Annotated in this window: 95 protein-coding genes and 1 pseudogene; 56 read left to right on the top strand and 40 right to left on the bottom strand. The window is 70.7% G+C overall.

Going from position 1 to position 104821, the window contains the following annotated elements:
* A pseudogene (locus ACTJKK_RS08220) lies at positions 1–342 on the bottom strand (hypothetical protein); the annotation flags it as partial.
* A gap of 177 nt (positions 343–519) precedes the next feature.
* On the opposite strand from ACTJKK_RS08220, the gene ACTJKK_RS08215 reads away from it, so the two are divergent.
* Positions 520–1968, top strand: a complete 1449-nt coding sequence (locus ACTJKK_RS08215) for a phytoene desaturase family protein (protein WP_440747607.1) — start codon at positions 520–522, stop codon at positions 1966–1968.
* 353 nt (positions 1969–2321) lie between these two features.
* Here ACTJKK_RS08215 and ACTJKK_RS08210 read toward each other — a convergent pair whose 3' ends face one another.
* Positions 2322–3263 (bottom strand): LysR family transcriptional regulator, encoded by a 942-nt coding sequence (locus ACTJKK_RS08210; RefSeq protein WP_440747606.1) that lies wholly within the window; start codon positions 3261–3263, stop codon positions 2322–2324.
* 120 nt (positions 3264–3383) lie between these two features.
* Between ACTJKK_RS08210 and ACTJKK_RS08205 the strand changes: the two genes are divergently transcribed.
* Together ACTJKK_RS08205 and ACTJKK_RS08200 are read left to right on the top strand one after the other, a co-directional pair.
* Positions 3384–4376 (top strand): putative oxygenase MesX, encoded by a 993-nt coding sequence (locus ACTJKK_RS08205; RefSeq protein WP_247633884.1) that lies wholly within the window; start codon positions 3384–3386, stop codon positions 4374–4376.
* 20 nt (positions 4377–4396) lie between these two features.
* Positions 4397–5434, top strand: a complete 1038-nt coding sequence (locus ACTJKK_RS08200) for a methionine synthase (protein ID WP_440747605.1) — start codon at positions 4397–4399, stop codon at positions 5432–5434.
* A gap of 18 nt (positions 5435–5452) precedes the next feature.
* Here ACTJKK_RS08200 and ACTJKK_RS08195 read toward each other — a convergent pair whose 3' ends face one another.
* Complete coding sequence (locus ACTJKK_RS08195) at positions 5453–6319, bottom strand: DUF2510 domain-containing protein (protein ID WP_440747604.1); 867 nt, start codon at positions 6317–6319, stop codon at positions 5453–5455.
* Between the two features lie 335 nt (positions 6320–6654).
* Between ACTJKK_RS08195 and ACTJKK_RS08190 the strand changes: the two genes are divergently transcribed.
* Complete coding sequence (locus ACTJKK_RS08190; RefSeq protein ID WP_247624583.1) at positions 6655–8007, top strand: MFS transporter; 1353 nt, start codon at positions 6655–6657, stop codon at positions 8005–8007.
* 156 nt (positions 8008–8163) lie between these two features.
* Here ACTJKK_RS08190 and ACTJKK_RS08185 read toward each other — a convergent pair whose 3' ends face one another.
* Positions 8164–9174, bottom strand: a complete 1011-nt coding sequence (locus ACTJKK_RS08185) for a LacI family DNA-binding transcriptional regulator (RefSeq protein WP_247633888.1) — start codon at positions 9172–9174, stop codon at positions 8164–8166.
* A 198-nt stretch (positions 9175–9372) separates the two neighbouring features.
* Between ACTJKK_RS08185 and ACTJKK_RS08180 the strand changes: the two genes are divergently transcribed.
* From ACTJKK_RS08180 to ACTJKK_RS08075, 22 genes are all read left to right on the top strand, one after another.
* Positions 9373–10143: a LamB/YcsF family protein gene (locus tag ACTJKK_RS08180; RefSeq protein ID WP_336641794.1), complete on the top strand. Its 771-nt coding sequence runs from the start codon at positions 9373–9375 to the stop codon at positions 10141–10143.
* Complete coding sequence (locus ACTJKK_RS08175) at positions 10140–10862, top strand: 5-oxoprolinase subunit B family protein (RefSeq protein WP_440747603.1); 723 nt, start codon at positions 10140–10142, stop codon at positions 10860–10862. Before ACTJKK_RS08180 ends, ACTJKK_RS08175 begins: the two co-directional genes overlap by 4 nt.
* A complete protein-coding gene (locus ACTJKK_RS08170) occupies positions 10859–11887 on the top strand; it encodes a biotin-dependent carboxyltransferase family protein (RefSeq protein WP_440747602.1) in 1029 nt (342 codons plus the stop codon). Before ACTJKK_RS08175 ends, ACTJKK_RS08170 begins: the two co-directional genes overlap by 4 nt.
* A complete protein-coding gene (locus ACTJKK_RS08165) occupies positions 11884–12675 on the top strand; it encodes an SDR family oxidoreductase (RefSeq protein WP_247956862.1) in 792 nt (263 codons plus the stop codon). The genes ACTJKK_RS08170 and ACTJKK_RS08165 overlap by 4 nt, the downstream gene beginning before the upstream one ends.
* 31 nt (positions 12676–12706) lie before the next feature.
* Positions 12707–13393 carry a 4-carboxy-4-hydroxy-2-oxoadipate aldolase/oxaloacetate decarboxylase gene (locus ACTJKK_RS08160; RefSeq protein WP_440747601.1) on the top strand — a complete coding sequence of 229 codons (687 nt, stop codon included), beginning with the start codon at positions 12707–12709 and terminating at the stop codon, positions 13391–13393.
* Positions 13390–14622: an aspartate transaminase gene (locus ACTJKK_RS08155; protein WP_440747600.1), complete on the top strand. Its 1233-nt coding sequence runs from the start codon at positions 13390–13392 to the stop codon at positions 14620–14622. Before ACTJKK_RS08160 ends, ACTJKK_RS08155 begins: the two co-directional genes overlap by 4 nt.
* Positions 14619–15683, top strand: coding sequence for a D-2-hydroxyacid dehydrogenase (locus tag ACTJKK_RS08150; RefSeq protein WP_247624591.1), 1065 nt, complete (start codon positions 14619–14621; stop codon positions 15681–15683). The genes ACTJKK_RS08155 and ACTJKK_RS08150 overlap by 4 nt, the downstream gene beginning before the upstream one ends.
* Before the next feature lie 16 nt (positions 15684–15699).
* Positions 15700–16467 carry a glucose 1-dehydrogenase gene (locus ACTJKK_RS08145; protein WP_336641798.1) on the top strand — a complete coding sequence of 256 codons (768 nt, stop codon included), beginning with the start codon at positions 15700–15702 and terminating at the stop codon, positions 16465–16467.
* Positions 16467–17504 (top strand): zinc-binding dehydrogenase, encoded by a 1038-nt coding sequence (locus tag ACTJKK_RS08140; RefSeq protein ID WP_440747599.1) that lies wholly within the window; start codon positions 16467–16469, stop codon positions 17502–17504. The genes ACTJKK_RS08145 and ACTJKK_RS08140 overlap by 1 nt, the downstream gene beginning before the upstream one ends.
* Entirely contained in the window at positions 17504–18037 is a 534-nt protein-coding gene (locus ACTJKK_RS08135; RefSeq protein ID WP_440747598.1) for a gluconokinase, read from the top strand. Before ACTJKK_RS08140 ends, ACTJKK_RS08135 begins: the two co-directional genes overlap by 1 nt.
* The gene (locus ACTJKK_RS08130) at positions 18034–18762 is read left to right on the top strand and encodes a hypothetical protein (protein ID WP_440747597.1); all 729 of its coding nucleotides are present in this window, start codon (positions 18034–18036) and stop codon (positions 18760–18762) included. Before ACTJKK_RS08135 ends, ACTJKK_RS08130 begins: the two co-directional genes overlap by 4 nt.
* Before the next feature lie 57 nt (positions 18763–18819).
* Entirely contained in the window at positions 18820–20598 is a 1779-nt protein-coding gene (locus tag ACTJKK_RS08125) for a DHA2 family efflux MFS transporter permease subunit (protein WP_281731264.1), read from the top strand.
* A gap of 1 nt (position 20599) precedes the next feature.
* The gene (locus ACTJKK_RS08120; protein WP_247624597.1) at positions 20600–21055 is read left to right on the top strand and encodes a MarR family winged helix-turn-helix transcriptional regulator; all 456 of its coding nucleotides are present in this window, start codon (positions 20600–20602) and stop codon (positions 21053–21055) included.
* A gap of 66 nt (positions 21056–21121) precedes the next feature.
* Positions 21122–21631 (top strand): MarR family winged helix-turn-helix transcriptional regulator, encoded by a 510-nt coding sequence (locus ACTJKK_RS08115; RefSeq protein WP_440747596.1) that lies wholly within the window; start codon positions 21122–21124, stop codon positions 21629–21631.
* Between the two features lie 83 nt (positions 21632–21714).
* On the top strand, positions 21715–22206 hold the full coding sequence (locus ACTJKK_RS08110) for a hypothetical protein (protein ID WP_440747595.1): 492 nt from the start codon (positions 21715–21717) through the stop codon (positions 22204–22206).
* Between the two features lie 153 nt (positions 22207–22359).
* Positions 22360–22986, top strand: a complete 627-nt coding sequence (locus tag ACTJKK_RS08105; RefSeq protein WP_247624599.1) for an MSMEG_1061 family FMN-dependent PPOX-type flavoprotein — start codon at positions 22360–22362, stop codon at positions 22984–22986.
* Between the two features lie 18 nt (positions 22987–23004).
* A complete protein-coding gene (locus tag ACTJKK_RS08100; protein WP_440747594.1) occupies positions 23005–23931 on the top strand; it encodes a PDR/VanB family oxidoreductase in 927 nt (308 codons plus the stop codon).
* Positions 23932–24120: 189 nt separating this feature from the next.
* A complete protein-coding gene (locus ACTJKK_RS08095) occupies positions 24121–25227 on the top strand; it encodes a DUF4241 domain-containing protein (RefSeq protein WP_440747593.1) in 1107 nt (368 codons plus the stop codon).
* 115 nt (positions 25228–25342) lie between these two features.
* Positions 25343–26299 (top strand): ABC transporter substrate-binding protein, encoded by a 957-nt coding sequence (locus ACTJKK_RS08090; protein WP_336641806.1) that lies wholly within the window; start codon positions 25343–25345, stop codon positions 26297–26299.
* 7 nt (positions 26300–26306) lie between these two features.
* A complete protein-coding gene (locus ACTJKK_RS08085) occupies positions 26307–27410 on the top strand; it encodes an iron chelate uptake ABC transporter family permease subunit (protein ID WP_440747592.1) in 1104 nt (367 codons plus the stop codon).
* 4 nt (positions 27411–27414) lie between these two features.
* Positions 27415–28467 (top strand): FecCD family ABC transporter permease, encoded by a 1053-nt coding sequence (locus tag ACTJKK_RS08080; protein WP_404597383.1) that lies wholly within the window; start codon positions 27415–27417, stop codon positions 28465–28467.
* Positions 28464–29249: an ABC transporter ATP-binding protein gene (locus ACTJKK_RS08075; RefSeq protein ID WP_440747591.1), complete on the top strand. Its 786-nt coding sequence runs from the start codon at positions 28464–28466 to the stop codon at positions 29247–29249. The genes ACTJKK_RS08080 and ACTJKK_RS08075 overlap by 4 nt, the downstream gene beginning before the upstream one ends.
* A 25-nt stretch (positions 29250–29274) precedes the next feature.
* On the opposite strand, the gene ACTJKK_RS08070 is transcribed toward ACTJKK_RS08075, so the two are convergent.
* A complete protein-coding gene (locus ACTJKK_RS08070; protein WP_440747590.1) occupies positions 29275–30303 on the bottom strand; it encodes a LacI family DNA-binding transcriptional regulator in 1029 nt (342 codons plus the stop codon).
* Positions 30304–30431: 128 nt separating this feature from the next.
* On the opposite strand from ACTJKK_RS08070, the gene ACTJKK_RS08065 reads away from it, so the two are divergent.
* The 10 genes from ACTJKK_RS08065 to ACTJKK_RS08020 all read left to right on the top strand — a co-directional run bounded on the left by ACTJKK_RS08065 (position 30432) and on the right by ACTJKK_RS08020 (position 44117).
* The gene (locus tag ACTJKK_RS08065; RefSeq protein ID WP_247633909.1) at positions 30432–31667 is read left to right on the top strand and encodes an amino acid ABC transporter substrate-binding protein; all 1236 of its coding nucleotides are present in this window, start codon (positions 30432–30434) and stop codon (positions 31665–31667) included.
* Between the two features lie 10 nt (positions 31668–31677).
* On the top strand, positions 31678–32562 hold the full coding sequence (locus ACTJKK_RS08060; protein ID WP_247624609.1) for a branched-chain amino acid ABC transporter permease: 885 nt from the start codon (positions 31678–31680) through the stop codon (positions 32560–32562).
* Entirely contained in the window at positions 32546–33664 is a 1119-nt protein-coding gene (locus ACTJKK_RS08055; RefSeq protein ID WP_247633910.1) for a branched-chain amino acid ABC transporter permease, read from the top strand. Before ACTJKK_RS08060 ends, ACTJKK_RS08055 begins: the two co-directional genes overlap by 17 nt.
* Entirely contained in the window at positions 33661–34413 is a 753-nt protein-coding gene (locus ACTJKK_RS08050; RefSeq protein ID WP_247633911.1) for an ABC transporter ATP-binding protein, read from the top strand. The genes ACTJKK_RS08055 and ACTJKK_RS08050 overlap by 4 nt, the downstream gene beginning before the upstream one ends.
* Positions 34403–35152, top strand: a complete 750-nt coding sequence (locus ACTJKK_RS08045) for an ABC transporter ATP-binding protein (RefSeq protein ID WP_247633912.1) — start codon at positions 34403–34405, stop codon at positions 35150–35152. The genes ACTJKK_RS08050 and ACTJKK_RS08045 overlap by 11 nt, the downstream gene beginning before the upstream one ends.
* Positions 35153–35190: 38 nt before the next feature.
* Positions 35191–36393: a Gfo/Idh/MocA family protein gene (locus ACTJKK_RS08040; protein WP_247633913.1), complete on the top strand. Its 1203-nt coding sequence runs from the start codon at positions 35191–35193 to the stop codon at positions 36391–36393.
* A 5-nt stretch (positions 36394–36398) separates the two neighbouring features.
* Positions 36399–37601 carry a dihydrodipicolinate synthase family protein gene (locus ACTJKK_RS08035; protein WP_440747589.1) on the top strand — a complete coding sequence of 401 codons (1203 nt, stop codon included), beginning with the start codon at positions 36399–36401 and terminating at the stop codon, positions 37599–37601.
* Positions 37598–38500, top strand: a complete 903-nt coding sequence (locus ACTJKK_RS08030; protein WP_247633915.1) for a sugar phosphate isomerase/epimerase family protein — start codon at positions 37598–37600, stop codon at positions 38498–38500. Before ACTJKK_RS08035 ends, ACTJKK_RS08030 begins: the two co-directional genes overlap by 4 nt.
* A gap of 10 nt (positions 38501–38510) precedes the next feature.
* Entirely contained in the window at positions 38511–39638 is a 1128-nt protein-coding gene (locus tag ACTJKK_RS08025) for a glycerate kinase (protein WP_440747588.1), read from the top strand.
* Between the two features lie 417 nt (positions 39639–40055).
* Entirely contained in the window at positions 40056–44117 is a 4062-nt protein-coding gene (locus tag ACTJKK_RS08020; RefSeq protein WP_440747587.1) for a PQQ-dependent sugar dehydrogenase, read from the top strand.
* Between the two features lie 74 nt (positions 44118–44191).
* Here ACTJKK_RS08020 and ACTJKK_RS08015 read toward each other — a convergent pair whose 3' ends face one another.
* The 4 genes from ACTJKK_RS08015 to ACTJKK_RS08000 are packed head-to-tail and all read right to left on the bottom strand — an operon-like array spanning position 44192 to position 48157.
* Entirely contained in the window at positions 44192–45847 is a 1656-nt protein-coding gene (locus ACTJKK_RS08015) for a RecQ family ATP-dependent DNA helicase (protein WP_440747586.1), read from the bottom strand.
* Positions 45844–46470, bottom strand: coding sequence for a hypothetical protein (locus tag ACTJKK_RS08010; RefSeq protein WP_440747585.1), 627 nt, complete (start codon positions 46468–46470; stop codon positions 45844–45846). Before ACTJKK_RS08010 ends, ACTJKK_RS08015 begins: the two co-directional genes overlap by 4 nt.
* Positions 46467–47327, bottom strand: a complete 861-nt coding sequence (locus ACTJKK_RS08005; RefSeq protein WP_440747584.1) for an endonuclease/exonuclease/phosphatase family protein — start codon at positions 47325–47327, stop codon at positions 46467–46469. Before ACTJKK_RS08005 ends, ACTJKK_RS08010 begins: the two co-directional genes overlap by 4 nt.
* Positions 47324–48157, bottom strand: a complete 834-nt coding sequence (locus ACTJKK_RS08000; protein ID WP_440747583.1) for a glycosyltransferase — start codon at positions 48155–48157, stop codon at positions 47324–47326. The genes ACTJKK_RS08005 and ACTJKK_RS08000 overlap by 4 nt, the downstream gene beginning before the upstream one ends.
* 145 nt (positions 48158–48302) lie before the next feature.
* Between ACTJKK_RS08000 and ACTJKK_RS07995 the strand changes: the two genes are divergently transcribed.
* Complete coding sequence (locus tag ACTJKK_RS07995; protein ID WP_440747582.1) at positions 48303–49391, top strand: alkene reductase; 1089 nt, start codon at positions 48303–48305, stop codon at positions 49389–49391.
* 220 nt (positions 49392–49611) lie between these two features.
* On the opposite strand, the gene hxlA is transcribed toward ACTJKK_RS07995, so the two are convergent.
* Entirely contained in the window at positions 49612–50235 is a 624-nt protein-coding gene (gene hxlA, locus ACTJKK_RS07990; RefSeq protein WP_247624623.1) for a 3-hexulose-6-phosphate synthase, read from the bottom strand.
* A 51-nt stretch (positions 50236–50286) separates the two neighbouring features.
* On the bottom strand, positions 50287–50868 hold the full coding sequence (gene hxlB / locus ACTJKK_RS07985) for a 6-phospho-3-hexuloisomerase (protein WP_440747581.1): 582 nt from the start codon (positions 50866–50868) through the stop codon (positions 50287–50289).
* A gap of 94 nt (positions 50869–50962) precedes the next feature.
* Between hxlB and ACTJKK_RS07980 the strand changes: the two genes are divergently transcribed.
* Both ACTJKK_RS07980 and ACTJKK_RS07975 read left to right on the top strand, forming a co-directional pair.
* The gene (locus ACTJKK_RS07980; protein WP_440747580.1) at positions 50963–51799 is read left to right on the top strand and encodes a LuxR C-terminal-related transcriptional regulator; all 837 of its coding nucleotides are present in this window, start codon (positions 50963–50965) and stop codon (positions 51797–51799) included.
* 115 nt (positions 51800–51914) lie between these two features.
* Positions 51915–52232: a DUF2277 domain-containing protein gene (locus ACTJKK_RS07975; RefSeq protein WP_247624625.1), complete on the top strand. Its 318-nt coding sequence runs from the start codon at positions 51915–51917 to the stop codon at positions 52230–52232.
* Positions 52233–52332: 100 nt separating this feature from the next.
* Here ACTJKK_RS07975 and ACTJKK_RS07970 read toward each other — a convergent pair whose 3' ends face one another.
* The gene (locus tag ACTJKK_RS07970; protein ID WP_440747579.1) at positions 52333–53022 is read right to left on the bottom strand and encodes a DedA family protein; all 690 of its coding nucleotides are present in this window, start codon (positions 53020–53022) and stop codon (positions 52333–52335) included.
* 121 nt (positions 53023–53143) lie between these two features.
* Positions 53144–54691: a helix-turn-helix transcriptional regulator gene (locus ACTJKK_RS07965; protein WP_440747578.1), complete on the bottom strand. Its 1548-nt coding sequence runs from the start codon at positions 54689–54691 to the stop codon at positions 53144–53146.
* A 191-nt stretch (positions 54692–54882) separates the two neighbouring features.
* Between ACTJKK_RS07965 and ACTJKK_RS07960 the strand changes: the two genes are divergently transcribed.
* Entirely contained in the window at positions 54883–55371 is a 489-nt protein-coding gene (locus tag ACTJKK_RS07960) for a pyridoxamine 5'-phosphate oxidase family protein (RefSeq protein ID WP_247624628.1), read from the top strand.
* 100 nt (positions 55372–55471) lie between these two features.
* Here ACTJKK_RS07960 and ACTJKK_RS07955 read toward each other — a convergent pair whose 3' ends face one another.
* Complete coding sequence (locus ACTJKK_RS07955) at positions 55472–55744, bottom strand: hypothetical protein (RefSeq protein ID WP_247624631.1); 273 nt, start codon at positions 55742–55744, stop codon at positions 55472–55474.
* Between the two features lie 113 nt (positions 55745–55857).
* Between ACTJKK_RS07955 and ACTJKK_RS07950 the strand changes: the two genes are divergently transcribed.
* Positions 55858–56190 carry a DUF7882 family protein gene (locus tag ACTJKK_RS07950; RefSeq protein ID WP_440747577.1) on the top strand — a complete coding sequence of 111 codons (333 nt, stop codon included), beginning with the start codon at positions 55858–55860 and terminating at the stop codon, positions 56188–56190.
* A gap of 24 nt (positions 56191–56214) precedes the next feature.
* Here the strand turns inward: ACTJKK_RS07950 and ACTJKK_RS07945 are convergent, their stop codons facing one another.
* The 5 genes from ACTJKK_RS07945 to ACTJKK_RS07925 all read right to left on the bottom strand — a co-directional run bounded on the left by ACTJKK_RS07945 (position 56215) and on the right by ACTJKK_RS07925 (position 62564).
* Positions 56215–57171: a sugar kinase gene (locus ACTJKK_RS07945; protein WP_440747576.1), complete on the bottom strand. Its 957-nt coding sequence runs from the start codon at positions 57169–57171 to the stop codon at positions 56215–56217.
* A 28-nt stretch (positions 57172–57199) separates the two neighbouring features.
* On the bottom strand, positions 57200–58426 hold the full coding sequence (gene manD, locus ACTJKK_RS07940; protein WP_440747575.1) for a D-mannonate dehydratase ManD: 1227 nt from the start codon (positions 58424–58426) through the stop codon (positions 57200–57202).
* A gap of 112 nt (positions 58427–58538) precedes the next feature.
* Positions 58539–59930 carry an MFS transporter gene (locus ACTJKK_RS07935; RefSeq protein ID WP_247624635.1) on the bottom strand — a complete coding sequence of 464 codons (1392 nt, stop codon included), beginning with the start codon at positions 59928–59930 and terminating at the stop codon, positions 58539–58541.
* Between the two features lie 70 nt (positions 59931–60000).
* A complete protein-coding gene (locus ACTJKK_RS07930; protein ID WP_247633930.1) occupies positions 60001–61005 on the bottom strand; it encodes an L-idonate 5-dehydrogenase in 1005 nt (334 codons plus the stop codon).
* Positions 61002–62564: a mannitol dehydrogenase family protein gene (locus ACTJKK_RS07925; protein WP_440747574.1), complete on the bottom strand. Its 1563-nt coding sequence runs from the start codon at positions 62562–62564 to the stop codon at positions 61002–61004. Before ACTJKK_RS07925 ends, ACTJKK_RS07930 begins: the two co-directional genes overlap by 4 nt.
* Before the next feature lie 112 nt (positions 62565–62676).
* Here ACTJKK_RS07925 and ACTJKK_RS07920 point away from each other — a divergent pair, with 112 nt between their 5' ends.
* The 4 genes from ACTJKK_RS07920 to ACTJKK_RS07905 all read left to right on the top strand — a co-directional run bounded on the left by ACTJKK_RS07920 (position 62677) and on the right by ACTJKK_RS07905 (position 65219).
* Positions 62677–63621: a LacI family DNA-binding transcriptional regulator gene (locus ACTJKK_RS07920; protein ID WP_440747573.1), complete on the top strand. Its 945-nt coding sequence runs from the start codon at positions 62677–62679 to the stop codon at positions 63619–63621.
* 99 nt (positions 63622–63720) lie between these two features.
* Complete coding sequence (locus ACTJKK_RS07915; protein WP_440747858.1) at positions 63721–64269, top strand: hypothetical protein; 549 nt, start codon at positions 63721–63723, stop codon at positions 64267–64269.
* Positions 64270–64273: 4 nt separating this feature from the next.
* Complete coding sequence (locus tag ACTJKK_RS07910; RefSeq protein ID WP_440747572.1) at positions 64274–64867, top strand: TetR/AcrR family transcriptional regulator; 594 nt, start codon at positions 64274–64276, stop codon at positions 64865–64867.
* A 139-nt stretch (positions 64868–65006) separates the two neighbouring features.
* The gene (locus ACTJKK_RS07905; RefSeq protein ID WP_247624641.1) at positions 65007–65219 is read left to right on the top strand and encodes a DUF6458 family protein; all 213 of its coding nucleotides are present in this window, start codon (positions 65007–65009) and stop codon (positions 65217–65219) included.
* Between the two features lie 141 nt (positions 65220–65360).
* Here the strand turns inward: ACTJKK_RS07905 and ACTJKK_RS07900 are convergent, their stop codons facing one another.
* The 4 genes from ACTJKK_RS07900 to ACTJKK_RS07885 all read right to left on the bottom strand — a co-directional run bounded on the left by ACTJKK_RS07900 (position 65361) and on the right by ACTJKK_RS07885 (position 68093).
* Entirely contained in the window at positions 65361–65537 is a 177-nt protein-coding gene (locus tag ACTJKK_RS07900; RefSeq protein ID WP_247633935.1) for a hypothetical protein, read from the bottom strand.
* Between the two features lie 113 nt (positions 65538–65650).
* Positions 65651–66601, bottom strand: coding sequence for a hypothetical protein (locus tag ACTJKK_RS07895; RefSeq protein ID WP_440747571.1), 951 nt, complete (start codon positions 66599–66601; stop codon positions 65651–65653).
* A gap of 105 nt (positions 66602–66706) precedes the next feature.
* Positions 66707–67177, bottom strand: a complete 471-nt coding sequence (locus tag ACTJKK_RS07890; protein ID WP_440747570.1) for a DUF3995 domain-containing protein — start codon at positions 67175–67177, stop codon at positions 66707–66709.
* A 94-nt stretch (positions 67178–67271) separates the two neighbouring features.
* Complete coding sequence (locus ACTJKK_RS07885; protein ID WP_440747569.1) at positions 67272–68093, bottom strand: endo alpha-1,4 polygalactosaminidase; 822 nt, start codon at positions 68091–68093, stop codon at positions 67272–67274.
* Between the two features lie 105 nt (positions 68094–68198).
* Between ACTJKK_RS07885 and ACTJKK_RS07880 the strand changes: the two genes are divergently transcribed.
* Positions 68199–68768 carry an NADPH-dependent FMN reductase gene (locus tag ACTJKK_RS07880; protein ID WP_247624645.1) on the top strand — a complete coding sequence of 190 codons (570 nt, stop codon included), beginning with the start codon at positions 68199–68201 and terminating at the stop codon, positions 68766–68768.
* 124 nt (positions 68769–68892) lie between these two features.
* Positions 68893–71097, top strand: coding sequence for a glycoside hydrolase family 10 protein (locus ACTJKK_RS07875; RefSeq protein ID WP_440747568.1), 2205 nt, complete (start codon positions 68893–68895; stop codon positions 71095–71097).
* A gap of 224 nt (positions 71098–71321) precedes the next feature.
* Here ACTJKK_RS07875 and ACTJKK_RS07870 read toward each other — a convergent pair whose 3' ends face one another.
* The 3 genes from ACTJKK_RS07870 to ACTJKK_RS07860 are packed head-to-tail and all read right to left on the bottom strand — an operon-like array spanning position 71322 to position 74214.
* On the bottom strand, positions 71322–72731 hold the full coding sequence (locus tag ACTJKK_RS07870; protein WP_440747567.1) for an MFS transporter: 1410 nt from the start codon (positions 72729–72731) through the stop codon (positions 71322–71324).
* A 49-nt stretch (positions 72732–72780) separates the two neighbouring features.
* Entirely contained in the window at positions 72781–73938 is a 1158-nt protein-coding gene (locus ACTJKK_RS07865; RefSeq protein WP_440747566.1) for a carboxylate-amine ligase, read from the bottom strand.
* A gap of 9 nt (positions 73939–73947) precedes the next feature.
* Entirely contained in the window at positions 73948–74214 is a 267-nt protein-coding gene (locus ACTJKK_RS07860; RefSeq protein WP_247624649.1) for a DUF7218 family protein, read from the bottom strand.
* 154 nt (positions 74215–74368) lie between these two features.
* On the opposite strand from ACTJKK_RS07860, the gene ACTJKK_RS07855 reads away from it, so the two are divergent.
* Positions 74369–74533, top strand: coding sequence for a hypothetical protein (locus ACTJKK_RS07855; protein WP_247624650.1), 165 nt, complete (start codon positions 74369–74371; stop codon positions 74531–74533).
* Between the two features lie 100 nt (positions 74534–74633).
* Here ACTJKK_RS07855 and ACTJKK_RS07850 read toward each other — a convergent pair whose 3' ends face one another.
* The 3 genes from ACTJKK_RS07850 to ACTJKK_RS07840 form a co-directional block, all read right to left on the bottom strand.
* On the bottom strand, positions 74634–74840 hold the full coding sequence (locus ACTJKK_RS07850) for a CsbD family protein (RefSeq protein ID WP_440747565.1): 207 nt from the start codon (positions 74838–74840) through the stop codon (positions 74634–74636).
* A gap of 111 nt (positions 74841–74951) precedes the next feature.
* Positions 74952–76637, bottom strand: a complete 1686-nt coding sequence (locus ACTJKK_RS07845) for a DUF222 domain-containing protein (RefSeq protein WP_440747564.1) — start codon at positions 76635–76637, stop codon at positions 74952–74954.
* Positions 76638–77162: 525 nt separating this feature from the next.
* A complete protein-coding gene (locus ACTJKK_RS07840) occupies positions 77163–78047 on the bottom strand; it encodes a LysR family transcriptional regulator (RefSeq protein WP_247624653.1) in 885 nt (294 codons plus the stop codon).
* Between the two features lie 145 nt (positions 78048–78192).
* On the opposite strand from ACTJKK_RS07840, the gene ACTJKK_RS07835 reads away from it, so the two are divergent.
* Positions 78193–81669: a bifunctional proline dehydrogenase/L-glutamate gamma-semialdehyde dehydrogenase gene (locus ACTJKK_RS07835; protein ID WP_440747563.1), complete on the top strand. Its 3477-nt coding sequence runs from the start codon at positions 78193–78195 to the stop codon at positions 81667–81669.
* Positions 81670–81948: 279 nt separating this feature from the next.
* Complete coding sequence (locus tag ACTJKK_RS07830; RefSeq protein ID WP_247624655.1) at positions 81949–82434, top strand: FBP domain-containing protein; 486 nt, start codon at positions 81949–81951, stop codon at positions 82432–82434.
* Between the two features lie 85 nt (positions 82435–82519).
* On the opposite strand, the gene ACTJKK_RS07825 is transcribed toward ACTJKK_RS07830, so the two are convergent.
* From ACTJKK_RS07825 to ACTJKK_RS07810, 4 genes are all read right to left on the bottom strand, one after another.
* Positions 82520–84784, bottom strand: coding sequence for a beta-glucosidase family protein (locus tag ACTJKK_RS07825; protein ID WP_440747857.1), 2265 nt, complete (start codon positions 84782–84784; stop codon positions 82520–82522).
* Between the two features lie 142 nt (positions 84785–84926).
* Complete coding sequence (locus tag ACTJKK_RS07820; protein WP_247624656.1) at positions 84927–85808, bottom strand: carbohydrate ABC transporter permease; 882 nt, start codon at positions 85806–85808, stop codon at positions 84927–84929.
* Positions 85805–86746, bottom strand: a complete 942-nt coding sequence (locus ACTJKK_RS07815; protein ID WP_440747562.1) for a carbohydrate ABC transporter permease — start codon at positions 86744–86746, stop codon at positions 85805–85807. The genes ACTJKK_RS07820 and ACTJKK_RS07815 overlap by 4 nt, the downstream gene beginning before the upstream one ends.
* Positions 86727–88022 (bottom strand): extracellular solute-binding protein, encoded by a 1296-nt coding sequence (locus tag ACTJKK_RS07810; protein ID WP_247633947.1) that lies wholly within the window; start codon positions 88020–88022, stop codon positions 86727–86729. The genes ACTJKK_RS07815 and ACTJKK_RS07810 overlap by 20 nt, the downstream gene beginning before the upstream one ends.
* Before the next feature lie 167 nt (positions 88023–88189).
* Between ACTJKK_RS07810 and ACTJKK_RS07805 the strand changes: the two genes are divergently transcribed.
* Positions 88190–89203: a LacI family DNA-binding transcriptional regulator gene (locus ACTJKK_RS07805; RefSeq protein ID WP_247624659.1), complete on the top strand. Its 1014-nt coding sequence runs from the start codon at positions 88190–88192 to the stop codon at positions 89201–89203.
* 24 nt (positions 89204–89227) lie between these two features.
* Here the strand turns inward: ACTJKK_RS07805 and ACTJKK_RS07800 are convergent, their stop codons facing one another.
* Genes ACTJKK_RS07800 through ACTJKK_RS07785 form a run of 4 tightly spaced genes read right to left on the bottom strand, consistent with a single transcriptional unit; the run spans position 89228 to position 93054 of the window.
* Entirely contained in the window at positions 89228–90061 is an 834-nt protein-coding gene (locus ACTJKK_RS07800; protein ID WP_440747561.1) for a PaaX family transcriptional regulator, read from the bottom strand.
* Positions 90058–91302, bottom strand: coding sequence for a kynureninase (locus tag ACTJKK_RS07795; RefSeq protein WP_440747560.1), 1245 nt, complete (start codon positions 91300–91302; stop codon positions 90058–90060). Before ACTJKK_RS07795 ends, ACTJKK_RS07800 begins: the two co-directional genes overlap by 4 nt.
* Position 91303: 1 nt before the next feature.
* A complete protein-coding gene (locus tag ACTJKK_RS07790) occupies positions 91304–92263 on the bottom strand; it encodes an amidohydrolase family protein (protein WP_440747559.1) in 960 nt (319 codons plus the stop codon).
* On the bottom strand, positions 92263–93054 hold the full coding sequence (locus tag ACTJKK_RS07785; protein WP_440747856.1) for a tryptophan 2,3-dioxygenase: 792 nt from the start codon (positions 93052–93054) through the stop codon (positions 92263–92265). The genes ACTJKK_RS07790 and ACTJKK_RS07785 overlap by 1 nt, the downstream gene beginning before the upstream one ends.
* Positions 93055–93267: 213 nt before the next feature.
* Between ACTJKK_RS07785 and ACTJKK_RS07780 the strand changes: the two genes are divergently transcribed.
* Positions 93268–94761 (top strand): glutamate-cysteine ligase family protein, encoded by a 1494-nt coding sequence (locus ACTJKK_RS07780; protein ID WP_440747558.1) that lies wholly within the window; start codon positions 93268–93270, stop codon positions 94759–94761.
* A gap of 31 nt (positions 94762–94792) precedes the next feature.
* Here ACTJKK_RS07780 and ACTJKK_RS07775 read toward each other — a convergent pair whose 3' ends face one another.
* Positions 94793–96544 carry an amidase gene (locus ACTJKK_RS07775; RefSeq protein WP_440747557.1) on the bottom strand — a complete coding sequence of 584 codons (1752 nt, stop codon included), beginning with the start codon at positions 96542–96544 and terminating at the stop codon, positions 94793–94795.
* Positions 96541–97599, bottom strand: a complete 1059-nt coding sequence (locus ACTJKK_RS07770; RefSeq protein WP_440747556.1) for an agmatine deiminase family protein — start codon at positions 97597–97599, stop codon at positions 96541–96543. Before ACTJKK_RS07770 ends, ACTJKK_RS07775 begins: the two co-directional genes overlap by 4 nt.
* Positions 97600–97663: 64 nt before the next feature.
* Here ACTJKK_RS07770 and ACTJKK_RS07765 point away from each other — a divergent pair, with 64 nt between their 5' ends.
* Complete coding sequence (locus ACTJKK_RS07765) at positions 97664–98383, top strand: TetR family transcriptional regulator C-terminal domain-containing protein (protein WP_440747555.1); 720 nt, start codon at positions 97664–97666, stop codon at positions 98381–98383.
* A gap of 10 nt (positions 98384–98393) precedes the next feature.
* On the top strand, positions 98394–99767 hold the full coding sequence (locus ACTJKK_RS07760; RefSeq protein ID WP_440747554.1) for a pyridoxal phosphate-dependent decarboxylase family protein: 1374 nt from the start codon (positions 98394–98396) through the stop codon (positions 99765–99767).
* A 9-nt stretch (positions 99768–99776) separates the two neighbouring features.
* Here the strand turns inward: ACTJKK_RS07760 and ACTJKK_RS07755 are convergent, their stop codons facing one another.
* Positions 99777–100832, bottom strand: coding sequence for an alpha/beta hydrolase (locus tag ACTJKK_RS07755; protein ID WP_440747553.1), 1056 nt, complete (start codon positions 100830–100832; stop codon positions 99777–99779).
* A 183-nt stretch (positions 100833–101015) separates the two neighbouring features.
* Here ACTJKK_RS07755 and ACTJKK_RS07750 point away from each other — a divergent pair, with 183 nt between their 5' ends.
* Both ACTJKK_RS07750 and ACTJKK_RS07745 read left to right on the top strand, forming a co-directional pair.
* Entirely contained in the window at positions 101016–102773 is a 1758-nt protein-coding gene (locus tag ACTJKK_RS07750) for an ABC transporter transmembrane domain-containing protein (RefSeq protein WP_440747552.1), read from the top strand.
* Complete coding sequence (locus ACTJKK_RS07745; RefSeq protein ID WP_440747551.1) at positions 102770–104503, top strand: ABC transporter ATP-binding protein; 1734 nt, start codon at positions 102770–102772, stop codon at positions 104501–104503. The genes ACTJKK_RS07750 and ACTJKK_RS07745 overlap by 4 nt, the downstream gene beginning before the upstream one ends.
* Positions 104504–104821: the final 318 nt, after the last annotated feature.

The raw sequence follows: 104821 nt of genomic DNA, 5'->3' as shown, positions 1-104821 counted from the left end.
AAACGCCGATGCTTCGACCGCTGCCCAGGCCGCCGCAACCGCGGACTCGTCTGTGGACGCATCTGTCGAGTTCAACGCGACCACCGATGCTGACGCATCGGCGGACCCGTCCGCGAACGTGAACGCTGCCGCGTCGGCTTCCGCATCGGCTTCCGCATCGGCTTCCGCTTCGGCGAAGGCTGACCCGGCTGTGAACACCGAAGCGTCCGCGAGCTCGGACTCGAACGCGTCGGCTTCGGCCGGTAGCGACGAGAACCCGTCCTCGCAGTCGTCGAGCAACGGTGGTTCGAGCAAGTCCGACGGCTCGCTCGCGATCACCGGTGGCGACGCAGCGACGGCCATGGGGATCGGTATCGGTGCAACCGCACTGACCGTGCTCGGCCTGCTGGCTGCGGTGCTCGGGCGTCGCAAGAACCGGGAGGTCGAGGCGGAGTAATCCCCTCGCACCATCCCACGGTAGGGCGGGAACTCTCGGGTTCCCGCCCTACCTCTCTTTCACTCTCAGAAGGGCGCAGTCGAATGGCTACGGCAACGGAAGGTGTCGCCATCGTGGTCGGCAGTGGACCGAACGGGCTCGCAGCGGCGCACGTGCTCAATGCCGCCGGCTATGACGTGACCGTTTACGAGGCGAACGACGTTCTGGGTGGCGGAGCACAGGCATCCGAGCCACTGATCGCCGGAACAGTGCAGGATCACTGTGCGGCAGTGCATCCGCTGGCTCTGGTATCGCCGTCGCTCGCGGAGATCGCTCCGGAGGTGAGGTGGGCGCGCGCGCCCATCGAGTGCGCCCATCCGCTCGAGGGCGGAGGGGCGGCGTTTCTCTATCAGTCGGTGGAGATGACCGCACACGACCTCGGCCGCGGCGGTGGCGCATGGCGCCGCATGTTCGGCCACCCGTCACGCAGATTCGACGACCTCGTACAGGATCTGTTCGCGCCGCCCATGCATGTGCCGAAGCATCCGTTTCTGTTCGCCCGGTTCGGCCTGGTGGCGGCAACTCCGCCCAGCGTGATCGCGCGCCTCCTGCGCACGGAAGCCGCCGGAGCTCTGTACGCGGGGGTCGCGGCGCATGCATTCCAGCCTTTCTCCCGCCCGTTCTCCGGTGCGGTCGCTGCAGCGTTGCTGACGGCGGCGCATGGCGTCGGATGGCCCGTCGTCGTGGGAGGTACGTCGAGGCTCACCGATGGGATCGTCGCCTCGCTTCGATCGAGGGGCGTGAGATTCATCAGCGGATGCAGGGTGCGCGATCGCGCGGACCTGCCCCCTCACGATCTGCTCCTGCTCGATGTCCACCCCGAGCAGGTGGAGGGCATCGTCGGGAGCGCCCTCCCTCTCCGCAGGAGAAAGCGCCTCCGCCGCTTCCGCAGCGGGCCGTCTGCTTTCAAAGTCGATTTCGTCGTCGATGGCGGGGTGCCCTGGGAGCATGCGGCGGTCTCGCGCGCTGGAACGGTGCACGTCGGCGGTTCAGCATCCGAGATCGCACGCGCGGAACGCCAGATCGCCCGTGGCCGGATGCCGGATCGTCCATTCGTGCTCGTGGGCCAGCAGGATGTGGCCGACCCGGGCCGCCGCAGCGGAGAACTGGCGCCCGTCTATGCGTATGCGCACGTCCCTCACGACTACACGGGTGATGCGACGGAGCTGATCATCCAGCAGATCGAGCGATTCGCCCCGGGGTTCCGGCAGCGGATCGTGGCGCAACGCAGCCATGCTCCACAGGCCCTCGCGGGTGCGAACGCCAACTTCGTCGGCGGCGACATCCTCACCGGAGCGAAGAACGTCTGGCAGCTCTTGTTCGGAGCCGCAGTACCCCTCTCGCCCTACGACGTCGGCATCCCCGGTGTGTACCTCTGCTCTGCAGCGACGCCGCCGGGTCCGGGGGTACACGGCATGTGCGGGTACAACGCCGCGCAGCACGCGTTGACGGTGGTTGCCCGTGCTCGACGGCGCTCGTCGCCGTCGTTCTGACCGCCAGCTGCCGTACGGGGCAGTGGCCGCAGGGAAGAACGGGGAGGAGCGCGAGGGGTGCGCTCCTCCCCGCGTGCCCGGTGACGGGGAGGACACCGGGCGCGATCTGGGGAGACCGCGACGGCAGAACCGTCACTATAGGAACCCGCGTTGTCGCAGTTCGTGACGCGGATCGGTCGAATGCATCACAGAAAGACGAAAGGGGGAGCGGCGCCGCCGCTCCCCCTTTCGATGGGAGGGATTTCCCTGCCGGGATGGGGCCCGCAGAGGCCCGGCGGGGAGCGCCGGACGGGTCTTTGACGACTTACCTTTTATACCGCCGCGGCGGTCGATCGTGACGCCGATCAGGAAGATCAGTCGATCAACTCCACCCCGAAGTCCGAGACCACGGCCCGCAGCTCTTCGAGATACCGCTGCGCCTGTTCGGTGAGCGGGATGGCCGAGTGGCCGATCCATCCGATCTCGATGCGCTCGTCGACGTCGAGCGGGATCGCGGCGATGGAGGGGTCGAGGTCGTCGCTGATGATTCCGGTCGAGATCGTGTAGCCGTCGAGGCCGATCATGAGGTTGAAGATGGTGGCGCGATCCGAGACGCGGATCTCCTGCGGGGTCGACAGGGTGGAGAGGATCTCCTCCGCGAAGTAGAACGAGTTGTTCGCGCCCTGGTCGAAGGTGAGCCGCGGGAACCCGGCGAGGTCGTCGAGCGTGACGCGCTCGCGGGCGGCCAGCGGGTTCTTGCGCGAGATGAAGATGTGCGGGTCGGCGAGGAAGAGCGGGCGGAACGCGAGCCCCGAGTCGCGCAGCAGCTTGTCGATGACGCTGCGGTTGAAGTCGTTGCGATACAGGATGCCGATCTCGCTGCGCAGCGTGCGGACGTCTTCGATGATGTCCCACGTGCGCGTCTCGCGCAGTGAGAACTCGTACTCCGCGGCGCCGCTGGTCTTGACCATCCGCACGAACGCGTCGATCACGAACGAGTAGTGCTGCGCCGAGACGCCGAGCAGGCGCCTGGACGGCGGCCGGCCGAGGTAGCGCTGCTCGAGCAGTTCCACCTGCTCGGTGACCTGCCGTGCGTAACCGAGGAACTCCGCGCCGTCGGTGGTGAGCGTCACGCCGCGCGCCGATCGCAGCAGGAGCGTGCGCCCCGCCCGCGACTCGAGGTCTTTCATCGCGGCCGACATGGTGGGCTGCGAGACGTAGAGCAGGTCGGCGGCCGCACTGATCGAGCCCTCCGCCGCGACCTCGACGAAGTACTGGAGCTGCTGGAGGGTGATTCCGCTGGACGAGCGAGCCATAGGGAGAGCCTATATGGATGCATAGGCCAGGCAAGTTACCTGATAACCGGTGTCTGGTTGCACGATGGAGCTACAGACTTCCCCGGCCTCTCGGCCGATCATCCAGCAGATGGGCCTCCCATGGCGAACGACTTCACGTTCCACATCACCACCACGCGCTTCGACGAGGACTACTCGCCGTCGGAAGACTCGCGCATCACGACGAACTTCGCGAACCTCGCGCGCGGCGAGCACCGTCAGCAGAACCTGCGCAACGCGCTCACGATGATCGACCGACGGTTCAACGACCTCGCCCACTGGGACAACCCGGCCCGCGACCGCTACACGCTCGAGCTCGAGATCATCTCGGCTGGGCTGGAGTTCGAGGCCGAGGGAGAGGACCAGCGGTTCCCGCTGCTCGAGGTGCTCGACATCCAGATCGTCGATCGCCTCACCGGCCGCCGCCACCACGGGATCGTGGGCAACAACTTCTCGTCCTACGTGCGCGACTACGACTTCAGCGTGCTGCTGCCGGCCGTGACCGAGGCGGCGGGCACGTTCACGCTGCCCGACGACTTCGGCGGTCTGCACGGCAAGCTCTTCCGCCGCTTCCTCGCCTCGGATGCCTACCGGGAGCGCTTCACGACCTCCCCGGTCATCTGCATCAGCGTCTCGACGAGCAAGGAGTACCGCCGCTCCGAGAACCACCACCCGGTGCTCGGCGTCGAGTACCTGCAGGACGACCACTCCCTGACCGACGAGTACTTCGGGCGGATGGGTCTGCAGGTGCGGTACTTCATGCCTCCCGGAAGCGTGGCGCCGCTGGCGTTCTACTTCGAGGGCGACCTGCTGAACGACTACACGAACCTTCAGTTGAGCGGCACCATCGCGACCATGGAGACGTTCCAGAAGATCTACCGTCCCGAGATCTACAACGCGAACTCGGCGGCGGCCAGCATCTACCGGCCGAGCCTCGGTCAGAACGACTACTCGTCGACGCAGATCGCCTACGACCGCGAGGAACGCAGCCAGCTCGCGCTCGCGCAGGGCAAGCACACCGAGGAGCACTTCATGAAGCCGCATGGCGAGGTGCTCGCCCAGTGGGCCGCCGGCTACCCGGTTGCGGCCGCGTGAGCCGCGGAGCATCACCCGATATGAACACGCTTCTCCCCACCTCGATCGTCGGCAGCCTTCCGAAGCCCTCCTGGCTCGCGCAGCCCGAAACCCTCTGGTCGCCCTGGAAGCTCGAGGGCGATGCCCTGGCCGAGGGCAAGCAGGACGCCCTGCGCAGCGCCGTGCAGGAACAGGCCCGACGCGGCATCGACGTGATCAGCGACGGCGAGCAGACCCGCCAGCACTTCGTCACGACGTTCATCGAGCACCTCAGCGGCGTCGACTTCGATCAGCGCGAGACGGTCCGCATCCGCGATCGCTACGACGCGAGCGTGCCGACCGTCGTCGGCGCCGTGAGCCGCGAGAAGCCGGTGTTCGTCGACGACGCGCGCTTCCTCCGCCAGCAGACCGATCAGCCGATCAAGTGGGCCCTGCCCGGCCCGATGACGATGATCGACACGCTCTCGGACCGCCACTACCGGAGCCGCGAGAAGCTGGCCTGGGAGTTCGCGACGATCCTCAACCAGGAGGCGCGGGAGCTCGAGGCCGCCGGCGTCGACGTCATCCAGTTCGACGAGCCCGCCTTCAACGTGTTCTTCGACGAGCTTAAGGACTGGGGCGTCGCGACGCTCGAGCGGGCCGCCGAGGGACTGCGCGCCGAGACCGTCGTGCACATCTGCTACGGCTACGGCATCAAGGCCAACAACGACTGGAAGGCCACGCTCGGATCGGAGTGGCGCCAGTACGAGGAGTCGTTCCCGCTGCTGCAGCAGTCGATCATCGACACGGTGTCGCTCGAGCGGGCGAACTCGCACGTGCCGCTCGACCTCATCGAGCTCATCCGCGGCAAGAAGGTCATGCTCGGCGCGATCGACGTGTCGAGCACGACGGTCGAGACGCCCGAGCAGGTCGCCGACACGCTGCGCGACGCGCTCGCGTTCGTCGACGCCGACAAGCTCGTGCCGAGCACGAACTGCGGCATGGCGCCCCTGCCGCGCGACGTCGCCCTCGGCAAGCTCAGCGCGCTCAGCGCGGGGGCGGCGCTGCTCCGCGACGAGCTGTCCGCGTCGGAGGCGTGACCCGGCCCGCCTCCGACGTCAGATCCGCGGCGGATCGCTCGGCGGGAAGAGAAGGCGGGTCTGGTGGTTCGTCATGGCGAGCACCACGACTCCGAGGAGCGCGAAGATCACGCTTCCGACCGCGGTGACCCATCCGATGACGGACGACGTGTAGTCGGCCGGGTTGTTCACTCCGACGATGATGAAGAAGACGCCGATGGCGAGGGCGATTGCGGCGAGGGCGAACACCCCGATGCCGAGCCAGCGCAGGGCCGCCCGTGCCTGCGGGGCGTGGAAGGTGGGGCGGATGCCGAACCGTGTATGCGTGTAGTAGCTCCAGCGGGCGCCCGTCCACCAGCGCGAAGTGGTGCCGGAGATCGGGTACCAGCCGGCCCCCGCTCCCTCCTGTTCGCCCGGGAGCGGACGGAAGACGTCGAGCACGAGCGGTGCGCTCGTCGGCGCGGGGATGCGCAGCACCGCGCTCGTCTGGATCGCGATCGCGAACCACAACATGGCGAGGAGCAGCGTCGGGAACCCTCCGAAGGAGGCGCTCGGCGCCGAGAGCCCGAGCGAGAGCTGTACGGCGCCGAGTCCGGCGAAGATCGCGCCGATCGCCCAGGCGAAGGCGGGCTGCTCGGTGTTCGCCCAGTCGGCGCCGTGCGAGCCGTCCTTCTTCGTACGCAGGGCCGTCCACTTCGTCCCGTCCCACCAGCGGGCGGGGCCCGCGGGAGTGACGTACCAGCCGGGCAGGGGGCCGGCAGAGGTCGCCGACGTCGGCCCGACGGACGGTGCGGATGCCGCGACGGCAGCCGGAGCATCCGCCTCGTGCGCCGTCCACTGCGTGCCGTCCCACCAGCGCACACGCCCCGGCGTGCCCGCGTCGTACCATCCCGGTGCTGCGTTCATGAAGCGACCCTCCCCGTCGGCTGTAGCGGTTGGAGCGTAACGTCTCGGCTCCCGCGGCCGCCTCTGACGCGGGGTTGAGAGCGGGCAATCCTTGGCAAATCTCGTGGCAAGTTCGTGACGATCACATGACGCACCCATCGAAAAAGCGCGGTATCACAAGGAACGCGTGGCACATCTGTGGCACATCGCTTGTCTTGTCGGATCGGCGATCCATACAGTTCCCTCAAGCGAGCGAAAGCGCCGCCCATGAATCAGCTAGCGGACCCGCGCACCCCCGACATCGGCGCCTGACGCTCGATCGTGGTACCTGTTGAGAGTCCGCCAATGGAGGCGAAATGACGAATACTGCAATTCCCAAGAAGACGCCCGCGAAGGCGGCCATCGCTTCCTGGGTCGGTACGACCCTGGAGTACTACGACTTCGCCGTCTACGGCACGGCCGCAGCGCTCGTGCTCAATCAGCTGTTCTTCCCCCCTGAGCTCCCCGAGGGTGTGCGCGTGCTGCTCAGCATGATGACGCTCGCGGTCGGCTACGTGGTCCGCCCGCTCGGCGCCTTCATCCTCGGCCCGCTCGGCGACCGCTTCGGCCGTAAGTTCGTCATGATGCTGACGCTGTTCGGCATCGGCATCTGCACGTTCATCATCGGCTGCCTGCCGACCTTCGAGCAGATCGGCGTCCTCGCCCCGATCCTGCTGGTGGTCATCCGCATCATCCAGGGCCTGTCGGTCTCGGGCGAGCAGGCCAGCGCGATCTCGATGAGCCTCGAGCACGCGTCCGACAACCGCCGCGGCTTCACGACGAGCTTCGTCACGAGCGGTTCCGCCTCGGGTGGCCTGCTCGCGACCGCCGTCTTCATCCCCTTCGCGGCGCTGCCGACCGAAGACCTGCTCGGCTGGGCCTGGCGCATCCCGTTCTGGCTCTCGGCCGTCGTCGTCGTGGTCGCGTACCTCATCCGCCGCAACCTCGAAGAGCCGCCGTCGTTCGTCGAGACCCAGGCGATCAAGGCGCAGCTGCCGCCGATCAAGCAGGTGCTGCGCTTCCACTGGCGCACGATCATCCGCGTCGCCGCCTGCGCCATGATCGCCGGCGTCAGCTACCTGTTCGCCACGTTCTCGGTCGCCTTCGCGACCACCGGATACGGCCTCGACAAGTCGACCATGCTGTGGGTGCCCGTGCTCGCCAGCCTGCTCGCCCTGCTCTACACGCCGTTCGCCGGGTACATCTCCGACCTCATCGGCCGTAAGACGGTCTTCATCATCGGAGCCGTGGGCGCCGGCGTCACGACCATGCCGTACCTGTGGGCGATCAGCGAGGGCAACTGGCCGCTGATCTTCACCCTCGGCATCCTCTGCAACGGGTTCTTCTACTCCACGGCCAACGCCGCGTGGCCCGCGTTCTTCGCCGAGATGTTCCCGAACCGCGTTCGCGTCTCGGGTCTCGCGGTCGGCACGCAGATCGGCTTCGCGATCGCCGGTGCCATCGGCCCGGTGGCCTCCACGGCGCTCGCCGGAGAAGACCTGCAGAACTGGTTCGGACCGGCCCTCCTCGGACTGGGACTCATGGCGATCGCCGTGATCGCGGCGCTCACCGCGAAGGAGACCCGTCGCTACTCGCTCGACGAGGTCGACGACGTGCAGCAGACCCAGAAGGAGAAGGACGCGGTCACCGCGTCGATCCTCGTCCCCTGACGACGGATGCCTCGAGGGCCCGGGATGCTTCGGCATCCCGGGCCCTTCGTGCTCACCGGGAAGCCGTGAGGGGTCAGGACACGCCGCAACGCGGCATCCGTTCAGGGCGTGTCTTGACCCCTCGCGGAGAGAAGGCGGAGGGGGAGGGAGCGGGCGTCAGGCCTTGCGGGGGCCGGTGGATGCCCGCACCGTGAGGTGCGCCGAGATGTGGTCGATGCGGTCGGAGCGATCGCGGGTCGCGAAGCGGCCGATCAGCATGTCGACCGCGGCGCGACCGGCGCTCTCACCCGGCGACGTGACGGTGGTCAGCGGCGGGTGCGAGAACGACGAGCCGAAGATGTCGTCGCAGCCGACCACGCTGAGGTCGTCGGGGATCGAGACGCCGAGCTGGCGGAACCGGTCGAGCGCCCCGATCGCGAGCACATCGTTGAAGAAGATGCAGGCGGTCGCGCGGGTGAGCACGACGGCATCCGCTGCGGCCGCCCCGTTCGCGAGGGTCACGTGGTAGCGGCCGACGGCGACGAGGTCGACGCCGTCCTCCTCGGCGGCAGCCGTGATCGCGTCGAAGCGCGTGCCGTCGGTCCAGGAGCCGTGCGGGCCGCGCACGTAGGCGATGCGGGTGTGTCCGAGCGAGTGCAGGTAGTGCACCGCCTGCGCGAGGCCGGCGGGGGTGTCGATCACGACGCCGGAGAGCCCGGGGGACTGGCGGTTGATCACCACGGTCGGCGCGATCTGCGCGACCGCGCGCAGGGCCTCGTCATCGATGCGCGGCGATGACACGACGATGCCGTCGACGGTGCGGGCGAGCTCGCGCAGCCACTGCTCCTCCATCGGCAACGACTCCTCGGTGCTGACGAGCAGGTGCAGGTAGCTCGCCGCCCGGATCTGCGCCTGAGCGCCCCGGGTCACGTCGAGGTTGAACGGGTTGGTGAGGTTCGGGAGCACGAGCGCGATCGTGCCGCGCGCGAGGCGGTTCTCGGCGGCGGGCAGGAGCGCCGAGGTGTAGCCCATCTCCTGCGCCTTGCTGGTGATGCGCTCGTACATCGCCGGGCTCACGCGGTTGGGGTTTGAGAGGGCGCGCGAGACCGTCGAGGGGGCGACGCCGAGCGCCTCGGCGATCTCGGTGAGGGTGACGCGGCGCTGCACGCGGCGGGCGGGAACGGCCATGGCTCGATGGTAGCTAAGCGGCGTCGTGATCGGTACCCATTGCTGGCACGGATTTTGCCAATCGACCGAACCGGATGCCCGATAATCACGGGATTCGAGCGAGGTATCCGGCACGGAAGCGGCACGATCCTGCACCCTCCGGTGCCGACCGTCCTAGCCTTTTCCCGACGGCGGAATCGACGACGAGAGGAGCTGGCGATGACCCGCAGGATCGACCTGGTCGCTGACCTGGGTGAGGGCTTCGGCCCGTGGCGGATGGGCGACGACGCCGCCCTCCTCGACGTGCTCACCTCGGCCAACATCGCGTGCGGCTTCCACGCCGGCGACTCGCAGATCATGGACGAGACCGTCCGCGCCTGCGTGCAGCGCGGCGTCGGCATCGGCGCCCACCCCTCCTTCCCGGATCTGCAGGGCTTCGGGCGTCGCGACATGGGCCTCACGGCCGACGAGGTGCGCACCGACGTGCTCTACCAGTTCGGTGCGCTGCAGGCGATCGCCGCCTTCCACGGCACACAGGTCACCCATCTCGCCCCGCACGGCCGGCTCGGCAACCTCGTCGCGGTGCGCGAGGACTACGCGGATGCCGTCGCCACCGCCGCCGCGCGCCTCGACCCCGAGCTCATCGTGCTCGCCCAGGACGGCAAGCTCGCCGACGCCGCCCGGGCCGCGGGTCTGCGCGTGGGCATCGTCGGCATCGCCGACCGCGCCTACGAGGACGACGGCACCCTGGTGCGCCGCACCGAGCCGGGCGCCGTGATCCACGACGCCGAGGAGATCCGTCGGCGCACCGTGCGGATGGTCGTCGACGGCGTGATCGAGAGCCGTAACGGCGTGCTCATCCCCGTCGCCTGCGACACGGTGCTCGTGCACGGAGACACCGACGGCGCGGTGGAGCTCGCCCGTCAGATCCGCGCGGGCCTCGAATCGGCGGGCGTCGAGATCGCCCCGCTCGCGGACTGGCTGGAGTGAGCGCCCCCATGTCATCGGCATCCGTCGTCATCTCGCCCAGCGGCAACTCCGCGCTGCGCGTCGCCAGCACCCTCGCCGACCGCGAAGCGGGCTGGCGCCTCGTGCACCACCTGGCCCGTTTCGTCGACGCGGCCCACGTGCCCGGCGTCGAGTGCGTCATCCCCACCTACGACGCGGCGCTGATCGAGATCGATCCCGCCGAGGTGTCGCTCGAGCGCCTCGGCGAGTACCTCGCGCACGTGGTCGACAGCCTCGATCACGACCGCCCGCTCACCGACAGCCCGCGCACCTTCGACGTGCCGGTGCTCTACGACACCGACGGCGAGCTCGACCTCCGCACCGTCGCCGATGCCCAGGGCCTCAGCGTCGCCGACGTCATCCGCCTGCACTCCGAACCGACGTACGTGGTGCGCTGCCTCGGTGCTCCCGGCGGCTCGCCCATGCTCGACGGCCCGCCGTTCCCCCTGCCCGTTCCGCGTCTCGCGAGCCCGCGGGCGCACGTGCCGCAGGGCGTGGTGTCGGTCGCCGGACGCCAGGCGACGATCACCCCGGCCGCGGCCCCCGGCGGCTGGCCGCTCATCGGGCGCACGCCGCTCGTCGTGCTCGACCTCGCGGCCGAACCGTTCGTGCCCTACGAGCCCGGCGACCTGATCCGCTTCCGCGCGATCGATCAGGCGGAGTACGACGCCCTGCTCGGCACCCGGATGGTGGCGCTGTGAACGCCGGGGCGGGGAACGCGCATGCGGTGAAGGCCGGGGCGCTGACGGTCATCGAGGCCGGATCCACCCAGGTGACCGACCTCGGCCGTCGCCGGGGTCCCCGCTTCGGGGTGCCGGTCAACGGCGCCCTCGATCAGCGCTCGGCCCGGATCGCGAACATCCTCGTCGGCAACCCCGAGGCCGCCCCGGTGCTCGAGATCACCGCCCTCGACGCCGAGTTCGTCGCCGACATCGACATCCTCATCGCGGTCTCGGGCGCCGACGGGCACCTCACCGTCGACGGCGTCGGCCGGCCCGCGAACCAGCCGGTCTCGGTGCGCGCGGGCGAGGCGATCGCCCTGCGGCAGATCCAGGGCGGGTTGCGCTCCTACCTCGCGGTGCGCGGGTCGTTCGACGTGCCGCAGCTGCTCGGCAGCTGCGCTCCCGACTCGGTGCTCGGCTTCGGCGGGCGCCTCGTGGTCGGCGAGCGGATCGCGCTGCGCACCGCCACGGCACCGGTCTTCAACGCGCACTTCACGGCCGAGCTCTACGACCTCGACGTGCCGCGACTGCCCACGGGCTTCATCGTCGACGTCACCGACGGCCCCGACCTCGACGACTTCGCGGGTACCGCCGACCGACTGTTCGCCCAGCCCTATCTGGTCACCCCGAAGAGCAACCACATCGGACTGCGCATGACCGGGCCGCTGCCCGAGCGGCGGACGCACGGCGAGGTGCTCTCGCGCGGCGTTCCCGTGGGGGCGGTCGAGGTTCCGCCGGGCGACGAACTGCTCGTGCTGCACCGCGGGCGGGGCGTCACCGCCGGGTACCCGGTGCTCGCGGTCGTCACCTCCGGCTCGCTCGATGTGCTCGCCCAGGTGCGCCCGGGGCAGCACCTCCGCTTCCGGCGGCTCTCGGCATCCGATGCCGCGGCCCGTGCCCGCGCCGAGCTCGTCGAGCTCGAAGCGCTCCGCCTTCGCGTCCGCTCCGTCTTCGACGCGCTGGACGCCCTCTCCACAGCCACCACCGGAAGGACCCTCCTATGACTTTCTCCGACTACCGCACCGCCGTCGTCACCGGCGCGACGAGCGGCGTGGGCCGCGGCGCGATCGACCTCTTCCTCGCGAAGGGTCTCACCGTGCACGCGATCGCCCGCGACGAGCAGAGGCTGGCGGCCCTCGCCGAGAAGGGCGTGATCACCCACGCGCTCGACGTGCGCGACACCGCCGCCCTCACGCGTGCGCTCGACGGGGTCGAAGCCGACATCGTGCTCAACAGCGCCGGCGTCAGCCGCGCGGGCAACATCCTCGACGCCTCGGCCGACGACCTCGACGACCTCGTCGAGGTCAACCTCACGGCGGTCATGCAGATCCTGCGCCTGCTCTACCCGGGCATGGTCGAGCGCGACCGCGGCCACGTGCTCAACATCTCGTCGATCGCCGGGCACTACAACTTCTTCGGCCACACGGCCTATCACGCGACCAAGGCCGCCGTGCACCAGCTGTCGCGCCAGCTGCGCAACGACGCCCTCGGCAAGCGGGTGCGCGTCACCGAGCTGAGCCCGGGCCGCATCGAGACCGAGATCTTCTCGCGCAACCTGGGCGGCACGCCCGAGACAGATGCCGCCGCCTGGGCGACCTACTACGAGGGCTTCGAGTCGCTCACGGTCGACGACATCGTCGCGGCCATCGACTACGCGGTCGACGCCCCCTCGCACGTGAACATCGGGCTCATCGAGCTCATGCCCACCTTCCAGGTGCCCGGAGGACTCACCTTCGACCGCCGCGACGCCGAGCTCGTGCAGTCCGCAGCGACCGCCGCGAGCGCCGAGTAAACGAGAACGCAGAGTAAAGAGGAACGACACCATGGTTCACGTCACCACCAAGATCGAGCGCGCCGAGGCATCCGACATCGCCCGTCTGGGCGAATTCACCGCCGCGACCATCCACGAGGCCCAGGGCCGCCGCGGCGCACTGAACTCGAACATCACGCCCATCGACCGAGACATGTCGTTCGTCGGCTCGGCGTTCACGGTCGTCTGCGCCCCGCGCGACAACCTCATGCTGCAGGTCGCCATCCACTACGCGCAGCCCGGCGACGTGCTCATCGTCTCGGCGGGCGAGTTCGCCGAGGCCGGCATGTTCGGCGATGTGCTCGGCAACGCCTGCAAGGCCAAGGGCATCGCGGCGCTGGTGACCGACGCCGGTGTACGCGACACGCAGGAGCTGCGCGAGCTGGGCCTGCCCGTCTTCTCGGGCAGCGTCTCGATCAAGGGCACGGTCAAGGAGACCCTCGGGGCGCTCAACCAGCCCGTCGTCTTCGCGGGCGAGCTGATCCGCCCCGGCGACATCGTCAAGGGCGACGCCGACGGCATCGTCGTCGTGCGCCGCGAAGAGGTGCGCGAGGCGGCCGAGCTGTCGGCGGCGCGCGACGCGCACGAGGCCGAGCTCATCACGAAGTACTGGGCCGGCGGCACGACCATCGAGCTGTGCAACCTCACCGCGGTGCTCAAGGCCAAGGGCCTCACCTCGGACATCGAGGACGCATCGTGACCGCCAGCACCGAGACCCCCGCGTCGTCGTTCCGCGCCGCCGAGCGCCTCGGACGCATCAAGCCCTCGCCCAGCACGGCGGCCGCGGCACGCGTGCGCGAGCTGAAGGGTCAGGGGCGCAGCATCCTCGACCTCACCGTCGGCGAGCCCGACTTCGACACCCCCGCGCACATCAAGCAGGCCGCGATCGCGGCCATCGAGGCCGGCGAGACCAAGTACACGCCCGTGAACGGGACGCCCCGGCTACGCCGGGCGATCCGCGGTGCGCTGCAGCGCACGCACGGCATCGAGTACTCGGATGCCGAGATCACGGTCGGCGGCGGAGGCAAGCAGGTCATCTTCCTCGCGCTCATGGCGACGGTGGATGCCGGCGACGAGGTGCTCATCCCCGCGCCGTACTGGGTGTCGTACCCCGACATGGTGCGCGCGAACGAGGGAACCCCCGTGATCGTGCCGACGTCGGCCGAGAACGGCTACAAGGTCACGGCCGCGCAGCTCGAGGCAGCGATCACCGACCGCACGACCTGGCTGATCCTGAACAGCCCGGGCAACCCGAGCGGCGCGATCCACACCGAGGAGGAGCTGTCGGCCCTCGCCGAGGTGCTGCGCCGCCATCCCGCGGTGTCGGTGCTCTCCGACGAGATCTACAGCGAGATCTCGTTCACGGGCACCCCCGCCCCGAGCCTCGCCGCGGTCGCCCCCGACCTGCGCCACCGCGTGCTCGTGGTGTCGGGCGTCTCGAAGTCGTATGCGATGACGGGCTGGCGCCTCGGCTATGCGGCGGGCGACCCCGCCCTCGTCGGTGCCATCAACACGCTGCAGTCGCAGACCTCCTCGTGCCCGTCGTCGATCAGCCAGGCCGCCGCGGCCGCCGCGCTCGAGGGTCCGCAGGACTTCATCGCCGAGTCGGTGCCGGTGTACCGCGAGCGTCGCGACGTCGCCGTGGCGGGTCTCCGCGCGATCGACGGACTCACCCCGCTCGTGCCCGACGGCGCGTTCTACCTCTACGTCGACTGCGCGGGACTCATCGGCCGCACCACCTCCGAGGGAAAGGTGCTCGCCGACGACCAGGACGTGACGTTCTACCTGCTCGATCAGGCCGGCGTCGCCGTGATCCAGGGTTCCGCCTACGGCAGCTCGCCCTTCTTCCGCATCTCGTTCGCGACCGACCTCGGCACCATCACCGCCGCGGTCGAGAAGATCGCCGAAGCCGTGGCGGCGCTGCGATGAGCGACGCCACGGCCAGCGACCGCCTGCGCGTCGTCGTCGCCGCGCCCCTCGCCCCCGAACTGTGCGACCTGCTGGTCGCCCGCGAGCCTCGCATCGACCTCGTCGTCGATCAGACGCTGCTGCCGCCAATGCGGCATCCCGCCGACTTCTCCGGCGACCCGTCGTTCCGTCGCACGCCCGAGCAGCAGGCCGCCTACGAGGCGCTGATCGACTCGGCCGAGGCGCTGTACGGCATCCCCGACGTCGACCCCGCCGCCCTCGCCCGCACGGTGCGCGCCAACCCGGCACTGCGCTGGGTGCACACGATGGCCGCCGGTGGTGGCGGTCAGGTGCGCGCCGCGCAGCTCACCGACGACGAGCTGCGGCGGGTGACCTTCACGACCTCGGCCGGTGTGCACGGCGATGCGCTCGCCGAGTTCGCGGTGTTCGGCGTCTTCGCCGGGGCCAAGCACCTGCCCCGGCTGCAGCGCCAGCAGCGCGAGCGCGAGTGGAGCGGCCGCTGGGTCATGTCGCAGGTCGCCGACCAGACGGTGCTCGTGCTCGGTCTCGGCGGCATCGGGCAGGCCGTCGCACGCCAGCTCGCCGCCCTCGGCACCACGGTCATCGGCACCTCGCGCAGCGGGGCATCCGTTCCGGGTGTCTCGCGCGTCATCCACCCGGACGACGTCGCCGAGGTGCTGCCCGAGGTCGACGCGGTCGTGGCGACCCTGCCCGGCACCGATGCCACGCACCACCTCGTCGGCCGCGACTTCTTCGCCGCGCTCCGCCCGGGCGCGACGCTCGTCAACGTCGGACGCGGCACGGTGATCGACGAGGCCGCCCTGCTCGAGGCGCTCGACGCCGGAACCGTGGGTTTCGCCGCGCTCGACGTGTTCGAGGTCGAGCCGTTGCCGTCGGACAGCCCCCTGTGGTCGCACCCCGACGTGCTGGTGAGCCCGCACACCGCGGCGCTCGACGCCCGAGAAGACGGGCGCATCGCCGAGCTGTTCGCCGACAACGCCACCCGCCTCCTCGACGGCACGCCACAGCGCAACGTCGTCGACACCATCGAGTTCTACTGATCGGGACGGAGCATCCATGAGCACCCCCTTCGACCTCACCGGGCGTCGTGCCCTGGTCACCGGTTCCAGCCGCGGAATCGGGCTCGCGATCGCGCGCTCGCTGCTCGAGGCCGGCGCCCACGTCGTCGTGCACGGGCGCGACACCTCCACGGTGGGCGAGACGGCGGACGCCCTCGCCCGGGACTTCGGAGCGGATGCCGTCTCCACGGCGGTCTTCGACGTCACCGCCGAGGAGGCCGTGATCGACGGCATCCGCGGGATCGAGGCCGCCGGCCCCCTCGACATCCTCGTCAACAACGCGGGCCTGCAGCACCGGGAGCCGCTGCTGGAGGTGAGCCTCGAGAACTGGGAGCGCGTCATCCGCACCGACCTCACCAGCGCCTTCCTCGTCGGGCGCACGGCCGCCCGTGCGATGGTGGCGCGGGGGAGCGGTGCGATCGTCAACATCTGCTCGGTGCAGACCGACCTCGCCCGCCCGACGATCGGGGCGTACACCGCCGCGAAGGGCGGGCTGCGCAACCTCACCAAGGCGATGACGGCGGAGTGGGCGGGCAGCGGCGTGCGCGTCAACGGCGTGGCCCCCGGGTACATCCGCACCGAGCTCACGCAGGCGCTCGTCGACGACCCCGCGTTCAACTCCTGGGTGCTCGGACGCACCCCGGTCGGGCGCTGGGGCGAGCCGGAGGACATCGGCGGTGCCGTGGTGTGGCTCTCGTCGGACGCCTCGCGCTTCGTGTCGGGCCAGGTCGTCTTCGTCGACGGCGGAATGACGGCGGTCGTCTGATGGCCGCCGCGCTCCACGCCGTCGTGATCCACGAGGCCGGCGACCTGCGCATCGACCCGATCGCCGAGCCCGTGCCCGCCCCCGACGAGGCCGTGATCGACATCGTCTATGGCGGCATCTGCGGGTCCGACCTGCACTACTGGAAGCACGGAGCCGCGGGGGAGTCGATCCTGCGCGCGCCGATGGTGCTCGGGCACGAGGTGGTCGGCGTGGTCCGGCGGGCCGCCGCCGACGGCAGCGGCCCGTGGGAGGGTGCGCGCGTCGCCGTGCATCCCGCGACTCCGGCGCAGGAGCACGTCCGGCATCCGATCGACCGCCCCAACATCGCGGGCGGCGGGTACCTCGGCTCGGCCGCGCGCTTCCCGCACCGCGACGGCGCGTTCGCGCACCGGGTCGCGATGCCCACGCGGATGCTGCGCACCCTCCCCGAGGGGATCGACCTGCAGGAGGCGGCGCTCATCGAGCCCGCCAGCGTCGCCTGGCACGCCGTCAACCGGATCGGCGACGTCTCCGACCTCTCGGCGCTCGTCGTCGGATGCGGGCCGATCGGACTGCTCGCGGTCGCGGTGCTCCGGGCCCGAGGCGCGCGGCACATCACCGCCGTCGATCTGCACGAGCGCCCGTTGCGCATCGCTCGGGAGCTCGGGGCCGATGTCGTGCTGCAGCAGCCCGATGCCGCCGATGTCGCGGCGATCGACGCCGACGTGGTGATCGAGTCGTCCGGCAGTCCGCAGGGACTCGACACCGCGATCCGCGGGGCCGCCCGTGGCGGCGTGGTCGCGATGGTGGGGCTGTTGCCCAGCGGTCCGCAGCCCGTGCAGGTCGCGCTCGCGATCGCCCACGAGCTCGACCTCCTCGGCTCCTTCCGCTTCAACGACGAGATCGACGAGGTGATCGCGGCGCTCGCCGACGGCACGCTGCGCATCGCGCCCGTGATCAGCCACGTCAAGCGCTGGCGCTCCGCCGCCGACGCCTTCGCGACCGCCGCCGATCCGACGGTGTCGAGCAAGGTGCTGCTGCAGTTCGGGAAGGCGTGATGACCGTGTTGACCGCCTCCCGTCCGCTCATCGTGGTGATGGGCGTCGCCGGCTCCGGCAAGTCGACCGTCGGTGCCGCCCTGGCCGACCGGCTGCGGCTGCCGTTCGGAGACGCCGACGACCTGCATCCGTCTGCCAACGTCGAGAAGATGTCCCAGGGCATCCCGCTCACAGATGAGGATCGCGCCCCCTGGCTCGACGCCGTCGGCGAGGAGATCGCCCGGCATCGCGTGCCGGGGCTCGTGATCGCCTGCTCCGCGCTCAAGGTCGCCTACCGCGACGTGCTGCGAGCGCACGCGCCCGAGGTGTTCTTCCTGCACCTCGAGACCACCAAGCGCGTGCTCGCCCAGCGGATGCTGGTGCGCTCCGAGCACTTCATGCCGCTCGCGCTCCTCGACTCGCAGCTCGACACCCTCGAGCCGCTCGCGGGCGATGAGAACGGTTTCGCGATCGACGCGCGGCGCAGCGTCGACGAGATCATCGGTGCGGCAGAACGGGTGCTCCGAGCCGAACCGGCCGCCCGACGGTCATGAGCGGGCGCGCGGTCTGGGTGTCGGCGCCGCACGGCAGCGTCGCCGGTTACGAAGCGGGATGCCGCACCCGGGCGATGTGCCCGAGGGGGCCCGACTCCGACATCCTCACGTGCGCCGAAGCGGCGCTGCGGCGGCGCGGCGACTACCGGCTGGCGCGGATGCCGCTCGATCAGCCCGTGCCGCGCTCGGGCGACGTCGACGAGGTCGTCGTCTCGCCGGGCGGTGTGCGCGAGGTGCACGGCACGCCCTGGGGCTATGCCCGCGGATGCCGCGACCCGCAGTCGTGCCCGAACCGGCGTCTGGGCGCGGTGACCTGCGCAGAGTCGCGTCGTCGCTACGTGCACGACTACGTCTCGCGCCGGGCGGCGGGGGAGGGGGCGCCGATCGATCACGGCACCCCGAACGGTTACTTCATGGGGTGCCGTGACAGGCGCCTGTGCCCGCGCGGCGATGACGGCGTCTCGTGCGCCGAGGCGCGGGCCGAGCATCGACGCAGCCTCGCCCGAGCGGCCGGAGTCGCGCCGCGGGCCGAGACCCTCGACTCCGGGGCGGCGGCCGCGCGTATCCGCGACCTGCGCTCGCGCGGCTGGTCGCTGCGGCGGATCGCGGCCGCGACGGGGTGCGGACGCACGACGATCGCGGAGCTCGCCGTGGAGGACGGCCCGGTACGGCGTCGGGTCACCGCCGACACCCTGCAGCGGATCCTGGGGGTGGCCGCGGGGTAGATCGCAGGGCGGGTGGTTGCATCCCGTCAACAGTTGCACTTTTGCAACTAACGGCGTATGGTTGACACTTATCAACTTTCTACGCTGGAGCGTTCCCCTGTGACAACCATCTCTTCACCCGCGCACGACACCGTGCGCTCACCGCGCGAGGTCTTCACCGCGATCTCCGGGCTCGTCGTCGGCATGTTCGTCGCCGTGCTCTCGGGCACCGTCGTGTCGACCTCGATGCCGGTCATCATCGCCGACCTCGGCGGCACGCAGTCCCAGTACACCTGGGTCATCACCGCGAGCCTGCTCGCCACCGCCGTCTCCACCCCGATCTGGGGCAAGCTGGCCGACCTCGTCGACCGCAAGATCCTCGTGCAGATCTCGCTCATCCTCTTCACGGCCGGCACCGTGATCGCCGGATTCTCGACCGACACGAACATGCTCATCGCGGTGCGCGTCATCCAGGGCATCGGCGTCGGTGGCCTCATGTCGCTCGTCATGATCGCGGTCGCCCTCATCATCTCGCCGCGTGAGCGCGGCAAGTACATGGGCGTCGTCGGCGGCATCATGGCCCTCGGCACCATCGGCGGCCCGCTGCTCGGCGGGCTCCTCACCGACGTGTGGGGCTGGCGCTCGAACTTCTTCGTCGGCGTGCCGTTCGCCCTCCTCGCCCTCGTGCTCCTGCAGTTCACGCTGCACCTGCCCAAGCCGCAGCGCGACAGCAAGGTCTCGATCGACTACTTCGGCATCGTGCTGCTCGCGGTCGGCGTCTCGACCCTCCTCATCTGGGTCTCGATGGGCGGCAGCCAGTTCGAGTGGGACTCGTCGACGAGCATCATGCTCGCCGTCATCGCCGGCGTCGCGATCGCCGCGTTCATCACCGTCGAGTTCTTCGTCAAGGAACCGATCGTGCCGATGTCGCTCTTCCGCAACCGCACCTTCACGCTCTCGGTCATCGCGTCGATCGCGATCGGCGTGTCCATGTTCGCCACCTCGGTGTTCCTCGCGCAGTACTTCCAGCTGGCCCGTGGCGCCACGCCGACCGAATCGGGTCTCATGACGATCCCGATGATCATCGGCCAGATGGGTGCGTCGATCATCATCGGCCAGCTCGTCAGCCGCTTCGGCAAGTGGAAGGGATGGATGCTCACGGGCTCCGTGCTCACCACGATCGGCGTGAGCCTGATGTCGACGCTGCGCTACGACACCCCGTTCCCGCTGGTGGCCGTGTACATGTTCGTGCTCGGCGCGGGTCTCGGCATGGTCATGCAGAACCTCACGCTCATCGTGCAGAACGACACCGCCCCGCAGCAGCTGGGTGCGGCCTCGTCGAACGTGAACTTCTTCCGCACGATCGCCGGCACCATCGGCGTCACCGTCATGGGCTCGCTGCTCTCGACGAGCGTCGCCGGGTACATGACCGACTCGCTGAAGGACTTCGTGCCGTCGACGCAGGACGAGATCGACGCGTTGCAGCACCTCGCCTCGGGTGACGTGCCGAAGGTCGGTCAGCTGCCCGACACGATCCGCGCGATCGTCGAGGGGGCCTACGGCCACGGCATCGCGGATGCCTTCATCATCGCCATCCCGCTCGCGGTCATCGCCGTCATCGCGATCGCGTTCCTCAAGAACAAGCCGCTGTCGACCAAGAATGCCGCGGAGCAGCTGCGCGAGCAGGCCGAGGAGTCGGTGCTCGAGGTCTCCGAGGCCGAGGTCGGTGCGACGATGTCGACCGGTGCGATCCGCATCGCGGGCACGGCATCCGCTTCTCCCTCCTCTCCGTCTGCTCCGTCGACCGGTTCGGTGACGACCGTTCTCGAACGCGACGGCCGGGAGTCGAGGGGCTGAGATGATCGGCTCGGATGCCGTCGCATCGCCCGACGCGGAGACCGCGCTGGGTGACCTGCAGACGCACCTCAACCTCATCTTCGCCCGCACGCGGACGCTGTGGCGGGAGTCCGCCGCCCGCATCTCGCCCGAACTGCAGGTGGGCGGCTACAAGCTGCTGACCTTCATCGATCGAGCCGGCTCCGTCAGCGCGCACGAGTTGGCGGAGCGGTTCGAGATGGACAAGTCGGTGGTGAGCCGCCAGGTGCGGATGCTCGAAGATCTCGGTCTGATCGAGTCCCGCCCCGACGAGCGCGACGGGCGCCTGCGGGTGCTGACGGCGACGCCGTCGGCCTGTGCGGCGCTCGCCGAGCTGCGCCGCGACCACGGTGTGCGGCTGCGCGCGGTGGTCGCCGAGCTCACACCCGAGGAGATCCACGCGGCATCCAAGGTCTTCCGGCTGCTGTCGGAGGTCTGACGCACGAAGCCCCGCCGGGCGGTCGACGGCGGGGCTTCGTCGTGCGCCGCCGTTAGGCTGGCGATCATGAGCGCCTCGACCGACGAACCCGCCCGCGAGGGCGCGCCCGCCGCGCAGTCCGCCGCGCAGCCCGCGGCGCAGCCCGGCAGCGTCGACATCGATCAGGCGGTCTCGCGCGTCGAGCACGAGCTGGGTCGGCTTTTCGCGCGCATCCGGGTGAGCTGGCGCGAGGCGGCGACCACCGTGCATCCGGATCTGCAGCCCCTCGGCTACCAGGTGCTCACGTCGATCGCGACGGGCAAGGCGACCTCGGCCGGCGCGATCATCGAGCGCCTGCAGACCGACAAGTCGGCGGTCAGTCGGCACGTGCGCCAGCTCGAGCAGCTGGGACTGGTCGAGAGCGTTCCCGACCCCGACGATCGCCGGGCCCGTGTGCTGGTCGCCACCGATCTCGCGCAGGAGCGGGTCGCGCTCGCCCGCTCCCGCTACGAGGCGCGCCTCGCCGAGCGGCTGAGCCGCTGGTCGGCCGAAGACCTCGATCGGTTCTCGGAACTGCTGGCCGCCTTCGGCGACTGAGGCCCGGCTCGTCCGCCGGGGTGGGCGGAGCCGACTGTGGATAACTCGCGACGTCGCGACCGCCGTTCGATTACCCTCTGCCCATGACCCATTCTCGAATGCCGCTTCGTGCTGCCCTCGCCGCCGGCGCCGTCCTGACCGTTCTCGTCACGGGCGGGTGCGCCGCCGCCGACGCCTCGTCGGATGACGCGTCGGCTGCTCCGACCACGTCCGCTGCTCCGGTGGCCGAGACCGCCGCCGGCACCGACGAAGACTCGTGTGCGGGCTTCGGCGACGTCATGACGATCATGCACAACGTCGGTGCAGCGGTGCACGACGGGCGGATGACCGAGCAGGAGAAGTCGGGATGGTACGGGCTCGCGACGCGTGTGCTCGATCGCGTGCCGGCGTCGGGGGAGGGGCCGATCTCGGAGTCCCTGACCGCTCTCAAGGAGTCGGCGCCGGCTGTCGCGCCCGGAGGTGGCGGGTCGACGGGTATCGAGTCCGACGCGTGGAACACGGCCGGCACCGAACTGCGGGAAGCGTGCGAGGCCGAGGGCTTCGATGTCTCGGCCGAGGGCTTCATCGGCGGTTGAGTGCCCGCGGCGCATCCGTCCTCCGCGGAGGACGAGCCGCGATGAGCGCCCACCCGTCTCGTCCGCCGGGGTGGGCGCTCAGCACAGCCGGTGGGGGTGACGCTGTGGCGTCGCGACGGTGACGACCGGCATCCGCCTGGCTAGCCTGGAGGGATGGAGAGCTTCGACTTCCCCTCCGTCGATCTGGCCTACCTCAGGTCGACGCTCGGCGAACCCGAGGCGCCGACCACGCAGAAGATCACGAACTTCCTCGACGAGAACTGCCTGACCTTCCTCGCGCACTCGCCGTTCTGCAGCCTGGCGACCGCGGATGCCGCGGGCAACTGCGACAGCTCGCCGCGCGGTGACTATCCCGGTTTCGTGCGGGCGCTCGATCCGCGCACGCTGGTGATCCCCGACCGGCTCGGCAACAAGATCGCCGACTCGATGACCAACATCATCGACAACGGACACATCGGACTGCTGTGCTTCGTGCCGGGCATGACCGAGACGCTCCGCATCAACGGCACCGCGACCGTCACGAACGACCCCTCGCTGCTGGCGATGCTCGAGCAGGACCATGCGGTTCCCGATCTCGCGATCGTCGTGCGCACCGAGCAGGTGTACCTGCACTGCGGGCGGGCGCTCGTGCGGGCGGGTCTCTGGGACGCCGAGATGCAGGACCTCGCCGAGGAGGTGCCGACCTCGGGCACGATCTGGGCGAGCATGTCGGGCTTCGATCCCTCGGTCGGCGACGTGATCGACGACGCGATGGCCGGCGCCTACCGGAACCTGTACTGAATGCGGTCCCGTGCGGGGATGCTCCCCCTCGTCGTGAGCGAGATCGTCCGTGAGACGCCCTCGATCGTCAGCATCCGCCTGGCCGCGCCCGACGGCACCGCGCTGCCGCCGTGGCAGCCGGGGGCGCACGTCGACGTGCAGCTCATCACGCGACACGAGCGCCAGTACTCGCTGTGCGGCGACCCCGCCGATGCGCACGGCTATCGGATCGCCGTGCTGCGCGAGGAGTTCTCGCGCGGGGGCTCGCACTACATCCACTCGTTCCTGCGGGTGGGGAGCCGGGTGTGGGTGCGCCCGCCCCGCAATCTCTTCACGCTGTCGGATGCCCCGGCGTACCACCTGCTCGCGGCGGGCATCGGCATCACGCCGATCCTGGCGATGGCGCGGCACCTGGCCGCCGAGGATGCCGACTGGCGGATGACGTATCTGGTGCGTCGGCGCGAGGACGTCGCGTTCGCGGACGATCTCGCTGCCCTCGGCGATCGCGTCACGATCCATGTCGGCACCGAGGCCGGGCGGCTGGATCTGGCCGAGCTCTACGCCGGCCTCGCGCCCGGCACCGCGGTCTACGCCTGCGGGCCGCAGCGCTTCGTCGACGCGCTCGACGACCTCGCGAGTGCCCTGCCCGGCGGTGCGAGTCTGCACGTGGAGCGCTTCGAGCCGAAGCCGCGCGAGTTCCGGCCGAACGAGGCGTTCACCGTGGTCTGCGCGGGCAGCGACGTCACGGTCGAGGTGCCCGCCGAGCGTTCGATGCTCGGCGCGCTGCAGAGTGCGGGCGTGCCCGTCGAGGGCTCATGCCTGCGCGGCATCTGCGGCTCCTGCGCGGTGACCGTGCTCGACGGCATCCCCGAGCATCGCGACTCGCTCACCGGTGACGACGCGTCGATGACGATGTACCCGTGCGTCTCGCGGGCGCTGTCGCCGACGCTCGTGATCGACGCCTGAGGCGGAGCTGCTCGCCTCCGCGCCGCCTCCCCGCTGCCTCCGCGATGGGCGGAGAACTCCGTGTCGGGCGGACTTTTCTCGCGCACGCATCCGCCCGACGCCGAGAACGCCGCCCATCGCGGGGGTGAGGAACGAATTCGCGGCGGCGAGCCGTGCTGACCTCAGACGCCCCTGGTGGAGAATCGTGCGATGTGGACACCGTGGAAGAGGAACAAGAGGTCGGCTGCGGCGGCCAGTGCCGAAGAACGCGTGAAGTGGTTCCTCGCCGACTATCAGGCCCAGTGGCGAGCTGCGGGACCACTGCATGATCGCGCGGACCAAGCCGACAAGGTGTTCGACGTCTTCTTTCCCCAGTGGGCGGAGATGCTCGAACCGGTGAAGCGTCGGCATTTCATGGAATCCTCTCCGCGGGAACTCGGCGGGAGCTTCGGCGGGGAGCCCGAGTACGCCTCGACGGACGAGGACTACGTGCGCTCCGAGGTCGACGGCGACACGACCCGTGTGCTCTATGGGAATGCGGGCACAGTGCTCGAGAAGCTTCACGAGTACGTCGTGCACGCGCACGACGGCGACTTCACGATCTTCGACATCGTCGAGCACTACAGCGACCCTGCGCTGCCCTTCGTGGATGCCGCGACCATCGCTGAGCACGAGCGTCAGCGCGCAGCTGATGCGCCGTTCCGAGGGTTGCCGGAGGACGAAGTGCTTCTGGACCAGATCCGGAATTTCACGGACCGCGAGGTTCGCGATCCGGATGGAGGAGAGGCCTCGTGGACAGAGGTCACACACGTCGGACACCTCACCACCAGCAGTGGTGTTCTCTCGGTGTCGGACTTCGGGTGGGACAACGACGTTGCTCGCCCTCTCGCTCACTCGGTCAGCCCGGGAACGTACCCGATCGATCGGGTCACGGCGTTCGGTCGCAACGCCGCCGTGCGGGTCAGGTTCAGCGAGAGCGCGCCCGTCACCTGGAAGCTCGCCAATCGTGCGGGCCAGGAGAGCGATACCGTCGGCGTCGATCACGGGTGCATCTGCATCGCCGACTTCGCCGCATACTCCGCTATGACGCCACGTGAGAAGAACGCGGCGTACGGTGCACTGGACGACGCCATTCGTCCGAAGGTCCTTCAGTTCCCGCTCGCCGGTCAGAACGTCGGGTTCGCCTGTGACTCGGGGTGGGGAGACGGTTCCTACCCCGTGTACTGGGGCCTCGATTCCGCTGGACAGATCGCCCAGCTCGTCGTGGACTTCTCCGTGCTGGTGACGAAGGACGAGGGTCTATACCGTCACCTGTAACTCGCTCGGCGCTGGGCAGGGGACACGCCCGAGACTCTAGTTAGGATTACCTACCCTAACTAAATTCTTGTTACGGTCGAAGGGCTCCCCTTCCACCGACAGATTGGTCTTCGCCGTGCTCCGCCGGTCCTCTCTCGCTGCCCTCGTCGCCGCCTCCGCCCTGCTCCTCGCCTCCTGCGCCTCGACCGGAGACACCGCGGAACAACCGGAATCGGGGGAGGGCGTCACGCTCGAACACCCCTCGCTCGAGGGTCTGTCGATAGACTTCGCCGCGCAGCCCGAGAGCATCGTGATGGACTGCTACGCCTACAGCTCGCTGCACGAGTACGGCATCGAGCCCGTCGCCCTCTTCGGCTACGAGTGCGACAACCCCTTCGTGATGGGCGATGCCGACATCTCCGACATCCCCAAGATCGGCACCGACGGCGAGATCGACGTCGAGAAGCTCGCCGAGCTGCGCCCCGACGCGATCATCGGCCAGGGCACCGCCGACGGTTGGCAGTGGTTCGACGAGGACGTGAACGCGCAGATCACCCGCGTCGCCCCGTTCGTGCCGCTGCCGGGCAGCGAGACGATCGACGGTCGCATCGCCGACACCCGCACGATCGCCGCGTTCTTCGGTGCCGACGTCACCTCCGACGCCATCGTGCAGTCCGACGCCGACCTGGAAGACGCCAAGGAGGCCTTCAGCGCGGCGATCACCGGCAGCGGACTGAACATCATGCTCACCAGCCCCGCGAAGGAGATGCTGTACACCGGCGTCGGCTTCGCCCAGGCCGAGCTGCTCGAAGAGCTCGGCGCGACCATCGTCGGCGCCGACGCCCCCGAGACCGGCAACCCGTGGGGGCAGGTCGCCTGGGAGGATGCCTCGACCTACCCGGCCGACATCCTGCTCATCGAGGGCTACGGCGACGACTTCTCCTTCACCGCCGACCTGTGGGACGCGCTGCCCGCCGTGCAGGCCGACCAGCTCGGCGCCTGGAGCTCGAAGGGCGCCATGACGGCCACGACGTACGCGGCCTGGCTGAACGACGTCGCCGACCTCGTCTCGTCGTCGACGAAGGTCTCCTGACCGTCGGATGAACCCGCAGCCCGCGGCATCCGGGCCCGCCCCGAACACCCTCGTGTCCGGGGCGGACCCGCGCCCGCCCTCGCCCCGCTCCTCGCCCGTCTCCGCCACCCGCTCCTCCGCCGGGCGGCGCTGGGTCGGGCTCGTACCGCTCGCGATCCTCTGCGTCGCAGCCCTCGCCGCCAGCATGCTCGTCGGCTCTCGTGCCGTTCCGCCGGCCGAGGTGATCCAGGCCCTCCTGCATCCCGACCCCGCCGACGCGATCTCGCAGACCGTCTGGTTCTCGCGCGTTCCGCGCACCGTGCTCATCCTCGTCGCCGGTGCCGCGCTCGGCGTCGCCGGGGCGCTCATGCAGGCCGTCACCCGCAACCCCATGACCGACCCCGGCATCCTGGGTGTGAACGCGGGGGCGTCGCTCGCCGTCGTCGTGGGGCTCGCGTTCTTCGGCACGACCGACATCTCGCAGTACATGTGGTGGTCGTTCGCGGGGGCGATGATCACCTCGGTACTCGTCTTCGTGATCGGCAACACCGGCACCGCCCGCGGCAACCCCGTGCGCATGACCCTGTCGGGCGTCGCGCTCGGCGCGGTGCTCATGGGGTTCTCGTCGGCCGTGCTGCTGACGCACTCCGAGATCCTCGAGAAGATGCGCGGGTGGTCGGCGGGCACCACGGCCTCGCAGCCGCTCGAGGCGACGCTCGCGATCGTGCCGTTCATCGCCGTGGGCCTCGTCATCGCCCTGCTCAGCTCGCGCTCCCTCGACGTGCTGTCGCTGGGCGAGGCATCCGCCGTGGCGATGGGTGCGCATCCGAACCGCATCCGTCTCGTCGTGCTCGTCGCGATCGCCCTGCTCGCGGGCGGCGCGACGGCCGCGGCCGGGCCCATCGGCTTCCTCGGGCTGCTCGCCCCGCATCTCGCGCGCATGATCGTCGGCCCGCACCAGGGGTGGATCCTCGCGTACTCGGTGCTCATCGCGCCGACCGTCATGGGGTTCGCCGATGTGCTCGGCCGCGTCATCACCGCGGGTGAGGTGCCGGTGGGTGTCGTGACCGCGTTCATCGGAGCGCCCGTGCTCATCTACATGGTGCGGCGCTTCCGCGTCTCGGAGGTGTGAGGCGATGACCGATCTCGACTTCGGCCGACGCGTGCACCGCATCGGTCCGCGCTCCCGCCCGTTCCTGCTCGTCGACGCGCGCTCGGCCCGCATCTGCGCAGGACTCTGGATCGCGATCGTGCTGCTCGCCGTCTTCGCCGTGTTCTCGGGCTCCGCGCAGATCACCCCGATCGAGGCGCTCGCGGCGCTCGTCGGCCAGGGCGACGCCTACACCTCGATGGTCGTGCTCGAGTGGCGCGCGCCGCGCATCCTCATGGCGGTGCTGCTCGGCGCGTGCCTGGCGATGAGCGGCGCGATCTTCCAGAACCTCACCGGCAACCCGCTGGGCTCGCCGGACGTGATCGGATTCCAGACCGGGTCGTACACCGGCGCGATCGTCGTGATGCTGCTGCTCGGCGGCGGCTCGGTCGAGACCATGGCCGGGGCGCTCGCCGGGGGTGTGGCGACCGCGTTCCTCGTGTTCCTGCTCTCGTCGAAGCGCGGAGCGGTGCGCGGGGTGCGGCTCATCATCGTGGGGATCGCGGTCAGCGCGATGCTCGCCTCGGTGAACGTGTGGATCCTGCTGACGGCGACCGTCGAAGACGCGATCATGGCGAGCCTGTGGGGTGCCGGCAACCTGTCGGGCGTCTCGTGGGCGACGTTCCTGGGGGCGTTCGGCGGATCGGCGGTCTTCCTGATCGCCGCGATGGCGTTGAGCAGACCGATGCGATTGATGCAGATCGGGATGCCGTTCGCCACCGCCCTCGGCCAGAACGTGCGCGCGGTGCAGGTGGCGGCGATCGTGATCGGCGTCGGACTCACCGCCCTCGCCACGGCGACCGTCGGACCGATCTCGTTCATCGCGCTCGCGGCCCCGCAGATCGCGCGCCGGGTGGTGCGCTCCGACGGCCTCGCGCTCGGCCCGACCGCCGCCGTGGGGGCGCTGCTGCTGCTCCTCGCCGATGTCGTGGCGCAGCGCATCCATCCCGATTCCCCGCTGCCCGTCGGCATCGTCACGGTGTCGATCGGCGGACTGTACTTCCTGTGGCTTCTCCTGCGAGAGGGAAAGAAGAGATGACCCGACTGATGGTCGACGGGGCCGCGCTCGGCTACGCCGACAAGCTCGTGTGCGCCGATGTGTCCGTCGAGATCCCCGACGGCGCATTCACCGTGATCGTGGGGCCGAACGCCTGCGGCAAGTCGACGCTGCTCAAGAGCCTGACCCGGCTCCTGCCCCCGACTCGGGGGCGCGTGCTGCTCGACGGCAAGAGCCTGCACGATCTGCCCACCAAGCACGTGGCGCGCGAGGTCGGTCTCCTCCCGCAGGGGCCGGTGGCGCCGGACGGCATCCGCGTCGTCGATCTGGTCACGCGGGGGCGGTACCCGCATCAGCGCCTGTTCGCGCCGTGGTCGCCCGAGGACGAGGCCGCCGTCGCCGAGGCGATGGACGCCACCGGCATCCGTCAGCTGTCGGGTCGGATGGTCGACGAGCTCTCGGGTGGGCAGCGGCAGCGCGTGTGGATGGCGGTGGCGCTCGCGCAGCAGACGCCGATCCTGCTGCTCGACGAGCCGACGACCTATCTCGACGTCAGTCATCAGATCGAGCTGCTCGAACTGTGCCGCACCCTCAACCGCACGCAGGGGCACACGCTCGTCGCCGTGCTGCACGACCTCAACCAGGCCGCGCGCTACGCCGATCACGTGATCGCGATGAAGGACGGCGAAGTGGTCGCGACCGGCGCCCCCGGTGAGGTGATCACCGAGGCGCTGGTGGCCGACGTGTTCGGGCTCGACGCGCGGGTGATCGCCGATCCCGAGTCGGGGAGCCCGCTGGTCGTGCCGCGCTGGCCGCACGGCTGAGTTCCGCGGCCCTCGGCGAGGGGCGTCAGCCGCGCGGCGGCGCCGTCGACGCGCGCACGATCAGCTCGTGCGAGGTGCCGACGGTGCGGGCCTCGTCGCTCGCGGGGCGCAGGATCAGCGCGACGGCGTGCTGCCCCATCTCGAACATCGGGATGCGGGCGGTGGTGAGCGCGGGGGCGACGTCGGCGGCGACCGCGATGTCGTCGAAGCCGACGACCGACAGATCGTCGGGAACGCGGATGCCCTGTTGGCGCAGTTCGCTCAGGATGCCGATGGCCATGGCGTCGTTGAGGCCGACGATCGCGGTGAGGTCGCGGCCCCGGAACTCGCCGTCGACGAGCTCGCGGGCGCCGGCGATACCGCCCTCGCGCGTGAACTCCTTCGACACCACGGTGAGTTCGACCTCGGCATCCGCGATGCCCTCGCGGAGTCCGGCGATGCGATCGGCGACGGTGTTGAGCTCGAGCGGGCCGGCGACGACGCCGATGCGGCGGTGCCCGAGCGCGGCGAGGTGCGCGCCGACCGAGACGCCGGCTCGATGGTTGTCGGGCAGCACGGCGTCGATCGGCAGGTAGTGGCGGCCGATGACGGCGGCGCGGCCCCCGGCGAGCGCGAACTCGGCGAGCGCGGCGGTCATCTTCTGCTCGTGCTCGGGGTCGGCGTACCCGGAGCCCGCGATGATGATCGACCCCACTCTCTGCCGCAGCAGTGCCTGCACCTGGGCGAGCTCGCTCTCGGGGGTGCGGTCGGCCTGGGCGATCTGCACGGAGCGGTTCTCGAGGGTGGCGCTGCGGATGACGCCGCTGGCGATCTCGGAGAAGTAGGGGTCGCCGATCTCGTGCACCAGCAGACCGATGGTCGGCACGAGCCCGCCCGCCAGCCCGCGGGCGTGCAGGTTCGGTTCGTAGCCGAGCTCCTGCGCGACGCGTCGCACGTGGGCGGCGACCTCGGGTGAGATGCCCGACCCTCCGCTCATGGCGCGGGAGGCGCTCGCCAGGGAGACCCCGGCCGCCTCGGCGACGTCCACGAGTCGCGGCGTACCTGTACGCTTCACGAAAACCTCCCCCTGGAGCAAAATCGACGCTGATCGCGCTGTGGGTTGCTCTCGTTCTTCCACGCAAGTATAGTGGCGGAAGCGCTTACGAAAGCGCTTTCGCTTACGATGACGTAGGAGACACCCGCATGACTGCACGCCGCCAAGGTCGACGGATTGCCGCAGCGATCGGATCGTTGACGATCGCCGCCCTCACGGTTTCGGCCTGTTCCGGAACCGGTGACCAGGCGGAAGGGGGTGGATCGGACGACCCCATCGTCATCGGCATCTCGCTGCCGCTCACCGGCGACTTCTCGGAGCCGGGCAAGGGCGTCGAGCGGGGCTACGAGGCCTGGCGAGACATCATCAACGAGAACGGCGGACTGCTCGGTCGCCAGGTCGAGCTGAAGATCCTCGACGACCAGTCCAACGCCGACCGCGTCGTCTCGGACTACGAGTCGCTCATCGCCCAGGACGGCGTCGACCTGGTCTTCGGCCCGTTCTCGACCCGCCTGGTCGTGCCCTCGGCGCGTGTCGCGCAGGAGTACGGCATGCTCTTCGTCGAGCCGGCGGGAGCCGCGGCCGAGGTGTTCGAGCAGGGCTTCGACAACCTCTTCTACGCCGCCCCCGCGATCGCGAACGACCACTACAACAACCTCGCCGACTACCTGCTCGCCCTCCCTGAGGACCAGCGTCCCGAGACCGCGGCCGTCGCCGCGATGGACGACCCCTTCGCGCAGGGCACCGCCTACGGTCTTCGCGACAAGCTCGAAGAGGCCGGCGTCGAGATCCTCGTCGACGAGGTCTACCCGCCCAACACGACCGACTTCTCGACGATCGCGGCGAAGATCGCGCAGTCGGATGCCGACATCGTGATCGGCGGCACGCAGTACCAGGACGCGGTCAACCTGATCATCGCGCTGCAGCAGCTGAACTACCAGCCCGAGCTCGCCGCGTTCTCGACCGCCCCGACCAACCCCGAGTTCGCCGCGGCGATCGGCGGGGCGACCGAGGGCATCCTCGCTCCCACCGGCTACTCGCCCGACTCGCAGTTCCCCAGCAACATCGAGTTCGTCGAGAAGTACACCGAGATGCACGGCAACCCGCCGGCCGAGGACGAGGCGAATGCCTACACGACCGGCCAGGTCGTGGCCGCGGCCGTCGAGGCCGTCGGTTGCGCCGAACAGGGCGAGTGCCAGCAGCAGCTCATCGACTGGCTCCGTGACAACGAGGTGGAGACCGTGGTCGGACCCCTGAGCTGGGACGAGACGGGCAAGCCCACCGGCGCCCACCTCATCCAGCAGTGGGTCGGCGGCGAGATCCGCATCGTCCTCCCCGAGGACGTCAAGGAGACCGACTTCCTCTTCCCGAAGCCGACGTGGTGATCCGCACATCGTGAGTGGAGCACTGCTACTTCAAAGCCTGATCCTCGGCGTGCTGCTGGGAGGGCTCTACGCCCTCCTGGCCGCAGGCCTCACCCTCTACTTCGGCATCATGCGCGTCGTGATGATCGCGCACTCCGCGTTCCTCATCCTCGCCGCGTACCTCGCCTGGTGGTTCAACCGCGAGACCGGGCTCGACCCGCTCATCTCGCTGGTCGTCACCGTGCCGCTGTTCTTCGTGACCGGCGTCGTGATGCAGCGTCTGCTGGTGTCCCGACTCAAGCCGCTGACGCTCACCATGATGTCGGTGCTGCTCACCTTCGCGGTGGCGCTGATCATCGAGGGGGCGCTCGGGTTCTTCTTCTCGGGCACCCAGCGGCGCATCCCGCTGCCGTACGCCAGCGCGAGCCTCGACTTCTTCGGCGCCCAGGTGCCGGTCGTCAAGCTCATCGCGTTCGGTCTCGCGGCCGTGGCGCTCGCCGGCCTCTTCGTGCTGCTGAAGTACACGCGGTTCGGGCAGGCGCTGCGCGCCACGATCCAGCACCCGGAGGCGGCGCGGCTGGTCGGCATCAACACCGACCGCGTCGCGGGCTACGGCTTCGGCCTCGGCCTCGCGACCGCCGCGATCGGCGGCACCGCGCTCTCGCTCGACGCCACGATCTACCCGTCGCTGCACTGGCACTGGATCGGACCGCTCATGGCGATCATCGTCGTCGGCGGTCTCGGCAGCATCCCGGGCGCGGCCATCGCGGCGCTCGTCCTCGGAGTCGCGCAGAGCCTGCTGCAGCTCCCCCTCGGACCCACGTGGGCGCAGACGATCTTCTACGTCGCCCTGTTCGCCACGCTGATGTTCCGCCCGCAAGGATTCTTCGGAGGTCGTCTTGCCCAGCGTTTCTAGCCGCGAACCGATCGCGACCGAGACGGTCGTCATCGCTCCGCCCGCTCCCACCCGTCGTCGTTCGACGACGTGGATCAAGCTCGCCGCTCTCGTCATCGGCGCGGCGCTCATCCTCTCGTTCCCGACCATCGCCCCGAACCCGTACATCCTGTCGGCGGGCGTCGTCATCCTCAACTACGCCGTGCTGTCGACGGGGTGGAACTTCATGGGCGGGTTCACGGGGTACATCTCCCTGGGGCACGCCGCGTACTTCGGGCTCGGGGCCTACGGCACCGCGCTCCTGATCAAGTACCTGGCGCTGCCGGGCTTCGTCGCCTGGATCCTCGCCGCTCTGCTCGTCGCGGTCATCGCGATCCCGATCGGCATCGCCGCCCTCCGGGTGCGCGGAGCGTCGTTCGTGATCGTCTCGATCGCCTTCGTGCTCATCATGCTGCTGGTCTTCCAGAGCTGGCGCGAGGTGACCGGCGGCTCCGAGGGACTCAACGTCCCCCGTCCGTTCCCCGGCATGCTGCGCCCCGAGCACCACCGCGTGTTCTTCTACCTGTTCGTCGCCCTGCTCGCGTTCGCGCTGCTGGTGTGGTGGATCATCGACCGGTCGAAGTTCGGCACCGCGCTCAAGTCCATCCGCGAGGACGAGGACAAGGCGCAGTCGCTGGGCGTGCCGACCACCCGCTACAAGCTCATCGCCTACATCCTCTCGGCGCTGTTCGTGTCGCTGGGCGGCGGGCTCTACGCCCTGTGGTTCGGCGACCTCGACCCGATCTTCCAGTTCTCGATCCTCATCGGTTCGTACATGGTGCTCATGGCGCTGCTCGGCGGGGTGCGCAACCTCTTCGGCCCGCTCCTCGGAGCCGTCGTCGTGGGTGTCGCCCTCGAGTACTTCAAGCTCGAGTTCGGTGACACGCAGTTCCACCTCATCGCCACCGGCATCCTGCTCGGCATCGTCGTGCTCTTCATGCCCGACGGCGTCATCCCCGCGGTGCGCAACCTCGTCACCCGCAAATCCGACCAGGCCTCGATCCGCGAGGTGACCGCCGGCGAGCTCCTCGAGCAGAACGAGAAGCGAACAGCGGATGCCGCGGCGAAGGAGACGTCAGCATGAACGCCGCCACCACCACGCTCGACAGCCTCAGCACGGCCTCGATGACCAAGAGGTTCGGCGGCGTGACCGCGGTCGACGCCGCCACGGTCACCTTCCAGGAGGGCAAGGTCAACGGCCTGATCGGGCCGAACGGCTCGGGCAAGACGACCTTCTTCAACTGCGTGACCGGCATGATCAAGCCGGACTCCGGCGAGGTGCGGTACCGGGGGCAGGCGATCACCCGCAAGTCGCCCGACCGCATCGCCCGTGCGGGCATCGGCCGCAGTTTCCAGCTGTGCCGGGTGTTCCCGCGCATGACGGTGATGGAGAACCTGCTGGTCGCGGTGCGCAGCACGAGCATCCGCCAGCAGCTGCGCTCGGCGCACGATCCGGAGGAGCTGGAGCGGGCCCGCGGCTGGCTGCGTCGCGTCGGCATCGATCACCTCGAGCACGCCGAGGCCCGCAACCTCAGCTACGGCCAGCAGAAGCTTCTGGAGCTGGCGGGAGTGCTCATGGGCGAGCCCGACACGATCATGCTCGACGAGCCCGCCGGTGGCGTGAACCCCGCCCTCATCGGGCGTATCGCGACCCTCGTGCGCGAGCTCAACGAGGAGGGCAAGACCTTCATCATCGTCGAGCACAACATGGAGATGGTCATGAGCCTGTGCGACCACGTGATCGTGTTCGACCGCGGGCGTCCGATCGCCGCGGGCACCCCCGAGATCATCCAGCAAGACCCGCGAGTCCTGGAGGCCTACCTTGGAGTCTGAAGCGAAGAACCTGCTCGAGCTGCGCGACATCGAGGCCGGGTACGGCCGGGCGGCGCTCGTGCTCCGCGGTCTCACCGTCGAGGTGCCGCCGGGATCGGTGGTCTGCCTCGTGGGGCCGAACGGCGCCGGCAAGTCGACCGTGCTGAAGGTCGCGAGCGGCATGCTCAAGCCGCGCTCAGGCAAGATCGAGGTCGACGGCCGCGACATCACCGGCGAGGGCCCGCAGTCGATGCTGCGCCACGGCCTCGCCCACGTGCTGCAGGGCCACAGCGTCTTCCGCGAGATGACGGTCGGCGAGAACGTGATGCTCGGCGCCTTCACCCTCAAGGACCAGAAGGTGATCCAGGAGCGCGTGGAGTTCGTGCAGAACCTCTTCCCCATCGTGGGGGAGCGGTGGAAGCAGCTCGCCGGGCTCCTCTCGGGCGGCCAGCAGAAGCAGGTCGAGTTCGCGCGGTCGCTCATGGTGAGCCCCAAGGTCGTGCTCCTCGACGAGCCGTCGATGGGCCTCGACCCCAAGACCACCGAGAAGGTGTTCGAGCAGATCGTGCGCATGCGCGATGCCGGAACCGCGGTGCTGCTCGTCGAGCAGAACGCGCGACGAGCGCTCGAGACCGCCGACATCGGCTGCGTGCTCGACCTCGGTCGCGTGCACATCTCGGGCCCGGCATCCGAACTGCTCGCCGACCCCACCCTCGCCGCGCTCTACCTCGGCGGCAAGCCCGCCGCGGCCGGCAACTGACTCGCATGAACAGCACCCTGACGGAAGAACGGAACGAGATGTCACTCACCACCACCGCCTCTCCCGAGGCTCCCGCATCCGCTCCCGCGAAGACGCGCGAGATCGGCATCATCATGAACGGCGTCTCGGGACGCATGGGCTACCGCCAGCACCTCGTGCGCTCGATCCTCGCGATCCGCGACGAGGGCGGCATCGAACTCTCCGACGGCACGAGGGTGACGGTGCGGCCGCTCCTCGTCGGCCGCAGCGAGACGAAGCTCGCCGAGCTCGCGGAGCGCCACGGCATCGCCGACTACACGACGGATCTCGATGCGGCGCTCGCCGATCCGCAGTGGGAGATCTACGCCGACTTCCTCGTGACGAAGGCGCGGGCCACGGCGCTGCGCAAGGCGATCGCGGCCGGCAAGACGATCTACACCGAGAAGCCGACCGCCGAGTCGCTCGAGGAGTCGCTCGAACTCGCCCGCCTCGCCCGCGAGGCCGGCGTCAAGACCGGTGTCGTGCACGACAAGCTCTACCTCCCCGGTCTGCAGAAGCTCAAGCGACTGATCGACTCGGGCTTCTTCGGGCGCATCCTCTCGGTGCGCGGCGAGTTCGGCTACTGGGTCTTCGAGGGCGACTGGCAGCCCGCGCAGCGCCCGAGCTGGAACTACCGCACCGAGGACGGCGGCGGCATCATCGTCGACATGTTCCCGCACTGGAACTACGTGCTCGAGAACCTGTTCGGCACGGTCGAGAGCGTCTACGCGCAGGCGGCCGTGCACATCCCCGACCGCTGGGACGAGCACGGCGAGCGCTACATCGCCACCGCGGAGGACGCGGCGTACGGCATCTTCGAGCTCGAGGGCGGGGCGATCGCGCAGATCAACTCCTCGTGGACCGTGCGCGTCAACCGCGACGAGCTCGTCGAGTTCCACGTCGACGGCACGCTCGGCTCGGCGGTCGTCGGGCTCTTCGGCGCCAAGATCCAGCACCGCAACGCCACCCCGAAGCCGGTGTGGAACCCCGACCTCGCCGACGACCACGACTACGCGGCCGACTGGGCCGGCGTGCCGACGAACGAGGTCTTCCAGAACGGCTTCCGGCAGCAGTGGGAGGAGTTCCTGGAGTCGTACGTTCTCGGTACCGACTACGCGTTCGACCTGCTCGCGGGTGCCCGCGGCGTGCAGCTGGCCGAGGCCGGACTCGCGTCGTCGCGCGAGGGGCGCAAGATCGAGCTGACCCCGCTCACCGAGGGGTGACGACCATGGGCGCGCTCACCCTGCTCGCCCCGGACGGCTCGACCTCGCAGGTCGAGCTGTCCGAGGCGCCCGCCTACACCCGCCCCGACGGCCCGTTGCGGAGCCGCGTGGCCTACGCCGCGGCGCACGTCGTGCCGAAGGTCGCGGGAGACAACACCCCGGGGCGTCCCGCCGAGATCGACTGGGATGCGACGCTCGCCTTCCGCCGCCACGCCTACGCGTGGGGGTTGGGCGTGGCCGACGCGATGGACACCGCCCAGCGCAACATGGGACTGGATGCCGCGGCCACCCGCGAGCTGATCTCGCGCTCGGCCGCGGTCGCCCGCGAGGAGGGCGGCGCGGTCGTCGTCGGGGTCAACACCGACCACGTCGACGACGAGCAGATCACGGTGGATGCCGTGATCGACGCCTACAAGACGCAGCTGCACTTCGCCGAGGAGCAGGGTGCCGGCCCCGTGATCATGGCGTCGCGCCACCTGGCCCGCGCCGCCCGGTCGGCCGACGACTACCGTCGGGTGTACCGCGAGGTGCTGGGGGCGGCGACGACCCCGGTCGTGCTGCACTGGCTCGGCACCGCCTTCGACCCCGTGCTGCAGGGGTATTTCGGGTCGGACGACTGGCGCGCGGCATCCGATGTGCTGATCGAGATCATCGGCGAGAATCCCGACAAGGTGTCGGGTGTCAAGATGAGCCTGCTCGACGCGGCATCCGAGGTCGCCGTGCGCGACCGCCTGCCGGACGGCGTGCGCATGTTCACCGGCGACGACTTCAACTACGTCGGCCTCATCGGCGGAGCGGACGTGCCGGATGCCGCGCAGCCCGTGAGCGAGGCGGCCGAGCCGCGTCGGCACTCCGACGCGCTGCTCGGAGCCTTCGCGGCGCTGACGACGTCGGCCTCGGCGGCGATCCAGGCGCTGGACGCCGGCGACCCCGGCCGCTACCTCGAGATCCTCGGCCCGACCGAGGCGCTGAGCCGGCAGATCTTCGCGGCGCCGACGTTCTACTACAAGACGGGCGTCGCGTTCGTGTCGTGGTTGAACGGGCACCAGCCCGCGTTCCAGATGGTCGGCGGCCTGCACTCCGCGCGCAGCCTGCCGCACCTGTCGCGCATCGTCGAGCTCGCGAACGAGGCGCGCGCGTTGGAGAACCCCGACCTCGCGGCCGGCCGCTGGCACGCGCTGCTGAAGCTGAACGGTGTTCTCGCATGACCGCGCCCGATCCCCGTCTGTCGATCAACCAGGCCACCATCAAGCACGCCGACCTCCGCACCGCTCTCGACGTCACGCGCGACGCCGGCATCGAGGCGATCGGTCTGTGGCGCGAGCCCGTGCAGGCCGTGGGGCTCGAGACCGCGGCGGCGATGCTCGCCGACTCGGGACTGCGCTTCACGACGCACTGCCGCGGCGGGTTCTTCACGGTGCCCGACGGAGACGCCCGTCGCGCATCGCTCGACGACAACCGCGTCGCGATCGACGAGACCGCGGCGCTCGCCGCCGCCGGTGCTGCCGGATCGACCGCCGTGCTGGTGCTCGTCGCCGGCGGTCTGCCCGAGGGGTCGCGCGACATCGCGGGGGCGCGCGAACGGGTGCGTGACGCGATCGGCGATCTCGCGCCCTACGCGGCAGAAGCGGGGGTGACGCTCGCGATCGAGCCGCTGCATCCGATGTACGCGACCGACCGATGCGTGGTCTCGACGCTCGGGCTGGCGCTCGACATCGCCGCCGACTTCGACGCGCAGGTGGTGGGCGCCGCCGTCGACACGTTCCACATCTTCTGGGACCCCGACGTGCTCGCTCAGATCGCTCGCGCGGGCCGCGAGGGGCGCATCGCGACCTATCAGGTGTGCGACTGGAAGACCCCGCTGCCCGCCGACGTGCTGCTCAGCCGGCACTATCCGGGCGAGGGCGTGATCGACCTGCGCACCCTCACCGAGGCCGTGGTCGCCACCGGGTACGACCGCGACATCGAGGTCGAGATCTTCCACGCCGACATCTGGGCCGACGATCCGGCCGCCGTCGTGCGGCGCACGGCCGAGACGTTCGGGCGCAGCGTCTCGCCGTTCCTCGCGCCGGCTCTTTCTCGCTCGGCCCCCGCATCGCCCGCGTAGGGTCGTGAGCGTGCACACCGTCGTCTTCGCCCCCGACAGCTTCAAGGGCACGATCGGGGCCGCCGACGTCGCCGCCGCGCTCGCCGCGGGGTGGGGCTCGGTGCGCCCCGGCGATCGTGTGGTGCTGCGGCCGATGGCCGACGGGGGAGAGGGCACGGTCGATGCCTTCGCCGCCGCGGTCGACGGCGCGGTGCGCGTGCCGGTGCGGGTGACGGGTCCGGACGGTGCGCCCACGGATGCCGCGTGGCTGAGGTTGCCGGCGACGCCCGACGCCCCGGGAGGCACGGGCGTCGTCGAACTCGCCTCGACGAGCGGCATCGAACTGCTCGGCGAGCGGCGCATCGGGGAGGAGGCGCACACGCTCGGATTCGGACAGGCGATCGCCGCCGCCCTCGACGCCGGGGTCTCGCGCCTCGTGCTCGGGATCGGGTCGAGTGCGTCGACAGACGGCGGGACCGGGATGCTGACGGCGCTGGGCGCGCGATTCCTGGACGCGTCCGGGGCGCCGATCGCGGTCGGTGCCCGCGGGCTCGCCGAGCTCGCGTCCGTCGATCTGACCGGGCTGCGCGCTCTGCCTCCGGGTGGCGTTGTCGTGCTCAGCGACGTGACGAATCCACTGGTGGGTTCGCTCGGGGCGGCGGTGGTGTTCGGCCCGCAGAAGGGGCTCACGGGCGACGCGATCGCGCGCGCCGATGCGGCGCTCGCGCGGCTCGCCGCTCTGCTGCCGGCTGGTCCCGCGACACCGGGAGCCGGCGCGGCCGGAGGCACCGGTTTCGGCCTGCTGGCCTGGGGTGCGCGACTCGTGGCCGGTTCGGCCGAGGTCGGCGAACTCGTGGGGCTCCCGGGTGCGCTGGCCGAGGCATCCGCTGTCGGTCCTACCGTCGTGATCACCGGCGAGGGCGCGTTCGACGGGCAGTCGGGAGCCGGCAAAGTGCCCTCGTACGTCGCGTCGGCTGCGAGCGCCGCTGGGGTCGATGCGCTTCTCGTGGCCGGGCGGGTCGATGCGGATGCCGACACCTCGGCGTTCGCCGCGCACGCCTCGCTGACCGAGCTCGCGGGGTCGGGGGAGGCCGCGATGCAGGACCCGGCGCGCTGGCTGCGGGATGCCGGGACAGTGCTCGCCCGCTCACTGGGCTGACCTCGGGGCGGGCCCTTCGACAGGCTCAGGAACCCAGTAGGTGCGTCGGGGCGGGGCCCTTCGACAGGCTCAGGGACCCAGTGGCGTGAAGCCGGGTCGCTGAGCCTGTCGAAGCGTCCCCACCCTCGGCACAGATGACCCTTGCCTCCCCCACTCCTGCGCGCTAGCCTCGACGAAAGCGGTTGCGAAAGCGCTTACGCATGCGCTTCCGTACCGCTGATCGCCCTCCCCTCTGCAGTGCCGCCCCGGGGAGGAGCGCGACACCACACCGGCACGACACCACACGACGATGACGTTGAGAGGTCTCTGATGCAGAAGCGAAACACACGGTCGACGAGCGCGCACCGGCGAACGGACGCCGTGCCACCGGGCGGGAGGCGCCACCGGAGAGCCGGGGCGGCCGCCATCGCCGCGGCCATGATCGGCACCCTGCTCGCCGCCACCCCCGCGACGGCCGATGCCACGTTCCCCGAGGTGATCGACTTCGAGGGCTACGAGCGCACGGCGCTGAACGGGCAGGACGGGTGGACGGCATCCGCTGCTCCCCGCGTCGTCGCCGATCCGCTCAACGGCAACAACCAGGTCGTCGAGTCGGTCGGCGGCGGGCAGCAGGCGTTCCGCGAGATCCCGGCGATCGCCGACGGAACGACCGGCACGCTGTTCTTCCGCTTCCTGCGCACGGGCAGCGTCGACACCTCGTTCGGCCTGACCGACGTCGACGCCCCGAACGACTACACGCACAGCCGCGCATACGTGAACAACCAGAACGACGACGTGCTGCGCGTCCGCGACGGCGGAGCCTTCAAGTCGGCGGGCGTCTGGTCGCGCGACGCCTGGCAGTGCGTCTGGATCGTCGCCGACAACGCCACCGACAAGGTCGCCGTCTACAGCCAGGGCGGCGCCTACGACGAGATCACCCGCCTGCCCGAGGGCACCGAGCAGCAGTTCGGCTTCCGTCAGGCCGTGAACGGCGACCTCGACCGGTTCTTCTGGAAGAACGGCGCCACCAGCACCGGGCGACTGCTGCTCGACGACGTCGCGGTCGACACGACGGGCGAGAACCTCGCGATCGCCACCGGCAACGAGGGCGACTGTGCTCCCGGGGAGACGCCCGCCGAGCCGCTGCTGAACCCGCTGCCCGACCCCGAGCTCTCGAGCCTGGGCATCGAGGTCACCGAGCTCGCCCAGCTGCCCGAGTCGACGACGACCCCGGCCACGCAGGACCCGCGTCTGGTGCGGCACAACCGCATCACGCACCTCGACGAGGTACCCGACGACTCGGGCCGCCTGATGGTGCCCGACAACAACGCGATCCTGTACCTCGTCGACAAGGCGTCGGGCGAGTACGTGCCGTACCTCAACGTGCGTGACGAGTTCGTCGACAACTTCCACAACAGCGCAGGGCTGGGCACCGGACTCGGCGCGGCCGAGTTCCACCCGGACTTCGCCGAGAACGGGCTCTTCTACACCGTGCACACCGAGGGCGGCACGGCGCTCACCGAGGACACCCCGGACTTCCCGGCCTACGGCAACACGCAGTTCCACAGCGTGATCACCGAGTGGACGGCATCCGACCCCTCGGCGGAGACGTTCTCCGGCACGCACCGCGAGGTCATGCGCATCCCCTTCGGCGGGCGCGTGCACACGGTGCAGCAGATCGCGTTCAACCCGACGGCCGCCGAGGGCACCGCCGAGCACGGCATCCTGTACATCCTCGTCGGCGACGGCGGTAACGGCGTCGGCAACGGCAACCCGCAGGATCTCGCCACCCCGCAGGGCAAGGTGCTGCGCATCGACCCGACCGGTGACGACAGCGAGAACGGCGCGTACGGCATCCCCGCCGACAACCCGTTCCTCGACGACGCGGACGCGCTGCCCGAGATCTACGCGGTGGGTCTGCGCGACCCGCACCGCATCAGCTGGGATCCCGAGGGCGACCACACCATGTACCTCGCCCACATCGGCGAGTGGCAGGTCGAGTCGATCTACGCGGTCGAGCCGGGCGACAACTTCGGCTGGTCGGTGCGCGAGGGCTCGTTCCTCGCCGAGAACCGGCAGATCTTCCCGCTGCCCGAGAACGACGCCGAGTTCGGCTTCACCTACCCGGTCGCCGCCTACGACCACAACCGCGACCCCGGCCAGACCGGTGACGCGGGCGTGGCCGTGAACGGCGGCTTCGTCTACCGCGGTGACATCGAGGCGCTGCAGGGCCGGTACCTCTTCACCGATCTGGTGCGCGGATGGGTGCTCTCGACGCAGGCCGACGAGATGGTCCGCAACGCGGGCGACATCGACGATCTCGCCACGATCGAGCAGCTGCGAGTGTTCGAGGACGGCGAGGAGACCACCTTCCAGGAGCTGGTGGGCGACACGCGCGTCGACCTGCGCTTCGGATCGGATGCCGACGGCGAGCTGTACCTCGTCTCGAAGGCGAACGGCAAGATCTGGAAGGTCACCGGTGCCCGCGAGGCGGGCCCGTCGTCGCCGTTCGTGCTGCCGGAGCTGGCGCCGAACGTCGTCACCCACCACGATTTCGACCACCCGGGCGCCGACCCGACGGTCGAGGTCGACCAGGGGCGCTCGGGCACCGACATCGCGCTGATCAACGGCGGCGTCGAGCAGCGGGTCGCCGACCGGGCGTACCCGGGGGCGGGCAAGGCGCTGCAGACGCAGCAGATGAGCCCGACCACGGCCTCGAACGACGACTGGAAGGCCGGGGTCTACGACGCCGCGGGCGTCGACACGCTCGGTGACTTCGCCGGTGCCGAGGAGATCTCGGTGATGGGCTGGTTCAAGCCCACCGGCGATCACCCGGCGCTGAACTCCGGCACCGCCAACCCCGACGACGTCTACAACGCGATCGGTCTCGCGGGCGTGCTCACCGGCACTTCCGACGGCCATGCGGTGCGCGCGCTGCTCGAGGTCATCACGGTCGACGGCGAGCTCAAGCTCGTCGCCCTCGGTCGTCGGGTCGACGGGGCGGGGTCGTGGACGTTCGCGGCCGACTTGCCGTGGGACGAGATCCTGAAGAAGGGGCAGTGGGTGCATCTCGCCGCCACCTTCGACTTCGCCGGCGGCGAGATGAAGCTGTACATGAACGGCGAGGAACTCGCCGGGCGGTACACCGCGGCGAACCCGTGGGGTGGGGGCGCGACGAGCGACACCACGCCCGCGGGCATCAAGATCGGCGGCAGCTTCCCGCAGAACACGCGCGAGGCCAACCCGTTCCACGGCCGCATGGACGACGTGATGCTGCTCGACACGGTGCCGACCGCCGAGCAGATCGCGGCGCAGTACGCGCTCTACGCGGTTCCGCCCGTCGAGCCGCCGGCACCCGCCGCCTGCACGCCCGACGGGCAGGTGATCACCGACGTGATGGGTGAGGAGAACTGGGCACCGCGCACGCCGGCGAAGTGGGACTTCCCCGGCGATCAGATCGTGCTCACCGAGGCGGGCACGAACCCGAACGACGGCATCCGTCGTCCCTTCGAGTACGCCGTGCTGAACGAGGGGCCCGAGCTCGGGTCGTTCGACCTCTCGGCCCAGGTGCGCATCGACGAGAAGGCGTCGGTCAACAACCGCGACGTCATCATCGTGTTCGGGTGGAAGTCCGACACCGAGTACTCGTACGTGCACCTGTCGAAGGACAACACGATCTACCCGCACAACGGCATCTTCACCGTGAACAACGCCGACCGCGTGCGGGTCGACGATCAGTGGGACGGCACGGTCGGCGCCCCGCCGGCGATCACCGACGAGGAGTGGCACGACGTCCGCGTGGTGCGCTGCGACACGGGTGAGGTGGCCGTCTATCTCGACGGACTCGACACCCCGCTGCTCACCGCGACCGACACCACGTTCCCCGAGGGGCGGGTGGGCTTCGGCTCGTTCGACAACTTCGGGCGCCTGCGCGACCTGACGGTCACGGCGGCTGCGACCGACACCACGGCTCCGGCCGTGACGGTCAAGACGGATGCCGGGGCGACGGTGGGCCGTGACGGCGTCTACTCGAAGGTCTCGTTCAAGCTGCACGACGAGGGGCTGGTCGCAGGCCTCGCGCTCAACGGCGTCGAGAAGGACGTGACGGATGCCGTCTGGTCCGACCTCAACGGTGTGAAGCCCGGGGTGTTCGGCGCGGTGGAGGGCGCGAACACCCTGGTCGTGCGGGACGCCGCGGGCAACGAGACGACCGTGCGGTTCACGCTCGACGTCACACCGCCCACCGTCACGGCCAAGCCCGAGTCGAAGGGCGCGGGCCAGGAGCGGGCGTACAAAGTGGTGTCGTTCAAGGTGTACGACGCGCTGAAGGTCGACCGCGTGGTGCTGAACGGTGTGACGACCGACCTGACCGACAACGCGTGGTCGGATCTGAACGCGGTGAAGGCCGGGCGCTTCGGTGCCGTCGCCGGGGAGAACACCCTCGTCGTGCTCGACGTGGCCGGCAACGCGACGGAGGTGAGGTTCACGCTCGTGCCGTGATCCTGCGGCGAGACCCATCACCACCGCCGAGACCCATCACCCCACACGTCGGGGGTGGTGGGTCTCGGCGCGCATCAGGCGACGTCGAGGATCCCGCGCTCCAGCGCCTCACGGGCGACGACGCGGTAGCCCTGCTCCGCGAAGAACACCGTCATCCGATCGTCCTCGACGCTGACGACCGTGCCGACGCCCCACTCGCGGTGCTGCACGGCGTCGTCGGGGCGGATGTCGTCGGCATCCCGGTCGTTCCCCGCATCCCCCGATGTCGATCGGGGAGAGGAGCTCGTCTCTCCCGCGTCGCAGCGGTCGCACGCCCCGCACGCCTCCGGGGCCTCGACACCGAAGTACTCCAGCAGGGCGATGCGGCGGCAGCGCACCGCCTCGGCGTAGCCGCGCATGATCGCGATGCGCGATTCGCGGATCCGTCTCTGCGCCTCCTCGTGCTCGCGCACGGCCGTCACGATCGCGGCGGGCGTGCGGCGATCCGCCGCGGTGAATCCCTGCGCAGCGGATGCCGCGGCACCGATCTCGACGAGCGATCCGAGCACGCGTCCGGCTGCCCGCGCCGTCAGGCCCGCCTCATCGCCGATCGCCGTGGTGCGCGCGGGTCCGTCGGCACGCCGAAGGGCGGCCCAGACCGCTCTCACCTCGGCGGGTCGGGTGCGTCCCCCGGCGAAGAACGACCGCACGGAGAAGTCCTCGGGACGGTAGTGCAGCACGGCGTGCGCCGGCTCTCCATCGCGCGCGGCCCGGCCGATCTCCTGGGCGTAGGAGTCCAGCGACTCGGTGACGTCGGCGTGCACGACGCGGCGCACGTCGGACTTGTCGATCCCCATGCCGAAGGCCGACGTGGCGACCACGACGTCGAGCCGCCCGGCGCTCCACGCGGCGTGCACCGCCTCCCGATCCCGCGCGGACATGCCGCCGTGGTACGCCGCGGCCCGTCGTCCGCGCTCGGTCAACGCCTCGGTGTACTCGCGCGTCTCCTTACGGGTCGCGACGTAGACGAGCGTGGCACCGGCCTCGTCCGCGGCATCGTCGACGACGGCTCGGCGCTTCTGCGCGTCGTCCTCGTAGCGGCGCACCGCGAGATGGATCTCGGGGCGGTCCATTCCGCGGATCTCGAGGTGCGGATCGCGCATGCCCAGACGCTCGACGATGTCGTCGCGCACGGGCGAGGAAGCGGTGGCGGTGAGGGCGAGCACCGGCGGATGCCCGAGGGCGTCGACCATGTCGCCGATGCGCGCGTAGTCGGGTCGGAAGTCGTGCCCCCACGCCGACACGCAGTGGGCCTCGTCGACGACGACCAGCCCCACGCCGGCGGCGAGGAGACGGTCGCGCACCTCGGATCGGGCGAGCTGCTCGGGCGCGAGGAACAGGTACACCGGCTCACCGCTCTCCACCGCCGCCCAGGCCTCGCGCACGGCCCGGGCCGAGGTGCGCGAGTTGATCGCGACGGCGGCCGGGGCATCCGGGGCGTGGTCGATCGATGCGACCTGGTCGCGCTGCAAGGCGAGAAGAGGAGAGATCACCAGTGTGACGCTCCCGAGCTCGAGTCCGGCGATCTGGTAGACCGCCGACTTCCCGGCGCCGGTCGGGAAAACGACGAGCGTGTCGCGTCCGCCGACGACGGCCTGGATGGCCTCGGCCTGACCCGGCAGGAGGGTGGACCATCCGAACGCCTCGCGTGCGGTCTGCCGTGTCTCGGCGAGGGTGAGGGTGCAGCTCACGGGTGGGATCCTCCGTTCGTGGCGGGCAGGGCGCCCGCGGTTTCGGGCGAGGGACGGCGCGCCAGTCGCACGCGGGCCAGCAAGACCCCGGCGAGGATGCCGCCGAGCCCGCCGAACACCATGTCGCCGATCGTGTCCTGGTAGGTGACGAAGATGTCGTCGCTGAGGAAGGCCCATCCCACCCACTCGATCATCTCCCACACCGCGCTGATGGCGAGGGCGAGCAGGGGCAGCATCACGAGCGGCGTGCGCGGTCGGGCACCGGTGTCGAGGGTGAGGGCCACGACGCCGCAGCGCTCGAGCACGACGGCGGCGATGACCGCGAGCACCCCCGTGCACACGCCGTGCAGCAGCAGGTCCCACCCGGTGATCGTCCGGTAGAGGTCGAAGACGTTGCTCCAGGCCGCGACGAGCACGGTGGCGCACGTGACGACGTCGAACCAGGGCCGCAGCCCGAGCATCCGCGGCAGCATGAGGGCGGGCAGCGCGAGGGCGGCGATCCCCGCATCGGTGGGCTTCAGCCACACCGCCGCGGCGATCACCGCCAGCACCCCCACGACGCGCAGGCCGTCGGCCGCCCATTCCGCCGCGGTGCGCGGCGGGCGCAGGAAGTCTTCTTTCATCGTGTCGTTCTCCTGGCACTGCTCGCGTCGACGGCGCCGACGCGGATCACCGCCTGCACCGCGAGGTGGTCGGACGGATGCACCCCGTCGAAGGTGCGCGCATTCGCCCCCACCGCGCGCACCTGCACGCCGGGAGTGACCGCGATCGCGTCGATGCGGCGGCCCCCGGCCCGGGGGCGTCGGTAATGCGTGTAGGTCCCCCAGTGCGGGGAGAGGTGCACGTCGGCGACGGCCCGGGCGTCGGTCAGCCGTTCTCCGTCGAACAGCGCGCGCACCGAGGCCGAGCGGACATCGGCGTTGAGATCGCCCGTCACGACGGCGGGGATGCCCCGCTCCCGGACGAATGCGGCGATGTCCGCGGCCGATCGGCGCCGCGATCGCCGCGAGAAAGGGTCGAGGTGCGTGTTCACGGCGAGCAGGCGCGCTCCGGTCGAGCGGTCGACGAACTCGGCCCACACGGCGATGCGCGGGATGGCGTTGCCCCACCCGGTCGACCCCGGCACGTCGGGGCGGTCGGACAGCGCCCGCTGGCCGCCGTCGACGAGCTGCAGGCGCGTGCCGTCGTAGAGCAGCGGCGTGCCCTCTCCCGTTCCCCCGCGCCCGCGTCCGCGTCCCAGCGACCGGTAGCCGTCGCCGAGCGCTCTCCGGATCGACGGCATCACGCGGGGCAGCGCCTCCTGCAGCCCCAGCAGCGTCGGGCGCTCCGAGGAGAGGAGCGCATGCAAGGCGGGAGCACGCGTGCTCCAGCGATCGGCGCGCGCGATCAGCGGTCCCTCCATCGCGCGGCGCACGTTCAGTGTCATCACGTGCAGCTCCGGCGGGGCGGTCGGGCCGATGAGCGTCGCGGCGGCGTTCACCGGCGGCTCCCGCGGGGCGACGACGTGCGTCGGCGGGTGCGATGAGCGAGCATTCGTCCCCACCGCAGCGGCGGGAAGTCGTGCGGCCAGTGCACGAGCACGCTGCGCATCCCGCGGTGCACGCGCCGGCCGAAGTGGCCGCCGGTGAACGGGCGCATCGACATGCCCATCGACAGTCCGGGGAGCGCGCGGATGCGGTGTCTCTCGCCGAGGTGGAAGGCGAGGTCGAGGTCATCGTGCACCTCGGGGTCCTGGCGGTGCACCTCGTCGCGCACCGCGAGCCAGGCGTCGCGGCGGAATGCGAGGTTCGAACCGAACAGAGGACGGTGTCCGAGCGCCAGCCCGGTCACGGCCGCGTAGGCGCCGAGGTAGAGCGCGGCCAGGGGAGCGCGGAGAGCGCTCGGGCCGTCGGTGAAGTGCGCCCGACCGGTGAACGCGGCGACGTCGTGCGCGGCGGCGAACGCGCGCGAGACCTCGTCCACCCATCCGGCGCCGGGGAGGCAGTCGGCATCCAGGCGAAGGATCAGATCGCCGTGCGCCGCATCGTACCCGGCGGCCGCGGCGGCGCCGATGCCGGGGTCCGCGCAGGTGATCACGCGGGCACCGGCCGCGCGGGCGACGACGGCGGATGCGTCGGTGGATGCGTTGTCGACCACGACGATCTCGTCCGCCGGCGTCGTCTGACCGGCGAGCGCGGCGAGGCAGAGGGCGAGGAGGTCCGCGTCGTCCTTCACCGGGATCACGATCGAGGTGGTCAGCGTGCGCGGCGGATGCATCGGTTCCCGTCTCCCGTGGTGCCGATCGTCGTCGAGATCCTCGGCGGTGATCATCTCGTCCCACGGTAGGCGGGCGGCGCGGAGTGGCGCATCGGGTTGACGCCCGCCGATCCCGCCGCTATCGGGAACCGCCATCGGGCACCGCCATCGGGCACCGCCATCGGGAATACGGAAGGGCCGACGCCTCTTGACTCCCGGTGTGAGTCTTTTCGATCCCGCCGTCTTCGGCGCCCTGAACCTGTCCAACCGCGTCGTCATGGCGCCGCTGACGCGCACGCGCGCAGACGACGCCGGCGTGCCCACCGACACGATGGTGGAGTACTACCGCCAGCGCGCGGGCCAGGGACTGATTATCAGCGAGGGCGTGTGGCCGGCGGCCGAGGGCAAGTCGTACCCCGGGCAGCCGGGAATCGTCACGCCCGCGCAGATCGAGGGCTGGCGTCGGGTCGCCGACGCCGTGCACGCGGCCGGGGGAACGATCGTCATGCAGCTCATGCACGGCGGACGCGTCTCGCACCCGCTCATCTCGGGTGAGGACCGTATCGTCGGCCCCAGCGCGCTCGCCGCTCCGGGCCAGACCCGCACGCCCGAGGGCAAGGCCGATCTGCCCGTCGCGCACGCGCTCACCCTCGACGAGATCCCCGTGGTGATCGAGCAGTTCGTGCAGGCGGCGCGCAACGCGATCGCGGCCGGCTTCGACGGGGTCGAGGTGCACGGCGCCAACGGCTACCTCGTGCACGAGTTCCTCTCGCCGGTGTCGAACGTCCGCGACGACTCCTACGGCGGATCGCCCGAGAACCGTGCGCGCTTCGCCGTCGAGGTGACACGCGCCGTCGCCGCGGCGGTGGGCGCGGAGCGCACCGGCATCCGTCTGTCTCCCCAGCACAACATCCAGGGCGTGCTCGAAGAGGACGACGCCGACGCGCGTGCCACCTACACCGCCGTCGCGAACGGCCTCGCCGCCCTCGGACTCGCGTTCGTCGACGTGCTCAACGCCGACCCGCGCGCCGATCTGGTGCAGGCGATCCGGGCGGCGTCGAAGGCCCCGCTCATCGTCAACTCGGGCTTCGCGACCCCCACCACCCGCGAGGAGGCCGTGGAACTCGTCGACGAGGGATGGGCGGATGCCGTCGCCGCCGGGCGCCCCGTGATCGCCAACCCCGACCTCGTCGAGCGCTGGCGCACGCGGGCCGAGCTCAACGAGCCCCGTCCCGAGCTGTTCTACGGTTCGACGGCGGAGGGCTACACCGACTACCCGTCGCTCGAGGACTCGCGCTCGGAGGCCTGACGCGCGCACGTCGAGGCCCGGCGGCATCCGCTCGCTGTTTCGAGGCCCGACGGCATCCGCTCGCTGTTTCGAGGCCCGGCGGCATCCGGCGCTGTTTCTTGGCCCGACGGCATCCGGAAATGCATCGATCGGTGCGAAACGTCGATTCTGGGGACTGGAAGTCGACATTTCGCACCGATCGATGCGCTCGCAAGAGGGGGCGCGAGGGGCGGGTACCCCGTCAGACGATCGCCGCGCGCAGCGCTGCCGCCGCGTCGCCGACGTTGTCGGCGCTGTAGATCGCGCTGCCGGCGACGGCGACCTGCGCACCGGATGCCTGCACCGCGGCGATGCTCGACGCATTCACGCCACCCGCGACCGAGAACGCGACGCCGGATGCCGCGCCGTCGGTGAGGAGGCTGTCGAGGGAGTAGCCCTCCTGCGCCTGCTCGTCGAGGCCGGCGTGCATCTCGACGAACTCCGCGCCGAGGCCGATGACCTGCTGGGCGCGAGCGGCCTTGTCGGCGACGCCGATCAGGTCGACGACGATGCCCTTGCCGTGCTTCTTCGCGGCCTTCACGGCACCGGCGATGGTGCTGTCGTCGGCGGCGCCGAGCACGGTCACGAGGTCGGCGCCCGCGCCGAAGGCGATGTCGGCCTCGAGCTCACCGGCATCCATCGTCTTGAGGTCGGCGAAGATGACCTTGTCGGGGTGCGCCTCCTTGAGCGCGGTGATCGCCGATAGGCCCTCGCTCTTGATGAGGGGCGTGCCGAGCTCGAGGATGTCGACGTGCGCCGCGGCGGCCGCGGCCAGCTCCAGGGCCTTCTCGGTGCTGAGGGTGTCGATGGCGAACTGCAGTTTCATGGGTGTTCCGTTCTTCTGGGGATGGTGCGAGGGGTGAGGGGCGGGCGGGAGTCACTCGAGGTTCGCGTGCCGCGGCCACAGCTCGTCGGCGCTCGATCCCTGGCGCTGCCAGAGCGCGTGGAAGAGCCCGTCGCCGATCACGACGACGATCTGCTCGAACAGGCCTCCGGCGTACTGAGCGGATGCCTCGGCGCTGCGGTCGAGCTTCTGCGCCGCGGGCACCCGCACGCGCACGTCGGCGAGGTCGGAGAGGGGTGACGACTCGGCGGTGGTGATCACGCCGACGCGTGCGCCGATCTCGGAGGCGCGGGTGGCCGCGCGCACGATGGACTCGGTGGTGCCCGAACCGCTCGCGGTGAGCAGCACGTCGCCCGCCGCGATGGCCGGCGTGGTGGTGTCGCCCACCACGTGCACGTCGAGTCCCAGGTGCATCAGGCGCATCGCCGTCATGCGAAGGGCGAGCCCTGAGCGGCCCGCGCCCATCACGAAGACGCGGTCGGCGTCGGTGAGGAGGGCGGCGAGGTCGTCGAGCTGACGTGCGTTCGCGACGCTCGTGCGCTCGGCGGCGTGCAGGAGCTCGTTGGCGACGAGGGAGATCGACGCTCCCGGGGAGATGGTGGCGGTGAGGGGCATCTCCCCAGCCTCGCCAGCATCCGATCGTCGGGCGCTCCTGCCTCGGGACCGTTCCCCCTACCCGAAAGGAGGGGGCGGGATAGAGTGGGTGCCCATGAGCGCCACCGACCACACCGACCGCACCGCGCAGACCGCGTCGCGCCGCCTGACCGCCGATCACTCCCGCGCGCTCGCCGAGCAGCGCGACCGGTACGCGCTCACGCTCGAGTCCCTGCTCGCGACGCTGCGCTCGACCCGCCTCGACGACCGGGCGGCGCGCACGATCGCTGTCGACGTCGCCGCCGGTGCCCTCGTGGGGCTGCGCACCCTGAACGACGAGCAGGGGGCGGGCCTCGAGCCGGTCACCGGGGCGTTCGAACGGCTGCGCGGAGACCTGCGCCCGCTCGTGCGGTACAGCGAGCTCGACGTGCAGTTCGTCGAACCGCCCGCCAACGGGCGTGCTCTCCCCGGCGACGTCGCGCACTCCGCACGAGCCATCGTGCGCAGCACCGTGCTGGCGATCGTCGACCGCGGCGACACCCGGCGCGTGCGCATCCAGTGGGACTGCGACGGCCTCAACCTGCTCATCGGCATCCGCGACGACGGCCGCGGCGACCTCACCGCCCACGACGACACGCTGCGCTCGATCGGTGAGCAGGTGTCGACCCTCGCCGGGGACTTCTCGGTGTCGGCCACCCCGGGCTGGGGCTCGGAGGTCGGCATCCGCCTTCCCCTCGACCCACCCGCGGATGCCGGCGACCTCCCCGCCGCGATCGACGCCAGTCCCCGCGAACGCGACGTTCTGCGGCTGATCGCCGCCGGTCGACGCAACCGCGAGATCGCGCACACGCTCAGCGTCAGCGAGAACACCGTGAAGTTCCACGTCTCGAACCTGCTGCGCAAGTCCGGGGCCACCTCGCGGGTCGAGCTCGCGGCGATCGCGCGCGGCTGACCACCCGTTCGGAGGGGCGGACCCGTGCAAACGGGTGGACGCGTCGGATCCGCGGGGTGTCGCGGCCACGCCGCCACCCCTTGACTCCGGCGCTCAGCGATCTAGCCTGGCTGGCATGTGCCGCAACATCATCCCCCTGAACAACCTCGAGCCCCCGGCATCCGACGACGAATGCCACGACGCCGCCCTGCAGTTCGTGCGCAAGATCTCGGGGACGAACGCCCCGTCGCGAGCCAACCAGGAGGTGTTCGACCGGGCGATCGCCGAGATCGAGCGGTCGGTGCGGAGCCTGCTCGACGGACTCGTCACCTCGGCGCCGCCGAAGAACCGTCAGGAGCAGGCCGCCAAGCGCCAGGCGCGCTCGGCCGAGCGCTACGAGGCGATCCGGGTGTTCCAGGACGCGAAGCGCGCCGCGCGCGCCGCCGAGGCCTGACCCATCGTGCATCGATCGGTGCGAAACGTCGGCGAAGAGGCGCCATGACCGACATTTCGCACCGATCGATGCACTCGTGGAGGGCGCACTCGGGGAGGGCTCACTCGGCGTCGGGCTGCGGCATCCGTCGCGTCGAGCCCTCGCGCAGCCGCCGCAGGATGCGCATGGCGATGAAGATCAGCACCAGCAGCGCGATCGCCCCGACCGCGATGTTCGAGATGAGGCCGCTCCACTCCTCGAGCACCGGCCTGATGGCCGGGCCGAACGCGAAGCCGAGACCGATCCAGATGGCGTTCCAGATGCCCGAGCCGATCAGCGTGTAGAGCGTGAACTTCCACAGCGGCATGCGCTCGATGCCCGCGGGGATCGAGATGAACGACCGCACGAGCGGCACGCAGCGTCCGAAGAGCACCGCCCCGCCGCCCCAGCGGGCGAAGAACGCCTCGGCCTTGTCGAAGTCCTCGTAGTCGAGCAGGGGGATGCGCCCGACGATCCGACGCGTGCGGTCGCGCCCGACCGCGGCGCCGATCGCGTACCAGATCAGTGCGCCGACGAGCACGCCGAGAGTGGCCGCCGCCCACGCGCCCCACGCGCTCATCCGGCCCTCGTAGGCGAGGAACCCGGCGACCGGCAGGATCGCCTCCGAGGGGATCGGCGGCACGAACGTCTCGATGAGGATCGCGATGCCGACGCCCACCTCCCCGAGCGATTCGATGAGGCTCAGCACCCACCCGACGAAACCGTCGTAGGCGGGGGCGGATGCTTCCAGGGCGGGGGCGATGCGGCTCATCGTGTCCTCAGGTGTCGGGGATCGCGGTGGTCGTACCCGTCGACGCTATCCCGTGCACCTGAGTCCCGGCTCAGCGTCCGTCCCGGCTCAGCGTCCGTCCCGGCTCAGCGTCTGCCCCGGCTCAGCGTCCGAGCTGGAACAGCTCGATCAGCTCCTGACGGCTCGAGACCTCGAGCTTGCGGAACGCGCCGCGCAGCTGCGACTTGACCGTGTTGACGCTCACGTGCTGCTTCGCGGCGATCTCGGTGTTCGAGAGCCCGGCCAGCGCCGACGCCACGACCGCGGCTTCACGGCGGGTGAGGGCCTCGGTCCCGGCGACGGCCGTCGTCTCCGACAGCCCGCGCAGGAGGTCGGCGATCCCGGGCTCGCCGCGCTCCTCGATCAGGTCGGCGAGCGTCCGGCGTGCGGCGGTCGACGCCGAAGGGAAGGCGGAGTAGAGGCCGTTCCAGGTGGCGAGCGCCGCGGCGCGCTGCAACAGGTCGTCGCGCTGCGAGGGCGAGCCCGTCTCGGCGGCGATGACGAGGGCCGGGATGATCACGCGAGGCCGAGCGCTCGACGCCTGCAGGAGCGGAGCGATCAGGCGGCGTGCGGCGGCGGGCTGTTCGCGCTGCAGCAGACGGCGCGCGAGCAGAGCGGTACCGGTCTGCGCCACGACGCTCGCATCGGCATCGGGCGCGGTGCTCCCGAGTTCTCGGGCCGCGCGGTCGGGCTGGTGCAGCAGCAGAAGCAGCAGATAGCGCACCATGGCCGTGTACTCGGCGTTCACGGGAACCTGGGCGTACTCCGGGGCGAGGCCGGAGACGAAGGAGTCGAACTCCGACAGCAGCACCTGGGCCTCGTCGCGCCGATCCGGCGGGGTGCTGTAGGCGCGCAGTGCGAAGTACGGGCCCCAGAAATCGAGCGACAGCGTGATGTCGATCCCGTCGAGGATGCCGCGGGCGGCGTCCATCTCGAGGCGGTCCATGTGCAGCACGGCATCGGCCATGCGGCCGGCGGCCGGGGCATCCGCGGCCCACCAGGCATCGGCCGGAACCTCCGGAAGCCGGCCGAGCCAGCGAGCCGCGTCGCGCCCGCGACCGTGCAGCGCGTGGATGAGGGCGCTGGCGCCCCCGGACGTGGTGCGCACGAGACGGTTGTCGACCGACTCGGCCCAGTCGTAGCTGCGCGCGAACTGCTCGAGCGCATCGTCGAACCGACTGGCGAGGAAGTATGTCACGGCCCAGTGGTAGTGGAGCTCGGGAAGGGCGTTCGCGAAGGTGGGCACCATCTCGACGGGGACGGCGCGCAGGGTCTCCACGGCCTGGTCGGCGGACGCGGCGGCGTCGGCCAGGCGTCCGTCGCCGCGCGCAGTCGCGATGCGGCCGGTCAGGGCGGCGAGCCGGTCGAGCGGCGGCGCATCCGGGTCGTCCGAGAGGATGTCGGGGTAGGCGCGCCGCTCGGGAAGTCGGTTCGATCGTCGGCGCAGGTGCTCCTCGGCGAAGCGCAGGCGCGGATGCGCCTCGAGAACGGCCGGGGGCAGGGACTCGATCGTGCGGATCAGCAGCTGCGGATGGTCCTGATAGAGGTCGCTCCAGCGCGAGCCCAGGATGCCGATCACCCCGGTCCAATCGTCGTCGTCCCGTGCGGAGGCGAGCGACTGTTCGAGCTCTTCGGCGGCTCCTGCGGTCATTGGATCGATCTCTCCCTCGTCGTTCCCCTCGACCGTCCCAGTCTGGCAGAAGCGACGCGCGGTGATTGCGCAACCATCGCGCGTCGCGGTAAGCCCTCCCGGTGGGAATCGCAACCCCCTCGGCGCCGGCATCCGGTCGTCGCAGGATGACGGTGACGTCGCGCGAATCGTGGCGCAGAAGGGACACTCTCATGACCGACACCACACCCGTCCAGCGGGTCGCCGAGCTCCTCAAGGACTTCCGCTTCGCGATGTTCACCACGCGCAACGCCGAGGGGCGACTCGTCTCGCATCCGCTCACCGTGCAGGAGGCCGAGTTCGACGGCGACCTGTGGTTCCTCGTGTCGAAGAGCGCCACGCTCGTGCTCGACGCGCAGGCCGACGAGCGGGTGGGCGTCTCGCTCAGCTCGAACGACTCGTGGGTGTCGCTCTCGGGCACCGCGGAGCTGGTCGACGACCCGGCGAAGGTGCGCGAGCTCTGGAGCCCCACGGTCGAAGCCTGGTTCACGAACGGGCCGGACGACCCCGAGGTGGGCCTGCTGAAGTTCACCGCCGAATCCGCCGAGTACTGGGACAGCCCGGGCGGGAAGATCGCCTCGCTGTTCAGCTTCGTGAAGTCCAAGATCACCGGCGAGCCCTACGAGGGCGAGAACGAGACGGTCGAGCTGCCGCAGCGATGAGTGCGGGGCATCCGTCGTCCTGGTGAGGGCGGATGCCTCCGCATAGGCGCAAGCTCGCGGCGCTGCAGGGCGACGAGCGCGCCGAGATCATCAACTGATCTCAGAGATCCCAGTCGGCGATCGGGTGCACGGGAGCCTCCTCCACGAGCGCGACCGAGCTCACGTGCTCGACCGAGATGACGACGCGAGCGCCCGGCGAGACCAGTACGCTCACCAGCCCGTTGCGGTCGGAGATGTCGACGAACGTGGGTTCCGATCGGGCCGCGGCTTCGATACGCCCCATGAGTTCCAACAGGTCGCGGTCGCCGTCCAGGAGGAACTCGCGGCCATCGATGTCGATGCGTGCTCTCGTGTTCGTCCTCGGCTCGTCCATGCGCTCGACGGTAGACCCGATCCCGGCCGATCCTGAGGGGGTTGCGCGACTCGGATGCCGTTGGTAGCCGTCGCTCCGGCCGACGTCGTGCGACCGCGACTATCGTTTCGATCATGGGTTCATTGCACTACGGCGGCTCCGATTCCCCGATCCGCATCGAGGACCGCGCGCTCGCGCACCTCAAGGTGGCGATCGCCACGAAGCTGCGCCGAAACGAGAGCTTCACGCTGTCGTGGCGGCACAGCGACGGCGACGAGAACGGGCGGTCGACGATCTGGCTGCACCCCTCGATCCCGCTGCGCTTCACGTTCGACGACCCCGAGGCGCCGCAGCTGAACCTGAAGTGGATCGAGCAGCTGATGATGTCGGCGAACTCCTCGGGCGGCATCAGCCTCGTCGACGAGATGCTCGAGACGCCCGAGACGCCCGAGACTCCGCAGAACTGAGAGACGCTCGCGGGCGGGGGCCGCTCAGCGACGTACCGGGTCGCCCCCGCCGTCGAGGAATCGCGCGAGGTCGCGCATCGTGGGAGCCGCCTCCCAGTCGCCCGGCACGAGGCAGGCGATCGCACCGCAGGCGTTGGCGCGCCGGAGGCTGTCGGTGATGCCCTGCCCCTCGAGTCGCGCGCTGAGGTAGCCCGCCACGAACGCGTCACCCGCGCCGACCGTGTCGACCACGTCGATCGCGAAGCCCGGAGCTGGGGTGACGCCGTCGGGCGTGAAGACGGTCGCCCCGTCCGGGCCCTGCTTCACCACGACCTGACCGACGCCCGCGGCGTGCAGCAGCGCCGCCGCGTCGGTCGCGGATGCCCCGGGGTACAGCACCGCGAACTCCTCGGCACCGCCGAACACGATGTCGGCGCGTTCCGCGAGTTCTCGCAGGATCGGCCCGGCGACGGCGACCGGGGCCAGCGCCGAGCGGTAGTTGATGTCGACGCTCACCGTCACCTCGGCGGCCGTCGCGCGGTCGACCGCGACCAGCAGCGCCTCGCGCGCCGAGGTCGACAGCAGCGGCGTGATACCGGTGACGTGCAGGATCGCCGCGCGCTCGATCCACTCCGCGGGGAGGTCGTCGGGCCGCAGCCGCGATCCGGCCGAGCCCGCGCGGTAGTAGTGCACCGCGGTGGATGCCGCGGACGGCCGTTCCTTCACCATGAGCCCGGTCGGGGCATCCGCATCGACGATGCCGTGCACGTCGACGCCCTCGGCGCGGATCTCGCGCAGCACCCGCTCGCCGAGCGAGTCGTCGCCGACCCGGCCGAGCCACGAGACGGATGCCCCGAGTCGGCGCATCCCGATGGCCACGTTGCTCTCGGCCCCTCCGACACCGAGCGACATCGCGCTCGCGTGCCGGAGGGAGCCGATCTCGGTGGTGCGCATCAGCGCCATGCTCTCGCCGAGGGTGATCACGCCGCCGGGCGTGCTCATCCCGCGATCGTCGCCCGTCATGAACGCGTCACCAGTCGTGGACGGTGCCGTCGAGCAGACGGTTCACCGGCAGGTACGCCTTGGTGTACTCGTGGCCCGCCGCGGCATCCTCGTCGAGCTCGACGCCCAGGCCGGGGGTGTCGCCCGGGTGCAGGAAGCCCTTGTCGAAGGTGAACGAGGTCTGGAAGACCTCGAGCGTCTGGGCGTTGTGCGGCATGTACTCCTGGATCCCGAAGTTGTGGATCGCCAGGTCGAGGTGCAGCGCTGCGGCCATGCCGACGGGCGAGATGTCGGTCGGGCCGTGGATGCCGGACTTGATGCCGTAGACCGCGGCGAAGTCGAGGAGCTTCTTCATGGCGGTGATGCCGCCGGTGTGGGTGACGGCCGAGCGCACGTAGTCGATCAGACGCTCGGTGATGAGCGTCTGGTAGTCGTAGACCGAGTTGAAGACCTCGCCGATCGCGAGCGGCGTCGTGGAGTGCTGGCGCACCAGGCGCAGCGCCGTCTGGTCCTCGCCGGGGGTGCAGTCCTCGAGCCAGAACAGGTCGTAGGGCTCGATGTCCTTCGCGAAGCGCGCCGCCTCGATCGGGGTCATGCGGTGGTGCCCGTCGTGCAGGATGCGCAGGTCGGAGCCGAAGTCCTCGCGGATGCTGGCGAAGACGCCGGGCATGTGGTTCAGGTAGTTGCGGGTGTCCCACCGCTCCTCGCTGGGACGGTCGCCCGAGCGCTTGGCGGGCTCGTAGTCGTAGCGCACGCCCGGGCCCGACGACGAGACGCCGTAGATCTGGCCGAGACCGGGCACACCGGTCTGCACCCGCACGGCCGTGTAGCCGAGCTCCTCGTAGCCGGTGATCGCGTTCTTGAGGGCGGCGTAGTCGGTGCCGGAGGCGTGGGCGTAGACGCGCACGCCCTCGCGGCTGGCTCCGCCGAGCAGCTGGTACAGGGGCATGCCGGCCTTCTTGGCCTTGATGTCCCACAGGGCCATGTCGACCGCGGCGATCGCCGCCATCGTGACCGGGCCGCGGCGCCAGTACGGGCCGCGGTAGAGGTACTGCCAGGTGTCCTCGATGCGATCCTCGTCGCGGCCGACGAGCATCGAGGCGACGTGGTCGGCGAGGTACGAGGCGACCGCGAGCTCACGCCCGTTGAGGGTCGCGTCACCGAGGCCGGTGATGCCGTCGGAGGTCGTGATCTTGAGCGTGACGAAGTTGCGTCCGGGGCTGGTGATGTTGACGTCGACGAGCTCGATGGTCATGGCGTTCTCGGTTCTCCTGGTGAAGCGGGGTGTCGTGCGGGGGCGTGATGGGTGTGGTGCGGGGTGCGGCCGAAGATCTCGGCCGCACCCCGGGTCGTGGTGCGTGGTGCGATCAGATCGCGTCGCGCGGATCGGTCAGATCGCGACCGGCGACCTCGGGCATCCAGATCGACGCGACGAGCGCGCAGAGCGTGAAGAACACGAGCATGATGATGATCGGGATGAACGAACCGGTGACGGCTGAGACCCACGCGGCGGCGATGACGGGGCCGGCGCCGGTCGCGATGATCGCCGCGATCTCACGGGCCATCGCGGTGTAGGTGTAGCGGTTGCGGGCTCCGAACAGCTCGGGGAGCGTGAGGTTCTCGAGCGAGGCGAAGCTCATCACCGCGAGGTTGTGCAGCACCACATAGCCGATGAAGACCTGCGTGGTGTCCTTGCTGCTGATCATGAGCATCGTCGGAACGATGACGATCAGGGCGATGATCGCCCACACCATGTACATGCGCTTGCGGCCGAAGCGGTCACCGAGCCAGCCCGACAGCGGCACCGTGATGAAGGCGACGAGCGACGAGACGATCACGGCGTTGACGCCGATCGAGCGGTCGAGCAGCAGCACGACGGTGATGTAGCTGATGAGGTACGTCTGGATCATGCCGGAGTTGCCGGCCTGACCGAAGCGCAGCAGCAGGGCGATCGAGAAGGCCTTCCACGGCTTGCGCTGCATCGCCTCGAGCGTGCGGATGTCTCCGGTCTCGGTGGCGAGCTGGATCGTCTCCTCGCGGGACAGGGCCTTGCCGTCGACGACGTCGTCGCGCTCCTCGAAGACCGGGGTCTCCTTGAGGTTGAAGCGCACCCAGATGGCGAACAGCATGATGACGGCGCTGGCGATGAAGGGGATGCGCCAGGCCCAGTCGATGACCTCGTCCTCGCTGTAGGCGACGAGCAGGATCGCCCAGATGCCCGATGCGAGCAGCGTGCCGCAGTTCGTGCCGAGGGCGACGAGCGAGGCGATGATGCCGCGGCGCTTGGCCGGGGCGTACTCGGCGAGCATGACGCCGGCGCCGGAGATCTCGGCTCCCGCACCGAAGCCCTGGGCGATGCGCAGGAGCACGAGCAGGATCGGCGCGAGCACGCCCACCTGCGAGTACGTCGGCAGGAAACCGATGAGCGTCGTCGCGAGACCCATGAGCAGGATCGTGTAGAAGAGCACCTTGGTGCGGCCGGTCTTGTCGCCGAGGCGGGCGAAGAAGAACGCGCCGACGGGGCGGGCGACGTAGCCGACGCCGTAGGTGGCCATCGCGGCGACGACCGCGACGGCGGGGTTCTCGGACGAGAAGAACAGATCGGCGAAGACGAGCGCGGCTGCCAGCGAGTACAGCTGGTAGTCCATGAACTCGAGCGCGGTGCCGAGCCACCCCGAGATGGCGGCGCGGACGAGGTCGCGCACCGACCTCTTCGCGGTGGGATCGGCGGCCGGGGCCGTCGTGGTGGCGTCTGACATGGGAGGTACTCCTTCGGACCAGAAAGGGGGGTGTCGGATGCGGCGGGGCCGCGGGTAACGGGAGAGAGCGCTAGAGGGCGAGCAGCACCTTCGCGGAGGCGGAGGAGTCGCGCGCGATCGTGAACGCGTTCACGGCATCGGATGCCGGGAGCACGTGCGAGATCACGGGGTCGAGAGCATCCGACTCCGCGAGCATGCGCACGGCGTCGTCGATCTCGGTCGAGAAGCGGAACGCGCCGCGGATCGTGAGCTCCTTGGCGAGCAGCGGCGCGAGGTTCACGCCGATGTCGGAGTTCGGGAGCATGCCGACCTGCACGATCGTTCCGGTGCGACGGGTGGCGCGCACGGCCTGGGTGAGGGCGACGCCCACGCCCGAGCACTCGAAGACGATGTCGTACGACTCGTTCTCGATCGTGTCGCGCCCGACGAGGGCGACCTCGGTCGCGCCGAGCGCCTGCGCGCGGTCGAGGGGCTCGGTGCGCACGTCGCTCGCGCCGACGACGCCGGCACCGGCGTGCACGGCCGCGGCGACCACCAGCAGCCCGATGGGCCCGGCGCCGATCACGAGCACGCGCTTGCCGCTGACATCGCCCGCGAGACCCACGGCGTGCAGCGCGACGGCCAGGGGCTCGGCGAGTGCGGCGCGCTCGAGCGGCAGGCCGTCGGGCAGCACGCGGATCATGTGCTCCTCGACGATCAGGTACTCGGACGCCCCGCCCTGACGGTGCGGGTTCGCCGCGGCGCTGCCGAGGTAGTCGCCGCCGGGGCGCAGGTGCGGGCGATCCTCGAGGCCGGGGGCGGATGCTCCGTAGCGGGCGGGGTGCACCGTCACCGGAGTGCCCGGGGCGAGGCGACCGGAGGGGTCGAGGTCGACGACGCCGGAGAGCTCGTGTCCGGGCACCAGGGGCTCGCGGATCGTGTACTCGCCGTTGGCGCCGTGGAAGTAGTAGTGCAGGTCGGATCCGCAGATGCCCACGAAGCCGACGCGCAGTCGCACCTCGCCCGCACCGGGCTCCGGGATCTCCCGGTCGTCCCAGCGGATGTCTTCCTTGCCGTGGATGACGAGCGACTTCATCGGCGGGCCTCCTTCGTGGCGTTCGTGGCGTTCGGATCGGTCGGGTCGTTCTCGAGCATGCCCTCTTCCGTGGCGGAGAGGACGTCGGCGATCGCAGCGTCGACGCCGCTGCGACGGATCGTGTCGACCAGTTCGCCGACGCGTGCGGCGAAGGCGTCCTGGTGGGCGAGCTCGCTGCCGAACAGACGGTGGTCGATGATCACGCGGCGGGCGAGGTCGACGCCGTCGCGTGCCCCTGACGCCAGCACGGCGAGGCGCTCGCGGGCGGGGTCGGTCATCGCGGCCGCGTGCACGCCGGGGTCGAAACCGCCGAGCGGGGCGTGGCACGACAGGTAGCCGGCGACCGTGAGGGCGATGAGGTGCGGCATCCGCCCCTGTCCGAGCGCGAGGAGCGCGGGCTCCGGGATGCGCTGGCGCAGCTTCACCGAGCCGTCCGATCCCACCTGGCGGGTCTGGTGCCCGAGGGCGCTGTTGCCCCAGCGCTCGAACAGCTCGGCCTCGTAGGCGCGGATGTCGACACCGGTGGGCACGTCGACCGACGGCTCGTATTCGCTGCGCATGACGCCGCGCGCGGCATCCGCGATCCGGTCGATGCCGATCGCCTCGGGGATCGTGCCGACCCCGCGCAGCGCGCCGAGGTAGGCGATGAGCGAGTGCGTGCCGTTGAGGAGGCGCACCTTCATCTGCTCGTAGCGGGCGACCTCCGAGGTGAAGACGGCGCCGCCGGCCTCCCAGGCCGGGCGTCCGCCGGCGAATGCGTCTTCGATGGCCCACATCGTGAACGGCTCGCCCGGCACCGGGATGGCGTCGACCGCGCCGAGGAGGCCGGTGACCTCGTCGCGCAGTCGCGCGGTGGTCGACGGCACGATGCGGTCGACCATGCTCGAGGGGAAGGTGACGGCGCGGTCGAGGTAGTCGAGGGCGTCGGATGCTTCGCCGCCGGGCAGAGCCTGCAGGAACTCGCGCACGAGCTTCTCGGTGTGCTTGCCGTTCGCGGCGAGGTTGTCGCAGCTGAGGATCGAGATCGGTTCGCCGCCGGCGCGGGCGCGGGCCTGGAGTCCGCGGGTGAGCTGGCCGATCGTCGACCGCGGCGCGCCGCCCTGCAGGTCGGCGCGCACGGTCTCGTCGTCGAGGTCGAGGTGCTCGGTGGCGGGGGAGTAGCTGTAGCCGTTCTCGGTGACGGTGAGCGTGACGATGCGGATGCCGGCGTCGGCGATGTGGGCGACCACGCGCTCGGGCTCGTCGCCGGCGACGAAGGCGTCGGTGTGCACGCCGGGGATCGCGAGGCTGGTGCCGGCGGGGGAGATGGTGGCGACCGAGTAGAGGAGGTCCTGCGCGTGCATCGCGTCGACGACGGTGCGCGAGCGGGAGGCGGCACCGATGATGCCCCAGTCCCCGCCGTCCTGGGCGATGGCGGCGGCGGTGTACATCGCCTGGTGCGCCCGGTGGAAGCTGCCGAGACCCAGGTGCAGGATGCCGGTGCCGGTGGGGGTGACCAGCGGAGCGGTGGCCGCGGGGGTGGCGCGGCTCAGGATCCGGAGATCGGCGTTGATCGTCATGTAAAGCAGTGTGTATGAGTTGTACAAACTTGTCAAGCCCGTTTCATGGTGGGGATCGTGCCATAGGATTACGGCAACCGGAGGGGTGGACGTGGCAGCGACATTGACGGACGTGGCGAAGCGCGCAGGCGTATCGATCGCCACGGCATCGCGCGCCTTCGGAGAACCCGACCGCCTCGCCCCCACCACCCGCGAGCGCGTGCTCGAAGCCGCCGCCGACCTGGGCTACGCGAACCCCCAGGCGGGCACCGCCACCCGCACCTTCGGCGTGATCGTGCCCGACGTCGCCAACCCCGTCTACGGCAAGCTCCTGAAGGCGATCCAGGGCCAGGCGTGGCACGGGCGCCATCGCATCGTGCTGTTCGACGCCGACGAGGACCTGCGCCGCGAGCGCGAGCAGATCGAACAGGCCCGCAAGCTCGACGGCATCCTGCTCTGCTCTCCGCGCCTGCCCGATGCCGACGTCACAGCCCTCATCGGCGGCACCCCCTCGGTCGTCGTCAACCGGCAGATCGACGGCATCCCCAGCGTGCTCATGGATGCCGAGCACGGCCCCGCGCAGGCGATCGAGCACCTCTTCGCGCTCGGGCACGAGCACATCGCCTACGCCTCCGGTCCCCGCGGTTCGTGGGCGGACGCCCGTCGATACGACACCATCGAGCGCGCGTGCGGTCATCACGGCATCCGTCTCACCCGGCTCAGCCACCACGAGGCGTCGATCCAGGGAGGCCGCGCTGCCGCCGCCCTCGCCGCGGCCAGCGGGGCGACCGCCGTCGTCGCCTACAACGACCTCGTCGCGATCGGCCTCGAGGCGGGGCTCCTCGACCTCGGACTCACCTGCCCCGACGACGTGAGCCTGGTCGGCATCGACGACATCGATCTCGCCGGCGCCGTGACCCCGGGCCTCACCACCGTGCAGATGCCGATCGAGCGCAGCGGCGCTCTCGGTGTCGACCTGCTGCTGCAGGCGATCGCGGGCGCCGTGGTCGGAGAGGCCGCGACACTCAGCTCGCAGCTCATCGTGCGGGCCTCCACCGCCGCGCCCCGCCGGGCGTAGGCCTCAGGCGTCGGTGCGGTACCGGCCGCTGTTTACCGACGTTTTAGTACGACTGTGCTAACTTAACGCCATGAGTACATGCACCCCGGGTCCGCGCCGATGATCCTCGTCGCCATCATCGCCTGCGAGATCGCGTTCTGGGTCGCGATCGTCGCCGGCCTCGTCGCGCGGTATCCGCTCCGCCGGCCGAGGCTCGGCGTCGGATTCCTCGTCGCCGCACCGCTCATCGATCTCGTGCTCCTGACGCTCGTCGCGGTCGACCTCCTCGGCGGAGCGACGGCATCCTGGCACCACGGTCTCGCCGCCCTCTACATCGGCATCTCGATCGCCTACGGGCATCGGATGATCGCGTGGTTGGACGCGAAGTTCGCGACGCGGTTCCGCGGGGCGCCGCGCCGTGCTCCGCTCACGGGAGCGGCGTACACGGTGGCCTGCTGGAAGGACGTGGCGCGCACCGCGCTCGCGGTCGCCATCGCGGCCGCGATCCTCGGGGGACTCATCGCCATCGTGGCGGCTCCCGACCGCACGGCCGAGTTGCTCGGGTTCTTCCGGATCCTCGGCATAGTCCTGGCGGTCGACGTGATCTGGGCCGTCAGCTACACGCTCTGGCCGAAGAAGGCGCCCGCGGAGGCCGCCCCGGTACGGTGAGGACATGCCCAAGCTGATCGACCACGCGCAGCGCGACCGTGAGATCGGCGAGGCGGCGATGCGCGTCCTCGCGCGGGACGGCCTCGTCGCGCTCTCGGTGCGGAAGGTCGCCGAGGAGGCGGGGCTCGCGACGGCATCCCTTCGCCGCGCCTTCCCGACGCAGGCGGCCCTGCGGTCGTTCTGCCTGGACGGGATCCGCTCCGCTGTCGCCGATCGCCTGCGGCGCCTCGACGGTGACGGTGGGCGCCGCGTGATCGCGATGCTCGAGGAACTTCTCCCTCTCGACGAGGTGCGGCGCACCGAGCTGATGGTCCAGCTCCAGCTGGGCAGCCTGGCGCTGACCGACGGCTCGCTGGCTCCCTCGGTGCGCGAGCTCAGCGGCGGGGTGCGGCGGGTGTGCGACGCCGCCATCGCAGAACTCGTGCGTGCGGGCGAGGTGCCCGCGTCGGTCGACGCCGCCTTCGAGGGCGACCGTCTCCACGCGCTGCTCGACGGGCTCGCGCTGCGTCTGCTGTGGAGCACGGACTCCGATGCGGGTGCTCGCGCGCGGGCCGTGCTGGAACGGCACTTCCGGATGCTCGGGCGCGGAGACGGGTGAGCCGCGGTCTCCGTGAATGCGGAGCCGTCGTCGCGGGGCGCCCCGACGCCTGCGCCGAAGTCAAGCCCTTTCCGGAGCCCGGGGTATTCCGGGAGCATGAAGCGCGACGGCATCGTCGGATGCCGGAAGGAGCACTCTCATGAGCATCGGAACCGGAATCGTCCTCTTCGTGATCGGCGCGATCCTCGCGTTCGCACTGAACGTGCAGCTGGACTGGGTGAACCTCGACCTCGTCGGCTACATCCTCATGGCCGCCGGAGCGATCACGGCCATCATCGGAATCATCGTCATGGTCTCCCGTCGCGGTCGCACCCGTGGCACGACGACGGTCGTCGAGGACGACCGTATCTGACCCTCGGCACCCTCGCGGTGCCGCTCGGGTACGTCGAGACCCCCCCGTCGTCGAGACCCACCGCCCCGCGCGTTGCGAGCGGTGGGTCTCGTCGCGCTCGGTGGGTTTCGACGAGATGCGGGGCGTAGCGCGGCGCGGCGCTCAGCGCTCGAGGCTGTCGCTCTGATCGAGCGGATCCTGCTCCCCGTCGTGCGGGCTGTCGTGATCGGAGCCCTCGTCGGCCGTGAAGACCTTGCCGTCGTCGGCGGGTTCGGCGGCGGCATCCGCGGCGGCGTCGTAGGGACCGCTGTCGTCGGGATACGCTTTCGGGTCGCTCATGGGGTGTCCTCTCGTCGACGGGCCGCCGGTCGATCCGGGCGGATGCCCAGCCTCGCGCATCGTCTCGATCGGCACCCGCCCGTTGACACGCGGACGAAAGGGTGTCGCTCGCCTCAGTCGCGCGGGGCCGCGAACTCGATCACCCGTGTCGATCGCTCGTCCGGGGTCCAGACACCTGCGGCGATGCGGCCGGGGGCGAGAGGGGTGAGCGATTCGATCTCCGCGTCATCGCCGAGCAGCTGCGACAGGTCGACCCGCACGGCGGAGTCGAGCGCCGAACCGGTGAGCACGAGCGCGTCCTCCGGTGCGACGAGCGCCGCCCGGTCATCGTCGACCCAGCAGGCGGCGAGCCCGAAACCGTACTCCGCATCGATGTCGGCGGCCGACACCTGACCGACCTCGTCGAGTGACGGCCACGCGAACACCCGGGCGGTCTCGGGATCGCTCGGGTAGGGAGCCATCAGCAGCCGGTCCCCGGCGGCGCGGAACCCGGCGATCACCGGGTCGTGTCCTGAGAGGATCTCGGTCAGCCGCAGCTGCGCCCCCGTCGGGCCGGAGACGTCGACATCGACGCGGAGGGCGAGGCATCCGTCCTGCCCCATCGCGAGCTCGATCACGGCGACCGGATCGGTCGGATGCCGGTGCACGACGGCCATCGCATCGTCGGCGTCGACGGCCTGCTCATCGAGCAGCGCCCCCGTCGCGTGGTCGAGCAGCAGCACCCGATGCCCGCCGTCGTCACCCGGCGCGGTGGCGACGACGAGATCGCCGACGAACGCGGCGGCGTCGATCGAGAGGCCCGCGACCGTGACGGTGTCGTCGCCGACGAGGACGGTGTCGCCGCCGGCGGTGAGCACCAGGCGATCGAGGGCGGATGCCGCGCGCACACGCACCTCGTCGGTGAGCGCGAGAGCCCGGCCGTTCACCTCGCTCAGCTGATCGTCGAGCAGCCGAACCGCGCCCTCGTTCCAGCGGGCGAACCACCGGCGTCCGTCCTGTTCGCCGGCGTCCGCGAGGTCGGGCAGTTCTTCGAGGATCGCGATCACGCGTGCATCCGTGGTCATGTCCCCACCGTATCGGCGCGGCCCGCAGTCTCGCCGCTGCGTGGTTCCTGAGCGAGCGCAGCGCCCCGGACTTGAGCGAGCGCGGCGGTACGAAGGGCTCCTCGTTCAAGAACCGCGGGTGCCCGCTCCCCGCCGAATCCGGCCTCGGCTGCTCGGCGTCGAGACCCAGAGTGAAATGCCCATGAGGGCGGAGAAGGGTCGGTACCAGCGCGCGTCGAGCCGGCGGAATCGGGTGCCGGCGGGAGGAAGTCTGAGCGCTGTGAGCGCAGCCCCGCCTCCGAGGAGAGCGCGAGCGAGGAAGGCGGCAGCGATTCCGTGCAGCGCGAGACGCACCGGCCGTCCCGACCCGAGAGCGCCGGCGGTGAGGAGCGCCGCGCCGGCCGCACCGGCCGCGACGACGGCGGTCGGCGCGGCGGACGGCATCTCGACGGACTGGCCGACGACGGCTTCTGCAAGTTCCTCGGAGCTCGTCGCGGGCCAAGGGGACCCGCTTGCCCAGATCGCGTGCAGTGCGGCGATCGAAGCCAGGCCTGTCGCGCCGACGACGCGCGCGAGGAGACGAACTCCGGAGTGCATGGGAGACAGGCTAGGTCGAATCATCGCGTGCGATCGCTCGAACCGCGAGGAATGTGGGTGTCCACACCGCGCGGCGCGGCCCGCACCGAAGAGGTCAGCCGGCACAGGTCTCGAACACGTACGCCTCGTCGTCGGCGGTCACGAGGTTCCGGTCGCGCAGCACCATCGAGGCGGGCGACTCGTCGTCGGCGCACATCTCGGCGAAGGTGCGGGGCAGCTCGTCGCTGTACTCGATGTCGATCACGGCCTCGCCGTAGACGTCGGTGTACGCCGAGCACTCCTCGTAGGCGGCGCACTCCTCGGTCACGGCGAAGTCGAATCCTGCCTCGTCTCGCAGCACCGCGGCATCCTCGGCGGCGTTCTTCTGGCCGGCGGCGAGACCGGCACCGTGCGCGGCGTCGACGAGCAGTGTCGCGAGGGCGAGGTTCCCCTCGAGGGTGAGGGCGCCGTCGGACCGGGTGTACGAGTCGAGGTTGTCGAATTCGACCGCGTCGAACCCGGCATCCGCGCATCCCTCGATCCACGGGGTGACCAGGGTGGCGATGCGCTCGCGCTGCGCGGGCGTCGAGGTGTCGACGAGAGCCTCGTCGGGCCAGTCCGGGTCGAAGACCGGCGCGCCGTCGCGCTGCAGCAACAGGTCGTCGTCCCAGAGGTCGAGTTCGCCGGGCTGCGTCTGGAATCCGTTGACGTAGCAGATCGAGTACACGCCGTCGGCGGGCTCGGCCGCGCGATCGCGCCCGACGATCCCGACCCCGGATGCCGGTGCGTAGGCGCCGCCCAGCTGGTAGTCGGGCGCGGCGCCGGCGGGTGGCACGCTGAAGGATCCGGATGCCGGGGCGTCCGTCGTGGCGCACCCCGTGAGCGCGGCGACCGTCAGCACAGCGATCGTGAGAGCGGAGGCGGGGCGGGCGCGCATGTGAGCAAATCTACTGGGCGATCCTGCTCGGACGATTCGGGAATGCGGAGGCCGCGGACGTGGTTTCATGTTCATGCAATTGCATGTAATTGGGAAGGACCCCTCATGACCACCACGTACGACGTCGGCTTCCTCGTCGGCAGCATCTCCTCGACCTCGATCAACCGTCGCCTGTCGAAGGCGCTCGTGAAGCTCGCGCCGCAGGCGGGCCTGAACCTCACCGAGATCCCGCTCGTCGACCTGCCCTTCTACTCGGCCGACAACGACGGTGCGATCCCGGCCGAGGCCGCGTCGTTCAAGAAGGCGATCGAGGCCTCCGATGCGATCATCGTCATCACCCCCGAGTACAACCGCTCGGTGCCGGGCGTGCTGAAGAACGCGCTCGACACCGCGAGCCGTCCGTGGGGCCAGAACAGCTTCGCCGGCAAGCCGTCCGCCGTGATCGGCGCCTCGGTCGGCGCGATCGGTACCGCCGTCGCGCAGCAGCACCTGCGCTCGATCCTCTCCTTCCTGGCGTCGCCGGAGCTCGCGCAGCCGGAGGCCTACGTGCACATGCGCGAGGGGCTCATCACCGATGACGGCGAGGTCACCGACGAGTCGACGACCGAGTTCCTCCTCTCGTGGCTCACCGCCGTGCACACGCACATCGCGAAGACGCTCAGCCCCGTCAGCTGATCGCTCCTCTAGAAGGGGCTCGCGGCCATCGGCTGCGGGCCCCTTCTACGTGAGCGGGGGTGGTGATCGGGCGGATGCTGTGGCACGCTGTTAGTTAGTTCCGCTAACAATGCTGAGAGTGGAAATGGTTATCACCGTGAACGCCGAAGTGAACGAGGACTCGATGTTGAGAAGATCCACCGCCGCCGCGACCGCCGCCCTGCTGATGCTCGCCCTCCCGGCCGCGGCCGTCGCCGCCGCCCCCGACGAGGAACCTCTGTACAAGTTCGTGAAGGATGCCTCGGGCGCCTACGGCTACGGCACCGACCCGGTCGAGACCTTCCCGGGCTCGGGGGAACAGGTCGCCATCCCCACCGCGCTCGAGCCCGAGAATCGGCGCTTCTCGAGCGCCTGGGTGGGCACGATCGGCAACCTCAACTTCGGCAAGCCCGCGGATGCCGCCGACTTCGACGCGAAGTACGCCACCGTGCTCGACGAGTTCGCGTCGTGGAACATGAACGCCGTGATCTTCCAGGTGCGTCCGCTGCTCGACGCGTACTACCCCTCGGAGCTCAACCCGTGGTCGGAGTTCCTCGGCGGCCCGCAGGGCACCGACCCCGGCTACGACCCGTTGCAGAAGATGGTCGACGCGACCCACGCCCGCGGCATGGAGTTCCACGCGTGGCTCAACCCCTACCGGGTCACCAACACCAAGATGACCGCGCCCGCGATCCTCACGGCCCTCGGTCTCACCGCCGACGAGGTCAAGGCCCTCACGATCCCGGAGTACATCGCCGCGCTCAACGGCGCCGGCATCCTCGCCGACGACAACTTCGCGGTGCAGCATCCCGACTGGGTGCTGTCGTTCGAGGAGAAGCTCTTCCTCGACCCGGGGCAGCCCGAGGTGCCCGCGTACGTCGCGGCATCCGTCGCCGAGATCGTCGAGAACTACGACGTCGACGCGATCCACTTCGATGACTACTTCTACCCGTATCGGATCACCGTCGACGGCGTGAACGTGTTCTTCGGCGCCCAGGGCGAGGATCGCGCGACCTTCGAGGAATTCGGGCTCACGGCCGGCTACCCCGACACGCAGGACGGGATCGAGGCCTGGCGTCGCGATAACATCACCGGTCTCGTCACGCAGGTGGCGGGCGCGATCGACGCGCACAACGCGGAAGCCGGCACCGCCGTGCAGCTGGGCATCAGCCCCTTCGGCATCTGGGAGCACAAAGCCCTCGACCCCGCCGGGTCGAACACCCCGGTCGGGTCGTCGCAGACCTACAGCAACGCCGTCTTCGCCGACACCCGCGGCTGGGTGCAGGACGAGCTCATCGACTACCTCACCCCGCAGATCTACTGGAGCTTCGACCAGGCGGCAGCCCCTTACGGGGAGCTCGCGCAGTGGTGGAGCGATGCCGCGGCCGAGAGCCGCACCCAGATCTACGTGGGGCACGCGCTCTACAAGCACGTCAACAACGGCGGCTGGGAGGCCGCGTGGATGAACCCCGAAGAGGTTCCGAACCAGATCCGCTTCAACCAGAAGCTCGAGGGCATCGACGGCAGCGTGCTGTTCAGCTACAACGACATGAAGCCGAGTGACATCGCCGCGCTGCCCGCCGACCAGCAGCCCCGGAACCAGGCGAAGAACACCGCGATCGAGCTGTTGAAGGGCGAGGCGTTCGCGCACCCGACGATCGTGCCCGCGAAGCCGTGGCTGTCCGACGGTGCGGTCGCGTCGCCCGCGGATGTGGCAGTCGACGATGGCGCCCTCGTCTGGGCGGCCGGTGATGCGGCGGAGGCCCGGCAGTACGCGATCTACCGCGGCACGGGGACGGCCGAGGAGATCGTGGCCGCTCCGGGGACGCTGGTCGACACCGTGTGGGCCGGGGGTGCGGGGGAGTTCGCGTATCCGCTGCCCACGGGTGCCGGTGATGCGGATGCCGGTGGTGCGGGTGTCGGCGATGCGGACGCCGCGGATTCGGATGCCGCGGCGCGCGCGGCGGGGGAGAGCTGGGTCGTGACCGCACTGGACGCGGCGGCCGTCGAGAGCGCGCCGGTCGCGGTCGCGGATGCCGTGGACCCGGTCGATCCGGTGGATCCGGTGGATCCGGTGGACCCGGTGGATCCTGTCGACCCTGTGGATCCGGGCACCCCCGGAAACGGCTCGGGCTCGGGCTCCGGCTCCGGAACGGGGTCGGGCGGGGCATCCGATGCAGGCACCCAGGATGATCTGGCGACGACCGGCGGGGACGTGCCGGCCGCCGCCCTCTTCCTGGCCGGCGGGTTGCTCGCCGCCGGTGCCGCGACGGCGGGCGCAGCTGCACTGCGCCGCCGTCGCCGCGCCTGAGCGTCACCCCGCTTGCGGGATCGACGGGTCGCTGCCCCGGTTCTCCGGGCCGGCCTGTCGATCCCGACGTGCGGATGAGGCGGTGGCGTCGCTTCGGAGATCTGCGGAATCCCGCAGGGAATCGGTCGCGTTCGTGCGAAATGGGTGCAGATCTCCGGGATCCTGCGCGGGCGGGCAGGCCTGAGTCACGCGGCAGAGCGTGGTCCAGGCAGGCAGAGCCTGCCTCAGGCCGCGGGTGCTGCCGGGGACGGGGCGGATGTCGGGGTCGCGGCGTCTTCGACCTCGGCGGGATTGCGGCGGATGCCGATCCACGACACGATCGCGCCGAGCACGAGCAGCGCGGCGGTGACCCAGGCGGCGCTGTGGAACCCGTCGAGGTCGAGCATGCCGCCGACGATCGTCGACAGCATCGCGACGACGAGGAGGCCGGCGACGCGCGAGACGGCGTTGTTGACGGCCGAGGCGATGCCGGAGTGCTCCTGATCGATTGCGCCGAGGATCGCGGCGGTCAGCGGGGCGACCGTGAGTGCGAGGCCGAGACCCGTCACGATCATGGCCGGCAGCACCTGCCACCAGTAGTCGAAGTCCTCGGCGACGAGCAGCAGCATGAGGGCGCCGACGGCCATGATCGCGGGGCCGACCGTCATGAAGATGCGCGGACCGAATCGCCCGGCCCAGGCGCCCGCCCGCGAGCTGACGAGGATCATCAGGATCGTCATGGGCAGGCTCGCGAGACCGGCGGCGGTGGCGCTGAGCCCCGCGCCCTGCTGCAGGTAGACGCCCACGACGAATCCGTTGAGCGAGAGCGCGGCGTAGACGAAGAAGGTGGCGAGGTTGCCCCAGCCGAAGTCGCGCACGCGGAAGAGCCACAGCGGCATGAGCGGTGAGGCCGAGCCCCGCTGCCGCAGCAGGAACCACGCGAACAGGGCGGCCCCCACGATGCCCGGGATCCAGATGGCGGGGGAGCCCCAGCCGTAGTTGGGCTGCTCGATGAGCGCGAACACCACGGCGCCGAGGCCGATCGCGCACAGCGCTCCGCTGACCCAGTCGACGCGGCGACCGCTCGGCTTCTCGGCCAGCCTCAGCCGCGACAGCAGGATCAGGTTCAGGGCGATCGGCAGCACGTTGATGAGGAACACGAAGCGCCACGACAGGTAGTCGACGAAGAGTCCGCCCATGAGCGGGCCGACCAGCTGCGCGGCCGTCGTGAACGCCGTCCACACTCCGATCGCGCGCGCCTGCACATCGGAGCGCATGGTCGCGGTGATCAGGGCGAGCGAACTCGGAACCAGCAGCGCGCCCGCCGCGCCCTGCGCCGCGCGGGCGATGATGAGCACCAGCGGGTCAGGGGCCGCGGCGACCGCGATCGAGGCGATTCCGAAGGCGATGAGCCCCACGCGCATCACCAGCACGCGGCCGTAGGCGTCGGAGACCGACCCCGCCAGCAGGATCAGCGCGCTCAACGTGATGAGGTACGCATCGACCACCCACTGCTGGGTCGTGATGCCGCCGCCCAGCTCGCGGCTGATCGCGGGCAGCGCGACGTTCACGACGGTGCCGTCGAGGAACGTCACGAAAGACGCGAGGACCGCGATCGAGATGACCAGGCGCTGGAGGCCGGAGAAGGATGCCACAGGCGAAGGCTACTCCCGGCCACGGACGTGGAGGGCGGATGCCGGGAACTCACTCCTCTTCGGTGGATCTTGTGGTGGATCTTGTGGTGGATCTTGCGGGGGACTCCTTGGCGGGCTCCGCGGCGAAGTCTCCGGTGAAGTCTCCGGTGTCGCTCCCCGCGAGGTGCAGCCGTCGGAGGCCGCGCAGGCCGTCGTGCGCGTGGGCGCGGAGCTGGCGCTCGGCGCCCGTTCCCTCCCTCCGGAGGCGGTCGATGTGGGCGGTGACGAACTCCGCGTCGCCGAGCTGCTCGAGCGCGTGCCGCACGACGTCGAGCAGCCGGTGCGTCGCGGCCCAGGCATCCGTCGTCTCGCCCGTCATGGGATCGGTGATCGTCGCTGCCATGCCGTGCCGCGCGGCCACCCAGAGCCCGGCGTCGATCTGCTCGACCGGGGTGGCCGACGCCGGGCCGTCGTGGGCCACCACGATCGCGCGGGTGAGGGCCGCCGCGAAGAGCGTGTCGTCGATCGAGAGCTGCGCGTCGCACACGCGCGACTCGACCGTGGGGAAGCGGTCCGAGAGCCGCGCCGCCCACGACAGCGACGACCGTTCGGGGATCGCGGAGAGCGCGATCAGTCGATCCACCTGCCCCTCGTAGTCGGCGAGGTCGTGGAACCAGGGCGGCGTCCACGTCGCGGGCAGGCGACGGATCAGGATGCTGCGCCAGCTCGCGAAACCTGTCGCGGCCCCTTCGGCGAAGGGGCTGTTGCCGGTGAGGGCGAGCAGCACCGGCAACCAGCCGCGCAGACGGTTGAGTGCCCGCACGCGCTCCTCGGCATCCGCGACCTCGACGTGCACGTGCAGCCCGTTCACCTCGTGGCCTCGTGAGATCGCGCCGAGCTGCGCCGAGACGCGGTCGTAGTGCGGCGACGCGGAGATCGTCGCGCGTCCCGTGGTGTTGAACGGCGTGCCGGATGCGGCGATCACGGCGTCCAGCGGGGCGGCGTGCGCCGCGAGTGCAGCGCGCAGGTTCCGCAGTTGCGCCGCAGCATCCGTCATCGACGAGAGGGGATCGGTGACGCACTCGAACTGCGAGGTGAGGAACTCGGGCAGGATCCGCCCGCCGCCCTCGGGTGCGAGCCGTTCCCGGGTGCCATCGGCCATGGCCAGCGGCACGAGCGTGCTCCGGTCGACCAGCAGGAACTCCTCCTCGATGCCGAAGCGCGTCACCGAGACCGCCTAGTGGTTCCGCAGCATCGAGATGAGCTCGGCCTTGCGCTTGCCGCTGTAGCCGGTGATTCCGAGCTCCTTCGCTCGGGCGCGCAGCTCGGACACCGTCCAGTCCTCGTAGTCGCCGCTCTCCCCGCCGCGTCTGCCGACGGCTTTGCGGCCGTCACGGGCGGCCGCGTTCGATATGCGGGCGGCCTTCTCCTTCGAGGCACCGTCGTCGCGGAGCTCTTCGTAGAGTTCCGGATCCTTCAGTGAACTGTTGCGTCGTCCGGGCATGATGCCGTCCTCTCCTCTGTTTCCCTGGGCATTTCGGATTCCCTTGGCATTCCGGAGGTGTCCGCGTCAACCCCCTCTGCCCCGGCGGGCGTCGACCCCTAGCGTGAGGGTTACAGCAATTCGGGGCGCCCGCCTCGAACAGAAGGGAAGAACGATGAACATCCTCCTCATCATCGTCATCGTCATCGCCGTGATTCTCGCGATCACCGGAGGACTCGTGCAGTCTCTGCAGTTCCTCCTGTGGGTGGGCCTCGTGCTCCTCGCTATCGCCGTGATCGCATGGCTCATCCGATCGATCACCGGCAGTCGCCGCAGCTAGACCAGAAAGAGGAGGCCCGCCCGAGTGGCGGGCCTCCTCTGTGTCCGGACGTCGTGCCGGAGGGCAGGAACCCCGCTCCGAGGAGCGGGGTTCTTCGGTCTCAGCGGTCGAACGCGTCCTTGACGTTCTCGCCGGCCTTCTGCGCGGCGTCCTTGACGTTCTCGCCCGCCTGCTTGGCAGAGGCCTTCGTCTGGTCTACGCGACCTTCGGCTTCGAGGCGCTCGTTGTCGGTGAGCTTGCCCGCGCCCTCCTTGGCCTTTCCGGCCAGCTTCTCGGCGTTGTTCTTGATGTCGTCTCCCGCGCTCATGGCGTCTTCCTCTCCTTGTGGGGATCGTTGGAATGGCCACCCTCGCACCGCCCGCGCGAGGCGACCACGGGATTGACAACCAGTCGGACGCGTGACAGGTCGCGCGCTCGTTCATGCGCGCATCGGTGTTCGAGTTCGCTTTCTCGCTGCAGTGGCGGTGGCCGTGGCGGTGGCAGTCGCAGTCCGCGGTGCGGTCCGGGGTGCGGGTCGTGGTGTTCGCCATTTTTGGTGGGGGTCCCACCATGCGGGTCCGCGGACGTGGGGTGTGCCGTTGTGCATGCGGATGCTCCAGCCGGAGGTGTCGAGGGTGCGGTGGTGGTGCCAGCAGAGGGTGACGCCGTTGTCGGTGCTGGTGGGTCCGCCGCGGGAGTGTTCTGTGACGTGGTGGATCTCGCACCAGGCCGCGGGGACGTGGCATCCGGGGATGAGACATTCCTTGTCGCGGAGGGTGATCGCCCGGCGTTGGTGGACAGTGAACACCCGGTCGGTGGAATCGATTCCGATGATGCGCCCGTCGGGGTTGGAGACCACACGTTGAATCGTGCCGCCGCAGGCGGTGTGTCGGGCCGTCGCGAGGGAGACCGGGGTGTCGATGCCGTCGACGTGCGCCCATCCCCGCCCGGTCGCGTAGTCCTCCGCAGTCACCGACACAACGAGGGTCGGGGCTGCACCGCCGAGGGAGGGCATGTCACTGTGGCGGGCGGCGATTCCGAGGGCGGCGGCGAGGGCGTCGTGTTGCTTCTGCGCCCGGGACCGGCCATCGACCATCCCACCAGGGTCACCCGAGGGCAGGGCATCGTCGGACGGCAGAGCGTTGCCGTTGACCCGGGGAAGCGGTTCACCGAGCAGGGCGTCATCGACCGAGCCCATCGTCGCTCGCTCAGCGGAGGGGACGAACCGCACCCCACTGGCGCCTTCGCTTCCCGGGGCGCTCGTCACTGGCATGGGTGGTCCGTCGACTTTCGGGTTCAGGTACGCGTCCCAGATGCGTTGCAGCTGCCCCGCCGTCTCGGGCAGCAGCGACCCTCGGATCGGGATCATCCCGTCCTTGACCCGGCCGAGGACGATCCCGCGGGCGCGCATCGCGCGCTCTTCGGCGGGTTCCGCGCCGTCGGGGTCGAGGTAAGTGACGATCACCCGCGACAACAACCGGAGGTCCTCGGGAGTCGCCGGCGGCGCGGAGTCCCCACGGTGCTCCGTTCCCGGGCCGCCGCCGGAGTCTGCGCCCTCTCCGGCATCTACCTCACCGTCGCCCTCCACACTCCCGCCACCGTCGCCCTCGGCAGCGACGAGACCACGCGCGTACTCCGCCAACTCGGCGTCCGCCCGCAAACGGTCCGCCGCACCGATCCGCGCCCCGGCCTGCTCCACGGGGCCGGTCGCGGCGAGCAGCCCCGCGACCCCGACGGCCCCGTCCAGTAACGCTTCCCGCAGGGTCGGCCAGCGGGCGGGAAGCAGCGCACCGGAGGAGAAGTCCAGCTCCCGCCGGACGACCTTCCCCGCTTTCACGACCCGTGCCGCCCCGGCCGCGTCCGTGCGGAGGACTCGTTGGACGAGTTCGTTCATCGTCCGGCATCCGAACAGGCCACAGAACGCCAATTCCCCTGATCCGGCCGGGCGTTGATCGACGGATCCGACCGTTTCCACGATGACCGCATCCACCCGCCGAGCGACTTCTCCCGCGGCGCGGAGGACCTGCATCTTCTCGGCATCCGTCAGCCCCGCCACGACATCGGCGCGCAGCACCGCGGCCAGGTCGGCGGCGACCCGGCCCAGGAGTTCGGCGGTGCTGTTCATGCGTCTCAGTCCACCAGCAGCCACCGACATTCCGACACGAAAAACCCAGGCCACAGCCAGTATCGACGCGATCGGTGGAGAACTCCGAACAACACGACACCGGTGCAGAACGAGTGCACACGGGCGGGGCCCTTCGGCAAGCTCAGGGACCCAGTTCGTGCGGCCATGCTGCGGCCCTTCGTCTCGCTGCGCTCGCTCAGGGACCGCGGCCGCCCACGGGCCGGGGCCCTTCGACAAGCTCAGGGACCCAGCTCGTGCGGCAATGCGGCGGCCCTTCGTCTCGCTACGCTCGCCCGGGAACCATGGCCGCCCACGGGGCGGGGCCCTTCGGCAAGCTCAGGGACCCAGTTCGAGCGTGGCGCATCATCTCGCTGCTCGCTCGCGTCGTGGGAGCCAAGCCCGCCCGCCAGCCCAGTGCCCGCCAGCCCAGTGCCCGCCAGCCCAGTGCCCGGCAACGCACGCCCGCACGCCCACCCCGCCCCACCCGCCCAGCACCCGCCGTCAGCCCCGCCGTCAGCCCCGCCGTCAGCGCGGTTCGTGGGCGGCCAGCGCATCGGCCAGCGCGTCGCGCACCGCCGTGATCGCCGCATCGTCGCGCGACGACGCGCGGGTGGCGGCGAAGATCTCGCGCACGGGCGACCCGGGCAGCTCCCGCAGGCTCACCGTCGTCCGCCCTCCGGTCCACACGAGATCGGGCAGCATCGCGACGGCATGACCGGCGGCGACGAGCCGGGCGTGCGACACGAGATCCGTGGCCTCGAAGCGCACGTCGGGCTCGAACCCCGCGGCCCGGCACTGCTGCACGGCCCATCGCCGCACCGCGGCGCCCTGGGGCTCGAGCACCCACGCCCGATCGCGCAGGTCCTCCAGCCCGTGCGCGGCATCCCCGCGGGGTACGGCCAGTCGGATCGGATCGACGCCGAGCAAGGTGCGGTCGATCCCCTCGGCGATCTCCCGCGTGTGGCCGGGGTATTGCTCGGCGACGACCAGGTCGAACGCCCGGGCCTGCAGCTCGAAGAGAGCGATCTCGGGCGGCAGCTCCACCATCTCGAGGCGGAGCCCCGGCATCCGTTCGGCCAGCAGCGAGAGCGCCGGAGGCACGAGAGCCTCCGCGGCCGTGGGCATGACGGCGATGCGCACTTGCGCCGGCGCCTCCTCCGACAGTTCGGCGCGGGCGGCCTCGTCGAGTTCGAGCGCGCGCGCGGCGTGCGCGGCGAGCAGGCGGCCACGCGCGGTGAGGCGCACCCGCCGGCCGTCGGGTTCGAGCAGAGCGACCCCGGCCTCGCGCTCGAGCTGCGCGAGCTGCTGCGAGACCGTCGAGGGGCTGAACGACAGGGCGGCGGCGACATCGGCGATCGTGCCGCGCAGGTGCAACTCGTGCAGTAGGCGCAGGCGGCGCAGCTCGAACACGGAGACCTCCCGAAAGCATCGAAGACATCGAACAGTACCCATCGTAAACGTTCGCTTTTCATAACGGATGCCGCGCCCCACACTGAGAGTCGCACCCACCCGCGCGCGTGCTCGGCGTACGAGCTCAGACGAAGAGGACCCCCCGATGACGCAGACCACTCCCGAGACCGCCACTTCCGAGACGGCCCCGGCCGAGACCGCCCCGACCGGCAGCGCAGAGCTCGCCGCCCTCGCCGACGACGCGGTCGCGCTCGTCCAGCGCTGGCTCGTCGAGAGCCGCGAGGTGCCGGCCGACACCGCCGCCAAGCGCCTCGCCGGTGTGCTGAGCGACCCGAACGGCCTCGACTTCACGGTCGGCTTCGTCGACGGCGTCGTGCGCCCCGAAGACCTCAGGGTCGCGGCCGCCAACCTCCGCGACCTCGTGCCGCTCACCCCGGCGTTCCTGCCCGGCGCGCTGCGCGGGCTCATCAAGCTCGGCGGCGCACTCGCCCCCGCGTTCCCCGGCATCGTCGTGCCGATCAGCCGCCGGGTGCTCCGCGGCATGGTGCGCCACCTCATCGTCGACGCCACCGACGCGAAGCTCGGCAAGGCCATCACGCGCATCAAGTCGACCGACGGCGTGCACCTCAACGTCAACCTGCTCGGCGAGGCGATCCTCGGCGAGGAGGAGGCCGCGCGCCGCCTCGACGGCACCCGTCGCCTGCTCGAGCGCAGCGACGTCGACTACGTCTCGATCAAGGTCTCCTCCACCGTCGCCCCGCACAGCCCCTGGGCCTTCGACGACGCGGTCGCGCACGCCGTCGACGCCCTCGCCCCGCTGTACCGCATCGCCGTGAAGCGCGGCAAGTTCATCAACCTCGACATGGAGGAGTTCAAGGACCTCGACCTCACGATCGCGGTCTTCACGACGATCCTCGAGCGCGAGGAGTTCCGCTCGCTCGAGGCCGGCATCGTGCTGCAGGCCTACCTGCCCGACGCCCTCGGTGCGATGATCCGCCTGCAGGAGTGGTCGGCGGCCCGCACGGCCTCCGGCGGTGCGCCGATCAAGGTGCGCGTCGTCAAGGGCGCGAACCTGCCCATGGAGCGCGTCGACGCCGAGTCGCACGACTGGCCGCTCGCCACCTGGCACAGCAAGGAGGCATCGGATGCCTCGTACAAGGCCGTGCTCGACTACGCCCTGCACCCCGACCGCATCGGCAACGTGCGCATCGGCATCGCCGGTCACAACCTCTTCGACATCGCCCTCGCCTGGCTGCTCGCGAACCGGCGCGGCGCCACCGACGGGATCGAGTTCGAGATGCTTCTCGGCATGGCATCCGCGCAGGCCACCGTCGTGCGCCGCACCGTCGGCTCGCTGCTGCTCTACACGCCGGTCGTGCACCCGGCCGAGTTCGACGTCGCGATCGCGTACCTGATCCGCCGCCTCGAAGAGGGCGCGTCGACCGACAACTTCATGTCGGCCGTGTTCGACCTCGACGAGCAGCCCGCGCTCTTCGCCCGTGAGCGCGACCGCTTCCTCGCCTCGATCGCGTCGATGCCGACCGAGGTCCCCGGCTCGAACCGCGTGCAGGACCGCACGCAGGCAGCGCCCGCCGCCCCGCGCGACGGCTTCGAGAACACCCCCGACACCGACCCGAGCCTCGCCGCGAACCGCGCGTGGGGCGACGGCATCCGCTCGCGCATGGAGTCGTCGACGCTCGGCGACGAGACCGTGCGCACGCACACGCTGTCGGATGCCGCGGCCCTCGACACCGTGATCGCCGAGGCTGTCGCCGCAGGCCATGCCTGGCGTGCGCTCGGCGCCGCCGGTCGTGCCGAGATCCTGCACCGTGCGGGCGATGTGCTCGAAGCCCGTCGCGCCGATCTGCTCGAGGTCATGGGCTCGGAGGCCGGCAAGGTGCTCGAGCAGGGCGACCCCGAGGTGTCGGAGGCCATCGACTTCGCGCACTACTACGCCGAGAGCGCGAAGCGCGCCGAGACCATCGCGGGTGCGGAGCACCGTCCCGTCGGGCTGACCGTGGTCACCCCGCCGTGGAACTTCCCCGTCGCGATCCCCGCCGGTTCGACGCTCGCCGCCCTCGCGGCCGGCTCCCCGGTCGTGATCAAGCCCGCCGCCCAGGCCGCCCGATCCGGCGCGGTCATGGTCGAGGCGCTGTGGGAGGCCGGAGTGCCCCGCGAGGTGCTGCAGTACGTGCAGCTTGAGGAGCGCGAACTCGGCACGCAACTGATCAGCCACCCCGCCGTCGAGCGCGTCATCCTCACCGGCGGATACGAGACGGCCGAGCTGTTCCGCAGCTTCCGCCCCGACCTGCCCCTGCTCGCCGAGACCAGCGGCAAGAACGCGATCATCGTCACCCCCAGCGCCGACCTCGACCTCGCCGCGAAGGACGTCGCCTACTCGGCGTTCGGTCACGCGGGCCAGAAGTGCTCGGCCGCCTCGCTCGTGATCCTCGTGGGCACGGTCGCCGAGAGCGAGCGGTTCCGCCGCCAGCTCGTCGACGCCGTCGGCTCCTACAAGGTCGGCGCCCCCAGCGACGGCTCCAGTCGCATCGGACCGCTCATCGCACCCGCCGAGGGCAAGCTGCTCCACGCCCTCACCACGCTCGAGCCCGGGGAGAACTGGGTGATGAAGCCCCAGAAGCTCGACGACGAGGGGCAGTACTGGCGCCCCGGCATCCGTTCGGGTGTCGCGGCCGGCAGCCCGTTCCACCTCACGGAGTACTTCGGACCGGTGCTCGGCATCATGACGGCGAAGACGCTCGAGGAGGCCACGGCCCTCGTCAACGCGATCGACTACGGCCTCACCTCGGGTCTGCACTCGCTCGACGAGGACGAGGTCGCCCAGTGGCTCGCGACCGTGCAGGCCGGAAACCTCTACGTCAACCGCGGCACCACCGGCGCCATCGTGCAGCGTCAGCCCTTCGGCGGCTGGAAGAAGGCCGCGGTCGGCGCCGGCGCCAAGGCGGGTGGCCCGAGCTACCTCATCGGCCTGTCCGACTGGGTCGACGCCCCGATCGCCGCGGATGCCCCCACCGATGCCCTGTCGAAGGCCGCGCTCGTCGCCGCCGGCGACCTCTCGGGCGAGGATGCGGCCTGGCTCGCCGGCGCGCTGTCGACCGACGTGGCGGCATGGGCCGCGGAGTTCGGCGCCGTGGTCGACGCGACCGGCCTCGAGACCGAGCAGAACGCCCTGCGCTACGACGCCGTGCCCGTCACGGTGCGCATCGAAGACGCGACGACCGTGCACGCGATCCGCGCCCTCGCGGCCGGACTCCGCACGGGAGCCGCGCTCACGGTGAGCGCCGCGGCCGACCTCCCGGCATCCGTCTCGTCGTGGCTGCGCGCCGCCGGCGTCACGATCGCGGTCGAGAACGGCACGGCCTGGACCGCCCGCGCCGCTCGCCTCGCGCAGACCGGTGGACGCATCCGTCTCGTCGGCGGCAGCATGGCCGACACCGCGGCCCGCACCGGCGGCTCCCCGGCCGTCGCCGTGTACGGCCAGCCGGTCGTCACCGCCGGTCGCATCGAGATGCTCCCGTACCTGCGCGAGCAGGCCGTGTCGGTCTCGGCGCACCGCTTCGGCACCCCGCGCCGCTACGAGATCCCCACGCTCACGGCCTGACCCGCGCACGTTCGAAGGCCCGCCCCGTCGTGACGGGGCGGGCCTTCGTCGCGTTCCCCCCGCGTTCCCGGCCCACGCCGCCGGGGCGGGTGTAGGCTCGGCGGGTGATGTTCTCGAGGAGCGCCCGGGTGGCGCAGGCAGGAGCCGCAGGCGCGCACAGCGCCGCGGGCAGAGGCTGACGATCGGCCGGAGGCGGATGCCGTCTCCGGTGCTTCATCGTTCCCTCCACCTCTCGACTCGTCCTTCCGCGGCGAGCATCAGACGAAAGCATCCACTCCCATGCGTCCCATCGACGAGCGTGCAATCCGCGCCTCCTTCCGCAACGCCTCCCGCAAAGAGGTCTCCGACCTGAACCTGCCCGCCGGCTTCGCGGACATCGATTTCGACCGGATCGACTATCTCGGCTGGGTCGACCCCAAGGCGCCGCGTCGCGCCTACGTGATCACCGAGGTGGACGGCGAGTTCACCGGCGCCCTGCTACAGCAGGCCGAGCAGCGCGTGATCGCCCGCGCCCAGTGCTCGTGGTGCGAGGACGTCACGCTCCGCAACGACGTGCAGCTGTTCACCGCGCGCAAGGCCGGGCCGGCCGGTCGCAAGGGCGACACGATCGGCACCCTGGTGTGCGCGAACTTCGGATGCTCCGAGAACGTGCGCCGGCTGCCCCCGCTCGCCTACGAGGGCTTCGACCGCGAGCTCGCCCGCGACCTGCGCATCGTGAAGCTGGGCGAGCACGTGCGCGCCTTCCTCGCCGGCCTCGACGCCTGAGGGAGTCTCGTGCGGGGACGCTTCGACAGGCTCGGCGACCCGCTGTCCGAGCGGGGTCCCTGAGCCTGTCGAAGGGCACCCCCGCTCAGGGGGCCGTGACGATCTCGATGGTCGTCACGGCCTCCTCGTGGTCGCACGCCTCGCCGACCCAGAGACGGATCCGCCCGGGCTCGACCCGGCGCACGCCGTCGCGCCCGGTGAAGGCGAGGCGCTCGGTGGGCACGTCGAACGTGACGCGCCTGCTCTCACCGGCGACCAGCCCGATCCGCTCGAATCCGATCAGCTGAGCCACGGGGCGCACGACGCTCGCGACCTCGTCGTGCGCGTAGAGCTGCACGACGTCGACGCCGTCACGCCCTCCGACGTTGTTCACCTCGACCGCGACGAGGAACGAGGCTCCGGCGACGACCGTCGCATCGGCCTCGATCGCCGTGTGCGTGAACGACGTGTAGCCGAGTCCGAACCCGAAGGGGCGAACGGGTGTGGGGTCGACGCTCGTGATGTCGGTGCGTCCGCCGAGCACGGGGTGCAGGTACGAGTACGGCTGCGCTCCGGCGGAACGCGGCAGCGAGACGGGCAGACGCCCCGACGGGTCGACGCGTCCCGTGAGCAGGCGTGCGAGCGCGGGGGCGCCCTCTTCACCGGGGAAGAACGCCTGCAGCACCGCAGCCGGCCGGCGCGCGGCCGGAGCCTCCTCCGAGACGCGAGCCGCCGCGGGGGAGTTCACGGCGCCGAGACCCGCGGATGCTCCGCCCGGCGTCGCACGCGGCGGCAGCGCCCAGTCCAGGGCGTAGGGGCGACCCGTCATGGCGACGAGCACCACGGGCGTGCCGGTCTCGACGATCGCCTCGACGAGTTCCCGCTGCACGCCCGGCAGATCGAGGGTGTCGACGTCGTTGCCCTCGCCGACCGTTCCGCGGCCGAACAGCCCCGCGCGGTCGCCCACGACGACCACGGCGAGATCCGCGGCTCGCGCGGTGGCGACGGCATCCGCGATGCCGCTGCGGTCGTCGCCTTCGGCGGCGCAGCCGACCGCGTGCGTGACGGTCGCGTCCGGCAGCTCGGCGCGCAGGGCCTCGAGCACCGTCGGCAGGGCGATGCCGGCGGGAGTCGAGGGGTGGTGGGCGAGCACGTGGTTGACGAAGGAGTAGCAGCCCATCAGCGCCTCGGTGCTGTCGGCATTGGGGCCGATCACGGCGATGCGCCTGGTGGCGTCCGCGACCAGGGGCAGGATGCCGTCATTGCTCAGCAGCACGATCGACTCCTCCGCGAGCTCGCGGGCGAGAGCGCGGTGCGCGGGGGAGTCGAGATCGACGGCCGTCGGCGGAGCGGTGGTGAAGTCGGCGTCGAGCAGCCCGAGCTCCTCCTTCTGCGCGAGCACACGACCGACCGCTCGATCGAGCAGCTCTTCGGCGAGCGTGCCCTGGCGCACCTGCGCCGCGAGCGTGGTGTACGCGTCGGGCGAGGGGAGCTCGACGTCGATGCCGGCGGTGAGGGCCAGAGCCGCGGCCTCGGACGAGTCGGCGGCGATGCGGTGCATCGAGCGCAGGAAGTCGACGGCGAAGTAGTCCGACACCACCACGCCGTCGAAACCCCACCGCTCGCGCAGGATGTCGTCGAGGTAGTGCGCGTCGGCCGCCACCGGGATGCCGTCGATGTCGGTGTACGAGTTCATGACGCTGCGCACTCCGCCCTCGCGCACGGCCATCTCGAACGGCGGCAGCAGCACGTCCTCGATCTCGCGCCCACCGGCGTGCACCGGAGCGTGGTTGCGCCCGGCGCGCGACGCCGAGTACCCCACGAAGTGCTTGAGCGTCGCGTGCACGCCCTGCGACTGCATGCCGCGCACGTACGCGGTGCCGATCACGCCGACGACCAGGGGATCCTCGGCGATGCACTCGTCGACGCGTCCCCACCGTGGATCGCGCACGACGTCGAGCACGGGGGCCAGCCCCTGGTGGATGCCGAGCGTGCGCATCGACGAGCCGATCGCCGCGCCCACCCGCTCCACGAGCGCCGGGTCGAACGACGCTCCCCAGGCGAGCGGCGTCGGATACGTCGCCGCCTGCCATGCCGCGAGGCCGGTCAGGCACTCTTCGTGCACGAGCGCGGGAATGCCGAGGCGGGTCTCGCGCTGCAGGCGGGCCTGCTCCGACCACAGCCATGCGGCGCGCTCGCCGGGGTCGACGGGTCGGGTGCCGTAGACGCGCGTGAGGTGGCCGATACCGTGAGCGGTGGCCTCTTCGTAGCGCGTCGAGGTCTTCTTCTCGCCCGCCATCGGGGCGACGACCTCGTCTCCCTGGTCGACCCAGAACCCGACCAGCTGTGCCTGCTTCTCATCGAGGGTCATCTCGGCGAGGAGCGCGGCGACGCGCGGCGAGAGGGGCGGGCGCGGGGTCTGCGTCGACGCGGTGGGCGTCGAGCGCGCGGTGGTGTCGTGTGACACGATGATCTCTTTCCGTACGGAGTGCGATGGGGCGCCGAGGGCGCGTTCAGCCCTTGACGGCACCGGTCAGCCCGCCCACGATGCGCCGCTCGAACAGGCTGAAGAAGATGAGCGCGGGGATCATCGACAGCGACGTGAACGCGAGCACTTTGGCCGTGTCGACCGAATACTGCGACGAGAACGACTGCACGCCGAGCGGGAGGGTGAACGCCGAGGCGTCGTTGAGGATGAACAGCGGCAGCAGGTAGCCGTTCCAGCTGCCGATGAACGCCAGGATGCCGGTGGTGATGACCCCCGGCAGAGACAGCGGCAGCACCATGCGCCAGAAGAAGCCGATGCGGCTGCAGCCGTCGATGAAGGCGGCCTCCTGGATCTCGTCGGGGATCGCCCGGAGGAACGGCACGAGGATGATGATCGTGGTGGGCAGAGCGAAGGCGATCTGCGGGAGGATCACGCCCCCGAGGGAGTTCATCAGGCCGAGGTTGCGCACCACGATGTACAACGGCGTGATCGCGACCGTCAGCGGGAACATGAGCCCCGCCGCGAAGAAGGCGTAGAGCACGCCGCGACCGGCGAACCGGTAGCGGGCCAACACGTAGGCGGCCATGAGTCCCAGCGCGACCACCCCGGCGGTGGTGGCGACCGCGACGATCGTCGAGTTCAGCACCTGGCGCCAGAAGATCCCTCCGGTGATGACGTCGAGGTAGTTCGAGAACACCCACGGCTGCGGGAGACCGGAGGGGTCGGTCGTGATCTGCGCGTTCGTACGGAAGCCGCCGATGACGATGTACGCGATCGGGGCGAGCATGAGCCCGACGACGATCAGCGCCACGAAGTACACGGTCGGGTGCGCCCAGGGCAGGCGGGGACGGGCGGAGCGCCCGGTGCGCCCGGGACGCTGCGTCACGAGCAGCGAGGTGGCGGTCATCGGTTCTTCCTCTTCTTCTTCGCGGAGGCGGGCCCGGTGAGCGCGCCCTCGGTGTCGCGCTTGAGCACGGCGCGCTGATAGATGAGGGCGACCACGAGCGAGATCAGGAACAGCACGACGGCGACGGCGTTGCCGTAGCCGAAGTTGCCGGCGTTGCGGCCCTCGCCGACCATGTACGTGGCCATGGTCGAGGTGCCGGCGGTCGAGGCGATGTACTGCCCCCAGATGATGTAGACGAGATCGAACAGCTGCAGCGAGCCGATGATCGACAGGAAGGCCCAGATGCGCAGCGTCGGAGCGAGCAGCGGCAGCGTGATGCGCCACTGGATCTGCCAGTACGAGGCCCCGTCGATCGCGGCTGCCTCGTGCAGCTCCTCGGGAATCCCCTGGAGGCCCGCGAGGAACAGGATCACGGCGAACCCGACGTACTTCCAGGTGATGATGACCATCAGCGTCCAGATCGCGATGTCGGGATTCGACAGCCAGTTCGCCGCCAGCCACCCCAGGCCCGCGTTCTCGAGCAGGGCGTTGAAGGCGCCGCTGGTCTGGAGCATCAGGCTCCACCCGGTGCCGACGACGACCTCGGAGATCACGTAGGGGATGAAGATGAGCACCCGGATCAGCGACTGCCCGCGCATGCGCCGGTTGAGCAGCAGCGCGAGCAGGATCGCGGCCGGGCCCTGCAGCACGAGCGACATCACCAGGATGAAGCCGTTGTGCGCCAGGGCGTCGTGGAACAGCGGGTCCTGCAGGATCGTCAGATAGTTCTTCAGACCCACGAAGTCGGTGGGAGCCCCGTACCCCTGCCAGCTGAAGAAGCCGTAGTACGCGGCCATCAGCACGGGGAAGATGACGAAGGCGAGGAAGACGACCAGGGCGGGCCCGGCCAGAAGGATCACTTCCAGCCGGGCGGCCGCCTCACGCCTTCGCAGCGGCATCCTGGACAGCCTTGACGATGTCTTCCGGTGATCCCTGACCCGCGAGCATGTCGACGACGGCGACGTTGAGGGCGTTGCCGACGTTCTGGCCGTAGACGGTGTCGAGCCACTGCGACGCGTACGGCGCGGCGTTGTAGGCCTCGAGGATCGACTGCAGGTACGGCTCGGTCACGGCCTCCTGCGCCACCGTGTTCACCGGCGGGGCGTTGAACGCGGTGTAGTAGGCGGTCTGCACCTCGGCCGAGCCGAGGTAGTTCAGGAAATCGACGCAGGCGTCCGGAGCATCGACCGAGCACGAGTACCCGTCGACGCCGCCCATCATCGAACCGGGCTCGCCCTCGCCGCCCTCGATCTCGGGGAACGGGAACCAGGCGAGGTCGGCGAGCGGCTGCTGGTCGGGCGTGAGGGAGCCGATGACGCCGGGGTTCCAGGCGCCCATCAGCTCCATGCCGGCCTGGTGGTTCGCGATGAGTCCGGCCGAGCTGCCCGCGCCCTGCTGGGCCGTGGTCGTGAGGAATCCGGAGTTGAACGGCTCGGTCGCGGCGAAGGCCTCGAGATCCTCGCCCGCGCGCACCCAGCAGTCGTCGTCGAAGTTCATCTCGTCGGCGGCCTTCGCCAGCGTGTCGGCGCTGCACTCGCGCAGGGCCATCCAGTAGTACCAGTGCGCGGCGGGCCAGGCGTCCTTCGCGCCGAGCGCGATGGGTTCGATGCCGGCGGTGCGCAGCGCGGCCGTCGCGTCCTCGAGCTCGGACAGCGTCGTGGGGTTCTCGGTGATGCCGGCCTCGTCGAAGAGGTCCTGGCTGTAGAACAGCCCGCCGGGCAGCACGGCGACGGGCATCGCGTAGATCTTGTCGTCGAGGCTGCTGGCCGAGAACGCGGCGGCGGGGATCTCGTCGGTCACGGCATCCGACAGCGAACCGGTGAGGTCCTTGAGCTGACCGGCCTTGACCATCGCGGCCATCTTGCCGCCTCCGCGCTGCAGGAAGATGTCGGGCGCATCGCCGGAGTTGAGCGCGGTCTGGAGCTTGCCGTCGAGATCTTCGTTCTGGATCGACTGGACGGTGATCGAGACGCCGGGGTTGGCCTCCTCGAAGTCGGCGACCGTCTTCTCCCAGAACTCGACGCCGGGGCCGGTGGTCGAGTTGTGCCACAGGGTCATCGACGAGCCGTCGCCGTCGCCGCCGTCGGAGGTGCCGCCGGTGCATCCGCTCAGGACGAGCGCGCCGACGGCGGTCAGTGCCGCCGCGGCGGCGAGGGAGTGCCTTCTGCTGTTCATGTGATCGTTCTCCTCATCGAGAGTGTGTGCATCCGCACCGATGCGGACGCTCGCGGCAGCAGGGTGAGACCGCGTCGCAGAGCAGTCTCTTTCGGGAGCTGACAGGCGTCAAACGTTTTCGAAAACAGTTTCCGAAAGCCTGACGTGTGCGGATACGATGGGCGCTCATGAGCGGGCGGACCACGATCCACGACGTCGCGAAGGCGGCGGGAGTCTCGGTCTCGACCGTGTCGAAAGCCGTGAACGGCCGGTACGGCATCGCCGACGCCACGGTGCGTCGTGTGCTCGACGCGGTGCGCGAGCTCGGCTACGAATCGAGCCTCGTGGCCAGCAGCATGCGCGCGCGGCGCACCGGCGTGATCGGGGTGCTGCTCGCCGACTTCGAGCCCTTCAGCGCCGAGATCCTCAAGGGCGTCGGCGCCGCGGTGCACGACACGGCGTTCGACCTGCTCGCCTACAGCGGGTCGCATCAGGGCGCGGGGGAGGGGTGGGAGCGCCGATCGCTGAGCCGCCTCTCCGGCACCCTCATCGACGCCGCGATCATGGTGACGCCGACGATCGTGAACGCCGCCACGGAGATCCCGGTGGTCGCCGTCGACCCGCACACCGGCCGCGCCGATCTGCCGACGGTCGAGTCCGACAGCTTCGGCGGCGCACTGACCGCGACGCGTCATCTGCTCGAGCTCGGTCACCGTCGCATCAGCTTCCTCGGCGGGCGCCCCGACCTGCGCTCCGCGGGCCTGCGCGACGCCGGCTATCGACGCGCGCTTCGCGATGCCGGCCTGCCCGTCGACCCCGACCTCATCCGTCCCGGCCTCTACGAGTGGCAGACCACCCGGGACTCGGCGCGCGTGCTGCTCGCCGGCCCGGATCGCCCGACGGCCGTGTTCGCCGCGAACGACCTCTCGGCGATCGCCGTGATCGACGTCGCCCGCGAGATGGGCATCCGGGTGCCCGAGGATCTCTCCGTGATCGGCTTCGACGACGTGCCCGAGGCGTCGCGACGCGCACAGCCGCTGACGACGATCCAGCAGCCGATGCGCCGACTCGGCTCGGTCGCGGCCGAGATGGTGTTCTCGCTGCTCGCCGGCGAGCAGCTCGACGAGCTCCACGTGACCCTGCCGACCCGACTGGTCGTGCGCGGGACGACGGCCCCGCCGCCGGAGTCGCCGGGGCGCTGAGCCCGTCTCGTGCGAGACCCTCCGTCAGCCCCCGGTGACCGCGCGCACGTGCGCCATGGCCGGGCCCTCGAGCGTGTCCGACAGCCAGGCGAACTCGGCGAAGCTGCGGGTACCCGGCCAGTCGGCGGGCAGCATCGACGGGGGCAGGCCCGGGTCGAGGTAGGGGAGTGTGCGCCAGCGGTCGAGCAGATGGACGTACGCGGCGAACGGCTCGGCGGGCAGCGTCGTGAGCGACTCCTGGAACCGGTGGTGCTCGTCGGCGAGCGCGTCGAGATCCCACCAGGAGGCCGCCGATTCGGCCGGCGTGCGATCGGTCACCGGCATCCCGGCGGGGAAGAGTGTGACCCACGCCCGCGCCCCGACCTCGTCGACGATCTGCCGCACCTCGTCCTGCAGGTGCCCGGGGCAGATCCACAGGGCGGAGGACACGACCCCCGCGCCGATCCAGTGCAGGCGACGGCGCAGCTGATGCCGCACCGCCCGCTCGGTCTCGGGGATCGAGAACGACACGAGGCACCAGGGATCGGCATCCGTCATCTGCCGCATCGCGAAGATGCGCCGATCGCCGCGCTGCAGCATCGCCAGAGCGGCCGGGTTCAGGCGGTACCCGACGGCGTCGCGCCGCTCGGCCAGCAGCAGGCCCTTCTGCTTGAGGCGCGCGATGCCGGTGCGGGCCTGCGCGGCTTCGATCCCGAGATCACCGGCGAGCGAGACGAGATCGGCCGTCGAGATCCAGCCGAGCGGGCGCAGGAACAGGCCCACGACCGTGCGCAGCAGCGACGCCGTGCTGCCGGGGCGCGCGTCGATGTCGTCGACGACGGATGCCGCCGCCCCCGCGCCCTCCGCCGTCACCGTCATGCGCGCAGCGCGTCGCGCACCGCCAGCACGCCGGTCACGGTCTCGACGTGCGAGGTGCTCAGCGGGGACAGGCCCAGGCGGATGCCGTCGGGGAACCGGAAGTCGGGGATGACGCCCTCCGCCCAGAGCTTCTGCGTGACCTCCCGGAAGTCGGGGTGCCCGATCGTGACGTGCCCGCCGCGCAGGTCGGCGTCGCGCGGGCTGAGCAGCCGCACGCCGAGCGGGGCGAGCTGCTCGTCGAACGCGCGCACCGCGAGGTCGGTCAGCGAGCGGGACTTCGCGCGCACCGCATCGATGCCGGACTCCTCGATCAGGTCGAGCATCCCCTGCATCGCCAGCATCGAGGTGACCGGCGGCGTGCCGCTGAGCAGCTGGCGGATGTCGCCGGCGGGCACGTACTCCGGCCCCATGGCGAAGATGTCGGCGGCGCTCCACCAGCCCTGGATCGGCTGGCGCAGCGTGCCCTGGTGTGCACGGTTGAGATAGGCGAATGCCGGGGATCCCGGGCCGCCGTTCAGGTACTTGTAGGTGCAGCCGACCGCCATGTCGACGCCCCACGCGTCGAGGTGCATCGGAACGACGCCCGCCGAGTGGCAGAGGTCCCACATCATGAGCGCGCCCGAGGCGTGCACGGCATCCGTGATCGCGGGCATGTCGGCCAACGCGCCGGAGCGGTAGTCGACGTGGCTGAGCGAGACGAGCGCGGTGCGCTCCGACACGACGGCGACGACGTCGGCGACGCTCACGCCGAGCACGGGGTCGGGCTCGATCCAGCGCAGCGTCATGCCGGTCTCGGCGGCGACGCCCTCGGCGAGGAATCGGTCGGTGGGGAAGTTGCCCGCCTCGATCACGAGCTCGGTGCGGGTCGGGTCGGCGGCGGCCGCGGCGCGCATCAGCTTGTAGATGAGCACGCTGGTCGAGTCGGCGACGACGGTCTGACCGGATGCCGCGCCCAGCGCGACGCGGCCGATGCGGTCGCCGAGCTCCATCGGCAGTGCCATCCATTGCTCGTCCCACGACCGGATGAGGCGCGTGCCCCAGTCCTCGCGCACGAAGGCCGCGAGCCGCTCCGGGATGTCGCGCAGGGGGCGGCCGAGCGAGTTCCCGTCGAGGTAGGCGTCGACGCCCGGGGCATCGGCGAAGGCGTCGAGGTGCGCCGAGAGCGGATCGGCGGCGTCGAGGGCGCGGGCGTGCTCGAGAAGGGCGGAGTCGAGAACGGCGGAGTCGTGGAGGTCGGTCATGTCACACCTTCAGGTCTTCGGGGAGGAGGGGGCGGGCGCGGAGCGGGTCGGGGGAGGTGCCGGGCGCTCCGGGAATGACGAGCGGTCGGGCGCCGGGGCCGCGCGGGTCGAGCGGTGCCAGCGCCCGCAGCAGGGCGTCGTCGTCGAGACCGGCGTCGCGGAGCGCCGCGATCTCGCCCGGGTTCAGACCGACGGGTGTCGGGCCGTTGCCCATGTCGGTGCCGTAGAGCACCGCGCCCCCGGCGGCATGGAAGCGTCGCACGTTCCCGACCGCGACCGCGCGGGTCGCGTCGTCGTGCACGGCGAGCGTCGAGATCCACGCGACGGATGCCGCCTGCGCGGCGATCTCGTCGTCATCGAGCACCTCGGTGAAGGGAGCATGCGCGAGGCGCGCGACGCCGAGTCGCGCGAGGCGCTGCGCCTCGCCCGGTCCCTCCGCGTGAGCGGTGACGGTGAGGCCGTGGGCGGCGGCCAGGTCGACGATCGTGCGGATGAGCTCGTCGCCGAACACCGGCCCCGCGGTCGTGTTGTTGGCGATCTTGAGGCACCGGGCACCGGCATCCGCCATCTCGTCCACCGCCTCGGCGGCCTGCGTCGCGTCGTTGATCTCGCGCACCGAGCCGGCCGGGGCCCACGCGCGGTCGGAGGGGTAGCCGCCCGGGGCCGTGAGGAAGGCGCCGGCGTAGTCGAGACGCACGGGGGCGAGCGTCTCGCCGAGCCGTGCGATCTCGGTCACGTTCGCCCCGAGGTCGATGACGCGGCCGAGCGTCGAGGTGGCGAGGCCCGTCGTGTCAACGAGCTGCAGATGCACGTGGTGGTCGGTGAACCGGCCCGTCACGACGCCGTCGAGGCGGGGGAGGTGGTCGGCCGGGGTCGCATCGCGCACGAGCATCCGTCCGTCGAGCACGTCGATCACGCCCTCGCGCCATTCCTCGCCGTCGAAGAAGGTCGCCGCCCTCATCAGCTGCCGATCTCGGTGCGCACGGCGTAGAGCTCGGGGAAGAAGGTCAGATCGAGCGCGCGCTGCAGGAAACCGACGCCGCTGGATCCGCCGGTGCCGACCTTCATGCCGATCGTGCGGGCCACGGTCTTGAGGTGGCGGAAGCGCCAGAACTGGAAGTTGTCCTCGAGGTCGACGAGGTCTTCGCACGCCTCGTAGAGGTCCCAGTACCGGCTCGGGTCCTGGTAGATCTCACGGATCGCGGGCACGAGCTCGGGCGTCATCCGGTAGGGCTCCCGCACGTCGCGGTCGAGGATCTCGGCGGGGATCGGCAGCCCGCGACGGGCGGCGAAGCGCAGGAACTCGTCGTACAGGGTGGGCTTCTCCCACTCGGCGGTGAGCAGCGCGAGGTTGGCGGGGTGATCGCGGAAGACGCCGAGCATCTTCTCGTTCTTGTTGCCGAGGGCGAACTCGACCGCACGGTACTGCACCGACTGGAAGCCCGAGGAGTTGCCCAACGCGCCGCGGAACTGCGCGTACTCGGTGGGGGTGAGGGTCGCGAGCACCGCCCACTGCTGGGTCATGACGTCCTGGATGCGCTTGACCCGGGCGATGCGCTTGAGGGCTTCGCGCAGGTCGTCGCGGGCGAGGAGCTCGCGCGCCGAGGAGAGCTCGTGCAGCAGCTGCTTGAGCCACAGCTCGGTGGTCTGGTGCTGGATGATGAACAGCATCTCGTCGTGGTGCTCGGGGGCGCTCACCGGGCGCTGCGCCGTGAGCAGTTGGTCGAGCGCGAGGTACGAGCCGTAGGTCATCTTGCCTTCGAGGTCGGTCACGATCCCGCCCTCGAGCGCACGCGTGTTCTCGGCGGAGGCGTTCTCGGCGGGGGTGGCCTGCGTGGCGGGGCTGCTCTCGGGATTCGGGCTCTCGACGCTCATGGGGCAAACATATAACGGATGTGCCGTTCGTCACAATGATGAAATGTCAAGGGGTCGGGGTGATTCGCGTACGGCCGCTACCGTCGAGGGATGGGTGACCGCATCGACGCGCGCAGTTTCACGCGCCAGGACCGTACGAAGTTCCGCGCCAAGACCGAGCAGTGCCTCGACGCGCTCGCCGAGATGCTCGCCGATGGACGCTTCGACGGAGCGCTGCCTCAGCTCGGCCTCGAGATCGAGCTCAACCTCGTCGACCCCGCCGGGGATCCGGCCATGGCCAACGAGGCGGCGCTGGAAGCGATCGCCAGCCCCGCGTTCCAGACCGAACTCGGTCGGTTCAACATCGAGGTCAACGTCGCGCCGCGCCCGATCGGCGGAGGGCGCACGCGCGATCTCGAGACGTCGCTGCGCAACGCCATCGACGAGGCGGATGCCCGGGTGCAGGCGGCGACCGGCAATGCGATCGCGATGATCGGGATGCTGCCCACACTCGACGAGCACCACTTCACCGAGCGCTGGATCTCGGAGGATCCGCGCTACAGCCTGCTCGGCCAGCAGGTGCTCGCCGCGCGCGGGGAGGACATCGAACTGAAGCTGGACGGCGTACCGCTGCCGGGCAGCCCCCGCGAGAGCCTCGACATCGTGACCGACACGATCCTTCCCGAGGCCGCCTGCACCTCGGTGCAGTTGCACCTGCAGGTCGAGCCGGACTCCTTCGCGCCGTACTGGAACGCGGCGCAGGCCATGGCCGGGGTGCAGGTCGCGCTCGCCGCCAACTCCCCGTTCTTCGCGGGACGCGCGCTGTGGCACGAGACCCGCATCCCGATGTTCGAGCAGGCCACCGACACCCGCTCGCAGGAGCTGAAGAATCAGGGCGTGCGTCCGCGCGTGTGGTTCGGGGAGCGCTGGGTCACCTCGATCTTCGACCTCTTCGAGGAGAACTCACGGTACTTCCCGGCGCTGCTGCCGGCGGTCACCGACGAGGACCCCTTCGCGGAACTCGCCGCCGGCCGCGCGCCCTCCCTCGCCGAGCTGCGCATGCACAACGGCACGGTGTACCGCTGGAACCGACCCATCTACGACACGGTCGACGGCACCGCCCACCTGCGCGTCGAGAACCGCGTGCTGCCGGCGGGCCCGACGGTCGTGGACGTGCTCGCCGACACGGCCTTCTATTACGGTCTCGTGCGCACGCTCGCCGAAGCCGATCGTCCGCTGTGGACGCAGATGAGCTTCGATGCCGCGGCCGAGAACCTGCGGGCGGGCGCGCGCGACGGGATCGAGGCGCGACTCTACTGGCCCGAGGTGGGCTGGGTCGGCGCGCGCGAGCTCGTGCTGCGGCGACTGCTGCCGATGGCCGCCGAGGGGCTCGACGCGTACGGTGTCGACCCGGCGGCACGCGATCGGTACCTCGGCATCATCGAGCAGCGCTGCGTGACCGGGCGCAACGGGGCGACGTGGCAGCGGGGCAGCGTCGCGGCGCGGGAGCGCGCGGGGCAGACCCGGGCGGAGGCGCTGCACGGCATGCTCCGCGACTACCTCGAGCTCGCCCGGGCCGGGGAGCCGGTGCACACCTGGGAGTGAGGGGCCCCTAGCTCCTGCGGTGGTCCGCCGTTCAGAGCGCGGGTGTGCGCGGCGGGGGCGTGCGGCGCTCGCCGGGTGCTCCGGATGCCTCGAACGCCGCCGCGAGCCGCAGCAGGCGCGCGTCGTCGTAGGCGCGGCCGGCGAAGGTGAGTCCGATCGGCATGCCGATGTCGTCGAGGAGCCCCATCGGCAACGTGACCGTCGGGATGCCGAGGTGACGGATGGCGAGGTTGCCGTTCGCGATCCAGGTGCCGTTGCGCCAGCCGAGGTCGGCGGATGCCGGGTCGACGTCCATGTCGGCGGCGCCGAGGTCGGCGACGGCGGGGAAGACGACGGCGTCGAGGCCGAGGCCGTCCATCCACTGCTCGAGATCGCGGTGCCGGGTCTCCTCGAGCCCGCGGAGACCCTCGGGCAGCTCGGGCATGTCGTCGGGGCCGGTGTCGGGATGCGCCCGCACCCAGTCGGGGTACTCGGCGATGTCGTCGTCGAAGCCGGTGTAGCGGTCGGGCAGCGCGCCGTCCGGGTGCGGGAAGATCGTGGATCCGTCGATGCCGGTCAGTGAGTCGAGGGCGGGGTCGCCGTTGGCTCGCAAGAAGTCCTCCCACGCCCACGCCGAGAGATCGACGATCTCGCGGTGCAGGTAGGCGGGCGAGACGAGCCCGCGCGTCGCGATCGTCGGGGCGCCGGGGCGGTCGCCCTCGTAGTTCGACACCACGGGGAAGTCGACCTCGACCACGGTCGCCCCCGCCGCCTCGAGGTCGCGGCGCGCTGCCGCCCAGCGAGTGAGGACCGAGGGGCGGGTGTCGATGCGCCGACCGGTCGGCCCGCCGACCCCGGGGTGCGCGGCGGTGCCCGCGTCGGGATCGGCGTCGATGTACATGCGCGGGATGCCGAGCCGGATACCGGCGAGGGGGTTCGCGCGGTCGGAAGGGGGCGTGCCGGTCGCGGCGAGCGTGCCGGTCGTGGCGAGCGCCGGATAGGAGGCGGGACGCACCGCGGAGGCGGCCGGGATCGGCACCCACGGCTGCGTGCGCCAGAAGTCTCCGCGCGTCTCGGCGTCATCGGCGACGATGACGTCGAGCACCTCGAGCAGATCGGCCATCGTGCGAGCGTGCGGCACCACCACGTCCATCGTGGGCACGAGGGGCCAGTTGCCGCGCACCGAGATCACGCCGCGCGAGGGCGTGTACGCGCAGAGGGCGTTGTTCGTCGCCGGGCCTCGACCGCTCGACCAGGTCTCCTCGGCCAGGCCGAACGCGGCGAAGCTCGCGGCGGTCGCGGTGCCCGAGCCGTTCGACGATCCGGAGGCGAAGGGAGCGGTGAGCCACTGCGCGCTGTACGGACTCTCGGCGCGTCCGTAGACCCCGCGCTGCATGCCGCCGTTCGCCATCGGCGGCATGTTGGTGAGTCCGAGGCAGATGGCCCCGCCGGCCCGCAGCCGCTCGATGGTGAACGCGTCGCGCTGGGCGACGAGCCGCGCGAAGGCCGGACTGCCGGCGGCGGCGGTGAGCCCGCGCACGAGGTAGCTGTCCTTGGCCGTGTAGGGGATGCCGTCGAGCGGGCCGAGGGTCTCGCCGCGCGCCCGACGCTCGTCGGATGCCTCCGCCTCGGCACGGGCCTCCGGGTTGCGCACGACGACCGCGTTCAATGCGGTGGGCGTGCCCGGGCCGTCATAGGCGTCGATGCGGGCGAGATAGGCGTCGACGAGGTCGACCGCCGTCGCGGCTCCCTCGTCGAGGGCGCGCCGCAGGTCGGCGATCGACGCCTCGACGACATCGATCATGCGAGTGCGCCCGTGGGTGAGGACTGCCCGAGCGCGGGCTGCTGCTGCGTGATGCAGTGGATGCCGCCCCCGCGGTCGAACAGCGGTCGTGCATCGACGGTCACGACGCGTCGGCCGGGATACGCCTCGGCGAGGATCTCGCGCGCCACGGCATCTGCCCGCTCGTCTCCGAACCCGCAGGCGACCACGCCGTCGTTCGTCACCAGATGGTTGACATAGCTCCAGTCCACGAAGCCCTCGTCGTCGCGCAGCGTGGAGGGCGCGGGGAGATCGATCACCTCGAAGCTGCGGCCGGCGGCATCCGTCTGCTCGGCGAGGTGCGCCCGCAGCTCGCGCGTCACCGCGTGGTCGGGGTGCGCGGTGTCGTTCTGCGCGTGCAGCAGCAGGCGCCCGGGCGAGACGATCGTCGCCACGATATCGACGTGCCCGTTGGTGCCGAAGTCGTCGTAGTCGCGAGTGAGCCCGCGCGGCAGCCAGACCGCCTTGGTCGCCCCGATCGTGCGCAGCATCTCGGCCTCGACGCGCTGCCGGTCGGCGTAGGGATTGCGGCGCGGGTCGAGCTGCACGGTCTCGGTGAGCAGCACGGTGCCCTGGCCGTCGACGTGGATCCCGCCGCCCTCGTTCACGAGGGTCGAGCTCACGAGCTCGGCGTCGACGCCGCGTGCGATGATGCGGGCGTGCTGCGCGGCCGCCGCCCAGTCGGCCCACTCCGGGTCGCCCCAGCCGTTGAAGATCCAGTCGACCGCGCCGAGCGCCTCGGGCCGGTCGTCGTCGATCACGAAGGTCGGTCCGGAGTCGCGCATCCAGAACTCGTCGACCGGCGCCTCCACGATCTCGACACCCGCTCCCAGCATCCGTCTCGCCCGCGCGAGCTCGCGCGGATCGACCAGCATCGTGACCGGCTCGAACTCGGCGACCGCGTGCGCCACCGCCGTCCACGTCGCGTACCCCTCGGCGCGCTCGGCCGCGCTCTCGCCGAGCGTCTGGCCCTCGACGGGGAAGGCCATCCAGGTGCGATCGTGGCGTGCGGTCTCTGCGGGCATGCGCCAGGCCATCGGTGTCTCCTCGCGGTGGAGTGGTTATTGAACATGCGATCAACAGGTGCTACGGTAACCCGTGATGAACACGACGTCAAGAGTCTCCGGCCACCGGCGCCTCCCTCCCGAAGAGCGCGACCGCTCGATCCTCGAGGGGGCCGTCGGGCTCGCCCGCGAGAGCGGGCTGGAGGCTCTCACCCTCCGTGCCGTCGCCGCCCGCGTGGGTGTCACCCCGGCTCTCGTCGCGCACTACCGCCCGGGCATGGACGCCTTCCTCGCCGATGTCTTCGGCGAGATCGTGGCGGCCGAGCGCGACGAGGTGATGGCGTCGTTCGACCCCGGCGCGACCGTGCGCGACAACCTGCTGCACATGACCGAGACGCTGCTCGACGGCCGTCGCGACGACGTGACCCTCGTGTGGGTGCAGGCGTGGGCGCTGGGCGCGCGCAACGAGGCGCTCGCCGCGCGCGTGCGCTCCGAGATGGACCTCTGGCAGAGCGCCCTCGAGACGCATCTCGCCCATGCCGTCGCCTCGGGCGAGATCTCGGCGACCCGCACCGAGACGGCGGCCTGGTTGCTGCTCGCGATGATCGACGGCATGAACGCGCACTCGTTGGTGAAGTGGGCGCCGCACGATCGCGCCGCCCTCGCCCGGCGCACGCTCGCCGTCGTGCTCGATCCGCGCGACGATGCCCCGGATCCCCTCACCCCGAACACGCTCATCCCGAACCCGCTCACCCCGAACCCGCTCACCCCGAACCCGCTCGACGCCCCGGCGTCCGCTCCCTCCTCCGCGAAGTAAGGAACGCCCCATGGATGCTGTGCGCATGCACGCCGCCTCGGCCGAGTCGACGGCCATCGTCGACGCGGTGCTCGACTACTCCCGACGGCGGATGCTGGCGGCCGACGTGCCGCTCGACAAGCCGCAGAGCGAGGCCGAGCTCAACCGGCTCGTCGGGGCCACGATCACCGACGCGGGACTGGGGGCCAACCGGGCGCTCAGCGTGTTCGAGCACATCCTCGCGCCGGCGTGCCTGACCACGAGTCATCCGCTGTACCTGTCGTTCATCCCCACCGCGCCGACCATGGCGGCGATCGCGTTCGACCTGGTGGTGTCGGCATCCGGTCTCTACGGCGGCAGCTGGCTCGAGGGAGCGGGCGCCGTGCACGCCGAGAACGAGGTGCTCTCGTTCCTGGCGAAGGAGTTCGGGCTTCCCGACACCGCGGGCGGGGTCTTCGTGCAGGGCGGCACGATCGGCAACCTGTCGGCGCTGGTCGCCGCGCGCGAGGCCGCCAAGGCGCGGCTCCTCGACGCGGGCAAGCAGCTCCCGTCGCGGTGGAAGATCGTCTGCAGCGTCGAGGCGCACTCCTCGAACAAGTCGGCCGCGCGGGTGATGGATGCCGACGTGCTGCTCGTGCCGGCGGGCGACGACGGCGTTCTCCGCGCGGATGCCGTGCGCGACGCCCTCGCCGAACACGGTGACGAGATCTGCGCGGTCGTCGCGACCGGGGGATCGACGAACTTCGGCATCGTCGACGACATCGCCGGCATCGCTGCTCTGAAGGACGAGTTCGAGTTCTGGCTGCACATCGACGGCGCGTACGGACTCACCGCGATGCTGTCGCCCGAGGCGCGGCACATCTTCGCCGGGGTGGAGCGCGCGGACTCGGTGATCGTCGATCCGCACAAGTGGCTGTTCGCGCCGTTCGACTGCTGCGCCCTGATCTACCGCGATCCGGAGGCGGGACGCCGCGCGCACACCCAGCACGCCGAGTACCTCGATACGCTCACCGACGGCGACGACTTCAGCCCGTCCGACTACTCGATCCAGCTCACCCGGCGCCCCCGCGGCCTGCCGCTCTGGTTCTCGCTCGCGACGTACGGCGTCACGTCCTACCGCGACGCGGTCGGGGCGACGATGGCGCTCACCCGCCGCATCGCCGACGAGATCGCGGCACGCCCCGGGCTCCGGCTCGTGCGCGATCCGCAGCTGTCGGTCGTCGTGTTCGAGCGTGACGGCTGGGAACGCGTCGACTACGACCGCTGGTCGGCCGCCCTGCTCGACTCGCAGCGCGCCTTCGTCGTGCCGAGCTCGCACAAGGGCCGCCCGAACACGCGCTTCGCGATCCTCAACCCGCTCACGACCTTCGAAGACCTCGTCGGCATCCTCGACACCATGGCCTGACAGCGCGCCTCAGCGACTCGTGTGCGCGTCCAGGAAGTCGATGGTCTTCTGCAGGGCGGTCCGGGCATCCGGCAGGTCGAGGTGGAACTGGTACTCGTGGGGGAGCGCCGGCTCGTGCGGTGCCGGCCAGAAGAGCGTCGTCACCTCGACCCCCACCTCGTCGAGGCGCTTCGCCATCGGGATCGACTGCAGCCAGGTGAGGCCGTCACCGTTGCCGCCCGAGATGTAGGTCGCGGGGAAGTCCGCGGTCACCCAGTCCACGGTCGACATCGTCGCGCCCGTCGAGTCCTCCGCCCAGGTCTTGGTGCCGGAGTACGCCCACATCGCCGACTTGAAGCCCCAGCCGGCGATCCCGTCGAGCTGCGCGAGCGCCGACAGGTCGTAGACGCCGCAGTTGAGCACGGTCGCGACCAGTTGCGAGGCCTCGATCGACGGAGTGATGTCCATGATCTCGGCGTAGTCGGGGCTCGTGATGAGCGTGGCCATCTGGCTGGCGAGCTGGGCACCGGCGGAGTCCCCGGCGAGCACGATCCGCGTGGGATCGACGCCCAGCTCGGCGGCATGCTCGTCGATGTAGGCGAGCGCCTCGTTGAGCTGGTTCACCGCGAGCGGGTACACGCCCTCGGGGCCGATCGTGTAGTTCACGCCGATCGTCGTGTAGCCCTCGGCGGCGAGGATGCGCAGGTACGGATCGACGTTCTCCTTCGCGCCCGAGATCCAGGCGCCGCCGTGAATCCAGACGACCGTGGGCAGCGGGCCGGTGGCGGATGCCGGCGAGAAGACGTCCAGGGTCGTGTCGGCACCCCGGTCCCCGTAGGCGACGTCGAGCTGCTCGGTGAGCTCGACGTCGGGCACGTGCTTCTCCATCTCCGCCGCTGTCTCGTCACCGCCCTTGGTGAACACGGCGCGGATGATCATGGCCGACGGCCACGGCGTGAGCGAGCCGACGATCGCCACGACCGCGGCCACCCCGACGACGCAGGCGACGGCGATCCTCGTCCGCCGCCACGGACGACGCGCCTTCGCGGGGCGTGCCGGTTCTGGTTCGTGGTCGTGCGCGCTCATGGGACTCCCTCTCCGCGCACCAGTGTGGCAGTACTCCGCGCGGCGACGCACGCCCGGATCGACGCCGTGACCGAGGCGGGAATCCCCGGCCCCGCGAACCGGTCCGGTGGCCGACAGCACTTGTCCGCTGGGCGACACCCGCCCTCGCTAGCGTGAAGAGCGCCCCTAATTCCTGGAGTCCCGATGCCCCGCCCTGCGCCGAACCACGCGCCGAATCCTGCTCCGACGACCGTGGGACGGGCGTTCCGCGAGGGAGTGTGGGGGCGCGGGCGTCGGCTGCGCGCGGCGCTCTCGATCGCGGGTTTCTGCGGGCATCAACTCGCCGAGGTCATGGTGCCCGTCGCGGTGGGCGTCGTGATCGACCGGGCCATCGCGCCGCACGACCCGGTCGCGCTCGGGTGGGCGCTGGTGTTCCTCGTCGCCGTGTTCGCGGTACTGATCTGCGCGTGGCAGGTGGGTGATCGCTCCGCCACCGTCGTCTACGCGCGCGGCGAGCACGCGCTGCGGCAGGGGGTGCTCGGGCTCGCGCTGCGCCGTCGCGTGCGGCGCCCGGCGGGCGAGGTGCTGACGATCTCGTCGTCGGATGCCGGGCAGACGGCCGGGTTCTTCTGGGTGATCGCCGAGCAGGCGGCCGCGGCGACGGCGGTGCTCGTCGCCTGCATCACGCTGCTCGTCATCGCCTGGCCGCTCGCGATCGCCGTCGTGATCGGCACGCTCGTGCAGGCGTTCGTCGTGCACGCCGTGAGCGGGGGCCTGCGCCGTCGCGGATACGCGGCGCAGAAGCAGGCCGCGCGGCTCGACGCGGTGAGCACCGACTTCGCGACCGGCCTGCGGGTGCTCGGCGCCCTGGGCGGGTCTCCCCGAGCGGCCGAGCGCTACGTCGCCGAGAGCGCGGTCGCGGCCGAGGCCGCCTATCGCGCCGAGAAGGCGACGGCCGGGCTCACCGCACTGAACCTGCTGGTGAGCGGTCTCGCCTTCACCGGCATCGCGATGCTCGGCGGCTGGCTCGCGCTGGAGGGCGCGATCACGGTCGGCGGATTCGTCACGGCGATGGGGCTCGCGCAGACGATCCGCGGACCTCTGCAGGCGCTCGGCTATCTGCCGGCGCAGATCGCGAGCAAGCACGGGTCGGCGACGCGCATCGCCGAGTTCACCGCCGAAGCGGGAATGGATGCCGCCGAGGCGGGAATGGATGCCGCCGAGGTGGGAGCGGATGCCGCGGATGCCGTCGAGCGGATGCCGGTGACGGAGGCCGTCGCCGCGGCCGCAGGTGGGGTGGCCGCGGGCGGAGTGGTCGCGCGCCTCGATGTCGGCGGGCGCCCGATCGAGATCCGCGCGGGCGAGCTCACGGGGATTCGCGCAGACCCGGCGAGGATCGTCGATCTCGCGCGTCTGTTCGGCGGGCAGCGCGAGCCCGAGGTCGGCGAGCTGCTGCTGACCGGAACGGATGCCGCCCGCCTCGGTGCCGAGGGTCTCCGATCCCGGGTGTTCGCCCCGCCGCACGACGCCGCGGTGTTCAGCGGCACGGCGGCCGAGAACATCGCCGATCCGATCGACGTCGCGCACCTCGAGGCATCCGCGTTCGACGAGGTGCTGCGCCGGCTGCCCGACGGTCTCGACGAGCGCGTGGGCGAGCGCGGCCTGCGGCTCTCGGGCGGTCAGCGTCAGCGCCTTCTGCTCGCCCGGGCCCTGCACCAACCGCAGCCCCTGCTGGTGCTGCACGAGCCGACCACCGCGATCGATCCGATCACCGAGGCGCAGGTCGCCGAAGGTCTCGCCCGTGACGGGCGCACGATCCTGCTGCTCACCGACCGCGCCTCGCTGCTCGCGGCGTGCGCGCGCGTGCACGATCTGAGGGAAGACCCCGATCCGCGGGACGACCGCAATCCGCGGGACGATCTCGATCTGCGGGACGACCGCGACCGGAGGGACGACGCATGAGCGACGAGAAGCTGCCGGTCGCGAGCCGCCGCGACACCGCGCGCGGACTCCTCACGGCGCTCGGGCATCGACGGGGTCTCGTGCTCCTCGCGCTCGTGACCCTGTTCGCGGGCGTCGGGGCGGCGCTCGTCGCCCCGTGGGTGATCGGGCTCATGGTCGACGACATCGTGGCGGGCGGCACAGGGCTGCTGCCCTTCGGACTGGTGCTCGCGGCATCCGTGGTGTCGGCGGCCGTGCTCACGTGGGTGGGGCGCGTGCTGCTGGCCCGGCTGGGGCAGGGCACGATCCGGGAGGTGCGTGAGTCGGCGTTCCGCACCGCTCTCGCCCAACCGACGTCGCGGATCGAGGCGGCGGGGACCGGCGACCTGGTGGCGCGTCTCTCGGGCGACGTGCGCGCGGTGGGCGAGGTCGTCGAGGGGGCGTTGCCCGCCTTCCTGACCGCGGTCTTCGGGATCGTGCTGAGCCTGATCGGCTTGGGGGCGCTCGACGCGCGCTTCGCACTGGCGGCGCTGTGCGCCGCGCCGGTGCAGTTCTTCGCACTGCGCTGGTTCCTGCGCCGGTCCGCTCCGATCTATCGCGCGCACCGCACGGTGGTGGCCGAGCGGGGGCAGCGCACGATCGAGGCGGTGCGCGGCGTCGACACCGTCGTCGCGCTGCGCACCGAGGAGAGGCACCTGGCCGGGATCGCCGAGGCCAGCGAGCAGGCGATCGGGCTCGAGGTGCGCGCGACGCGGGTGCGCAACGACTTCAACGTCTTCCTCAACGGGGCCGAGTTCCTGGGGCTCGCGGCCGTGCTGGTGACGGGGTACTTCCTCGTCGCGGGCGGTCTGGTCGAGCTGGGCGCCGCGACCGCCGCCGCGCTCTACTTTCTCGGGCTCTTCGGACCGATGAGCAGCCTGCTCTACCGGATCGACGACCTGCAGGATGCCGGCGCCAGCCTCGCGCGCCTGTTCGGAGTGATCGGCCTCCCCTCTCCCGCGCCGCGTACGCAGGAGAGACCCGCCCGTCGCGGAGCGATCGACGTCGAGGGGCTGCGCTTCGGACATCGTCCCGATCGTGACGACCTCGCCGGTGTCTCCCTGCGCGCATCGGCGGGCGAGAGGATCGCGGTGGTCGGGGCGAGCGGTGCGGGCAAGACGACGCTCGCCCGTGTGCTCGCGGGTGCGCTCCCCGTGGGCGGGGGAGACGTCCGCCACGACGGCCGTGCGATCGGGGAGTGGCACCCGCACGACCTGCAGGATGCCGTGATCATGCTGAGCCAGGAGCCCCATGTGTTCGCGGGCACTGTGCGCGACGACCTGGGGCTGTTCGCGGATGCCGACGAGGAGCGGATGCTCACGGTCATCGACGCGCTGGACGCGCACTGGATCCACCGCCTGCCCGAGGGACTCGACACTCCGGTGGGGGAGTCGGGGCATCCGCTCCCCCCGGGGCAGGCGCAGCACCTGGCGCTGGTGCGGGTGGCATTGTCGGATGCCTCGGTCGTGATCCTCGATGAGGCGACGGCGGAGGCGGGGTCGGCGGACGCCGAGATCCTCGACGACGCGGCGGCCCGGGCGATCGGTGCGCGCACGGGGATCGTGATCGCGCACCGGCTCACCCAGGCGGTGACCGCAGACCGCATCCTGGTGATGGAGGACGGGCGGATCGTGCAGTCGGGAACGCACGCCGACCTCGTCGAGACGCCGGGACCCTATGCGCGGCTCTGGGCGGCGTGGACCGCCTGGTGACCGCCGTTCCGCGGAAAATCGGGACGACACGCCCGGCGGACGGGCCGGATTTGCCCGACCCCCGGAATCCACGTAAGTTATTACCTGTTCGCCCCACAGGGAAGCGGAAAGGCCGAGAGCCTCACCCCCCTCAAGCGGAGAACCACCCCCCGAATCCACATCAACTCTTCTGAGTGTTCTGGATGAAGGAACTGCCTCATTCCGATGAGCGAGTCGCCGAAACGCGATTTGACAACAGGAACGAGATCAGTAAGATAGAGAATTTGCCCTTCGGGCCTGGTTGTGATGACTGGGTCGTGGGAGCATCCGATCCTTGAG

This window comes from Microbacterium sp. 22179, assembly GCF_052045715.1.
In the GTDB taxonomy this organism is placed as follows: Bacteria; Actinomycetota; Actinomycetes; order Actinomycetales; family Microbacteriaceae; genus Microbacterium; species Microbacterium galbinum.
This window is presented reverse-complemented; position numbering and strand designations above follow the sequence as displayed.

Bases quoted from the DNA above. Each gene is read 5' to 3' on its own strand.
- ACTJKK_RS08215 (WP_440747607.1), top strand. From the start codon at position 520: ATGGCTACGGCAACGGAAGGTGTCGCCATCGTGGTCGGCAGTGGACCG.
- ACTJKK_RS08210 (WP_440747606.1), bottom strand. From the start codon at position 3,263: ATGGCTCGCTCGTCCAGCGGAATCACCCTCCAGCAGCTCCAGTACTTC.
- ACTJKK_RS08205 (WP_247633884.1), top strand. From the start codon at position 3,384: ATGGCGAACGACTTCACGTTCCACATCACCACCACGCGCTTCGACGAG.
- ACTJKK_RS08200 (WP_440747605.1), top strand. From the start codon at position 4,397: ATGAACACGCTTCTCCCCACCTCGATCGTCGGCAGCCTTCCGAAGCCC.
- ACTJKK_RS08195 (WP_440747604.1), bottom strand. From the start codon at position 6,319: ATGAACGCAGCACCGGGATGGTACGACGCGGGCACGCCGGGGCGTGTG.
- ACTJKK_RS08190 (WP_247624583.1), top strand. From the start codon at position 6,655: ATGACGAATACTGCAATTCCCAAGAAGACGCCCGCGAAGGCGGCCATC.
- ACTJKK_RS08185 (WP_247633888.1), bottom strand. From the start codon at position 9,174: ATGGCCGTTCCCGCCCGCCGCGTGCAGCGCCGCGTCACCCTCACCGAG.
- ACTJKK_RS08180 (WP_336641794.1), top strand. From the start codon at position 9,373: ATGACCCGCAGGATCGACCTGGTCGCTGACCTGGGTGAGGGCTTCGGC.
- ACTJKK_RS08165 (WP_247956862.1), top strand. From the start codon at position 11,884: ATGACTTTCTCCGACTACCGCACCGCCGTCGTCACCGGCGCGACGAGC.
- ACTJKK_RS08160 (WP_440747601.1), top strand. From the start codon at position 12,707: ATGGTTCACGTCACCACCAAGATCGAGCGCGCCGAGGCATCCGACATC.
- ACTJKK_RS08150 (WP_247624591.1), top strand. From the start codon at position 14,619: ATGAGCGACGCCACGGCCAGCGACCGCCTGCGCGTCGTCGTCGCCGCG.
- ACTJKK_RS08145 (WP_336641798.1), top strand. From the start codon at position 15,700: ATGAGCACCCCCTTCGACCTCACCGGGCGTCGTGCCCTGGTCACCGGT.
- ACTJKK_RS08140 (WP_440747599.1), top strand. From the start codon at position 16,467: ATGGCCGCCGCGCTCCACGCCGTCGTGATCCACGAGGCCGGCGACCTG.
- ACTJKK_RS08135 (WP_440747598.1), top strand. From the start codon at position 17,504: ATGACCGTGTTGACCGCCTCCCGTCCGCTCATCGTGGTGATGGGCGTC.
- ACTJKK_RS08130 (WP_440747597.1), top strand. From the start codon at position 18,034: ATGAGCGGGCGCGCGGTCTGGGTGTCGGCGCCGCACGGCAGCGTCGCC.
- ACTJKK_RS08125 (WP_281731264.1), top strand. From the start codon at position 18,820: ATGGTTGACACTTATCAACTTTCTACGCTGGAGCGTTCCCCTGTGACA.
- ACTJKK_RS08120 (WP_247624597.1), top strand. From the start codon at position 20,600: ATGATCGGCTCGGATGCCGTCGCATCGCCCGACGCGGAGACCGCGCTG.
- ACTJKK_RS08115 (WP_440747596.1), top strand. From the start codon at position 21,122: ATGAGCGCCTCGACCGACGAACCCGCCCGCGAGGGCGCGCCCGCCGCG.
- ACTJKK_RS08110 (WP_440747595.1), top strand. From the start codon at position 21,715: ATGACCCATTCTCGAATGCCGCTTCGTGCTGCCCTCGCCGCCGGCGCC.
- ACTJKK_RS08105 (WP_247624599.1), top strand. From the start codon at position 22,360: ATGGAGAGCTTCGACTTCCCCTCCGTCGATCTGGCCTACCTCAGGTCG.
- ACTJKK_RS08100 (WP_440747594.1), top strand. From the start codon at position 23,005: ATGCTCCCCCTCGTCGTGAGCGAGATCGTCCGTGAGACGCCCTCGATC.
- ACTJKK_RS08095 (WP_440747593.1), top strand. From the start codon at position 24,121: ATGTGGACACCGTGGAAGAGGAACAAGAGGTCGGCTGCGGCGGCCAGT.
- ACTJKK_RS08085 (WP_440747592.1), top strand. From the start codon at position 26,307: ATGAACCCGCAGCCCGCGGCATCCGGGCCCGCCCCGAACACCCTCGTG.
- ACTJKK_RS08080 (WP_404597383.1), top strand. From the start codon at position 27,415: ATGACCGATCTCGACTTCGGCCGACGCGTGCACCGCATCGGTCCGCGC.
- ACTJKK_RS08075 (WP_440747591.1), top strand. From the start codon at position 28,464: ATGACCCGACTGATGGTCGACGGGGCCGCGCTCGGCTACGCCGACAAG.
- ACTJKK_RS08065 (WP_247633909.1), top strand. From the start codon at position 30,432: ATGACTGCACGCCGCCAAGGTCGACGGATTGCCGCAGCGATCGGATCG.
- ACTJKK_RS08050 (WP_247633911.1), top strand. From the start codon at position 33,661: ATGAACGCCGCCACCACCACGCTCGACAGCCTCAGCACGGCCTCGATG.
- ACTJKK_RS08040 (WP_247633913.1), top strand. From the start codon at position 35,191: ATGTCACTCACCACCACCGCCTCTCCCGAGGCTCCCGCATCCGCTCCC.
- ACTJKK_RS08035 (WP_440747589.1), top strand. From the start codon at position 36,399: ATGGGCGCGCTCACCCTGCTCGCCCCGGACGGCTCGACCTCGCAGGTC.
- ACTJKK_RS08030 (WP_247633915.1), top strand. From the start codon at position 37,598: ATGACCGCGCCCGATCCCCGTCTGTCGATCAACCAGGCCACCATCAAG.
- ACTJKK_RS08020 (WP_440747587.1), top strand. From the start codon at position 40,056: ATGATCGGCACCCTGCTCGCCGCCACCCCCGCGACGGCCGATGCCACG.
- ACTJKK_RS08010 (WP_440747585.1), bottom strand. From the start codon at position 46,470: ATGAAAGAAGACTTCCTGCGCCCGCCGCGCACCGCGGCGGAATGGGCG.
- ACTJKK_RS08000 (WP_440747583.1), bottom strand. From the start codon at position 48,157: ATGATCACCGCCGAGGATCTCGACGACGATCGGCACCACGGGAGACGG.
- hxlA (WP_247624623.1), bottom strand. From the start codon at position 50,235: ATGAAACTGCAGTTCGCCATCGACACCCTCAGCACCGAGAAGGCCCTG.
- hxlB (WP_440747581.1), bottom strand. From the start codon at position 50,868: ATGCCCCTCACCGCCACCATCTCCCCGGGAGCGTCGATCTCCCTCGTC.
- ACTJKK_RS07980 (WP_440747580.1), top strand. From the start codon at position 50,963: ATGAGCGCCACCGACCACACCGACCGCACCGCGCAGACCGCGTCGCGC.
- ACTJKK_RS07975 (WP_247624625.1), top strand. From the start codon at position 51,915: ATGTGCCGCAACATCATCCCCCTGAACAACCTCGAGCCCCCGGCATCC.
- ACTJKK_RS07970 (WP_440747579.1), bottom strand. From the start codon at position 53,022: ATGAGCCGCATCGCCCCCGCCCTGGAAGCATCCGCCCCCGCCTACGAC.
- ACTJKK_RS07965 (WP_440747578.1), bottom strand. From the start codon at position 54,691: ATGACCGCAGGAGCCGCCGAAGAGCTCGAACAGTCGCTCGCCTCCGCA.
- ACTJKK_RS07960 (WP_247624628.1), top strand. From the start codon at position 54,883: ATGACCGACACCACACCCGTCCAGCGGGTCGCCGAGCTCCTCAAGGAC.
- ACTJKK_RS07955 (WP_247624631.1), bottom strand. From the start codon at position 55,744: ATGGACGAGCCGAGGACGAACACGAGAGCACGCATCGACATCGATGGC.
- ACTJKK_RS07950 (WP_440747577.1), top strand. From the start codon at position 55,858: ATGGGTTCATTGCACTACGGCGGCTCCGATTCCCCGATCCGCATCGAG.
- ACTJKK_RS07945 (WP_440747576.1), bottom strand. From the start codon at position 57,171: ATGAGCACGCCCGGCGGCGTGATCACCCTCGGCGAGAGCATGGCGCTG.
- manD (WP_440747575.1), bottom strand. From the start codon at position 58,426: ATGACCATCGAGCTCGTCGACGTCAACATCACCAGCCCCGGACGCAAC.
- ACTJKK_RS07935 (WP_247624635.1), bottom strand. From the start codon at position 59,930: ATGTCAGACGCCACCACGACGGCCCCGGCCGCCGATCCCACCGCGAAG.
- ACTJKK_RS07930 (WP_247633930.1), bottom strand. From the start codon at position 61,005: ATGAAGTCGCTCGTCATCCACGGCAAGGAAGACATCCGCTGGGACGAC.
- ACTJKK_RS07925 (WP_440747574.1), bottom strand. From the start codon at position 62,564: ATGACGATCAACGCCGATCTCCGGATCCTGAGCCGCGCCACCCCCGCG.
- ACTJKK_RS07915 (WP_440747858.1), top strand. From the start codon at position 63,721: ATGATCCTCGTCGCCATCATCGCCTGCGAGATCGCGTTCTGGGTCGCG.
- ACTJKK_RS07910 (WP_440747572.1), top strand. From the start codon at position 64,274: ATGCCCAAGCTGATCGACCACGCGCAGCGCGACCGTGAGATCGGCGAG.
- ACTJKK_RS07905 (WP_247624641.1), top strand. From the start codon at position 65,007: ATGAGCATCGGAACCGGAATCGTCCTCTTCGTGATCGGCGCGATCCTC.
- ACTJKK_RS07900 (WP_247633935.1), bottom strand. From the start codon at position 65,537: ATGAGCGACCCGAAAGCGTATCCCGACGACAGCGGTCCCTACGACGCC.
- ACTJKK_RS07895 (WP_440747571.1), bottom strand. From the start codon at position 66,601: ATGACCACGGATGCACGCGTGATCGCGATCCTCGAAGAACTGCCCGAC.
- ACTJKK_RS07890 (WP_440747570.1), bottom strand. From the start codon at position 67,177: ATGCACTCCGGAGTTCGTCTCCTCGCGCGCGTCGTCGGCGCGACAGGC.
- ACTJKK_RS07885 (WP_440747569.1), bottom strand. From the start codon at position 68,093: ATGCGCGCCCGCCCCGCCTCCGCTCTCACGATCGCTGTGCTGACGGTC.
- ACTJKK_RS07880 (WP_247624645.1), top strand. From the start codon at position 68,199: ATGACCACCACGTACGACGTCGGCTTCCTCGTCGGCAGCATCTCCTCG.
- ACTJKK_RS07875 (WP_440747568.1), top strand. From the start codon at position 68,893: ATGGTTATCACCGTGAACGCCGAAGTGAACGAGGACTCGATGTTGAGA.
- ACTJKK_RS07860 (WP_247624649.1), bottom strand. From the start codon at position 74,214: ATGCCCGGACGACGCAACAGTTCACTGAAGGATCCGGAACTCTACGAA.
- ACTJKK_RS07855 (WP_247624650.1), top strand. From the start codon at position 74,369: ATGAACATCCTCCTCATCATCGTCATCGTCATCGCCGTGATTCTCGCG.
- ACTJKK_RS07850 (WP_440747565.1), bottom strand. From the start codon at position 74,840: ATGAGCGCGGGAGACGACATCAAGAACAACGCCGAGAAGCTGGCCGGA.
- ACTJKK_RS07845 (WP_440747564.1), bottom strand. From the start codon at position 76,637: ATGAACAGCACCGCCGAACTCCTGGGCCGGGTCGCCGCCGACCTGGCC.
- ACTJKK_RS07835 (WP_440747563.1), top strand. From the start codon at position 78,193: ATGACGCAGACCACTCCCGAGACCGCCACTTCCGAGACGGCCCCGGCC.
- ACTJKK_RS07830 (WP_247624655.1), top strand. From the start codon at position 81,949: ATGCGTCCCATCGACGAGCGTGCAATCCGCGCCTCCTTCCGCAACGCC.
- ACTJKK_RS07825 (WP_440747857.1), bottom strand. From the start codon at position 84,784: ATGACCCTCGATGAGAAGCAGGCACAGCTGGTCGGGTTCTGGGTCGAC.
- ACTJKK_RS07820 (WP_247624656.1), bottom strand. From the start codon at position 85,808: ATGACCGCCACCTCGCTGCTCGTGACGCAGCGTCCCGGGCGCACCGGG.
- ACTJKK_RS07815 (WP_440747562.1), bottom strand. From the start codon at position 86,746: ATGCCGCTGCGAAGGCGTGAGGCGGCCGCCCGGCTGGAAGTGATCCTT.
- ACTJKK_RS07810 (WP_247633947.1), bottom strand. From the start codon at position 88,022: ATGAACAGCAGAAGGCACTCCCTCGCCGCCGCGGCGGCACTGACCGCC.
- ACTJKK_RS07805 (WP_247624659.1), top strand. From the start codon at position 88,190: ATGAGCGGGCGGACCACGATCCACGACGTCGCGAAGGCGGCGGGAGTC.
- ACTJKK_RS07800 (WP_440747561.1), bottom strand. From the start codon at position 90,061: ATGACGGTGACGGCGGAGGGCGCGGGGGCGGCGGCATCCGTCGTCGAC.
- ACTJKK_RS07795 (WP_440747560.1), bottom strand. From the start codon at position 91,302: ATGACCGACCTCCACGACTCCGCCGTTCTCGACTCCGCCCTTCTCGAG.
- ACTJKK_RS07790 (WP_440747559.1), bottom strand. From the start codon at position 92,263: ATGAGGGCGGCGACCTTCTTCGACGGCGAGGAATGGCGCGAGGGCGTG.
- ACTJKK_RS07785 (WP_440747856.1), bottom strand. From the start codon at position 93,054: ATGACCTACGGCTCGTACCTCGCGCTCGACCAACTGCTCACGGCGCAG.
- ACTJKK_RS07780 (WP_440747558.1), top strand. From the start codon at position 93,268: ATGGGTGACCGCATCGACGCGCGCAGTTTCACGCGCCAGGACCGTACG.
- ACTJKK_RS07775 (WP_440747557.1), bottom strand. From the start codon at position 96,544: ATGATCGATGTCGTCGAGGCGTCGATCGCCGACCTGCGGCGCGCCCTC.
- ACTJKK_RS07770 (WP_440747556.1), bottom strand. From the start codon at position 97,599: ATGGCCTGGCGCATGCCCGCAGAGACCGCACGCCACGATCGCACCTGG.
- ACTJKK_RS07765 (WP_440747555.1), top strand. From the start codon at position 97,664: ATGAACACGACGTCAAGAGTCTCCGGCCACCGGCGCCTCCCTCCCGAA.
- ACTJKK_RS07760 (WP_440747554.1), top strand. From the start codon at position 98,394: ATGGATGCTGTGCGCATGCACGCCGCCTCGGCCGAGTCGACGGCCATC.
- ACTJKK_RS07755 (WP_440747553.1), bottom strand. From the start codon at position 100,832: ATGAGCGCGCACGACCACGAACCAGAACCGGCACGCCCCGCGAAGGCG.
- ACTJKK_RS07750 (WP_440747552.1), top strand. From the start codon at position 101,016: ATGCCCCGCCCTGCGCCGAACCACGCGCCGAATCCTGCTCCGACGACC.
- ACTJKK_RS07745 (WP_440747551.1), top strand. From the start codon at position 102,770: ATGAGCGACGAGAAGCTGCCGGTCGCGAGCCGCCGCGACACCGCGCGC.